Annotated in this window: 100 protein-coding genes (2 of these 100 cut by a window edge); 59 read left to right on the top strand and 41 right to left on the bottom strand. The window is 64.3% G+C overall.

Going from position 1 to position 114,764, the window contains the following annotated elements; genetic code table 11:
• Together ACN9MY_RS14325 and ACN9MY_RS14330 are read left to right on the top strand one after the other, a co-directional pair.
• Positions 1-1,647, top strand: the 3' portion of a protein-coding gene (locus tag ACN9MY_RS14325) for a glycoside hydrolase family 97 catalytic domain-containing protein (protein WP_426171587.1). The gene continues 252 nt to the left of window position 1, outside the view; the window shows 1,647 of its 1,899 coding nt (coding positions 253-1,899); the start codon falls outside the window, past its left edge; its stop codon occupies positions 1,645-1,647.
• A complete protein-coding gene (locus ACN9MY_RS14330; RefSeq protein WP_426171588.1) occupies positions 1,644-4,565 on the top strand; it encodes a TIM-barrel domain-containing protein in 2,922 nt (973 codons plus the stop codon). The genes ACN9MY_RS14325 and ACN9MY_RS14330 overlap by 4 nt, the downstream gene beginning before the upstream one ends.
• Here ACN9MY_RS14330 and ACN9MY_RS14335 read toward each other — a convergent pair.
• Positions 4,562-6,544, bottom strand: a complete 1,983-nt coding sequence (locus ACN9MY_RS14335) for a glycoside hydrolase family 2 TIM barrel-domain containing protein (RefSeq protein ID WP_426171589.1) — start codon at positions 6,542-6,544, stop codon at positions 4,562-4,564. The two genes, ACN9MY_RS14330 and ACN9MY_RS14335, sit on opposite strands and share 4 nt — an antisense overlap.
• A gap of 131 nt (positions 6,545-6,675) precedes the next feature.
• Between ACN9MY_RS14335 and ACN9MY_RS14340 the strand changes: the two genes are divergently transcribed.
• From ACN9MY_RS14340 to ACN9MY_RS14360, 5 genes are all read left to right on the top strand, one after another.
• The gene (locus tag ACN9MY_RS14340) at positions 6,676-8,163 is read left to right on the top strand and encodes a tryptophan halogenase family protein (RefSeq protein ID WP_426337518.1); all 1,488 of its coding nucleotides are present in this window, start codon (positions 6,676-6,678) and stop codon (positions 8,161-8,163) included.
• 23 nt (positions 8,164-8,186) lie between these two features.
• A complete protein-coding gene (locus tag ACN9MY_RS14345) occupies positions 8,187-9,815 on the top strand; it encodes an alpha-L-fucosidase (RefSeq protein WP_426171591.1) in 1,629 nt (542 codons plus the stop codon).
• A gap of 314 nt (positions 9,816-10,129) precedes the next feature.
• Entirely contained in the window at positions 10,130-13,153 is a 3,024-nt protein-coding gene (locus ACN9MY_RS14350; RefSeq protein WP_426337519.1) for a TonB-dependent receptor, read from the top strand.
• Positions 13,154-13,211: 58 nt separating this feature from the next.
• Positions 13,212-14,855 (top strand): DUF5597 domain-containing protein, encoded by a 1,644-nt coding sequence (locus ACN9MY_RS14355; RefSeq protein WP_426337520.1) that lies wholly within the window; start codon positions 13,212-13,214, stop codon positions 14,853-14,855.
• Positions 14,845-16,338 (top strand): tryptophan halogenase family protein, encoded by a 1,494-nt coding sequence (locus tag ACN9MY_RS14360; RefSeq protein ID WP_426337521.1) that lies wholly within the window; start codon positions 14,845-14,847, stop codon positions 16,336-16,338. The genes ACN9MY_RS14355 and ACN9MY_RS14360 overlap by 11 nt, the downstream gene beginning before the upstream one ends.
• Here the strand turns inward: ACN9MY_RS14360 and ACN9MY_RS14365 are convergent, their stop codons facing one another.
• Positions 16,339-17,991 (bottom strand): DUF5597 domain-containing protein, encoded by a 1,653-nt coding sequence (locus ACN9MY_RS14365; protein WP_426337522.1) that lies wholly within the window; start codon positions 17,989-17,991, stop codon positions 16,339-16,341.
• A gap of 105 nt (positions 17,992-18,096) precedes the next feature.
• Between ACN9MY_RS14365 and ACN9MY_RS14370 the strand changes: the two genes are divergently transcribed.
• The 5 genes from ACN9MY_RS14370 (at position 18,097) to ACN9MY_RS14390 (ending at position 28,680) form a co-directional block, all read left to right on the top strand.
• Positions 18,097-20,847, top strand: coding sequence for a glycosyl hydrolase 115 family protein (locus ACN9MY_RS14370; RefSeq protein WP_426337523.1), 2,751 nt, complete (start codon positions 18,097-18,099; stop codon positions 20,845-20,847).
• A gap of 138 nt (positions 20,848-20,985) precedes the next feature.
• Positions 20,986-22,653, top strand: a complete 1,668-nt coding sequence (locus ACN9MY_RS14375; protein ID WP_426337524.1) for a sodium:solute symporter family transporter — start codon at positions 20,986-20,988, stop codon at positions 22,651-22,653.
• A 43-nt stretch (positions 22,654-22,696) separates the two neighbouring features.
• Positions 22,697-25,282, top strand: a complete 2,586-nt coding sequence (locus ACN9MY_RS14380; protein WP_426323227.1) for a TonB-dependent receptor — start codon at positions 22,697-22,699, stop codon at positions 25,280-25,282.
• Between the two features lie 13 nt (positions 25,283-25,295).
• On the top strand, positions 25,296-27,740 hold the full coding sequence (locus tag ACN9MY_RS14385) for a beta-galactosidase (RefSeq protein WP_426323229.1): 2,445 nt from the start codon (positions 25,296-25,298) through the stop codon (positions 27,738-27,740).
• Between the two features lie 13 nt (positions 27,741-27,753).
• Positions 27,754-28,680, top strand: coding sequence for a Gfo/Idh/MocA family protein (locus ACN9MY_RS14390; RefSeq protein ID WP_426323231.1), 927 nt, complete (start codon positions 27,754-27,756; stop codon positions 28,678-28,680).
• 10 nt (positions 28,681-28,690) lie between these two features.
• Here ACN9MY_RS14390 and ACN9MY_RS14395 read toward each other — a convergent pair whose 3' ends face one another.
• A complete protein-coding gene (locus tag ACN9MY_RS14395; RefSeq protein ID WP_426171607.1) occupies positions 28,691-29,005 on the bottom strand; it encodes a hypothetical protein in 315 nt (104 codons plus the stop codon).
• A gap of 108 nt (positions 29,006-29,113) precedes the next feature.
• Here ACN9MY_RS14395 and ACN9MY_RS14400 point away from each other — a divergent pair, with 108 nt between their 5' ends.
• The gene (locus tag ACN9MY_RS14400; protein ID WP_426323234.1) at positions 29,114-29,464 is read left to right on the top strand and encodes a hypothetical protein; all 351 of its coding nucleotides are present in this window, start codon (positions 29,114-29,116) and stop codon (positions 29,462-29,464) included.
• On the opposite strand, the gene ACN9MY_RS14405 is transcribed toward ACN9MY_RS14400, so the two are convergent.
• Complete coding sequence (locus ACN9MY_RS14405; protein WP_426171610.1) at positions 29,410-30,045, bottom strand: cysteine hydrolase family protein; 636 nt, start codon at positions 30,043-30,045, stop codon at positions 29,410-29,412. The genes ACN9MY_RS14400 and ACN9MY_RS14405 overlap by 55 nt on opposite strands.
• An 80-nt stretch (positions 30,046-30,125) precedes the next feature.
• On the opposite strand from ACN9MY_RS14405, the gene ACN9MY_RS14410 reads away from it, so the two are divergent.
• A complete protein-coding gene (locus tag ACN9MY_RS14410) occupies positions 30,126-31,085 on the top strand; it encodes a GlxA family transcriptional regulator (RefSeq protein WP_426171612.1) in 960 nt (319 codons plus the stop codon).
• Here ACN9MY_RS14410 and ACN9MY_RS14415 read toward each other — a convergent pair.
• From ACN9MY_RS14415 to ccmA, 14 genes are all read right to left on the bottom strand, one after another.
• Positions 31,071-31,652 (bottom strand): cytochrome c3 family protein, encoded by a 582-nt coding sequence (locus ACN9MY_RS14415; RefSeq protein WP_426323236.1) that lies wholly within the window; start codon positions 31,650-31,652, stop codon positions 31,071-31,073. The genes ACN9MY_RS14410 and ACN9MY_RS14415 overlap by 15 nt on opposite strands.
• 11 nt (positions 31,653-31,663) lie before the next feature.
• On the bottom strand, positions 31,664-32,146 hold the full coding sequence (locus tag ACN9MY_RS14420) for a nitrate reductase cytochrome c-type subunit (RefSeq protein ID WP_426171616.1): 483 nt from the start codon (positions 32,144-32,146) through the stop codon (positions 31,664-31,666).
• A gap of 5 nt (positions 32,147-32,151) precedes the next feature.
• Positions 32,152-34,647 carry a nitrate reductase catalytic subunit NapA gene (napA, locus tag ACN9MY_RS14425; RefSeq protein ID WP_426323238.1) on the bottom strand — a complete coding sequence of 832 codons (2,496 nt, stop codon included), beginning with the start codon at positions 34,645-34,647 and terminating at the stop codon, positions 32,152-32,154.
• On the bottom strand, positions 34,644-34,913 hold the full coding sequence (locus tag ACN9MY_RS14430) for a chaperone NapD (RefSeq protein WP_426323240.1): 270 nt from the start codon (positions 34,911-34,913) through the stop codon (positions 34,644-34,646). Before ACN9MY_RS14430 ends, napA begins: the two co-directional genes overlap by 4 nt.
• A 2-nt stretch (positions 34,914-34,915) precedes the next feature.
• Positions 34,916-35,077, bottom strand: a complete 162-nt coding sequence (gene napE / locus ACN9MY_RS14435) for a periplasmic nitrate reductase, NapE protein (protein WP_426171621.1) — start codon at positions 35,075-35,077, stop codon at positions 34,916-34,918.
• Positions 35,078-35,148: 71 nt separating this feature from the next.
• Positions 35,149-36,240: a tetratricopeptide repeat protein gene (locus tag ACN9MY_RS14440; RefSeq protein WP_426337525.1), complete on the bottom strand. Its 1,092-nt coding sequence runs from the start codon at positions 36,238-36,240 to the stop codon at positions 35,149-35,151.
• Positions 36,237-36,554 (bottom strand): cytochrome c-type biogenesis protein, encoded by a 318-nt coding sequence (locus ACN9MY_RS14445; protein ID WP_426337526.1) that lies wholly within the window; start codon positions 36,552-36,554, stop codon positions 36,237-36,239. The genes ACN9MY_RS14440 and ACN9MY_RS14445 overlap by 4 nt, the downstream gene beginning before the upstream one ends.
• Positions 36,547-37,074, bottom strand: a complete 528-nt coding sequence (locus tag ACN9MY_RS14450) for a DsbE family thiol:disulfide interchange protein (RefSeq protein ID WP_426337527.1) — start codon at positions 37,072-37,074, stop codon at positions 36,547-36,549. The genes ACN9MY_RS14445 and ACN9MY_RS14450 overlap by 8 nt, the downstream gene beginning before the upstream one ends.
• The gene (locus tag ACN9MY_RS14455) at positions 37,071-39,050 is read right to left on the bottom strand and encodes a heme lyase CcmF/NrfE family subunit (protein WP_426337528.1); all 1,980 of its coding nucleotides are present in this window, start codon (positions 39,048-39,050) and stop codon (positions 37,071-37,073) included. The genes ACN9MY_RS14450 and ACN9MY_RS14455 overlap by 4 nt, the downstream gene beginning before the upstream one ends.
• Positions 39,047-39,496, bottom strand: coding sequence for a cytochrome c maturation protein CcmE (gene ccmE / locus ACN9MY_RS14460; protein ID WP_426171630.1), 450 nt, complete (start codon positions 39,494-39,496; stop codon positions 39,047-39,049). Before ccmE ends, ACN9MY_RS14455 begins: the two co-directional genes overlap by 4 nt.
• Complete coding sequence (ccmD, locus tag ACN9MY_RS14465; RefSeq protein WP_426171632.1) at positions 39,493-39,666, bottom strand: heme exporter protein CcmD; 174 nt, start codon at positions 39,664-39,666, stop codon at positions 39,493-39,495. Before ccmD ends, ccmE begins: the two co-directional genes overlap by 4 nt.
• Positions 39,663-40,433, bottom strand: a complete 771-nt coding sequence (gene ccmC, locus ACN9MY_RS14470) for a heme ABC transporter permease CcmC (protein WP_426171634.1) — start codon at positions 40,431-40,433, stop codon at positions 39,663-39,665. The genes ccmD and ccmC overlap by 4 nt, the downstream gene beginning before the upstream one ends.
• A 15-nt stretch (positions 40,434-40,448) precedes the next feature.
• The gene (gene ccmB / locus ACN9MY_RS14475) at positions 40,449-41,117 is read right to left on the bottom strand and encodes a heme exporter protein CcmB (RefSeq protein WP_426171636.1); all 669 of its coding nucleotides are present in this window, start codon (positions 41,115-41,117) and stop codon (positions 40,449-40,451) included.
• Positions 41,111-41,731: a cytochrome c biogenesis heme-transporting ATPase CcmA gene (gene ccmA, locus ACN9MY_RS14480; RefSeq protein ID WP_426171638.1), complete on the bottom strand. Its 621-nt coding sequence runs from the start codon at positions 41,729-41,731 to the stop codon at positions 41,111-41,113. The genes ccmB and ccmA overlap by 7 nt, the downstream gene beginning before the upstream one ends.
• An 84-nt stretch (positions 41,732-41,815) precedes the next feature.
• Here ccmA and ACN9MY_RS14485 point away from each other — a divergent pair, with 84 nt between their 5' ends.
• Positions 41,816-44,074: a carbohydrate binding family 9 domain-containing protein gene (locus ACN9MY_RS14485; protein ID WP_426337529.1), complete on the top strand. Its 2,259-nt coding sequence runs from the start codon at positions 41,816-41,818 to the stop codon at positions 44,072-44,074.
• Between the two features lie 3 nt (positions 44,075-44,077).
• Here the strand turns inward: ACN9MY_RS14485 and ACN9MY_RS14490 are convergent, their stop codons facing one another.
• Positions 44,078-46,255 (bottom strand): TonB-dependent receptor, encoded by a 2,178-nt coding sequence (locus tag ACN9MY_RS14490; RefSeq protein ID WP_426337530.1) that lies wholly within the window; start codon positions 46,253-46,255, stop codon positions 44,078-44,080.
• Positions 46,256-46,347: 92 nt separating this feature from the next.
• Between ACN9MY_RS14490 and ACN9MY_RS14495 the strand changes: the two genes are divergently transcribed.
• The 5 genes from ACN9MY_RS14495 (at position 46,348) to ACN9MY_RS14515 (ending at position 51,839) form a co-directional block, all read left to right on the top strand.
• Positions 46,348-47,604 carry a PepSY-associated TM helix domain-containing protein gene (locus tag ACN9MY_RS14495; protein ID WP_426337531.1) on the top strand — a complete coding sequence of 419 codons (1,257 nt, stop codon included), beginning with the start codon at positions 46,348-46,350 and terminating at the stop codon, positions 47,602-47,604.
• A 20-nt stretch (positions 47,605-47,624) separates the two neighbouring features.
• Positions 47,625-48,629, top strand: coding sequence for a diguanylate cyclase domain-containing protein (locus ACN9MY_RS14500; RefSeq protein ID WP_426171646.1), 1,005 nt, complete (start codon positions 47,625-47,627; stop codon positions 48,627-48,629).
• A gap of 75 nt (positions 48,630-48,704) precedes the next feature.
• Positions 48,705-49,469 (top strand): TorF family putative porin, encoded by a 765-nt coding sequence (locus tag ACN9MY_RS14505; protein WP_426337532.1) that lies wholly within the window; start codon positions 48,705-48,707, stop codon positions 49,467-49,469.
• 10 nt (positions 49,470-49,479) lie between these two features.
• Positions 49,480-51,468, top strand: coding sequence for a methyl-accepting chemotaxis protein (locus tag ACN9MY_RS14510; RefSeq protein ID WP_426337533.1), 1,989 nt, complete (start codon positions 49,480-49,482; stop codon positions 51,466-51,468).
• On the top strand, positions 51,465-51,839 hold the full coding sequence (locus ACN9MY_RS14515) for a four-helix bundle copper-binding protein (RefSeq protein WP_426171651.1): 375 nt from the start codon (positions 51,465-51,467) through the stop codon (positions 51,837-51,839). Before ACN9MY_RS14510 ends, ACN9MY_RS14515 begins: the two co-directional genes overlap by 4 nt.
• On the opposite strand, the gene ACN9MY_RS14520 is transcribed toward ACN9MY_RS14515, so the two are convergent.
• Complete coding sequence (locus tag ACN9MY_RS14520) at positions 51,840-53,519, bottom strand: diguanylate cyclase domain-containing protein (RefSeq protein WP_426171653.1); 1,680 nt, start codon at positions 53,517-53,519, stop codon at positions 51,840-51,842. It lies immediately after the preceding gene.
• Positions 53,520-53,816: 297 nt separating this feature from the next.
• Here ACN9MY_RS14520 and ACN9MY_RS14525 point away from each other — a divergent pair, with 297 nt between their 5' ends.
• Positions 53,817-56,123 carry an FdhF/YdeP family oxidoreductase gene (locus tag ACN9MY_RS14525; RefSeq protein ID WP_426337534.1) on the top strand — a complete coding sequence of 769 codons (2,307 nt, stop codon included), beginning with the start codon at positions 53,817-53,819 and terminating at the stop codon, positions 56,121-56,123.
• On the opposite strand, the gene ACN9MY_RS14530 is transcribed toward ACN9MY_RS14525, so the two are convergent.
• Both ACN9MY_RS14530 and ACN9MY_RS14535 read right to left on the bottom strand, forming a co-directional pair.
• Entirely contained in the window at positions 56,107-57,723 is a 1,617-nt protein-coding gene (locus tag ACN9MY_RS14530; protein WP_426171657.1) for a sensor histidine kinase, read from the bottom strand. The two genes, ACN9MY_RS14525 and ACN9MY_RS14530, sit on opposite strands and share 17 nt — an antisense overlap.
• On the bottom strand, positions 57,720-58,469 hold the full coding sequence (locus ACN9MY_RS14535; protein WP_426323266.1) for a substrate-binding periplasmic protein: 750 nt from the start codon (positions 58,467-58,469) through the stop codon (positions 57,720-57,722). Before ACN9MY_RS14535 ends, ACN9MY_RS14530 begins: the two co-directional genes overlap by 4 nt.
• A 191-nt stretch (positions 58,470-58,660) precedes the next feature.
• Here ACN9MY_RS14535 and ACN9MY_RS14540 point away from each other — a divergent pair, with 191 nt between their 5' ends.
• The 10 genes from ACN9MY_RS14540 to ACN9MY_RS14585 all read left to right on the top strand — a co-directional run bounded on the left by ACN9MY_RS14540 (position 58,661) and on the right by ACN9MY_RS14585 (position 73,864).
• Positions 58,661-58,816, top strand: coding sequence for a hypothetical protein (locus ACN9MY_RS14540; protein WP_426171660.1), 156 nt, complete (start codon positions 58,661-58,663; stop codon positions 58,814-58,816).
• A gap of 23 nt (positions 58,817-58,839) precedes the next feature.
• On the top strand, positions 58,840-59,346 hold the full coding sequence (locus ACN9MY_RS14545; RefSeq protein ID WP_426171661.1) for a phage tail protein: 507 nt from the start codon (positions 58,840-58,842) through the stop codon (positions 59,344-59,346).
• Positions 59,347-59,358: 12 nt separating this feature from the next.
• Positions 59,359-59,886 carry a phage tail protein gene (locus tag ACN9MY_RS14550; RefSeq protein WP_426171663.1) on the top strand — a complete coding sequence of 176 codons (528 nt, stop codon included), beginning with the start codon at positions 59,359-59,361 and terminating at the stop codon, positions 59,884-59,886.
• A 10-nt stretch (positions 59,887-59,896) separates the two neighbouring features.
• Positions 59,897-60,424, top strand: coding sequence for a phage tail protein (locus ACN9MY_RS14555; protein ID WP_426171664.1), 528 nt, complete (start codon positions 59,897-59,899; stop codon positions 60,422-60,424).
• Positions 60,424-60,891, top strand: a complete 468-nt coding sequence (locus ACN9MY_RS14560) for a GNAT family N-acetyltransferase (protein ID WP_426171665.1) — start codon at positions 60,424-60,426, stop codon at positions 60,889-60,891. Before ACN9MY_RS14555 ends, ACN9MY_RS14560 begins: the two co-directional genes overlap by 1 nt.
• Positions 60,881-61,300 carry a DUF6916 family protein gene (locus ACN9MY_RS14565; protein ID WP_426171667.1) on the top strand — a complete coding sequence of 140 codons (420 nt, stop codon included), beginning with the start codon at positions 60,881-60,883 and terminating at the stop codon, positions 61,298-61,300. The genes ACN9MY_RS14560 and ACN9MY_RS14565 overlap by 11 nt, the downstream gene beginning before the upstream one ends.
• A 9-nt stretch (positions 61,301-61,309) precedes the next feature.
• Positions 61,310-69,058, top strand: a complete 7,749-nt coding sequence (locus ACN9MY_RS14570; protein ID WP_426337535.1) for a YDG domain-containing protein — start codon at positions 61,310-61,312, stop codon at positions 69,056-69,058.
• Positions 69,059-69,078: 20 nt separating this feature from the next.
• Complete coding sequence (locus tag ACN9MY_RS14575; protein WP_426337536.1) at positions 69,079-70,791, top strand: ShlB/FhaC/HecB family hemolysin secretion/activation protein; 1,713 nt, start codon at positions 69,079-69,081, stop codon at positions 70,789-70,791.
• Positions 70,792-70,912: 121 nt separating this feature from the next.
• Positions 70,913-73,102, top strand: coding sequence for an NHL repeat-containing protein (locus ACN9MY_RS14580; protein WP_426337537.1), 2,190 nt, complete (start codon positions 70,913-70,915; stop codon positions 73,100-73,102).
• A 27-nt stretch (positions 73,103-73,129) separates the two neighbouring features.
• Complete coding sequence (locus tag ACN9MY_RS14585) at positions 73,130-73,864, top strand: substrate-binding periplasmic protein (protein WP_426171675.1); 735 nt, start codon at positions 73,130-73,132, stop codon at positions 73,862-73,864.
• Here the strand turns inward: ACN9MY_RS14585 and ACN9MY_RS14590 are convergent, their stop codons facing one another.
• A complete protein-coding gene (locus ACN9MY_RS14590; RefSeq protein WP_426337538.1) occupies positions 73,865-74,164 on the bottom strand; it encodes a putative quinol monooxygenase in 300 nt (99 codons plus the stop codon).
• A gap of 107 nt (positions 74,165-74,271) precedes the next feature.
• Between ACN9MY_RS14590 and ACN9MY_RS14595 the strand changes: the two genes are divergently transcribed.
• The gene (locus tag ACN9MY_RS14595; RefSeq protein ID WP_426337539.1) at positions 74,272-75,228 is read left to right on the top strand and encodes a GlxA family transcriptional regulator; all 957 of its coding nucleotides are present in this window, start codon (positions 74,272-74,274) and stop codon (positions 75,226-75,228) included.
• 6 nt (positions 75,229-75,234) lie between these two features.
• On the opposite strand, the gene ACN9MY_RS14600 is transcribed toward ACN9MY_RS14595, so the two are convergent.
• Both ACN9MY_RS14600 and ACN9MY_RS14605 read right to left on the bottom strand, forming a co-directional pair.
• Entirely contained in the window at positions 75,235-77,646 is a 2,412-nt protein-coding gene (locus ACN9MY_RS14600) for a CehA/McbA family metallohydrolase (RefSeq protein WP_426337540.1), read from the bottom strand.
• 212 nt (positions 77,647-77,858) lie between these two features.
• Entirely contained in the window at positions 77,859-78,302 is a 444-nt protein-coding gene (locus tag ACN9MY_RS14605) for a universal stress protein (protein ID WP_426171681.1), read from the bottom strand.
• 99 nt (positions 78,303-78,401) lie between these two features.
• Between ACN9MY_RS14605 and ACN9MY_RS14610 the strand changes: the two genes are divergently transcribed.
• Genes ACN9MY_RS14610 through ACN9MY_RS14640 form a run of 7 tightly spaced genes read left to right on the top strand, consistent with a single transcriptional unit; the run spans position 78,402 to position 83,405 of the window.
• Positions 78,402-79,418 carry an ABC transporter substrate-binding protein gene (locus tag ACN9MY_RS14610; RefSeq protein WP_426337541.1) on the top strand — a complete coding sequence of 339 codons (1,017 nt, stop codon included), beginning with the start codon at positions 78,402-78,404 and terminating at the stop codon, positions 79,416-79,418.
• Positions 79,415-79,996 carry an SCO family protein gene (locus tag ACN9MY_RS14615; protein ID WP_426337542.1) on the top strand — a complete coding sequence of 194 codons (582 nt, stop codon included), beginning with the start codon at positions 79,415-79,417 and terminating at the stop codon, positions 79,994-79,996. Before ACN9MY_RS14610 ends, ACN9MY_RS14615 begins: the two co-directional genes overlap by 4 nt.
• A complete protein-coding gene (locus ACN9MY_RS14620) occupies positions 79,993-80,430 on the top strand; it encodes a cupredoxin domain-containing protein (protein WP_426171687.1) in 438 nt (145 codons plus the stop codon). The genes ACN9MY_RS14615 and ACN9MY_RS14620 overlap by 4 nt, the downstream gene beginning before the upstream one ends.
• Positions 80,418-81,176, top strand: coding sequence for an ABC transporter permease (locus ACN9MY_RS14625; RefSeq protein ID WP_426171689.1), 759 nt, complete (start codon positions 80,418-80,420; stop codon positions 81,174-81,176). The genes ACN9MY_RS14620 and ACN9MY_RS14625 overlap by 13 nt, the downstream gene beginning before the upstream one ends.
• Positions 81,166-81,894, top strand: coding sequence for an ABC transporter ATP-binding protein (locus tag ACN9MY_RS14630; protein WP_426171691.1), 729 nt, complete (start codon positions 81,166-81,168; stop codon positions 81,892-81,894). Before ACN9MY_RS14625 ends, ACN9MY_RS14630 begins: the two co-directional genes overlap by 11 nt.
• A 1-nt stretch (position 81,895) precedes the next feature.
• Positions 81,896-82,495 carry a glutathione S-transferase family protein gene (locus ACN9MY_RS14635; protein WP_426337543.1) on the top strand — a complete coding sequence of 200 codons (600 nt, stop codon included), beginning with the start codon at positions 81,896-81,898 and terminating at the stop codon, positions 82,493-82,495.
• 22 nt (positions 82,496-82,517) lie between these two features.
• Entirely contained in the window at positions 82,518-83,405 is an 888-nt protein-coding gene (locus ACN9MY_RS14640; RefSeq protein WP_426337544.1) for a LysR family transcriptional regulator, read from the top strand.
• A 12-nt stretch (positions 83,406-83,417) separates the two neighbouring features.
• Here ACN9MY_RS14640 and gudD read toward each other — a convergent pair whose 3' ends face one another.
• The 3 genes from gudD to ACN9MY_RS14655 form a co-directional block, all read right to left on the bottom strand.
• Entirely contained in the window at positions 83,418-84,758 is a 1,341-nt protein-coding gene (gene gudD, locus ACN9MY_RS14645) for a glucarate dehydratase (RefSeq protein ID WP_426337545.1), read from the bottom strand.
• Between the two features lie 34 nt (positions 84,759-84,792).
• The gene (locus ACN9MY_RS14650; protein ID WP_426337546.1) at positions 84,793-86,154 is read right to left on the bottom strand and encodes an MFS transporter; all 1,362 of its coding nucleotides are present in this window, start codon (positions 86,152-86,154) and stop codon (positions 84,793-84,795) included.
• 118 nt (positions 86,155-86,272) lie between these two features.
• Entirely contained in the window at positions 86,273-87,031 is a 759-nt protein-coding gene (locus ACN9MY_RS14655) for a helix-turn-helix domain-containing protein (protein ID WP_426171701.1), read from the bottom strand.
• 101 nt (positions 87,032-87,132) lie between these two features.
• Here ACN9MY_RS14655 and ACN9MY_RS14660 point away from each other — a divergent pair, with 101 nt between their 5' ends.
• From ACN9MY_RS14660 to ACN9MY_RS14685, 6 genes are read left to right on the top strand one after another with little or no spacing between them, the layout of a single operon-like run.
• Positions 87,133-88,077 carry a 4-hydroxyproline epimerase gene (locus ACN9MY_RS14660; RefSeq protein WP_426337547.1) on the top strand — a complete coding sequence of 315 codons (945 nt, stop codon included), beginning with the start codon at positions 87,133-87,135 and terminating at the stop codon, positions 88,075-88,077.
• Positions 88,078-88,079: 2 nt separating this feature from the next.
• The gene (locus ACN9MY_RS14665) at positions 88,080-89,201 is read left to right on the top strand and encodes an NAD(P)/FAD-dependent oxidoreductase (RefSeq protein ID WP_426337548.1); all 1,122 of its coding nucleotides are present in this window, start codon (positions 88,080-88,082) and stop codon (positions 89,199-89,201) included.
• Positions 89,194-89,436: a 2Fe-2S iron-sulfur cluster-binding protein gene (locus ACN9MY_RS14670; protein WP_426171706.1), complete on the top strand. Its 243-nt coding sequence runs from the start codon at positions 89,194-89,196 to the stop codon at positions 89,434-89,436. The genes ACN9MY_RS14665 and ACN9MY_RS14670 overlap by 8 nt, the downstream gene beginning before the upstream one ends.
• Positions 89,433-90,704: an FAD-dependent oxidoreductase gene (locus ACN9MY_RS14675; protein WP_426323293.1), complete on the top strand. Its 1,272-nt coding sequence runs from the start codon at positions 89,433-89,435 to the stop codon at positions 90,702-90,704. Before ACN9MY_RS14670 ends, ACN9MY_RS14675 begins: the two co-directional genes overlap by 4 nt.
• 1 nt (position 90,705) lies before the next feature.
• Complete coding sequence (locus ACN9MY_RS14680; protein ID WP_426171709.1) at positions 90,706-91,617, top strand: dihydrodipicolinate synthase family protein; 912 nt, start codon at positions 90,706-90,708, stop codon at positions 91,615-91,617.
• 26 nt (positions 91,618-91,643) lie between these two features.
• Entirely contained in the window at positions 91,644-92,387 is a 744-nt protein-coding gene (locus tag ACN9MY_RS14685) for a YoaK family protein (protein ID WP_426171711.1), read from the top strand.
• Here the strand turns inward: ACN9MY_RS14685 and ACN9MY_RS14690 are convergent.
• The 3 genes from ACN9MY_RS14690 to ACN9MY_RS14700 form a co-directional block, all read right to left on the bottom strand.
• Entirely contained in the window at positions 92,384-92,788 is a 405-nt protein-coding gene (locus tag ACN9MY_RS14690; protein WP_426171712.1) for a universal stress protein, read from the bottom strand. The genes ACN9MY_RS14685 and ACN9MY_RS14690 overlap by 4 nt on opposite strands.
• A 60-nt stretch (positions 92,789-92,848) precedes the next feature.
• Positions 92,849-93,265 (bottom strand): DoxX family protein, encoded by a 417-nt coding sequence (locus ACN9MY_RS14695; protein WP_426171714.1) that lies wholly within the window; start codon positions 93,263-93,265, stop codon positions 92,849-92,851.
• A 99-nt stretch (positions 93,266-93,364) separates the two neighbouring features.
• A complete protein-coding gene (locus tag ACN9MY_RS14700) occupies positions 93,365-93,820 on the bottom strand; it encodes a hemerythrin domain-containing protein (RefSeq protein WP_426171716.1) in 456 nt (151 codons plus the stop codon).
• A 79-nt stretch (positions 93,821-93,899) separates the two neighbouring features.
• Here ACN9MY_RS14700 and ACN9MY_RS14705 point away from each other — a divergent pair, with 79 nt between their 5' ends.
• Positions 93,900-94,640: an SDR family oxidoreductase gene (locus ACN9MY_RS14705; protein ID WP_426171717.1), complete on the top strand. Its 741-nt coding sequence runs from the start codon at positions 93,900-93,902 to the stop codon at positions 94,638-94,640.
• On the opposite strand, the gene ACN9MY_RS14710 is transcribed toward ACN9MY_RS14705, so the two are convergent.
• Positions 94,641-95,060, bottom strand: a complete 420-nt coding sequence (locus tag ACN9MY_RS14710) for an NUDIX hydrolase (RefSeq protein WP_426171719.1) — start codon at positions 95,058-95,060, stop codon at positions 94,641-94,643.
• Between the two features lie 230 nt (positions 95,061-95,290).
• Here ACN9MY_RS14710 and ACN9MY_RS14715 point away from each other — a divergent pair, with 230 nt between their 5' ends.
• Genes ACN9MY_RS14715 through ACN9MY_RS14730 form a run of 4 tightly spaced genes read left to right on the top strand, consistent with a single transcriptional unit; the run spans position 95,291 to position 100,276 of the window.
• Entirely contained in the window at positions 95,291-96,541 is a 1,251-nt protein-coding gene (locus ACN9MY_RS14715) for a hypothetical protein (protein ID WP_426171721.1), read from the top strand.
• 10 nt (positions 96,542-96,551) lie between these two features.
• A complete protein-coding gene (locus tag ACN9MY_RS14720; protein ID WP_426171722.1) occupies positions 96,552-96,974 on the top strand; it encodes a phosphate ABC transporter substrate-binding protein in 423 nt (140 codons plus the stop codon).
• A gap of 2 nt (positions 96,975-96,976) precedes the next feature.
• Entirely contained in the window at positions 96,977-99,622 is a 2,646-nt protein-coding gene (locus tag ACN9MY_RS14725) for a bifunctional diguanylate cyclase/phosphodiesterase (RefSeq protein ID WP_426337549.1), read from the top strand.
• Between the two features lie 18 nt (positions 99,623-99,640).
• Positions 99,641-100,276, top strand: a complete 636-nt coding sequence (locus ACN9MY_RS14730) for an FABP family protein (RefSeq protein ID WP_426171725.1) — start codon at positions 99,641-99,643, stop codon at positions 100,274-100,276.
• On the opposite strand, the gene ACN9MY_RS14735 is transcribed toward ACN9MY_RS14730, so the two are convergent.
• The 5 genes from ACN9MY_RS14735 to ACN9MY_RS14755 form a co-directional block, all read right to left on the bottom strand.
• On the bottom strand, positions 100,277-100,870 hold the full coding sequence (locus ACN9MY_RS14735) for a hypothetical protein (protein WP_426337550.1): 594 nt from the start codon (positions 100,868-100,870) through the stop codon (positions 100,277-100,279). It lies immediately after the preceding gene.
• Positions 100,867-101,544, bottom strand: coding sequence for an SCO family protein (locus tag ACN9MY_RS14740; RefSeq protein WP_426337551.1), 678 nt, complete (start codon positions 101,542-101,544; stop codon positions 100,867-100,869). Before ACN9MY_RS14740 ends, ACN9MY_RS14735 begins: the two co-directional genes overlap by 4 nt.
• Complete coding sequence (locus tag ACN9MY_RS14745; protein WP_426337552.1) at positions 101,501-102,109, bottom strand: c-type cytochrome; 609 nt, start codon at positions 102,107-102,109, stop codon at positions 101,501-101,503. Before ACN9MY_RS14745 ends, ACN9MY_RS14740 begins: the two co-directional genes overlap by 44 nt.
• A gap of 94 nt (positions 102,110-102,203) precedes the next feature.
• Entirely contained in the window at positions 102,204-102,605 is a 402-nt protein-coding gene (locus ACN9MY_RS14750) for a hypothetical protein (protein WP_426337553.1), read from the bottom strand.
• A 2-nt stretch (positions 102,606-102,607) separates the two neighbouring features.
• A complete protein-coding gene (locus ACN9MY_RS14755; RefSeq protein ID WP_426337554.1) occupies positions 102,608-103,795 on the bottom strand; it encodes an NnrS family protein in 1,188 nt (395 codons plus the stop codon).
• A gap of 93 nt (positions 103,796-103,888) precedes the next feature.
• Here ACN9MY_RS14755 and ACN9MY_RS14760 point away from each other — a divergent pair, with 93 nt between their 5' ends.
• Entirely contained in the window at positions 103,889-104,341 is a 453-nt protein-coding gene (locus ACN9MY_RS14760) for an RrF2 family transcriptional regulator (RefSeq protein ID WP_426337555.1), read from the top strand.
• 75 nt (positions 104,342-104,416) lie between these two features.
• Positions 104,417-105,598 carry an NO-inducible flavohemoprotein gene (gene hmpA, locus ACN9MY_RS14765; RefSeq protein ID WP_426337556.1) on the top strand — a complete coding sequence of 394 codons (1,182 nt, stop codon included), beginning with the start codon at positions 104,417-104,419 and terminating at the stop codon, positions 105,596-105,598.
• On the opposite strand, the gene ACN9MY_RS14770 is transcribed toward hmpA, so the two are convergent.
• Together ACN9MY_RS14770 and ACN9MY_RS14775 are read right to left on the bottom strand one after the other, a co-directional pair.
• A complete protein-coding gene (locus tag ACN9MY_RS14770; protein WP_426171740.1) occupies positions 105,595-106,431 on the bottom strand; it encodes an HDOD domain-containing protein in 837 nt (278 codons plus the stop codon). The two genes, hmpA and ACN9MY_RS14770, sit on opposite strands and share 4 nt — an antisense overlap.
• Before the next feature lie 130 nt (positions 106,432-106,561).
• A complete protein-coding gene (locus tag ACN9MY_RS14775; RefSeq protein WP_426323315.1) occupies positions 106,562-107,851 on the bottom strand; it encodes a D-amino acid dehydrogenase in 1,290 nt (429 codons plus the stop codon).
• Positions 107,852-107,950: 99 nt separating this feature from the next.
• On the opposite strand from ACN9MY_RS14775, the gene ACN9MY_RS14780 reads away from it, so the two are divergent.
• The 6 genes from ACN9MY_RS14780 to ACN9MY_RS14805 all read left to right on the top strand — a co-directional run bounded on the left by ACN9MY_RS14780 (position 107,951) and on the right by ACN9MY_RS14805 (position 112,604).
• Positions 107,951-108,445: an Lrp/AsnC ligand binding domain-containing protein gene (locus ACN9MY_RS14780; protein WP_055926035.1), complete on the top strand. Its 495-nt coding sequence runs from the start codon at positions 107,951-107,953 to the stop codon at positions 108,443-108,445.
• 38 nt (positions 108,446-108,483) lie between these two features.
• Positions 108,484-108,654: a hypothetical protein gene (locus ACN9MY_RS14785; RefSeq protein ID WP_426171745.1), complete on the top strand. Its 171-nt coding sequence runs from the start codon at positions 108,484-108,486 to the stop codon at positions 108,652-108,654.
• Positions 108,655-108,708: 54 nt separating this feature from the next.
• Positions 108,709-110,283 (top strand): hypothetical protein, encoded by a 1,575-nt coding sequence (locus tag ACN9MY_RS14790; protein ID WP_426171747.1) that lies wholly within the window; start codon positions 108,709-108,711, stop codon positions 110,281-110,283.
• A gap of 111 nt (positions 110,284-110,394) precedes the next feature.
• On the top strand, positions 110,395-110,847 hold the full coding sequence (locus tag ACN9MY_RS14795; protein WP_426171749.1) for a hypothetical protein: 453 nt from the start codon (positions 110,395-110,397) through the stop codon (positions 110,845-110,847).
• 54 nt (positions 110,848-110,901) lie between these two features.
• Positions 110,902-112,200 (top strand): NAD(P)/FAD-dependent oxidoreductase, encoded by a 1,299-nt coding sequence (locus ACN9MY_RS14800; protein WP_426337557.1) that lies wholly within the window; start codon positions 110,902-110,904, stop codon positions 112,198-112,200.
• Entirely contained in the window at positions 112,197-112,604 is a 408-nt protein-coding gene (locus tag ACN9MY_RS14805) for a hypothetical protein (RefSeq protein ID WP_426171751.1), read from the top strand. The genes ACN9MY_RS14800 and ACN9MY_RS14805 overlap by 4 nt, the downstream gene beginning before the upstream one ends.
• A gap of 3 nt (positions 112,605-112,607) precedes the next feature.
• Here the strand turns inward: ACN9MY_RS14805 and ACN9MY_RS14810 are convergent, their stop codons facing one another.
• Positions 112,608-113,291, bottom strand: coding sequence for a sensor histidine kinase (locus ACN9MY_RS14810; protein ID WP_426323321.1), 684 nt, complete (start codon positions 113,289-113,291; stop codon positions 112,608-112,610).
• Between the two features lie 115 nt (positions 113,292-113,406).
• On the opposite strand from ACN9MY_RS14810, the gene ACN9MY_RS14815 reads away from it, so the two are divergent.
• Positions 113,407-113,901, top strand: coding sequence for a hemerythrin domain-containing protein (locus ACN9MY_RS14815; protein WP_426171755.1), 495 nt, complete (start codon positions 113,407-113,409; stop codon positions 113,899-113,901).
• Here ACN9MY_RS14815 and ACN9MY_RS14820 read toward each other — a convergent pair whose 3' ends face one another.
• Positions 113,902-114,764 carry the 3' portion of a response regulator gene (locus tag ACN9MY_RS14820; protein WP_426323323.1) on the bottom strand. The gene runs 769 nt beyond the window's last position, so 863 of the gene's 1,632 nt are visible here — the last part of the coding sequence; its start codon lies beyond the right edge, outside the window; it ends in the stop codon at positions 113,902-113,904.

Consider the following 114,764-nt stretch of genomic DNA (forward strand, 5'->3'; position numbering starts at 1 on the left):
GTCGGCAAGCGCGCCGCGATCCGTTACCAGGCCAACGAGCAGGTGTTCTCGCTCGCCAACGCCGCCGGGCGCAAGATGGACGTGGCATTCCGCGTTTCCGACGATGGTTTGGCGTTCCGCTACGTCGTCGCGGATCCGAAAATCGGCGCCAAGCGCTTTGTCAGCGAAGCGACGGGCTTTGCGTTCAGCTCCAAGGCCCGCGCCTTCCTGCAGCCGATGGCGGTGGCCAAGTCCGGATGGGGCAAGACCAATCCGTCGTATGAAGAGCATTACCAGGTCGATATTCCGGTCGGCCAGCCGGCGCCCCTGAAGGCCGGCTGGGTGTTCCCGGCGCTGTTCAGGAGCGGCGATACCTGGGTGGCGCTGACGGAAGCGAACATGGACGGCAGCTTCCACGCCTCGCGCCTCGCCACCGAATCGCCCGGTGGCGTGTACCGCATCGCCGGGCCGACCGCGCCGGAAGTGTTCACCAACGGCGGCCTGCTGGCGGAAACCGGCGGCACCCTGGCTACACCCTGGCGCGTGGTGGCCGTCGGAACGCTCAACACCGTGATGGATTCCACCCTCGGCACCGACCTGGCGGCGCCTGCCGTCCAGCTTGACGCGAAGCTGGTACAGCCCGGGCACGCATCGTGGAGCTGGCCGCTGCTGAAGGACGAAGCTACCGTGTTCGACGTGCAGAAGAAGTTCGTCGACTATGCAGTCGACATGAAGTGGGACTACACCCTGGTCGACGCGGAATGGGACAAGCAGATCGGCTATGACAAGATGGCCGAACTGGTGCGCTACGCCGCCGGCAAGGGCGTGGGTGTGCTGGTCTGGTACAACTCGGCCGGCGCCTGGAACGACGCTCCGCAGACACCGCGCAACAAGCTGCTGGCGCCGGAGGCACGAGCCAAAGAGTTTGCCCGCCTGCGTGAAATGGGCATCAAGGGCGTGAAGATCGACTTCTTCGGCGGCGACGGTGTGTCGATGATCCAGTACTACGTCGATATCCTGAAGGATGCGGCCAAGGCGGGCCTGCTGGTGAACTTCCACGGCGCGACCCTGCCGCGCGGCCTGGAGCGCACTTATCCCAACCTGATGACGGCCGAGGCGATCCGCGGCTTCGAGTTCACCACCTTTGACCAGCGCGACGAAGACGCGGTACCTGCCCACGCCGTGAATGCGGCCATGATTCGCAACCTGTTCGACCCGATGGATTTCACGCCGATGGTGTTTGGCGACAAGGCGCAGATCAAGCGGGTTACCCGCAACGGTTTCGAACTGGCTGAATCGGTGCTGTTCCTGTCGGGTATCCAGCATTTTGCGGAGATCCCGCAAGGCATGGCCGGCGTGCCGGAATATGTGCGGTCCTTCCTGCGCGACCTGCCGCGCCGCTGGGACGACAGCCGCTTCCTCGCCGGCTATCCCGGTTCGCATGTCGCCGTTGCGCGCAAGTCCGGCGACACCTGGTATGTGGCGGGCATCAATGCCGGCAAGGGTGAACGCAGCGTGGAGCTGGACCTGTCCTTTATCGGGGACCGCAAGGGCGTCATGATTACCGACGGCGTAGGCCAGCGCGAATTCAGCAAGGCTGAACTCAAGGCGGGCAAGGTGCGCGTGACGATCAAACCGCGTGGCGGCTTCGTGGCGGTGTTCCAATGAAACGGCGTCTCCTCAGCGTTGCGCTGGCAGGCGCGTTTGCCTTCTCAGCGAATCCGGCCTTGGCTGCCGCACTGCCGCAAAGTGGCCTGGACAAGAACGGCCACCTGCAGGCGGCGCCTGTCGCCGCCCAGGATGGTTTCGCTTATGTGCGCCTGTCGGATGGCGTGCAGTTCAGGGTCGGGGGCGTGACCAAGAACGTGATCTTCTATGGCCCTGCCACGGTGCGCGTGAACGCAAACCTGGGCAGCAACCACTGGACCAGCCCAAGCCTGGTCGTGGTGGGCAAGCCGGGTGGGGCGAGCTTCAAGCTGGAGGAAAGCCCCTCCGCCCTGAGCATCCGGAGCGCCAGGCTGCGCATCGACATCGACCGCAAGACCGGCGCCCTGAGTTTCATGGACAGCGCCGGGCGGCTCTACACGCGCGAATCGTCACAGCCGCAGTCGATCAAGCCGGTCGAGATCTCCGGCGCGCCGTCGTACGAAGTGGAGAACCGGCTGGTGCTCAAGCCTGACGAGGCGATCTTCGGCTTCGGCTACACCGACAGCGAAAAGGTCAACCGTCGCAACCAGGACCTGCTGCTGGTGCAGACCAACCTCGGCATCATCATTCCGGTCATGATGTCGTCAGAACGCTACGGCATCCTGTGGGACACCTATTCTAAGATGCGTTTCCAGGACGGGCCGGAAGGCGCGCGCCTGTGGGCCGAAAGCGCGCCGGGCGGCGTCGATTACTACTTCATGGGCGGAAGCTCGATGGACGACGTGGTGGGCGAGTACCGGCGGTTGACGGGGGAGGCGCCAATGTATCCCAAACAGGCGTTCGGCCTGTTCATGAGCAAGGAGCGTTACCCCACACAGTCCCGTATCGTCGAAGTCGCGGAGAAGTTCCGCCAGGAGCAGTTCCCCCTCGACTACATCGTGCAGGACTGGCAATACTGGGGCGGCGACAAGGACGGCACCTGGAGCGGCATGGCCTGGGACCCGGTGCGCTTCCCCGACCCGCGCGGCATGACCGACAGCCTGCACAAGCTGCACATGAAGCTGATGGTCTCGATCTGGCCGTCGATCGGCAACGATACGGCGCTGGCGAAGGAGTTGGACCAGCACGGCCTGCGCTTCGAGCCGCTGCACTGGATTTCGCGCAAGGCGCGCGTGTACGACGCCTATAGTCCGCTGGGCCGGAAAATCTATTTCAAGCATGCGAAGTCAGGCCTGTTCGACAAGGGCGTGGATGCGCTGTGGATGGATGGTACCGAGGTGGAAGTGGGCTCCGCCGCCTGGGATGCGGCGCAGAACGAGGCCGACATCAAATCGCTGGGCAGGAATGCCCTGGGCGACTTTTCCCGCTACCTGAACCCGTATACGCTGCTGACCACGCAGGGCACCTATGACGGACAGCGCGCGACCAGCGACAAGCGCGTCTTTACGCTGACGCGGTCGGCATGGGCCGGCGCACAGCGCACGGCCGCGGCCTCCTGGTCGGGTGACATCTTCGCCAATTGGGATACCTTGCGCAAGCAGGTCAGCGGCGGCGTCAATGTGACCATTACCGGCAACCCTTACTGGACCCAGGATACCGGCGGCTTCTTCGTCAGCCGTGACTATCCGCTCGGCGAAAAAGACCCGGCCTACCGCGAACTGTTCGCGCGCTGGTTCCAGTATGCGGCTTTCAATCCCATCATGCGGGTACATGGTACGGACATCGAGCGCGAGCCTTATGTGTTCAAGGGCCTCGACCCCGAAGTGTACAAGTCGCTGCTCGATGCGGCGCACCTGCGCTACCGGCTCCTGCCTTATACCTATGGACTGAGTGCAAAGGTCAGCAGCGAACATTACACCCTGATGCGCGCCTTGCCGATGGACTTTGCGGACGACAAGGAGACGTATGGCATCAACGATGCGTTCATGTTCGGACCTTCGCTGCTGGTGCATCCGGTGACGCGGCCGATGTACCGCATCCAGCCGCCGCCGCCGGCAACCATTCCCGCCGAATTCCTGCACACCCCGGATGGACGGCCTGGCCTGGCGGGCCAGTACTTCGAAGGGCGCAACTTCGAGGTGCCGAAAGGGCAGGTGATCGACAAGACCATTGACCACTCGTGGCCCGCGCCGCCGCTGGCCACGATTCCGGCCGGCCTGGCCGGGCTGGACGACTTCTCCGCGCGCTGGAACGGCACGCTGGAAGCCCCGGAGGATGGCGAATACGAGATCGGCGTGGAGGGCGACGACGGCTACCGCCTCTATCTCGACGGCGCGGCTGTGATCGAGCGCTGGGAGAATGGCGGCAAGCGGCTGGCCACCACGCGCGTGGCGCTGCGCAAGGGCCAGCGCGTGAAGCTGGCACTCGAGTATTACCAGGCCACTTCGGACCGCAGCCTGCGCCTCGCGTGGCGCACGCCGAGCGCCATGCGCGCCTTGGCGGCGGACAAGCCGGCAATGGACACGCAGATGCGCACCTACCTGCCGCAGGGGACCGCATGGTATGACTTCTGGACCAACCAGCGCTTAGAAGGCGGCCAGGCGGTGCAGCGGGACACGCCGCTGGACATCCTGCCCCTGTACGTACGCGCCGGCAGCATCGTGCCACTGGGACCGGTCATGCAATACGCCACCGAACAGCCGGCCGCGCCCTACGAAGTCCGGATCTATCCGGGCGCCGACGGCGGCTTTACGCTGTATGAGGACGATAACGAGACCTATGCGTATGAAAAGGGACAGTCCGCCCGCGTCCCGCTGCGCTGGAACGACAAGGCGAAGATCCTTACCATTGGCGCGCGTATCGGCAGCTATCCGGGCATGGCCCGGCAACGCACCCTGAACCTGGTACTGGCCGGGCCGGATAACGGCAAGGGCATTGCTGCGGCCCGGGCCAGCCGCATGGTGCGCTACACCGGCAAGCCGGTGGTGGTGAAGTTCTAGCGGGGCTGGTAGTGCCACTCGACGCTGTCGGTGGCGCTGCCGGCGGTGACATCGATGCGGTTGCTTCCTTCGGCCAGCCGCAGCTGCCATGTCGCGATGCGGCCGGTCACCGGCTGCGTGCCCATGTCGGCGCCGTTGAGGCGCAGGCTGGCCTTGTCCTGGTTGCTGTACACCTTGACTTCCACGCTGGCCTGCTGGCGTTGCGTGTGGCGCCTGGAAGTGATGTGCGCCATCGGCGCCGCGCTCCAGTTGGCCTGGTACCAGAAATAGGCATCCTTTTTCACGCTGCGGTCGAAGCTGACCAGTCCCTTGTCGTTGAAGCCTGGCGTATCGCCTTCATTCCGGCCCGCCGAGGGGAAGTCGAAGCCGACCCAGATGAAGTTCGCCCACAGCCATGTCCGGGCCTCCAGCTGGCGCCAGGCAGCTTCGTGGTACAGGGCCTGGTACTGCTCCGGGTGCCAGCGCCCGGCAGGCTTGGGCCGCTGCGGCGGGTCCTCCTGCTGCAGTGCGCTGGCCCCGGCGCCGTACTCGCTGACCGACAGCGCGGTGGCGGGCCGTTTGGCGTGATTCCCGTCCAGAAAGGGGCCGAGGTCGGCGAACTCGCCATCGTACCAGCCGAAATAGACGTTCGAGCCCACGGCGTCGGTATGCGAGGCTTGCGGACCATCGATCGGGCCGCAGCAGTTGGCGTAGACAGTCGGGCGGCTCGCGTCTTCCTCGTGGGCCAGGCGCTGCAGCGACGACAGCACGCGGGCGCTGTGCTCGTCGGACTGGTAGATCTCGTTGCCGAGCCCCCACACCATGACCGATGGATGATTGCTGTTCTGCCGCACCAGTTCGCGCAGCTGCTGCTCGCTGCTGGCCAGGAATTCCTTCGAACCGTTGACCGCTGCCGTCAGCGGCAGCTCGGTCCAGACCAGCCATCCGGCACGGTCGGCATGGTCGTAGGCGCGTTGCGGATGCTGGTAATGCGCGTAGCGCAGGCCTGTCACGCCGAGATCGGACAGGATGCGGTAGTCGGCATCGATGTCTTCGTCGCTGGCCGCGATACCCTTGCCGGGCAGGGAAGTCTGGTGCACGTTGACCCCGTGCACGCGGTAGCTGGCGCCGTTCAGCAGCAGGCCGCGCTGCGGGTCGAGCCGGATGTCGCGGATCCCGGCCGGGAACGAGAGCCGGTCGCGCGTGCCGGAGCCGCCTTCCGCTTCGGCCAACTCGGCTTCGCTGGTGTAAAGGTAGGGATCGCGCACGCCTTGCCAGAGATGCGGGGACGGCAGCGCCGCCTGCAGCGCGACCTGCACCGTGCTGTGCGGGGGCAGCAGCACCGGCTGGCGCGCCGAGGCCACTTCCTGCTGGCCGGCGTCGCGCAGGCGTGCGGTGATGACAGCATGCACGGCACGGCCGCTGTCGTTGCGGGCGCGTGCCGTCCACGACAGCGCGGCGCGCTGCCGCGACACGTCGGAAGCCTTAAAATACACGCCGGGGCCGCCGTAGTCGAGCATGTCGAAATGGATAGCGCTGGTCGAGACCAGCCGCACGTTGCGGTACAAGCCGCCGTATAGCGTGTAATCGCCCGCCAGCGGTGCCACGCTGCTGCCGGGTGCGTTGTCGACCCGTACCACGATCTCGTTGCCGCCATCCTGCAGCAGGTCAGTGATATCAAAACGGAAACGCGCGAAGCCGCCGGCATGGCGCCCTGCGGGGCGGCCGTTGACCCAAGCTTCGGTCACCAGCAGGGCGCCGTCGAACTCGAGGTAGTGCCGCTGTTTGTCGCGTGCATGCGACAGTTGCAGCGTGCGGCGGTACCATGCCGGTCCGCGGTAGCCGTCGAAACTGTGCGGCACGGTGACTGCTTGCCAGCCATGGTCGCCGGTCTTGTGGAAAAGCCACTCGCCGTCGAGCGGGATCGTTTGCCGCGCCTGGGCGCTGGCGGCCATTGGCGCCAGCAGCGCTATGCAAAGGCATGTATGGATCGGATTCATAGCGGGGCATTGTCCATGCTGCAGCCGCACACTTCAACTACCCTGCTAGATTTCATTGAACGCGTTGGTATTTTTCACAATTGCGTGCCGCCATGGCGCCTTGCAAAATCCGATGCCATAACGGAGACAAAATGATGACAACCGCATACAAACGCATCGTGGTCGTCGGTGGCGGTTCGGCGGGCTGGATGGCTGCCACGGCGCTGGCGACGGCGCTGCCCGGCAGCAGCGTGGAGCTGGTCGAATCGGAGGAGATCGGCATCGTCGGCGTCGGCGAGGCGACGTTCCCTTCGATCCGCGCCTTCCACCGCATCCTCGGCATCGATGAAGCGCAATTCCTGCGCGCCACCAACGGCACCTTCAAGCTGGGCATCCAATTCTGCGAGTGGCGCGCGGCCGGCGAGCAGTATTTCCACACATTCGGCGATATCGGTGGCCTGGGCGGCCCTCAGTCGCTGTGGGGCCAGTTCCGCCGGGTCGCCGATGCCGGCCTCGGCACGCTCGGCGAACAATGCCTTCCGAGCGTGATGGCCCGCGAAGGCAGGTTCCAGGGCGCTGCGTCGGAACAGGAGCGCCAGTTCAACTACGCCTACCATTTCGATGCCGTGCTGTATGCCAAGTTCCTGCGCAGCCTTGCAATGCAGCGCGGCGTGCACCGCACCGAGGGGCGGATCGTGCACGTCAGCCGGCGCGTCGACGGTGGCATAGAACAGCTCACGCTCGCCGATGGCCGCACGGTGGAAGGCGACCTGTTCATCGATTGCTCCGGCTTCGCCTCGCTGCTGCTTGGGCGTACGCTGGAAGAACCGTTTGTTGACTTCAGCCGCTGGTTGCCGGTGGACCGGGCCTGGGCCTGTCCTTGCGAACGCAGCCGCGCCGCGCTGATGCCCTACACGCGCGCCACCGCGCTGGAAGCCGGCTGGGCGTGGCGCATCCCGCTCAGCAATCGCACGGGGCGCGGCCACGTCTTTGCGAGCCGCTACATCGACGAAGAGCGTGCCCGCGAACAGTTGCTGCAGCAACTCGACGGCGCTCCGGTCGCCGAGCCACGTCTGTTGCGCTTCACCACCGGCCACCGCGCGCGCTTCTGGTCGCACAATGTGGTGGCGCTGGGCCTATCCTCGGGCTTCCTGGAACCGCTGGAATCGACCAGCATCTTCCTGGTGCAAAGCGGCCTCGGTCGCCTGATCGAACTGTTGCTGAAAGACGGGCGCCCGGCCGAAACGGCTGTCGCTGCCTACAACACCGGCATGGTGCGCCAGTTCGAGCGCGTGCGCGACTTCATCATCCTGCATTACTGCCTGACAGGACGCCGCGACAGCCAGTTGTGGCGCGACATGGCGAACATGGAGCTGCCCGAAACGCTGGCTTTCAAGGTCCACGCCTGGCGCCAGGCCGGCGTGCTGCACCAGTACGACGAAGAAGGCTTCGACGCCACCAGCTGGCTGGCGATCCATGCCGGCATGGACCATTGGCCGCAGCGCGCCGATCCATCGCTGGGCGACATGCCGCTGGAGGACGCACAGCGCGCCCTGCGCCTGCGGCGCGACAGCATTGCGGCCGCGGTGGCGGCCATGCCAAGCCACGAGGAATATCTCGCCAGCGTGCTGGCGCGCTGAAGGAAAACCCTAAAGGAATCTTGATGAAACGCCGAGACCTGCTGAAACACCTGGGCGCAGCCATGCCTGCGGTCGCGCTGTCGGGAACGGCGCGCGCCGCGGCCGACGCCATTGCGCCGGAGGCCAGCCTGCCGATCGCTGCGGGCCCGTTCAAGCCGGAATGGGATTCGCTCGACAAATACCAGGTACCCGACTGGTTCCGTAATGCCAAATTCGGCATCTGGGCCCACTGGGGACCGCAATGCCAGCCGGAATTCGGCGACTGGTATGGCCGCCTGATGTACGAAAAAGATTCCGACGCCCACAAGCACCATGTGCAGCAATACGGCGACCCGGCGCAAGTTGGCTTCAAGGACATCATCAGGCAGTGGAAAGCCGACAAATGGAATCCCGATGAACTGGTGGCCCTGTACAAGAAGGCCGGCGCCAGGTACTTCGTGGCGCTGGCCAACCATCACGACAACTTCGACCTGTACAGCAGCCGCTACCAGCCGGAGTGGAACTCCACCAGCATCGGTCCGCAGAAAGACCTGATTGCCGGCTGGAGCAAGGCCGCGCGCGCCAACGGGTTGCGTTTCGGCGTCAGCGTGCACGCGGCCCACGCCTGGACATGGTACGAGCCGGCACAGAAATACGACGGCAACCTGACCCGGCTCGACGGCGCGGGCAAGTGGTGGGAGGGGCTGGACCCGCAAGGCCTGTATGCGCAGCGCCATCCGTTGAGCAAAGGCGGCGGCGAAGGCGGCGTATCGGACCAGCAGTGGCATTGGGGCGGCGGGGCCTCGGTACCCGACAAGGCTTATGGTGAAAAGCTCTTCAACCGCACGCGCGACCTGATCGACTCCTACGATCCGGACCTGGTGTATTACGACGATACCGTGCTGCCGCTGTGGCCAGTCAGCGATATCGGACTGCGCCTGGCCGCCCACATGTACAACCGCAGCATCGCCACCAAAGGCAAGTTGGAAGCAGTCGTCAACGGCAAGATCCTCAATGAACAGCAGCGCCGCAGCATGGTGTGGGATATTGAGCGCGGGCAGAGCAACCGCATTGAGGAACTGCCATGGCAGACCTGCACCTGCATCGGCAGCTGGCACTACGACCGCCGCGTCTACGATAACCGTGCTTACAAGAGTGCAAAGTCAGTGCTGCATACCCTGATCGACGTGGTCAGCAAGAACGGCAACCTGCTTCTCAGCGTGCCGGTGCGCGGCGACGGCACCATCGACAGCCGGGAGCGTGCCATCGTCGAGGAAGTAGGGCGCTGGATGGCAAAGAATGGCGAAGCGATTTACGACACCCGTCCCTGGGCCGTGTTTGGCGAAGGCCCGGTGATGGAGGAAGCGGCGGCGCCGATGTCGGGCGCCGGCTTCAACGAGGGCAAAGGCAAGCCGTTTTCCGCCGCCGATATCCGCTTTACCGCGAAAGGCGATGCGGTGTACGCGTTTGTCATGGGCTGGCCGCAGGATGGCAAGCTGACCATCAAATCCTTGCGCAGCGCCACGCCGCACCTGACCAGACGTATCGCGCGCGTCGAGCTGGTAAGCAGCGGACGGCCGCTGGCGTTTCGCCAGTCTGCGGACGGCCTGCATGTGACGCTGCCCGCGCACCAGCCGGCGCTTGGCTACGCCAATGCGCTGAAAATTACCTGAGCGTGCGGCCTTGCGTTTTTTTCGTTTGTTGTATTGGTGATTTTCGCAATTGCCGCTGCTTAGGACGAAAGGCAGAATGGTTTCATCGCAGAAGCGAGACAAAAAAATCAGATAGAGAGACAGTCCATGACCATCAAAATTCTTGCCGCGCACAGCGGCGAAATCGCAAGCGCCGCTTAGGCGCAGCGCGGGCGCCGGGCCAATCCCGCCTGGCATCCCACAGCAAAGCGCAGTCCACGGACAGACACGGTCGCGTGCTCGCGCAAATGAGCAAGCCGTCATTACACTTATAAGTTAGAACGAGAGGATTCAGAGTGAAACACTTGAAGAAGACAGCGATCGCCGTGGGGGCGGCACAAATCGCCTTGCTGGCAGCCGGTGGCGCCTTCGCGCAGACCGCATCGGAAAGCAAGGATAGTTCGAACACCGTGGTGGTGGTCGGCCAACGCGCAGCACTGGAGTCGGCACAGAAACGCAAGCAGGACGCCGAGGAGATCGTCGACTCGATCGTGGCCGACGACATGGGCAAGCTGCCGGACAAGTCGGTAACCGAGGTGCTGCAGCGCATGCCGGGCGTCACCATCGACCGCACCATGAACCGCCAGGACCCGCAGCAGGGCGTGGGCGACGGCATCATGCGCTTCGCCGCCGAAGGCACCGGCGTGTCGATCCGCGGCATGAGCTATGTGCGGTCCGAGCTGAACGGCCGCGACTCCTTCTCCGCCAACGGCGGCCGTTCGCTGAGCTTCGAAGACGTGCCGCCGGAACTGATGGCCGGCGTGGACGTCTACAAGAGCCCTTCCGCAGAGCAGATCGAAGGCGCCGTGGGCGGCCTGGTCAACCTGCGTACGGCCATGCCTTTCGACTTCAAGGGCTTCAAGGGCGCCGTCTCGGCGGAAGCCTCGCGTTCCAAGCTGCGCGGCGAGACCGCGCCATCGTACTCCGGCATGGTGTCGAACCGCTGGGATACCCGCTTCGGCCAGTTCGGCGCCCTGATCGACGTGGCGCGTTCGCAGATCAAGACCCGCAGCGACGGCATGTCCGTCTCGCCATTCATCCCTCGCACCGATGCCGTCTCGGGCGACAACAGCGGCGCGCTGCGCTGGATTCCGAACGGCGGTTCCTGGAACCGCGGTAACTTCGACCGCGACCGCGAGGGCTTGTATGGCGCCTTGCAGTGGAAAAAGGATACCCTGTCTTCTTCCCTGACGTACTTCCGTTCGAAGTATGAGCTGGACTCCACGGAAGCATCGCTGTTCCAGACTGCCAATCCGGCGACCATCGTGCTCGACCCTGGCGCAACCTTCGACGACAGGGGCGCCCTGTTGACCGGCACCCTGCGCGCACCGACCGAACCTGGCGTAGGATTCGGCACCAACACCCGTGCCGTCGGCCGTGCAGCCGATACCCGCGACGTGGCCTGGAACCTGACCTGGCGCGCCAGCGACCGCTGGGTGTTCAAGACCGACCTGCAGCACATCAAGGCAAAGACCGACGGCTTCGACAACACCGTCGGCCTGGGCGGCTACATGCCGAAGGAAACGCTGGACCTGCGCAGCTCGCCGCCGCAGTTCGGCTTCGACGCCGCGGATCGTGCCCACCTTGCCAATCCGGCCAACTACTACTGGGGCTTCGCCCAGGAGCACCGCGATGAGGCCGAGGCGACCCAGACCGCGGGCCGCCTGGACGCCAAATTCATCTTCGACAGCCCGGTGCTGCAGGACCTGCGCTTCGGCGTACGCTTCACCGACCGCGAGGCGGAAACCCGTTCGACGCACGATTCCGAATGGGCGCAGATCACGCAGCCCTGGGCAGTCGGCGATTCGTGGCAGCCACTGAGCCAGCTGGCCTACCTGAGCGACCCGCGTTTCGCCGGCGGCACCACGCCTGTCTCCTTCGGTAATTTCTTTGGCGGCAAAATGCCGACGCCACCCCAGTTCGTAGCACCTGACCTGTCCTGGTCCTTGGGCTCGCCGCCCGGCGGCTTCGCCAAGCTGCATAGCTACACCGACATGGTTTGCAAGTCCTCCCCTTGCTCGCAACACTGGACGCCTGCCAAGTTCGGTGACGACAAAGGCCTGAACGTACAGCGCGAACGCACCAAGTCGGCATATGGCCAGCTGCGCTTCGGCTCGGATAGCTGGCTGCCGTACCCGGTAGACGGCAACGTCGGCGTGCGCGTGGTGCGCACCGATATGTCTGCCGATGGCTATACGCTGTTCACCCCGCCGACCAATCCGATGCCGGGCGTGCCGATCATTCCGGCGCAGGCCGACAAGCAGACGTTCAAGAACAGCTACACCAACGTGCTGCCAAGCCTGAACCTGCGCCTGAAGCCAAGCAATGAACTGCAGTTCCGCGCCGCCTTCTCGAAAGGGATCACGCGTCCGGACTTCTACCAGATGCAGGCCTACACGACCCTGAGCCAGGACGTGAAGACGCACCAGGATCCGGTGACCAATCAGGCGGTGCTCGATTCGATCAGTTATAAGGGCGATGCGCGCGGCAACCCGAACCTGCGCCCGGTGCGCGCGAACAACTTCGACCTGACCGGCGAGTACTACTTCGGCAAGAGCAGCTCGCTCACGGTGGCGCTGTTCAACAAGAAGCTGAAAGACGTCATCATCGGCCGCACTTCGACCTATACGCTGACCGACACCGCCGGCCAGCCGCACGACTTCCTGATCCGTTCGCAGGTCAACGACGCATCGGGACGTGCACGCGGCGTGGAAATCGGCTACCAGCAGTACTTCGACAAGCTGCCTGGCCTGCTGTCCGGCTTCGGCATCTCGGGCAACTACACGTACATCGACAGTGTCATGAAACTGGGGCACCCGGTGACCAGCACCTGGTGTACGCCGAAAGACACGCTGGACGCCAACCTGGCGCGCGACCTGGCCGGTTGCGATACGGACGGCCACGTATTGGGCGGCCTGCCGATGGTGGGCATGTCGAAGAATGCGTACAACCTGGCTTTGCTGTATGACCACGGCCCGCTGTCGGCGCGTCTCGCTTATTCCTGGCGCGGCAAGTACCTGCAGGCGGCCAACGCTTACGGTACGGCCGACGGTTCCGGTATCGACCGCAATCCGGACAGCCCGAACAAGGGCCAGGCCTACTCGGTGAACTTTGCCCTGCCAACCTGGGGCGGTGCTTACGGCCAGCTTGACATGGGCCTGCACTACAAAGTGACGGAGAACCTGAGCTTTGCGTTCGAGGCGCAGAACCTGAACAACGCGCTGTACAAGCAGTATATGCAGCAAGGCATTGGCCTGATGGACCGCTCCGCGTTCTACACCGGCCGGCGCTACACGCTGCAGGCGCGCTACTCGTTCTAAGAAGTACCGGCAGCACGCCCGCCCGGCGTGCTGCCGTTTTCACCTCGTGGACAACCGCATGAAGAATTCCCCGAGCCGCCACCTGGCGGCGTTTTGCTTGTCGGCCCTGCTGGCGGCGCACGCCGTTGCCGGCCCGGCGCCGATTCCCCAGCTGCTGCACAAGGACGGTCGCTATGCGCTGATGGTTGACGGCAAGCCGTTCACCGTGCTGGGCGTCCAGGCGCACAACTCCAGCAATTATCCCGCGGCGCTAGGCCAGGTCTGGGCCGCAGTCAAGGACGCTAACGCCAATACGCTGGAAATCCCGGTGGCCTGGGAGCAGTTGGAGCCGGTCGAAGGCAAGTTCGACTTCAGCTTTGTCGACACGCTGGTGGCGCAGGCGCGCCAACACAAGGTCCGCCTGGTGCTGCTGTGGTTTGGCACCTGGAAGAACACCGGGCCGCAGTACACGCCGGAATGGGTGAAGTTCGACAATCAGCGCTTTCCGCGCATGCTCGGCAAGGATGGCAAAGGCATCTACTGCCTTTCGCCGTTCGGCGAACAGACACTGAAGGCCGACGCCAAGGCGTTCACCGCGCTGATGGCGCACCTGAAAAAAATCGACTCCGCACAGCGCACGGTGATCATGGTGCAGGTCGAGAACGAGGTGGGAACCTACGGCACGGTGCGCGACTTCGGAGCGAAGGCCGAAGCGGCGTTCCACCAGGCGGTGCCGGCCGCAGTCCTGGCCCGCAAGAAGCCCCCGGTTGCCGGTGCGGCCAGCGGCAGCTGGGCGGAAGTCTACGGGCCGTATGCGGACGAATACTTCCATGCGTACGCGGTAGCCAGCTATATCGAAACGGTCGCCAGGGCAGGGCGCGCGGTGTATGACTTGCCGATGTACGTCAACAATGCCTTGCGCGACCCGCTGGAGCCGATGGCGCCCTGGAAGGGGAATTTCGCCAGTGGTGGCCCAACCCATGACGTGATCGATATCTACAAGGCGGCCGCGCCGCACATCGACATTGCGGCGCCTGATATTTACCTGCCGGAGTCGGGCAAGGTCGATGCTACGCTGCAGCAGTTCCAGCGCCCGGACAACGCCCTGTTCGTGCCGGAGATGGGCAATGCGGCGGGCTATGCGCGCTACGTGTACCAGATTCTTGGGCGCGGCGCGATAGGCGTTGCACCGTTTGGCATCGATTACGCGGATTACAGCAACTACCCCCTGGGGTCAAAGCTGAAAGACAAGGCGATGGCGGAGCCCTTTGGCAAGATCTATGCTGCTTTCCGCCCTGTGGCGCGCCAGTGGGCGCAATGGTCGCTGGAGGGCCGCACTTACGGCATCGCGGAAGGGGACGACCGCAAGCCGCAATCGATCGTGGCCGGCGCCTGGAAGATCACCGCAAAGTTCCGCGAATGGCAATTCGGCAATGCCAACAAGGACGACCTGCCGCCCGGCACGGAGGCGCCCAATGGCGGCGCTGCGTTGGCCCAGGTGGGCGACGATGAATTTATCGTGGTCGGGCAGAACATCCGCCTCGGTTTCGAGCACAACGCGGGCAAGCCGTCGATGTACGCACGCGTGGAAGAAGGTCACTTCGACGCCGATGGAAAATGGGTCATGGAGCGCAACTGGAACGGCGACCAGACCGACTGGGGCATCAACCTGACGGCCTGCCCGACCGTCATGAAGATCAGGATGGGAACCTATGTCCAATAACGCAATCCGCAAGATCGTGATCGTCGGCGGCGGCACCGCCGGCTGGATGACGGCCGCGCCGCTGGCGCTCAAGCTGGGCAAGTCGTGCGAGGTGGTGCTGGTGGAGTCGCCCGAGATCGGCACGGTCGGCGTCGGCGAAGCGACCTTGCCGACCATCCGCTACTTCAACCAGGCGCTTGGCCTGGACAACGCCGATTTCGTCAGGAAAACGCAGGCGACCTTCAAGCTTGGCATCGAATTCAAGGACTGGGGCCATGTGGGCAACCGCTTCTTCCACGGCTTTGGCGATTTCGGCCCGGCGATCGAAAATCGCTCGCCGGTGCAATACTGGTTGCGGCTGGCGCGCGAAAACAAGGACATGCCTTCCTATGAGGAGTGGTCGACGTCGACGGCCATGGCACGCAACAACCGTTTCATGCTGCCGTACGGCGACCAGCCCGCGGTCACCAATGCCTTCTCCTACGCATTCCATTTTGACGCCAGTCTGTATGCGGCCTACCTGCGCGACTATGCGACGCAGCGCGGCGTGCGCCGCATCGAAGGCATGATCACGGAAGTCGAACAGCACCCGGAGTCCGGTTTCATCACTGCGGTGAAACTGAAGGACGGGCAACGGGTGGAGGGCGACCTGTTCATCGACTGTTCGGGCTTCCGCGGCCTGCTGATCGAAGGCGTCTACAAGGCAGGCTACGACGACTGGAGCGCCATGCTGCCGTGTAACAGCGCGCAAGCCGTGCCGTGCGAAAGGTCCGATCCGCTGGTGGCTTACACCCTGTCGACCGCGCGCAGCGCCGGCTGGACCTGGCGCATTCCGCTGCAGCACCGCACCGGCAATGGCCATGTGTACTGCAGCGGCTTCACCAGCGACGAGGAAGCCGGCCAGGTACTAATGGATGGACTGGACGGCCGCGTGCTGGATACGCCTCGCCAGCTGCGCTTTACCACCGGCCGCCGCCGCAAGTCATGGATCAAGAACTGCGTGGCGATCGGTTTGTCGAGCGGCTTCCTTGAGCCGCTTGAGTCGACCAGCATCAACATCATCGAAAACTCGGTCGGCTGGCTGCTGCAGTATTTCCCCGACCGCGACTTCAGCCCGGCCCTGGCCAATGAGTTCAACCGGCTTGTGTCGCAGCGCTACGAGTTCGTGCGCGACTTCATCATCCTGCATTACAAGGTCACGGACCGCAACGACTCCGAATTCTGGCGCTATTGTGCCGCCATGCCGATCCCCGATACGCTGCAGCACCAGATCGAGCTGTTCCGCGAGACGGGCCGCATCGTCATATTTGACCCGGAGGGATTCTCGGTGCCATCGCACGTTTCCATCTTGATGGGACTTGGCGTCGTGCCCAAAAAGATCGATCCCCTGATCGATCTGATGGACCTGGGGCAGCTACAGGAGCATTTCTCCAGGGTGCGCGAAACCATCGGGCGCGCCGTCGGCGCAATGCCGGAACACGCCCGGTTCTTCGAGACCCAGTAGTCAATAAGTGCCCAGCCTGGCCTTGAGGATTGTGACGCGGTCGGTCAGGTTCAACCCATAATCGGTTTGGTCGCCGTTCCAGTTGCGCTCCATGATCCATTTGCCGTTGGCGTCGAAACGTCCTTCCTCGACGCGGGCCCACAGCGACGGCTTGCCTTCGTTGTTGCCGGTGCCTTCGATCTTCACGCGCGCGTGCTGGCCGACGATGATGAATTCGTTGTCGCCGATCTGGGCGATGGCGACGCCACCGCTCGGTGTTTCGGTGCCGGCCGGGTAATCCTTCATGTCCGGCTTCCACGAGCGATCGCCAAGTTGCCATTCGCGGAACGATACCGTGGCCTTCCAGTTTTTCATATTGACGGTCTGGGATTTGCGGTCGTCTCCTTCAGCAACGCCGTAGGTACGGCCCTCAAATGCCCATTTCGCCCACTGGCGCTCCATCGGCCGGAATGCCGCATAGACCTTGCCGAAAGGTTCGGCCATCGACTTGTCGGTATCCTTCGAACCAAGCGGGAAATTGGTGTAGTCGAAGTAGTCGACGCCAAACGGCGCGATGCCCAGTGCGCCGCGGCCCAGCACCTGGTAGACATAGCGCGCAAAGGGTTTTGCGTTGCCCATCTCCGGCACCAGCAGGGCATTGTCGGGGCGTTGGAACAGTTCGAGATTGGCGCTGAACTTGTTCGACTCCGACATGTAGATATCCGGCGCGGCGAGATCGATATGCGGCGCCGCAGCCTTGTAGATGTCGATCACGTCGAACGCTGGACCGCCGGAGATGAAATTGTTCTGCCATGGCGCCATCAGCGCGAGCGGGTCGCGCAGCGCGCTGTTGACGTACATCGGCAAGTTGTAGACGGCGCGGCCGGCCTTCGCGACTTCCTCGATATAGCTGGCGATGGCCCATGCATGGAAGTATTCCTCGGCATAGGGGCCGTAGACCTCGGTCCAGGTGCCGCTGGCGGCGCCAGGCACCGGCGACTTCTTGTGGGCCAGCACCGCAGGCGGCACTGCCTGATGGAAGGCTGCTTCGGCTTTTGCGCCGAAGTCGCGTACCGCGCCGATGGTGCCGACTTCGTTTTGTACCTGCACCATGATCACGGTGCGCTGTTCCTCGTCGACGGCTTTCAGGTGCTTCATCAGGGCGGTGAAAGCCTTCTTGTCGGCCTTCAGTGTTTCCTCCCCAAAGGGCGACATGCAAAAGATGGATTTGCCGTCCTTGCCGACCATGCGCGGGAAACGTTGGTTGTTGAACTTCACCCATTCGGGGGCGTAGTTCGGATTGGTGTTCTTCCAGGTCGCGAACCACAGCAGCACCACACGCACCTTGTTTTCGCGCGCCTGCTTCAGCAGCGTGTCGACGTAGCTGAAATCGAACTTGCCTTCCTCGGGCTCGACCTGTTCCCATGCGACCGGGATTTCCAGCGTGTTGGCGTGGACGTCCTTGACCGCGGCCCACACTTGCTTGAGCGCGTCCGGGTAGTTGCTGGAGTTGTGCGCCTGTACGCCAAGCAGGAGGTAGGGAGCTCCATCGACCATCAAGGCGTGCCGGCCGTCCTTCTTCACCAGTTCGGGAATCGGTGCGGCGGCCGTAGCGGCGCCTGCCCAAGCGGCAATGCAAAGTGCCGCGAGCGCGCGGCGGGTAGTCTTCTTCATTCAGTCTCCACTTTTGTTTGCAAGATTGTTAGCGGTACCATATGCTAGCGAATCGGTTCCGCCTCCTGTATGCCAATTGTCGCTTCAGCTATCCCGAATCGCTATATGACCAAGCAATTGCTCACGTTGTTGATTGTTTTTGCCGCTATAACCAGCTCGGGCAAGGCCGCTGCGGAAGGACGGATCACACTGAATCCCGGTGGACGACTGCCCGCCATCGTGCATGAGGACCAAGCCGCGATGAAGCTCGCCGGCGACCTGCTGGCGCGCGACCTGGCAGCGCTGTCGGGCGGCGACGCGGCGCGGGGCACTGGCATCGAAGCGTGTACGCGGATATGCGTCGTGATCGGCCGCCACGATTCGCCACTGGTGCGGAAAGTGCTTGCGGAAGAGGGCATTGAGCTGCCGCGCCTGGAATGGGAAAGTTATGAACGTATTGCTATCGATTCGCGCCACCATCCTGGAGCGCAAATCCTGCTGATTGCCGGCGCCGACCTGCGCGGTACGGTGTGGGGCGTGATCGACCTGACGCGGGAACTGGGCGTCTCTGCCTGGGAGTGGTGGGCGGACGTTCGCCCGGCCCGGCGCGAGCGACTGGAAGTGTCGGCGGCCCGAGTCCGTTCGGCCTCGCCGCATGTGCAGTATCGTGGGATTTTCCTGAACGATGAGGACTGGGGACTGCAGCCGTGGGCCGCAAGGCATGATCCGGCCCGGGATATCGGTCCTTCCACTTATGCGCGCATCTTCGAGTTGATGTGGCGCCTGAAGGCCAACATCATCTGGCCGGCGATGCACGACTCCACCAGGCCGTTCTACCAGATCGCGGGCAATGCGGAGGCAGCGCGCGATTACGCCATCGTGGTCGGCACCTCCCATGCGGAGCCCATGATGCGCAATAACGTGCGCGAGTGGGACCATCAGCAGCGCGGCGCCTTCAATTTCTTCAGCAACCGCGCGTCGCTGGTTCGTTACTGGGACGAGCGCCTGAAAGAAGTGAAGGACTTCGAAAACATGTACTCGGTGGGCATCCGCGGCGTGCACGATTCGGCCATGGAAGGCGCGCATAACGTGGATGAGGCTCGGCGGGGAGTGAGCGAGGCCATAGCGGTCCAGCGCGAACTGCTTGCCAGGAGCGCGCCGAAGGCGCCGCAGGCGCTGACGCTGTACAAGGAAGTGCTGGATATTTACAAGGCAGGGTTGCAGGTGCCGGAAGATATCACCCTTATCTGGCCGGATGATAATTACGGTTACCTGCACCAATTGAGCACGCCGCAGGAAGCGCAGCGGCCGGGCGGGGCGGGCATCTACTATCACATCTCCTATTGGGGCCGCCCGCACGATTACCTGTGGCTTGGGACGACGCATCCCGCCCTGATCCGCGACCAGTTGCAGCGCGCGACGGCGACTGGCGCGCGCAAGGTCTGGATCGTCAACGTCGGCGACATCAAGCCAGCCGAATACCTCACGCAATACTTCCTTGACCTGGCTTTTGACGGCAATACGCTGGAACGCCCCGCACGCGAGCACCTCGCCGGCTGGATGCGCGCGCAATTTGGCGCGTACGAGGCCGACGAACTCGCGGACATCATGATCGGCTACTATGACCTGGCATGGGAGCGCAGGCCGGAGTTCATGGGTTTCAGCCAGACCGAGCCCACCACGCCGGTGAGGGCAACAGACTATCTTCGCTCAGGCAGCGGAGAAGCGGAACGGAGACTGGCGCGTTACGAGGCTTTGGCAAGTCGCGCCGATGCCGTTGCGCAGCGGCTTCCGCCGTCGCTGGCCGACGCTTTCTTTCAATTGGTGCAGTACCCCGTGCGTTCCAGTGCCAACCTGAATACGCGGATATTGAGGCTGGAACTGGCGGCGCAGCATGCCCGCGAAGGCAGGCCTGACGCGAACTTCCAGGCAGCGCGTGCCCGGTCGGCGCAGGCAGCAATCGTGGCCGACACCGCGCATTACAACGCGCTGGGAAACGACAAATGGCAAGGAATGATGGACCCGGCACCGCGCCGCCTGCCAGTATTCAGTGCGCAGGCAATACCCACTTACGCGGAAGCTCCCCAGCGGAGCGGCTGCAGCATCGCATATCCGTTCCCGTTTTCGGGCGACGGCGCGCAGCTCAATTTCAATTCGGGCCGGCCGGCAGTACGCACGGTGACGCTGGTCGGCAGCAGCGGGCAGGCACTGGACTGGCAGGCAGCCGGAGTTGGCGCCTCTCTCACACTGTCTGCGCCAAGCGGCCGGCTGGACGCCGGGAATGGCTTTGAGCAGCGCATTGAAATCCGCTACGACGGCCGCGCTGCAGCGCCTTCCATTGCACTGCATTGCGGGGGGAAACCGCTCCCGCTCCGGTTGCAGGTACAACCTGATCCTGCGCCAGGACTGCCGCTGGAGAGCGAAAGGATCGTGACCATTTCGGCGGTGCAGGCGGCACCGGCGCGCGGCTGGACCCTGGTCCCTGGCCTGGGGAGTTTTGGCGCCAGCATGCGCTCGTCCCTGGCAGCAGGCGAGGGCAGCACGCTGGCTTACGAATTTGCGACCCTGTCGCAAGGCCCGGCCCAGTTGAAAGTGGTGGCCCTGCCGGTGCACCCCCTGACGTCCCGCGACAAGCTTCGCATTGCCGTCAGCTTCGACAACGAACCGTTCAGGGAACTCGATTTCACCACACATGGCCGCAGCGACGAATGGAAGGCCAACGTGCTGTCGAATACCGCGCTGCGCACCCTGTCGCTGGAAAACGTCGCTGCGGGCCGGCACGTACTGCGGGTACGCGCCCTCGATCCCGGCTTCATCCTGGACCGGCTGGAACTGGCATTCGACGGTGCACCGCAGTTTTACGGCAGGCCGGAATGATCAGGTCCTTGCGAGCTATTCCAGAAAGTCATAGCTCAATGCGTATTCCGCATAACTAGGGAATAGCCAATTCGTTAAGCTAAGCGTCTTAATGATAAGCAAATGTTGTCAACGCATTTGCAAACAGAGACGCTAGCCATGAAAATCACATCCCTCGATTCGGTTGTATTCCTGATCTATTTTGCGGTCGTTGCCGCATACGGCATCTGGGTCTATCGCCGCAAGAACAGCAGCTCCGGCTCGGCTTCGCGCGATTACTTCCTGGCCGAAGGTTCCCTGACCTGGTGGGCCATTGGCGCCTCGCTGATCGCCTCCAATATCTCCGCCGAACAGTTCATCGGCATGAGCGGGTCCGGCTTCAAGATCGGCATGGCGATTGCGGTGTATGAGCTGATGGCGGCGGCAACGCTGGTCATCGTGGCCGTGTTCTTCATGCCGGTGTATCTGAAAAACCACATCTACACCATGCCGCAGTTCCTCGAACAGCGTTATGGCAGGGGCGTGGCGACGACCATGGCGCTGTTCTGGCTTGGCCTCTACATCGTGGTCAACCTGACCTCCATCCTCTACCTCGGCGCCATCGCCATCAGCAGCATCTCCGGCTTGAGCGTGGGCGCCTGCATGCTGTTCCTGGCCGTGTTTGCGACGATCATCACGCTGGGCGGCATGAAGGTGATCGGCTACACCGACGTGATCCAGGTGGTGTGCCTGGTGATCGGCGGCCTGGTGACGACCTGGATCGCGCTGGACCTGGTGGCCGGCCTGGGCGGCGGCAAAGGCGCGCTGCACGGCACGGCCGAATTGTTCGCGCGTGCCCGCGGCCACTTCGACATGGTGCTGACGCGCGACCATCCAAGCTATATGGATTTGCCTGGCCTGAGCATCCTGCTGGGCGGCATCTGGATCGCCAACCTGAATTACTGGGGCTGTAACCAGTACATCACGCAGCGCGCGCTGGGCGCGGACCTGCCGACCGCACGCAAAGGCCTGCTGTTTGCGGCATTCCTGAAATTGCTGATGCCCGTGATCGTGGTGCTGCCCGGCATAGCGGCCTTCGCGCTGGACCAGGCGGGCGCGCTGGGCGGCGCCCTGCGCCAGGGCGGCGAGCTGAATCCGGATCGCGCCTATCCGACGCTGCTGGCATTGCTGCCGGACGGCTTGCGCGGCGTGGCGTTCGCCGCCCTGACCGCCGCTGTGGTGGCCTCGCTGGCCGGCAAGGCAAACAGCATCGCCACCATTTTCACGCTGGATATCTATCGTAAGAAATTTGTACCCGCAGCGAGCGAAGAGCGCATGGTGTGGGTCGGCCGCCTTACCGTGGTGGCGTCGATGGCAATTGCGGTGCTGATCGCACCAATGCTGGGCATCGACAAGAAAGGCGGGTTCCAGTACATCCAGGAATACACCGGCTTTGTCTCGCCGGGCATCCTGGCCATGTTCCTGCTTGGTTTCTTCTGGAAGAAAGCGACCAACGCCGCCGCCATGTTCGCCACCGTGGGCGGGCTGGTGTTCTCCATCATCCTCAAGTTCCTGCCAACGATGATGGACCTGTCCTTCCTCGCGCCGATCGGCTTCGCCGCCGACAACGGCAGCGGCGTCTTCGAAATCCCGTTCATCGACCGCATGTTCCTGGTGTTCTGGGCAGTGGTGGCCGGCATGGTTCTGATCAGCCTGATGGGAAGGCGTGATGGCGAAGCCAAAGCCATGGTGGTCGACCGCCAGTTGTTCCGTGTAGACCGCGGCTTTGCCATCGGTTCGGCCGTGGTGTGCGTGCTGCTGGCCGTGATCTACGGGGCGCTCTGGTAATACAACAAATCACAAAAAAGACTACGGAGAAAACAAAAGCATCATGAAGCAAAAGAAAATCAGTCTGCTGGTGAAGTCGCTGTTCCTGATCCCTGCCATTCCAGCCGCCTTTGCGCAGCAGGCAGAAGAACCGTCAGTCCAGAAGGTCACCGTTTCCGGTATCCGCGCCTCGGTGCGCAGCGCCCTGAGCGTCAAGGAAAACTCCAACAGCATGGTGGAAGTCGTCGCTTCAGAAGACATCGGCAAGCTGCCGGACACCACCATCGCCGAGTCGCTGGCCCGCCTGCCTGGCCTGGCCGCAGGCCTGGATCGCGGCAACGCCAGCCAGATCGTGGCGCGCGGCATGGGCGAGCGCTTCATCGGCGCTACCCTGAACGGCCGCGAACTGGCTTCGTCCGAGCCGAATCGCGCTGTGCGCTTCGAGCAGTTCCCGTCCGAATCGCTGTCCGGCGCCATCGTCTACAAGACCCAGAATGCGGACCTGGTGGAAGGCGGCGTCGCCTCCAGCATCGACCTGCAGACCGTTTCGCCGCTCAAATACAGCGGCCGCCAGGCGTCCCTGAAGGCCGACGCGCTGTACTACTCGGAAGCACGCGACCTCGACACCAAATCGGTTCGCCCGCGCCTGGGCGGCATCTTCATCGACCAGTACGCGGACAAGAACGTTGGCGTGGCGCTGGCCTTCAGCTACCAGAAGCAGCCTTCGGTGGAGAAGCGCAAGAACCACTGGGGCTTCAACGAAGACCATTCCGCCGACATCAATGGCGACGGCAAGGTAGACAAGACGCCGTGGGGTTTTGAGACGGAACTCAAGCGCGGCACCAATGAGCGCGGCAGCGTGCTGGGTAAGGTGGAGTGGAAGGCCAGCCCGGATGCGATGATCACCGCCGACGTCTACTACGCCAAGAACAAGATCCGCGAACCGGCCATGTCGCACTGGACCGGCGACCTTGGCAACTGGGATGGCTGGCAGAGCGCCAACTACTCGAACCTCGACATCCGCAACGGCTACGTTGTCGGGGCCACCGTCAACAACGTGGGCCTGACCACCAATAGCACGCTGTGGACGCAGGATATGGACAACCTGGCCGCGGGCCTGAACGGCAAGTTCAATGTCGGCGACTGGAAAGTGGATGCCGACATCGCCACTTCCTCGGCCGGCCGCGACAGCGCCTGGCGCGACGTGCGCCAGTTCGCCCTGAACAACGGCACCATCAAGTGGTCCTTCACCGGCGACGAAATCCAGGACTTCAGCTTCAGCCACGATTCGGGCAACCCGGCCGCCTTCGGCAACCCGACCCTGTACGTGGACACCGACGGCCACGTCGACGACCGCCTGAACTCGGCGCAACTGAGCGCATGGCGTCCGCTGGATGCCGGCATGGTGAGCCGCATCAAGTTCGGTGCACGCTTCGCCGACCGCGAAAAGAAATACCACCAGACCACCTGGAACCTGGCTTGGAACAGCGCCATCCCGGCCTCGGCCTACGAAACGGTGAATGTTTCCGGCTTCGCGCCATTCATCGTGCTGAAAGACTTCAAGGGCTCCGCCACCAGCCTGTGGGGCGCAGATGCCTTCAGCCCGGACGGCCGCACCCCGACCGCGAACGACCTGCTGGCCGGCTGGAAGGTCAAGGAAAAGAACAGCAGCGTCTACGCCCAGGCCGACCTGGAAGGCGAATTGTTCGGCAAGACCTTCCGCGGCAATGCCGGCGTGCGCGTGGTGCACACCAAGCAGACCGGTACCGGCATGGAGTCGATCAACGGCGCCGCGCCGACCCCGGCTGAAGGTGGCGCTTCGTACACCCGCGTGCTCCCTAGCATGAACCTGATCTTCAACCTGGACCAGGCGCAGAAGCAGCAGATCCGCTTCAGCGTGGCGCGCGCCATGTCGCGTGCCCCGATGGATGAAATGCGCGCCTCGCGCCAGCTGGCAATCGACACCAATCCGGGTTCGCAGCAGCCGATTACCGGCAGCGCGGGCAACCCGGGCCTGCTGCCGATGATGTCGAACCAGGTGGACCTGTCGTGGCAGTACTACTTCGACAAAGGGTCGCTGGTGTCGGCCGGCGTGTTCTACAAGAAGGTGTCGGACTACATCGGCATCACCACCGACCACACCACCGTCAACGGCCGCGCTGCGACCCTGACCCGTTCCGTGAACGGCGAGGGCGGCAATGTGCGGGGCCTGGAACTGGTGGCGCAGCATGCCTTCACCAATCTGCCGGCGCCGTTCGACGGCCTGGGCGTTGCTGCGAACTTCTCGTACAACGACAGCGACATCAAGGAATACACCAACGACTACCCGATGGTGGGCCTGATGAAGCGCAACGGTGGCCTGACCCTGTGGTACGAGAAGGCGGGCTACGAAGCTCGTGTATCGGCCAACTACCACAGCGCCTTCGTGCGCATGCCGCGCTGGACCGCCGGCTACATGATCGAGAACCCGGCCGAGACCTACGTCTCCGCCAATTTCTCGAAGTGGCTGACCCCGCAGTTGCAGCTTCGCTTGGGCCTGGACAACATCACCAACCAGAAAGTGGTGGAGACCCAGTCCAACAATCCATACATGCAGAACGTGATGGAATATGGCCGCCGCTACAACCTGGGCCTGAGCTACAAGTTCTGATTGAGGCATGCCGATGATCCGTAACACACTTTGCCTGGCCGCGATGGCGTTCGTTCACGCCGCCCAGGCGGGGCAGGTGCTGGCAGTAGATGCCAGCGCCCCCGCACCGGCGCCTTTGTCCGGCCATATCAAGATGGGCACGGCCGTCGCTCCCGGCGGCCATGTCCTTGGCATCAACAGCCGCTACCTGACGCGCGACGGCCAGCCCTGGCTGCCGGTGATGGGTGAATTCCACTACTCGCGCAGCCCGGCGGATAGCTGGGAGGCCGAGCTGGCCAAGATGAAGTCGGCCGGCATCAACGTGGTGGCCAGCTACATCATCTGGAACCACCACGAGGAAAAGGAAGGGAAGTTCAACTGGAGCGGCAACCGCGACCTGCGGCGCTTCATCCAGCTGGCCAACAAGGCCGGGCTGGAGGTATGGATCCGCGTTGGCCCATGGTCGCACGCGGAAGTGCGTTACGGCGGCATTCCCGACTGGGTGGTGGATGCCATGCCGACCCGCCAGGACGACCCCCAGTACCTGAAATACGTGGACCGCTTCTACCGAGCGATCGCGAAACAGGTCGATGGCTTGCTGTGGAAGCAGGGCGGCCCGGTGATCGGCGCCCAGATCGAGAATGAATACAACCTGGCGGGCCCGGGCCGCGGCGCCCAGCACATCGCCACGCTGAAAGGCATGGCCGTGAAGGCCGGCATCGACGTGCCTTTCTACACGGTGACCGGCTGGGACCAGACCTTGTATCCGTCCGGCGAAGTGGTGCCGGTGTTCGGCGGCTACCAGGACGAGCCGTGGGCAACCAGCAAGACCGAGCTGCCGCCGAAGGAAACCTACGCCTTCCGTTTCGACACGCGCGTCAGCGGCGACCTCGGTGCCCAGACCCGCGCCACCCAGCAGGGAACGGCGGAAACCGACATGGACCGCACGCCATTCCTGGGCGCGGAGTACGGCGCCGGGCTGCCGGCCATGTACCGCCGCCGCACGCTGGTATCGCCTGACGATATCGCCTCGACCCTGCCAGTGCAGATGGGCTCCGGCGTGAACCTGATGGGCTATTACATGTTCCATGGCGGCCGCAATCCGGTCGGCATGACCACCATGGAAGAGAGCACGCGCACCGGCGGCTACAACGACACGCCTGCCATCAACTACGATTTCAATGCGCCGCTGGGCCCTGACGGCCAGCAGCGCGATGTGCTGGCTTACCTGCGCCCGTTCCACTACTTCATGAACGACTTCGGCGCGCGCCTGGCGCCGATGACGGTGCATAAGCCGTCGCTTGTGCCGGCCGACCCGGCCGACTTTTTGGCGCCGCGCTGGTCGGTGCGCAGCAAGGGCGAACAGGCCTTCCTGTTCTATAACGGTCATGTCCGGCAATATGCGCTGCCGGCGCAGAAGCAGGTGCAGTTTGCGGTGAAGCTGGACGGGCAGGCCGTTACGCTGCCGCGCCAGCCGGTCGATATCGCGGCCGGCAGCTACTTCTTCTGGCCGATCAATTTCGACATGGACGGCTACCGCCTGCAATACGCCACCGTACAGCCGGTAGCCCGGCTGGAGCGCGGCAAGGCGGGCAGCGTGTACGTGTTCGCGGCGCAGGACGGCATTGCGCCTGAATTCGCGCTGGACGCGGCGGCCGGCGCCTGCCTCAAGACGCAGGGCAAGGCAGCCAATGCGGACGGCGGCGTGCTGGTGCAAGGCATCCAGCCCGGCCTCGATGCTGCGCTGACGCTGGACTGCGCCGGCAAGCGGCCGGTGACGGTGCTGGTCCTGTCGCAGCAGCAGGCGCGCCAGATGGCAGTCGGCCAGTTGCAGGGCGAACGCCGCCTGGTCGTCAGCGACAGCCAGGTGCACTTTGCCAACGGACGGCTGGTGTTGCGCTCCCCGGGCAAGCCAGCATTCCGCGCGGCAGTATTCCCGGCCTTGCCGCTGCCGCTGAAAGGCAGCACGGCGCTGCAGGCGAGCAGCAGGGATGGCCTGTTCCAGGTTGTCGAGGCAACGCTGCCAAGCCAGGAACTGGCTGCCACTGCGCGCAAGTTGCGCGCCGCACAGCCAGTCCCTCCGATTAAAATTGGCGGCAACGCCAAGGCGGCAATCCAGCCCGATGCGGAAGTCTTCGGCAATTCCGCAGCATGGGAACTGTCGCTTGGTGCGACCCGGCCGAAAGGAGTCGATGGCGCCTTGCTGGAAATTGATTTTGTCGGCGACGTTGCCCGCCTGTTCGACGGCACGCGCATGGTGGACGACTGGTATTACAACGGCCAGCTTTGGCAGTTCGGTCTAGGCAACCTGCCGGCTCGCGAACGTGCTGCGCTGACGCTGACTGTGCTGCCGTTGCGCGCTGACGCCCCGATCTACCTGCCGAGGGAACACCGTCCTGCGTTCAACGGGCAGGCGCAGGTAGCGGAACTGCGCGGCGTCAAGGTCACGCCGGTGTATCGTGTAGAAATTGGCCGCTGAACGGAGTTTGAACATGGCATTGAAAATTGGTCTCGTCGGCCTGGGCAAGATTGCAGTCGACCAGCATATCCCCGCAATTCGCGGCAACAAGGGCCTCGAGCTGGTGGCGGGCTGCTCGCCGGCCAGTGCGCCGGAAGGCGTGCTGCGTTACCCGGACATGGGCAGCATGCTGGCCGCCCATCCTGAAATCGAAGCGGTGGCGATCTGCACGCCGCCCCAGGTGCGGCACAAGCTCGCCTGCGAGGCAATTGCGGCAGGCAAGCACGTATTCCTGGAAAAGCCGCCAGCGGCAACGCTGGGCGAGGCCGCGTCCATTGCCGCCATGGCGGCGCAGCACGGCGTCACCGCGCTGGCAGGCTGGCATTCGCGCTTCGCACCCGGCGTGGAAAGTGCACGCAACTGGATGCTGGCGCGGCCCATCAAGTCCATCCAGATCCGCTGGAAGGAAAACGTGCGGCAATGGCACCCTGGCCAGAAATGGATCTTCGAGGCAGGCGGCATGGGCGTGTTCGATCCCGGCATTAACGCCTTGTCGATCTTGACGCACCTGTTGGGGGGCTATGCGCTGGTGCGCAAGGCAGCCCTGCACGTGCCGTCGAATTGCAGCGCGCCGATCCAGGCTGAGTTGGAGATGGTGAGTGAACGCGGCGTTCCGATCGATGCGGAGTTCGATTTCCTGCAGACGGGCCAGCAGACCTGGAGCATCTTCGTGGAGTCGGCGGCTGGCGATACCATGGCACTGCACCTGGGCGGCCGCATCATGGAGGTAAATGGCAAGGTAGTGCTGGACGAGCCGGAGCGCGAATACCCTTCGATGTACGAGCATTTCCGGCGCCTGGTAGCCAGCAAGAGTTCCGACGTCGACTTCACGCCGCTGCAGGCGGTGGCTGATGCCTTCCTGGTCGGCAAACTCACGAGCGCCGAACCGTATATTGAGTAGGCGAACCAGGTCAATACAGGCCGAAGATCCTGCCGGAGAGTCCCAGGATCATCGAGGTGTTGACCAGGGTTAGCCCGACCATCCAGCGCGTGTTGGCACTGGCTTCCTTGCGTTGCGCGTCAAGGCTGGCCCGCAGTTCGGCGAGGCCGTTGTCGGTATGTAGTCTGAGCTCGGCGAGCCCTTTGTCCGTGTGTTGCCGAAGCTCGGACAGGCTAGTGTCAATGTGCTTCTTCAGGCGCTCAACCGCGTCGTAGAGCCGATCTATGTCTTTCTTGATGGTATCCACAAGTGCCTCAACTTTGGCAATTCGTTCGTCATAGTCCATGGGTGCCTCCGCTAGGCCTTATCCTACAAAACTGCTTGCCCCGCGCCGATAGTTGCGGTGCGGGCAGCGGCGCACCATGTGCCCATGATACGTTCGAAGGAGAGAACGATGAGCACGAGTAAGGAGAAAATGAACCCGATCGCGCCCGACAGCCTGAAGGCGCGTGCGCCTGGCGTCAAACCGGGCAACGAGCAGCGCGGCGAGGCGCTGCAGCGGGATACGGCCGGGGTAGGTGAGCGGGGCGGCGTGGCCAGCCAGCAGACCGGCTGGGCGGCGCGCCAGTCGGCGGAGCGGATGCGCCAGCGCAGCGGCACCGCCAATGCGGGAAGCGCCGGCGGCGGCAGCCTGCAGCAGGACCAGCATGCCGGCTCGCAGGAGTCGGCCACCGGTCCTGCCGGCAAGCGTCAGACCGACGAAGCGCGGCCCAAGCTTTCACGGGCGCGTGAGTTGGACAAGTAGATATTGTCCTTCGACAGCGCGCGGTTGGCGCTGACGGCGTCGGCCCAATCGCGCGTGGTCGTCACGGCGGCGAAGTTGGAATGGAATACCACGCTGAATATGCGATGGATCTCTTCCGCCGTGGCTCGGCCGGCTGCGTTCTCATACGGCAGCGAACCGGTGGCGTCGGACAGGTATTCCACGGCCAGCCCCCTATGCGCAGCCTCGATGATGGTTGAGGCATTGCAGTTGTGCGTCATGTAGCCCGCAATCGCCAGGGTGTCGATCTTGTTATCGGCCAGCCATTGCGCGAGGCCGGTGCCGGTGAAGCTGCTGGCCAGCTTTTTATTGACGACATAATCGGCGCCCAGCGCTGCCACTTCCGGATGCAGTTGCCAGCCGTCGGAGCCGACGGCAAACACTGGTGCGCCGGCTGGCGTGTCGTGCTGCACCACCACCACAGGTACGCCGCTTTCGCGCGCCACCTTCATGGCCTGGACAATATTCGGCAGCGATTGCTCGACCGGCGGGTATTCGATCGGCAGCTTGCCGGTGAAGTATTCGTTTTGTACGTCGATCACGATCAGGGCGCGGCGTGGCATGGTATTTCCTCCGTTTGGGTTGTTGATGGGATCCATTGTGCGGTCCGCACCGATTTCGCGACAGTGGCCCAAGAGACAACATGCGATATAATCGGGCCATGCGTAAAAAAGTGGCCATTATTGCCTTCGACGGCATCACTCCGTTCCACCTGTCCGTGCCTTGCCTGGTATTCGGCGGCCCGCATGCCGAGCATTTGTACGAGGTGACGGTATGCGCAGCAGAAAAAGGTCCGATGCGCACCACCGCTGGCTTTGAAATCTCGACCAGCAAGAGCCTGCGCGCCCTGGACAAAGCGGATATCGTCATCATGCCGACCTGGCACGACGACTGCCGGCCCTCGCCGCCAGCGCTATTGCAGGCTCTGAAGAAGGCCCACGCGCGCGGTTCAACCATCGTTGGCTTGTGCCTTGGCGCCTTTCCAGTGGCGGAAGCGGGCCTGCTTGATGGCCGCACCGTCACCACGCACTGGGCCTTTGCCGGCAAGTTGGCGGAACGCTGCCCGCTGGTGAAGGTCGATGACGAAGTGTTATATGTGGACGAGGGCGACGTGCTGACGTCGGCCGGCGCGGCGGCCAGCCTGGATTGCTCGCTCTACCTGCTGCGCAAGCTGCAGGGCGCGGACTACGCGAACATGGTGGCGCGCCGCCTGCTGGTGGCGCCGCACCGCGAAGGAGGGCAAGCGCAGTTCATCAACCGCCCGCTGCCGGTTACCGCCAGCGACAGCCGCCTGGCGCAGGTGCTGGACTGGGTGCAGCATCGCCTGGCCGAAGAACACAGCCTGGATGCGCTGGCGGAACGGGCGGCCATGAGCCGCCGCAATTTCACGCGCCATTTCCGGCAAGCCACCGGAACCTCGTTCAAGCAATGGCTGCTGACCCAGCGCCTGGCCCACGCCCAGCGCATGCTGGAAACCAGCGACGCTTCGATCGAAGCGGTGGCGCAGGCGGCAGGTTTTGGCAGCGCGCTATCGTTAAGGCAGCACTTCCGCGCTGCCTTCCATAGCTCGCCGTCGGCCTACCGCAAGCTATTTGACGCCTGACATGTCCGGCAGGGTATGCGCGATGCCCTTGTGGCAGTCGATGCAGGTCTTCTCGCCGCTGGCCAGCTGCGTCGAGTGGGCGTCCACCGCGCGCTTGCTCTGGCGGGTGAAGTCCATCGAATCGAACTGGTGGCAGTTGCGGCATTCGAGCGAGTTGTTGGCCTTCATCCGCCGCCACTCGTTGCCGGCAAGCTGGATGCGGTGCGCTTCGAATTTTTCGCGGGTGTCGATGGTGCCGAACACCTTGCCCCACACCTCCTTGGATGCCTGCATCTTGCGGGCGATCTTGCTGGTCCACTCGTGAGGCACGTGGCAGTCGGAACACTTGGCGCGTACCCCGGTGCGGTTGGAGAAGTGAATGGTGCGCTGCAGCTCTGGATAGACGTTGTCGCGCATCTCATGACAACCGGTACAGAATTTTTCCGTATTGGTGGCTTCCATGGCGGTGTTGAAGCCGCCCCAGAACACCACGCCAGCCACGAAGGAACCGATCACCAGGAAACCCAGGCTAAGGTGCATGCTTGGGCGGCGCAGGACGTTCCAATAGTTTTTAATCAGCCTGAACATGGCGTTACCCTCTATTTATGCTTGGCCGGCGTTGCCGGCGTGGCTGGGTTCAGCATCGTGTCGACGTCCTTGAACTGGTTGGGCACCAGCGGCTCAAGGTTCGCTTGCGGCACGTGGCATTGCAGGCAGAAATAGCGCCGCGGCGAAAGCTCGGCGAGGAAATTGCCATCGCGGTTCTGGAAGTGCGTCACGCTGATCATCGGCGCCTGGCTTTCCTGGGTGCGGGTGCGGGCGTGGCACATCATGCAGCGGTTGGCGCTTTTATCGGTCTGGTAGCCCTCGATCTTGTGCGGAATGACCGGTGGCTGCATGGAGTAGTTGCGCACGCGCCGGATATCGCTGTTGTCGGGATTGACCATCGGCGCCGGCTTGGTGGTTTCGGCCAACGGCGTCGGGCCGCGCATATTATCGAGGGCGCGCGGCGCCGGCACCTGGGCCAGGACGGACAGCGGCAGAAGAAGAGCAAGAAGGAATGCGAATTTTTTCATGGCCATGGCTCCTAGACCTTGCGGATGCTGACTGCGCACTTCTTGTAGTCAGTCTGCAAAGAGATTGGGCAGGTAGCGTCCAGCGTCACCTTGTTCACAAGCTGGCTGGCGTCGAAGAATGGGATGAATACCAGCCCGCGTGGCGGGCGGTTGCGTCCGCGCGTCTCCACGCGGGTCTGGATCATGCCGCGCCGCGACTTGACCTCGATTAGGTCGCCGCGCCGCGCACCGAGCGCCTTGGCGTCGTCAGGATGCATGAAGCAGACTGCATTCGGCACGGCGCGATAGAGCTCCGGCACGCGGCGCGTCATGGTGCCGGTGTGCCAGTGCTCCAGCATGCGTCCGGTGGACAGCCAGAACGGGTATTCCTTGTCCGGCGATTCGGCCGGTTTCTCGTAAGGCAGCGCAAAGATCACAGCCTTGCCGTCCGGGTGGCCATAGAAGCGAACGTCTTCGCCCTTCTTGACGTAAGGGTCCAGGCCTTCGCGGTAGCGCCAGCGGGTCTCCTTGCCGTCGACCACAGGCCAGCGCAGGCCGCGTGCCTGGTGGTACATGTCGAACGGCGCCAGGTCGTGCCCGTGGCCGCGGCCGAAGCTCGCATATTCCTCGAACAGGCCTTTCTGCGGATAGAAGCCAAAGGCCTTGGCTTCATCGTTCTGGTAGCCGGCTTCGATTTGCGAGGCAGGATATTTGTCGACCTGGCCGTTGCGGTACAGGACATCGAACAGGGTCTTGCCCTTGTAGGCCGGCATGGCGGCCAGCAGCGGCGCCGGCCATACCTCTTCCATCTTGAACCGCTTGGAGAATTCCATCAGCTGCCACAGGTCGGAACGTGCTTCGCCCGGCGCGCTCACCAGCTGGTGCCAGAACTGGGTGCGGCGTTCCGCGTTGCCGTAGGCGCCTTCCTTCTCCACCCACATGGCGGTCGGCAGGATCACGTCGGCCGCGGTGGTGCTGGCGGTCGGGTAGGGGTCGGAAACGACGACAAAGGCGTCCGGATTGCGCCAGCCCGGCAGGATTTCGCCCATGATGTTCGGGCCGGCCTGCATATTGTTGTTGCACATGACCCAGTAGGCATTCAGCTTGCCGTCCTTGAGCATGCGGCTTTGCAGGACCGCGTGGAAGCCTGGCTTTTCGGGGATGGTCCCCGGCGGCAGCTTCCAGATCTTTTCTGCGATCTCGCGGTGCTTGGGATTGGCCACCAGCATGTCGGCTGGCAGGCGATGCGAGAAGGTGCCGACTTCGCGTGCCGTGCCGCAGGCGGAAGGCTGTCCGGTCAGCGAGAACGGGCTGTTGCCTGGCGAGGAGATTTTACCGGTCAGCAGGTGGATGTTGTACAGCAGGTTGCTGCACCAGGTGCCGCGCGTGTGCTGGTTGAAGCCCATGGTGAAGAAGGAGGTCACCTTGGTCTTTGGATCGGCATACAGTTCGGCCAGGCGTTCCAGGCGGTCGCGCGGCACGCCGCTCAGCTTGGAGACGGATTCAACGTCATAGGCGCTGACGAACTTGGCGTATTCTTCGAACGTGCTTGGCTTGCCGCCGCCGACATCGCCGGCGTTGGTGGCGGCCTTCTGTAGCGGGTTGTCGGGGCGCAGGCCGTAGCCGATGTCCTTGTTGCCCATCACGAAGCGCGTATGCTTGTTGACGAAGTCCTTGTTGACGCGATTATTCTTGATGATGTAGTTCGCGATGTAGTTCAGGATCGCCAGGTCGGTCTGCGGCGTGAAGACGATAGGCTGGTCGGCCAGCTCAAAGCTGCGGTGCTCGTAGGTCGACAGCACCGCCACTTTCACGTGCGGGTTCGACAGGCGGCGGTCGGTAATGCGGGTCCACAATATGGGGTGCATTTCCGCCATGTTGGAGCCCCACAGCACGAAGGCGTCGGCGGCTTCGATGTCGTCGTAGCAGCCCATCGGCTCGTCCATGCCGAAGGTGCGCATGAAGCCCGCCACGGCGGACGCCATGCAGTGGCGCGCGTTGGGGTCCAGGTTGTTGGTGCGGAAGCCGGCCTTCATCAGCTTGGAGGCCGCGTAGCCTTCCCAGATGGTCCATTGGCCGGAACCGAACATGCCTACGGCGGTCGGTCCTTTCTCGTTCAGCACTTTCTTGAACTGTTTTGCCATTTCATCGAAGGCGGCATTCCACGACACTGGCTGGAACTCGCCGTCCTTGGCGTACTTGCCGTTCTTCATGCGCATCAGGGGCTGGGTCAGGCGGTCGGCGCCGTACATGATCTTCGACAGGAAGTAGCCCTTGACGCAGTTGACGCCGCGATTGACTTCGGCGTTGATGTCGCCATGTGTCGCTACCACGCGTCCGTCCTTGACGCCGACGTTGACGCCGCAGCCCACGCCGCAGAAGCGGCAGGGCGCCTTGCTCCATTTGAGCTGCGTCTTGGCGGCGTCGGTGACGACGTTGGAGGCGGCGGCAGGCAGCTGGATGCCGGCGGTGGCGGCTGCCGTCATCGCGGCAGTCTGTGTGATGAAATCACGGCGAGTCTGTTTCATTGTAATTCCTCGTCCATTGAGTTGGCGGGTTCGGCATGCTGGTAAACCAGGGCGACGTTGAGGACGCCGGGCAGGGCCCGGATGGCATCCATTACGTCGAGTGTTCGGGGTGCGCTTTCCGCTTCCAGCGTGACGATCAGTCGACCGTCCGCTTCAGCGGCGTGCACGATGCAGCGGGGCAGGATGGCTAGCTGGGCACGCACTTCCGCCACTTGTGCGGGCGTGACGTGGACGATGACGCCGGCGATGTGGATTTCGGCGGCCATGGTCATGCACCTGGCAGGCGGCCGGTGAGCATTTGGTACATCCACACGATGAATCCATAGCCGCCTACCGTTGCTACCGCGAGGATCGGGGCCAGGACCACCGTCATGAACAGGAAGACCTTCAATTCTTGCGCCTTGCTGGCGACGGGTTCTTTGTTTTCCATTTGCTCACCATTTTACGGAGAAAGGTGCTTCATAAAATTAGCGCAGGTTAAGCGCTTTGCCTGATGTAAAACTATTTCGCTGGCGGGCGGACGGCGAGTTCAATTGCCAATCCGCTGGCGCCAGGCCTGACCGGACCGGTTTGGCCTTCAAGGTCGCCTGCCTGCGGCGTAGCGCTGCCGCTGGCGGAGATTCTTGCCCCCACGATCAACGGCCCCGCCTCGGCCAGGCGCGTCCCTGCTGCCAGCGCGTTGCTGTCGTCCAGCACAAACTGCAGCGGAAAATCTCCGGCAGGCCGCTTGATTGCCGCCAGCGGCATCGGCGATCCATTGGCGGAGCGGGCAAAGATGAACAGCACCTGGCCCGGGGCCGGCGCAGTGCTTCCGGGCGCAAGGCGAACCGTTCCGGAGAGGCGCGCCGGTAACCCTGGTGTTGGCGCGTCGATTGCGGCGGCAGGGATACCCTGGCGCGCACGCGCCTCGGCGATGCCGGCATGCGTCGAGCGGGCGAATTCGGAATCCTCTGGCACCAGGGGCAGGACGGCCTGCCATTGTTTTTCTGCGCGAGCGAAGTCGCCGCGGGCGAAGGCTGCACTGCCGGAGAGGGCAAGCGCTTTAGGTTGCTGCGGGTCGATGGCGAGCGAGCGCTCGATCAGCCGTTCAGGCTCGCCGGCCAATGCGCCGCCCTGCGCAGTAGCCAGGGCATCAGCGTAGTCGGCCAGCAGGCCTGCATCCTGCGGCAGTAGCGTGGCAAGGTGGCCATAGGCCTTGGCTGCATCCGCATAGCGGTTCATGGCGCTGTAGGAGCGCGCCAGCATGTGCCAGCCGTCGACGTCCTGTGGTTGCGTGCGAAGCCGCTCGGCAAGGCGCTCAACCATGGCCGGAATGTCTTCCTCCGACGGCCCGTGGTCGGTTGGCGTGGCAGATGCAGCCAGCAGTTCTGGCGGCATGGCCAGCGCGTCGGGACGGCCAACCTGCATGTAAATGGCGACTGCCGCTGCCGGCAGCAGCACCGTGAGCGCCAGCGCCATGCGCGTTTGCGGTCGCTGGCCGCTCGGTGAGCCGGGAGCGTGCGCTTCGCCGGCGCTGCGGCGCATCAGCGGCGGCACGACACAGGCCAGTGCGATGGCGGACATGATGCCGACGATGGCGATGAACATGCTCATTGCTTTGCCTTCCAGAATCCACGCAGCGCCAGGAAACCGGCTGCGAGAAGAAGCAAGGGTCCGAACCAGAGCAGGGCTGTGCTGGCGTTCAGCGGCGGTTCATACAGGACGAAGTCACCATAGCGCTGCACCATGAAGTCCACCACTTGCTGCTCGCTTCGGCCCTGGGCCAGTTGCTGATGGATCTGCTGGCGCAGGTCCAGCGCTAGCGGGGCGTGCGAGTCGGCCAGGCTCTGGTTCTGGCATACCAGGCAGCGCAGTTCGCCCGCGAGCGCCATGGTGCGCGCGTCCAATGTGGCGTTGACATCAGCCATTTGCCAGCTCCTTTACCATGCGGGCAACACGTTCTCGGGCTTCCGGCAACGACAGCGGACCGATATGCTTCATGCGGATGATCCCTTGGCGGTCGATCACGAAAGTCTCCGGCACTCCGTACACGCCGAAGTCGATGCCGATGCGGCCATCGTGGTCGAATGCGATCTGGCGATAGGGATTGCCGTTGTTCTGCAGCCAGCGCAGGGCGTCGTCGCGCTGGTCCTTGTAGTTCAAGCCGATCACCGGCGCGTCAACGGCGCGCGACAGGTCCAGCAGGTCCTTGTGTTCGATGCGGCAGCCTTCGCACCAGGAAGCCCAGACGTTCAGCACCCACACGCGCCCCTGCATCTTGGCGGGAGACACCGTGTCGGCAGGGTTGTCCAGCATCTGCGCCGAGAACTGCGGCACCGGCTTGCCGATCAGGGGCGACGGCAGCTCGCGTGGATTGCGCTGCAGGCCGATGCCGAGGAAGGCAAGCAGCACAGCGAACAGGCCAATGGGAAGAATGAAGCGTTTCATTGGGGCTCCGGCAGCAAGGAGGAGGCGGCCAGCGCAGGCGCGGCTGCGGTATCGGGCATGGCATCCTGCGACTGGCGCGCGCTGCGGTAGTGGCGGTCCGACGCGGCCAGCAGGCCGCCGATGGCGAACAGCACGCAGCCGCCCCAGATCCAGCCGACAAAAGGCTTGAGCTGGATGCGCAGCAGCCAGCGGCCTTCACCGGCCGAGTCGCCAAGCGATACGTACAAATCGCGCAGCAGGCCGCGGTCGATGGCGGCTTCGGTCATGGTGTCCTGCGCCACGGCATAGCGGCGCTGCTCCGGTTGAAGCAGGGCTACCGCCTGGCCCTGGTGCGCGACCGTTACGCTGGCGCGCAAGGCAGTGTAGTTCGGCCCGCGTGTGTCTTCCAGCTTTTGCAGGGTGAAGCTGTATTCGCCGAGCGATGCCTGCTGGCCCGGCGCCAGCACCACGTCCTGCACCAGTTCGTGGCCCTTGACCATGGTGACGCCGATCACGAACACGCCCAGTCCGGCATGAGCGGCCAGCATCCCCCACCATGAGCGCGGCTGGCGCGCCAGCTTGCGCCGTTGCTGGATCACTTGCCAGGCGGTGCCAAGCAAGACCCAGGCTGCCAGCAACAAGCCGAGCGAAGACATGAGCGATCCCCGTACCAGCAATGCCGCGCCGAGGCCAATGCCAAGCGCCATGGCGGCCGGCCAGCGCAGGCGGCGCGCCAACTGGGCCACCGTACCGTTGCGCCAGCCGGCGAACGGGCCAGCCGCGACAAGCAGCAGCACCGGCAACATCATCGGCACGAAGACTTTTTCAAAGTACGGCGGCCCGACGGAGATTTTGCCTGCGCCGAGGGCATCCAGCACCAGCGGGTACAGAGTGCCAAGCAACACGGTGCCGGTTGCAGCCAGCATGACGACGTTCTGCAACAGCAGCAGCGACTCGCGCGACATCGGAGAGAAAACGGTACGCTGGCGCAGGCGTGGCGCGCGCCATGCATACAGCAGCAGCGAGCCGCCGACCACTACGGCCAGGTAGGCCAGGATGAAGGCGCCGCGGCGCGGATCGGTGGCAAAGGCGTGCACCGACGTCAGCACGCCAGAGCGCACCAGGAAAGTGCCCAACAGCGACAGGGAGAAAGCCAGGATCGCCAGCAGCGCGGTCCAACTGCGGAAGGTGCCGCGCTTTTCCGTCACGATCAGCGAGTGCAGCAGCGCCGTGCCGACCAGCCATGGCATGAAGGAGGCGTTTTCCACCGCGTCCCAGAACCACCAGCCGCCCCAGCCCAATTCGTAATAGGCCCAGAAGCTGCCCATTGCGATGCCGAGAGTCAGGAAGCTCCACGCGGCCAGCGCCCACGGCCGCGACCAGCGCGCCCACGACGCATCGAGACGGCCGCCCAGCAGAGCGGCGATGGCGAACGCGAAGGTCACCGAGAAGCCGACGTAACCCATATACAGCAAGGGCGGGTGCGCGATCATGCCTGCATCCTGCAGCAGCGGATTCAGGTCGTTGCCATCCGGCGCGGCAGGCAGCATCCGCAGGAAGGGATTGGACGTCAGGATCAGGAACAGCAGGAAGCCCACGGCCACCAAGCCAAGCACGCCCACCAGGCGCGCCTGCACCTCGCGCGGCAGCTGCCGCGACAGGCTGGCGGCGGCAAAGGTCCACGCGGAAAGCAGCCAGGTCCACAGCAGCAGCGAACCTTCGTGGCCGCCCCAGGCCGCGCTCAGGCGGTATTGCCAGGGCAGCAGGGTATTGGAATGCTGGGCCACGTAGCGCAGCGAGAAGTCGTTGGCGTACAGGGCGTAGAACAGGCAGCCGAAAGCCAGCGTGCTGAAAATGAACTGCCCCGCGGCGGCCGGACGCGCCAATGCCATCCAGCGCACATCACCGCGCCGGGCTCCGGCCAGCGGCAGGATGCCCTGAACGGCGGCCAGCAGCAAGGCAAGGATCAATGCGAAGTTGCCTGCCTCCGCGATCATGGCATGCCTTTCAGGGAAGCGGGCGCGCGGCCCTGTTCCAGCGCGTGCGCGGCTTCCTTCGGCATGTAGTTTTCATCGTGCTTGGCCAGTACTTCCTGCGCCAGGAACAGCGCGCCCTGGCCAAGGCGGCCTTGTGCCACGGCGCCTTTGCCTTCCTTGAACAGGTCGGGCAGGGTTCCCTTGTAATGCACCGGCACCTTCTGCACATTGTCGGTGATGACGAAACTGACGGTCAGGCCGTCATCCAGCCGCCGCACGCTGCCTTGTTCCACCAGGCCGCCGATGCGGAAGATGCCGTTGCGCGGCGCGGCCCCGGCTACCACCTGCGAGGGCGTGAAGAAGAACACCAGGTTGTCGCGGAAGGCGGACAGCACCAGCGTTGCCGCGATGCCGCAGGCCGCCAGGCTGGCGCCGATCAGGGCGAGGCGTTGGTGGCGCGGCTTCATGCTGCACCTTCGTCATCGTGATTGGTGACGGAGGCCCGGGCCTCGCGTTCGCGTCGGCCGAGCGCCCATATCTCCAGCATCATCAGGCCGAAAACCACGCTGAAAGAACCCCACACATAGCGGCCATAGCCGCCCATGGCGAGGAAGTCCTGCAAGCTGTTCCAGTTCATTTCGTCCTCCGGCGCAGCCAGGCAGCGCTGCCGTGCCGTTCCAGCACGATGCAGCGTGCGCGGCGCAGCGCGACTGCAATCCCGTAGCACCAGAACGCCGCCACCATCAGCAGCATGGCCGCCAGCATGGCCGGCGCCATGCTTGGTGCCTTGCCAAGGGTGACGGATGGTCCCTGGTGCAGGGTGTTCCACCAGTAAACCGAGAAATAGATGATCGGGATGTTCACTGCACCCACCAGGGCCAGCACCGCCGCAGCGCGGTCGGCGCGGCGCGGATCGGCGATCGAAGCGTGCAAGCCCATGTAGCCCAAGTAGAGAAACAGCAGGATCAGCTCCGAGGTCAGGCGCGCATCCCAAACCCACCAGGCGCCCCAGGTCGGCTTGCCCCACAGGGCGCCGGTCCATAAGGCGAGAAAAGTGAACAGGGCGCCGGTCGGCGCCAGCGCGCTGGCCATGATCGACGAGACGCCGGTGCGGTAGGCCAGGCCGAAACCGGCCCATCCCGCCATCGCCATATAAACCAGCATCGACATCCATGCCGCCGGTACGTGGACGAAGATGATGCGGTAGGCGTCGCCTTGCTGGAAGTCGGTCGGCGCAACTAGCAATCCAATAGCCAAGCCGGCCAGTGCGGTCAGCACTCCGAGTGCCGTGAACCAGGGGATGAGCCGTCCGGCCAGATCGTAGAAGTTGCGCGGGGACGCGAAAGTGAATACAGTGAGGCGACGCCGGGCGCCGTTTGCGGTGGAATAATACGGTTGATTCATATGATGAACTCCGTCCTACTCGTGTGCAATCCGCAGCGCTGCGGCAGTGGCCCAGGGAGCGGCTGCCAGCGACCCCGCCAGCAGGGCCCCCAACAACATCAGGTGGGGCGCACTGCCGGTACCGTCGCTGGCGGCTACAACCGAGGAGCTACCAAGAATTAGTAAGGGAATATACAGGGGCATCAATATCAGTGCAACCAGTACGCTGCCGCCGCGCGCGCCAAGCGCCAGGCCTGCGCCGATGCTGCCAAGGAGGCTCAGCACCGGCGTGCCAAGCAGAAGGCCGAGCCACAGCACTGCCATTGGTTCGGCGTCGAGGCCGTATTGCAGGGCGACCAGCGGCGCCAGTACCAGTAAGGGCAGGCCCGACGTCAGCCAGTGCGCCAGCACCTTCGCCAGCACCAGGATTTCAAGTGGCTGCGGCGACAGCAGCAACTGCTCCAGCGAGCCGTCCGCATGGTCGTCGGCGAACAGCCGCTGCAGGCCAAGCAGGGAGGCCAGCAAGGCCGCCACCCACACAATGCCGGGGGCGACGCTGTGCAGCAGTTTGCTGTCCGGTCCGATCGCCAGCGGGAACAGCGTGGTCGTGACAAGGAAGAAGGCCAGCGGCATCAAGGCGTCGCTACGCCGGCGCATGGCCAGCAGCAGGTCGCGTTGCATCAGCTGGCGAGCAGCTTTCAGCATGGTGCGCCCAGCTGCAATTGGCGTGCGCCCGGCAGGTCCGGGTCCTGGTGCGTGGTCAGGACCAGCATGCCGCCGCGCGCGCAATGCGCCTGCAGGACCTGCCCGACTTGTGCCGCGGAGTCCTGGTCCAGCGCCGCCAGCGGTTCATCGAGGATCCACAAGGGGCGAGCAGGCGACAGTAGCAGCCGGGCAAGGGCAACGCGCTTGCGCTGGCCTTGCGAGAGCAGGCGCACTGCGCGCTGGGCCTCGGCCCGCAGCCCGATTTCATCCAGGGCCCGCATGGCGTCTTCACGGCTGCACCGCTCGCCCGGCAGGCCGCCCAGCGCCAGGTTTTCCCACGCCAGCAGGTCAGGCTTCAAGCCGTCTGCATGCCCGATGTGGAGCAACTGGGAGTGGTATTGGGCACGCGCGGCGAGAATAGGCTTGCCCTGCCAATGCACGGCGCCGCGGTCGGGCAGGGCGAGCCCGCACAGGGAGCGCAGGAGAGTAGTCTTGCCGCTGCCATTACGGCCCTGCACCCATAGCGCTTCGCCGGCTTGCAGCGAAAAGCTGACGCCAGCGAACAGGGTGCTGCGGCCGCGACGGCATGTTAGCTGTTGACAGGTCAATCCCATGAATCCCCTCATCGAAGTGGCCATCATCCTATCACCCGTATGTTCGCTTGCCAGGGCCAAATTGGCAAATCTATAATCTAGATCATGTATGCCCGAAATTTTCTGCGCTTCCTGGTTTTTTCCCAGTTTGCTGTATCCATCCCATTGTTTGCCGCCGAAAGCGAGGAGCCCAAGCGCCGCAGCATCGCCGCGCATGTGGCGCCGCAAGCGCTTGCGCTGCAGCTTGACGGCCGCCTTGACGATGCGGCCTGGGAACTGGCGCCGGTCAATACGCGCTTCTACCAGTTCCAGCCGGAAGATGGCCGAGACGCGCCGGAACACGTGCGCACCACGGTGCGTGTACTGGTCGACCGGGATGCGCTGGTCTTCGGCATCCGCGCCTGGAATGGCGACCCGAAAACCCTGAACGGCACGCTGGCGCGGCGCGACAAGGTTGACCGCGACCAGGACTTCATCGGCATCTGGATCGACCCGAGTGGCCATGGCCGCTCGGCGCAATTCGTTCGCGTCAACGTGGCTGGCGTCATGAGCGACGGCATTTACCGCGCCGACGAAGACGAAGAAGACCTGGGCCCCGACTACCCGGTCGAAAGCGCAGTCCACCTGCTGCCCGACGGCTATACCATGGAAGTACGCTGGCCGCTATCTAGCCTGCGCTTCCCGTATGGCGAAGGCAAGCCGTGGCGCCTGATGGTGGAGCGCAGCGTGCCGCACGAAGACAATATGCTGCTGCTAAGCGCGCCGCTGAAGAAAGAGTCGCTGCATTTCATCGCCGAGATGGAGGAAATCGAAGGCATGGCTCAAGTACTGCCGACGGTGCAGGACCGGGCTTTTTGGGAGTTCCGCCCCGAACTCACGCAGCGCTTCAATCGCGGCTACGGCCAACGCAGCAGCGAGACCAGCCTGGGCATGGATATCAGCGCCCGTCCACGCGCGGACTGGGTCTTTAACGCCACCCTGAATCCCGACTTCTCGCAGGTCGAGATCGACGCGCCCACCAGCAACGGCACCAACCGCATTGCCCTGAGCCTGCCGGAGAAGCGCGGCTTCTTCCTCGAAAGCGCGGACGTGCTGGGCATGCGGCTGCCGGCGTTCTACTCGCGCACCGTGGCCGATCCCCGCTGGGGCCTGCGTGCAACCTGGCGCGGCGCCGACGCCGACGCCACAGCCCTGGCGCTGGATGACCGTGCCGGCGGCGTCGTGATGCGCGGCAGCCCTTACGAAACGCAGGAGCACGTCAGCGCCGGCGACAGCAAGGCGATGCTGCTGCGCGCACGCGGCCATGGCGAGCAGGCCGTGGCTGGCGCCTTCCTGTCCGACCGCGACTACGGTGCCGGTGCCCGCAACACCGTGCTGGGTACCGACGGCCAATGGCGGGCACCGGCAAACGGCGACGGCCACATCCAGCTTGCGTGGACCGCCATGGCCTCGCGCACTACCGCGCGATTCGATAGCGAAGGCCGTGCGCTTGCCAGCGAAGCGCGCAACAGCGGCTATGGCTACGGCAGGCTGAATTACAGTTCCGACGACTGGCTGAATGTCGCACAGCTGGAAGTTATCGGCACAAACTTCGCCAACGATAATGGTTTCGTTCCGCAGGCGGGCATCATCAAAGGCGACGTTGAGATCAACCGCCGTACCGGCGCGCGCGACCTGGCGCTGTTCGAAGCTTACGAAACGGAGCTGCACCTCGGCCTGCAAGAAATCCGGACGCTGTCGCATGAAACGGTGCAGCGCTGGGTGCGCCCCGGCATCTGGTTCTACGCTGGTCGCCAGACCCGCTACTGGGCCGACCTGGGCTTCGACCGCCAGCGCGGGCGCGGCGGCGCAAAGTTGCACAAGACGCCCGCGGCGCATATGGGCATCGAAAGCACGCCTTCTTCATGGTTCGTCAAGCTGAAGGGTGAACTGACGCTGGGCCGCCAGCTCGACGTGGAAGCGGACCAGGTAGGCAAGGGCGGCAGCCTGGAACTGGAAGCGAACCTGCGCTTTCCGCTGCCCGGCAACTGGAGCCTGGAGTCCGACCATCGCTGGAACCGTTCCTGGGTCAAGCACCGCAGCCTGCAGGATTTCAGCGACAACGGTTGGCGCTGGGTCGGCACCCTGCACGCCACGCCGCGCGATGCCCTGCGCATGATCGTGCAGAACACTTCGTCAGGGCGGCAGGACGTGGCGCCGCAGCTGCTGGAGCCATGGAGCGAACGATACCGCCATCGTTCGCTGCTGTACAAGCGCACCACGCGTCACGACCGCATCGTCTCCGTTGGCGCCACGACGGACGCCAATGGCGCCTTGCCGGGTTCCAGCAAGGGCCTGACGCTCAAGGTCCAGTGGGGGATTTGAGGCTTAGAAGCTGCGGGTCAGGCTGACCGACAGGGTGCGGCCGCGACCGGCGAAGTACGAGGAAGAGTCCTTGTAGCTGACCGCAGTTTGCGCGGTGTAGTTGACGTTGACCGACTGCGGGTAGTAGCCAACGTACTGGCGGTTGGCCAGGTTCTCGATGCCTACGCCCAGCTTGCCCCAAGGGGAATCGTAGCTGCTGGCCAGGTCCAGCAGGGTGTAGCCGTTGAAGTGCTCTTCCAGGTCAGTGGTGTTCACCTTGCGGCCGATATTGATGTCGCGGTCGAACAGGGTGGTTGCCTGCAGGCGCAGGTTCGCCTTCGGCATGAACTGCCAGTTCGTGCCGGCCACCAGCTTGCCTGGGCCTTGCGAGCGGGCGCCCAGTTCCACGTCCATCGGTGCGCCGGCGGTTGTGGCGGTCTTGCCCATGGTGCGAGCGAAGGAGCCGAAGGCCGACAGGGTCTTCGTTGCACGCAGTTCGCCGGAAATCTCCCAGCCGCGCACAGTGGTCGGTACGCGGTCCAGTTGGCCGATGCCGGCGGAATTGACGCGCAATGCGGTGCCGAGCTTGGAGCGCGAGTCGTAGACCGATGCACCCAGGCTGCCCATGGCGCCACGCCAGTTCACGCCGATTTCGTTGTTGCGCGTGATGACAGGCTGCATGTCGAACAACTGGTCCACCGACTGGCCGGGCTTGTTCACGGCGCGCAGCACCAGGCCCACGTCCGGCAATCCAAAGCCTTCGGCACTGGAGACGAAGGCCGACCAGTTCTGGTTGAAACGCCACACGGCGCCGATATTCTTCACGTTCTTGGTGAACGAGCGCTGGCCGCCTTGCACTAGGCGGCTCTTGTAGGCGGCCAGGGTGGTATAGGTATCGACGTCCAGCTTCGCGTCTTCATGGCGGATGCCGCCGCGCACGGTCAGCGGGCCGATTTCATATTCAAGCTGGGTGAACGGGGCGAGGGAAGTGAAGTCCAGGGTCGGCACCCAGGTGCGGCCGGTGCCGGCCAGCCATTGTTTGGTGCGGTCGCGCAGGTAGTCCAGGCCGGCCGTGAATTCCAGGCCCTTGACCAGTGTGTCCGGGCGCACGTAGGTCAGCTTGGCGCCGTACTTGTCGGCCACCACTTCAGACTGGTCGTACATTTTGCCGTTCGAGTCGAACGTTTTCCCGCGCGGGTCGATCGTCGGGTCCTGGAAAGTGGCCGTGGTGGTTGCGCCGTACAGCGAAGCGAAGTCCTGCTTGAAGACTTGCGCGCTGAAGCTGCCGCCAAGCAGGTTGTTGTGGCGGTATTCCAGGCTGCTTGTTTCGACCTTGTTGCGCGGCGGCGCCAGGGCTGGCCTGCCTGGCCTGGAACTGGTTGGCGTGCCGGTAGCGAAGTTGGCATCGACCGGCGAGTAATCGCCGTCGCCTTCCATACGGAAGCGGTTGACGGTGAGCTGCAGGCGCTGGTCGCCGAAGTTCTTGCCGATCTTGAAGAACAGGTCGGTGCCTTCCGAGTCCATGGTATCGCCTTGCACCGCTTCGATGCCCAGCGGACGGCCCTTGCCGTCGTAGCCCAGGCCGCGCTGCTGGATGCTGCCGAAGGCAAGCAGGTCGAAATCGCCCGATTTGTGCTGCAGGGTGTAGCCGGTCTTCCAATCCAGGCTGTCGTGGCGCAGCTGGGAAGCCATGCGCACATTGATCGACTGCGTGGTGCCGTCCGCTTTCGGCGACTTGGTGATGTAGTTGATGATGCCGCCGGTAGCGCCCATGCCCTGCATGGCGGAGGCGCCGTTGATCACCTCCACGCGCTCGATGATGGCGGTATCGGCCACATAGCCTTCGCGCATGCCGCCGCGCAGCGGGTTGGTTTGCGGTACGCCGTCCAGCAGGATCAGGGCGTTGCGGCCACGCAGCGATTCGCCGGTGGAGCTCATCTTCTGGCGGCTCGGGGCGTAGCCGGGGATGTAGGTGGCCAGCGCGGCGGAGGGATCGTCGGCCAGCAGGTATTGCGTTTCCAGCTCGCGCGGCGAAATCACGGTGACCGCGCCGGGGATCTTGTCCACGCTCTTGCTGTTGCGGGTTGCCGTAACGACCACTTCCTTCATCGGCTCCCCGGCACTTTGTGCCAATGCTGCGCTCCCGGAGAGGGCGAGGCAGGCCAGTGCTACGGCACGGGTGAGGGGATTCAGCGCGGTCATACAGTGACTCCTAAACAGAAAGATACAAAAGAAAGCAGCAATGATAATCATTCTCATTTATAATTTCAAACACTTTATTGCTGACATAAAAAATGCTGACCGGTTTGCTGCGTGCGCGGCTGCGCGATATCCATCTGTATGTGTCCCTGGTTTTCGGGGCGATCTTCGTCATTGCCGGCCTGACCGGGGTGGTGATCGCCTGGACACATGAACTGGATGGGGCGCTGAATCCGGGCCTGCTGCACTCGCGCGGCGCCGAGGGCAAGGCCGATGCCGCGCCATCGCCGGCCCAGGCGCAGGCCGCGGTCGACCGCCTGGCCGAGGCGCCTGGATATGGCAAGCCGACCATGCTGATGCTGCCGTATGAGGCCGACGACGTGTACGTGGCCTGGTACCGCAAACCGAACAAGGACAAGGGCAGCTTCGATACCGATGTTTCGCGCCAGGTCATGCTGGACCGCTACACATTGGACATTCTCGGCGAGCGCAATTACGGCGAATTCGGCCTGTCGCGCGAGCTGCTGATGCCGACCCTGTTCCTCCTGCATCGCTATATGTTTGCCGGCGACGTCGGCAAGACGGTGATCGGCATCGCCGGCTTGCTGCTGACGATTACCTCGCTGCTGGGCTTTGCTCTCTGGTGGCCGAAGCACACGCTGGCCAGCCTGCGCAAGGCGCTGGCTGTGCGCGGCGCCGTCACCTCGCGCCAATTCAATTACAGCTTCCACCGTTCGGCAGGCTTTTTCATGACCCCGGTGCTGGCCGTGCTGGGCTTTACCGGCCTGGCGATGAATTTGCCGGACTGGGTGCGCCCGGTGGTCGGCGCAGTGGCTACGCTGGAGCACAACGGCAAGGTTGCCAATGGCCCGGACCAGGGCCGCAAGCCGATCAATGTCGCGGCGGCGATGGAGATTGCCCAGCAGCGCGTGCCGCAGGGCCGCCTGTCGCGCGTGTCGCTCGGTTCGGCCAAGGCGCCTTATGAAATCCGCCTGCGCCAGCCCGGCGAGATCCGCGAGGGCGACGGCAGTACCCGGGTCAGCGTGGATGCCTTCAGCGGCGCGGTGCTGCGCGTGCGCGACCCGCTGAATGCGGCATCGGGCGATACCTTCATGAACTGGCAATTCCCCCTGCATACCGGCGAGGCCTTCGGCATGGCGGGCCGGGTGCTGGTGTCCTTCAGCGGCCTGGCACCGCTGGCCTTCATGATCACCGGCCTGGTGTTATGGCTGGGCCGCCGCGCGATGCATCGCAAAGCGCGCGCCGCCGCCGCAAAAGCTAGCATAAAAGAAGCTAAAAAAGTTGCCAAACGGTCACAAATGCATCACACTGAAAGCTGTGAAAATGTGTGAGATTTTGTGGTCGTGCCACGATGGATGCGCTGAACCTTAATCCGGCGGTATTGCTGGAGATTATCAACTTACAAACCGATATTGCACGCCGGGGCCTGGACCTTGGGGGCGTGATGCACCTAGTGTGCCAGCGTGCCGGCGCCCTGTGCGGCGCGACAGCCGCCGTGGTGGAACTGGCCGAGGGCAACGACATGGTGTACCGCGCCGCCGCCGGCGTCGCCGAAGGTGCCCTCGGCTTGCGGCTGAAACGCGAAGGCAGCCTGTCCGGCCTGTGCGTGGCGCAGGACCGGATCCTGCAATGCGACGATTCCGAAACCGACCCCCGCGTCGACCGCGCCGCCTGCCGCAAGGTCGGCCTGCGTTCGATGCTGGTGGTGCCCTTGCGCCACGAAGGCGAGAGCGTCGGCGTGCTCAAGGTCGGCGCGCCGCACGTCAATGCCTTCGATGCTTACCAGGCGCAGATCCTCGGCCTGCTGTCGGAACTGATCGGCGCCGCCATCTACCATGCCGTGCAATACGAGTCGAGCGACCTGTATTACCGCGCTACGCACGACGCGCTGACCAGCCTTGCGAACCGCGCCCTGTTTTACGACCGCCTGCGCCAGCAACTCGCCCAAGCCGGGCGCGCCGCCAGCAGCGTGGCCGTGGTCAACATCGACATGGATGGCCTGAAGGCGATCAACGACAACCTGGGCCATCGTGCCGGCGATGCCGCCATCCGCCAGGTGGCCGAACGCATTTCGCGCGAGCTGCGGCAGGAAGACCTGGCGGCGCGCCTGGGCGGCGACGAATTCGGCATCATCCTGTGCGGCGTGCGCGACCGCGATGGCGTCGGCAACAAGTGCAACAGCATCACCACCGCGATCGGCGCGCCGTTTGAATTTGAAGGCCGCGCCTTGCGCCTGGGCGCCAGCATCGGCTACGCCATCAGCCCGGAAGACGGGCAGGATATGGACCGGCTGATGGAGCTGGCCGACCAGGCCATGTACCGCGTCAAGCACGCACGCAAGGCTGTTGCAGCGTAGTATCGTTTGGAGCTACTCCGCATAGCCTGATAGTATTGTTTGCATCTCCCCAAACAATAAGAAAGCGAGGGTGTGATGAAACGCTGCTTCTGGTTGGCGGCCTTGCTGCCGCACGCGGCCATGGCGCAGGAAGCACCAGCGCCAGCGCCTACACTTACCACTACCGTTACTTTTGCCAGCCAATATGTCTCACGCGGCATCCGGCAAACGTGGGACAAGCCGGCGTTGCAAATTGGCGTCGATTATGTCCATCCCAGCGGCTTGGTCGCCGGCACCTGGGCCTCGAATGTCAGCGACAAGTTTATTGAAAATGCAAAGATCGAATGGGACCTGTACGCCGGCTATTCGGTTACCAGGGGCGATATCGGCTACAGCCTGATCCTGTATGAGTACCTGTATCCGGGCGCCAAGGTCAGCGCCACCGATACCACCTTCAACTACACCGAGTTGTCGCTGGGCCTGACGTATAAGTCTGCCTACGTCAAATACAACTACACGGTCAGCCCGCATTTCTTCGGCATCACGCACGGGCGCGGCACGCGCTACCTCGATATCGGCCTGAACCAGGACCTCGGCAACGGCTATACGCTCAACCTGCATGCCGGCGATGCGCGCGTTGGCGGAGCCGGCAACGATATCTGGGACTGGCGCGATGCCAAGGCCGGGGTGACCAAGGCGCTGGAAGGGGGCTGGTCGGTTGCTGCCGCCGTCACGCGCGGCTGGGGCGCCACCAATGTATACCGGGAATACACCAGCGGCGTGCCCGATGCCAATGGCCACCTGGCCTTTTCGAACACGGAGAAAGCCACCTTTGTCCTGACTGTCGCCAAGACCTTCTGAGGAGCGTCGCATGTTGTCGAACCTCTCACTGAATGCCAAGATCAATATCACGGCTACGGCGCTGGTGGTGCTCAGCCTGGCCATTACCGCCGCAGTGACCGGGTACGAGGCCAGCCGCACGGCCGAACGCGATGCGATGAACCTGGCGCGCACCCAGGCCGCAGCGGCTGCGTCGGCCCTGCAGTCGCGCATCGTCCGCAACCTGGCGACCGTCATCCAGCTTGGCGCTACCCAGCGTGCCACGCGCGGCGCAAACCTGCCGCTGTCGCGTGAACAAACCGGTGAGATTACCAAGACCGTGGTGCTCGGTTCGGAAGACTTGATTGGCGCCGCCGTCACCTGGGAACCGAATGCGCTGGACAGCAAGGATGCCGAATACGCCGACAAGAAGCCTGAATTCGACGCCAGCGGGCGCTACATGCCTTACTACACCAAGGCGGCGGGCGGCGGCACCAATGTGGAGCCGATCGTGTTCGATCCCAAGCCGGGGGCCAACGACTGGTACGACATACCGAAGCGTACCGGCAAGGTGTTCTTCACCGAACCGTATTCCTATCCGGTGAACGGCAAGGACGTGCTGATGGCGTCATTGGTGGCCCCGATCATGATCGGCGGCGAATTCCGCGGCACAGCCAGCGCCGACTTCATGCTGACGCGATTGGGTGAAATCCTCAAAGGCCTGAAGTCGATCGAAGGCGGGCGCCTGGCGCTGGTGTCGAACGGCGGCCTGTATGCCAGCAGTCCCAGCGAAGCCTTGATCGGCAAGGCCGCCTCCGACATCCCGAAGGAAGGCCTGGAAGCGATCCGTACCGGCCGGCCTTATGAGTACACCGACAAGGGTGACATGGTGCACCTGATTCAACCGTTGACGCTGCACCCCGATATCGCGCCGTGGGCGGTGAAGATGAGCTTCCCGCATGCGGTGGCAACTGCGCCGGCGCGCGAACTGCTGAAATACACGTTGCTGGTTTCCCTGGTCTGCGCAGTGGCAATGGGGCTTATCCTGGTGACCGTGCTGTTCCGGCTGATGCGGCCAGTGCGGGAGCTGGCCGACGCGATGACTGGCCTTGCCAGCGGCAATGCCGACCTGCGTGCGCGGCTGGAGGTGCGCGGCAACGATGAGCTGGCCGTCATTGGCACCGGCTTCAATACTTTCGTGGCCAAGATCCATTCGGTGCTGGCGCGGGTGCGAGAATCGTCGGAGAGCGTGGCCACGGCCAGCACTGAAATCCGGCAGGGCAATACCGACCTGTCCTCACGCACCGAGCAGCAAGCCAGTGCGCTGGAGGAGACTGCCGCCACGATGGAACAGTTGACCAGCACCGTGCGCCAGAACGCGGACAATGCGCACCAGGCCAACCAGCTCGCTGCGCAGGCATCCGAGGTGGCTATGCGGGGCGGCCAGGTGGTGTCGCAGGTGGTCGACACCATGGCCTCGATCAACAATTCCTCGCGCAAGGTGGTGGACATCATTTCCGTGATCGACGGCATCGCGTTCCAGACCAATATCCTGGCCCTCAACGCGGCGGTGGAGGCGGCGCGCGCCGGCGAGCAGGGGCGCGGCTTTGCAGTGGTGGCCAGCGAGGTGCGCAACCTGGCCCAGCGCAGCGCTGCCGCGGCGAAGGAGATCAAGGAGCTGATCGGCAGCTCGGTGGGCGAAGTGGAAGCGGGCAGTGCGCTGGTGGCGCAAGCCGGCACCACGATGGACGAAGTGGTGGCCAGCGTGCGGCGCGTCAGCGAAATTGTGCACGAGATCAGCGCGGCCAGCGGTGAGCAGAGCACCGGCATCGGCCAGGTCAACCAGGCCATCAGCCAGATGGATGGGGTGACGCAGCAAAACGCCGCCCTGGTCGAGCAGGCTGCCGCCGCGGCGGAAAGTTTGCAGCAGCAGGCGGCAACGCTGGTGGCCCTGGTCGGCGAGTTCCGCATGGAGCAAGCTGTGCGCGCCCCAAGCCCCGTGAGTGCTAGTCTGGCCCTTTCCGAAAGGAGGCCATCATGACCCAGCAACAGTACCAGAGCTGCATCGAAGCCTGCAATGATTGCGCCGCTGCCTGCGATCACTGCGCCGCCAGCTGCCTGCAGGAGCAGGACGTGGCCAGCCTGGCCCATTGCATTGCCACCGATATCGATTGCGCACAGGTGTGCCGCGTATGCGTCGGCCTGATGCAGCGCGGCAGCAAGCTGGCGTCAAGCCTGTGCGAAGCCTGTGCCGATATATGCGACGCCTGTGCCGACGAGTGCGAACAGCACACGCACGAGCATTGCAAGGATTGCGCAATCGCCTGCCGCCGCTGCGCCAGCGAGTGCCGCAGCATGTCCGGCATGGCGCAATCGCAGGTGCGGCCGGCGTCGATCCCGTCGCCGCATTGATCAGAAGCGGCTGGACGGCCAGCTCTTCTTCTCGCCCTTGTCGGCCTTGGCAGGCGCTGCAAAATCGCGCACCGACAGAATGCGCTCGGCGCCGACAGTATTGACGGCAAAGCCGTTGCGGCCGGCGGCCTTGACGCAATAGAGGGCCTGGTCGGCGGCCAGCATCACCTTGTCGACGTCGGCCGGCAGCTCGGTGGTGAGGGCGATGCCGATGCTGGCGGTGACGTTCAGCGGCCGGCCGTTGACCACGAACGGTGCCTGCATGGCCGCCACGATTTTTTGCCCCAGCAGGTTGACGTCGTGGCCGGCCTCCAGATGTTCGAACACGATCACGAATTCATCGCCGGCGATGCGCGCCACGGTATCGGTGCTGCGCACGGCATTGCGCAGGCGATCGGCAAACTGCACCAGCACGGCGTCGCCGGCCTGGTGGCCGAAGTTATCGTTGATGCCCTTGAAATAGTCGATGTCGAGCACGGCCAGGCCGATCTGCTGGCCGGCGCGAATGGCGCGCTTCAGCGCCTGCGGGAAGAATTCATCGAACATGCGGCGATTGTGCGCGCCCGTCAGCGGATCGGTAGTGGCCAGGCGCTGCAGGTTACGCTCGGCCATCTGCTGCTGGCGCGCAACCTGGTAAAAGGCGCGGCTCAGGTGGCCGAATTCATCGGGCTTGCCGGAGTTGAATTGTTCGATATCGATGGTGCCGCGGCCGAAGGCACGCACCTGGCCATACAGCTTGTACAGGGGCGACAGCAGGGCGCGCATCAGCAGCCATGCCGCCAGACCAGCCACCAGGGCCACCACCGAGGCGGCCAGCAGGGCGCGCCAGCGCAGGCTGGCCATGGAGGCGAAAGCATCGCGGACAGGAAAGGAGACGGCAATCGTCCAGTCAGCCTTCTTCAGGCGCTTGTGCGCCAGCAGCACCGGCCTGCCGTCATCGACGGCGTCCTCCCGCCAGCCATCCGCATCGGCCAGCACGACCTGGCCAAGCGTGCCCGGCCCGGCCGCCTGGGTCAGCACGCGGCTCTGGTCGGGATGGTAGAGCATTGTGCCGTCCGCGGTCAGGATGAACAGATAGCCTTCGGCCTTGCCGCGCAGGGCGTTCAACTGGCCGGCAAAGGCAGGGCGCTGCAGGTCGATGGTCCCCACCAGAACGTAGTCGATATTGCCATCGCGGCGGAACACCGGTTGCGTGATTGCCAGCACCGGCCGGCCGGACAGCACGCTGCGGAACGGCGCCGAGACGATGCCTTCCTGGGCCGCGATGGTGTCGCGGAAGTACTGGCGGTTTTTGCTATTGAGTTTGCCAATCATGCGGCGGTCCTGCAGGTTGGCCACCAGCTTGCCGTCGGGATCGTAGGCCGTGACGTTGAAGAACTCGTCGCGCAGCGCCCCGCGCAACTCGAGCTGCGCCTGAACCTTGGCCGGCGCGATTGGCTCGGCCTGCAAGCTCTCAGCCAGCACCCGCAAAACTTGCTGTTTGGAAGTTATGTCGCGGTCGAGGTAGGCAGCGGCACTCGACAGCATGGACATCTCCTGCGCGGCGATCACCTTGCGCATCTCATGCTCCGCCACCAGCAAGGAAACGCCGGCAACCAGGGCAGTGGCGACCATGACCATCAGCACCAGCAGGGCTGAAATCTTGAACTTGAACGTCTGGATTCTGGGAATTTGGCGCACAACCATCTCCTGAAAGGAGAACATGCCAGGCGAGGGTTTGGCCAGTAGGAAACGTTGCGCGGGTATAAGGCGCAGGCGAATTATAAATCAAACACGACCGTCCCAGCTACCGCGCCGCAGGCCTCGTTGTCACAAGGCAACTCAACAGTAGCAAGCCAAAAGTCGGGGTCAGGTCTGGCAATCCGCCATTCTCTGAACGCTCGTGCGCTTTTTGTCCGCTTTTTGTCCGATTGCCAGACCTGACCCCGACTTTCATATGTTAACATCGCGGGCTTGACAGAATGGCCGGAGATTCTTGTGCAGCATCCGATTCGCTTCTACGACAAACCCGCTGGCGGCCTTGGCTCGCTGCATGGCACCGCCAAGGCATTGCGCAGCAACAGCCCGCTGCCGGCGTTGAAAGTACTGCCGCAATTGAACCAGCCGGGCGGGGTGGATTGCCCGGGTTGCGCCTATCCGGATTCGCCCAAGGACAAGGCGGTCGATTTCTGCGAACAGGGCGCGTGGGCGATTGCGCATGAATCAACGGCACGCCGCGCCACCCCGGAATTCTTTGCGGCCAATCCTGTGGCGGCGCTGCGTAGCCGCGCCGAGTGGGAGCTGGAGGGTTTTGGCCGCCTGACCGCGCCCATGCTGTACGACCGTGCCAGCGATACCTACCGCGAAATCGAATGGGATGAGGCGTTCAAGCTCGCTGCGGGCGCGCTGCGTGCACTCGATGCGCCGGGCCGCGCCGTATTCTATGCGTCTGGCCGCAGCAGCAACGAGGCGGCGTTCCCCTATCAATTGTTTGCGCGCGCGTTCGGCACCAATAACATGCCCGACTCGTCCAACTACTGCCACGAGTCGTCCGGCATGGCGCTGGGCACGACACTGGGCGTGGGCAAGTCCACCGTCACGCGCGAGGACTTCGAGCATGCGGAGGCGATCTTCGTATTCGGCCAGAACCCTGCCACCAACCATCCGCGCATGCTGGGCGACTTGCGCGAAGCTTCGCTGCGCGGATGCCGCATTGCTGCCTTCAACCCGATGCTGGAGCCGGGCTTGCGCGGTTTCGCCGATCCGCAATCGCCGCTCGAGACCCTGACCGGCCGCGGAACCCGCATCGCCAGCGAGTATTTCCAGGTGCGCGTGGGCGGCGACCTGGCGGCCATTACCGGCATGTGCAAGGCCGTGTTGGAGGCGGAGGATGCGGGCGGCAAGGTGCTGGACCGCGACTTCATCGCGCGCCACACCAGCGGTTTCGAGGAATTCGCCGCCGCCGTGCGTGCGCAGGCGTGGCAGCAGGTGGAGCAGGATAGCGGCCTGCCGCGCGAGCAGATTGAAAAGGCGGCGGCAATCTATATCGCCTCCAGGGCCACCATCGCCACCTGGTGCATGGGCCTGACCCAGCACGAGTATGCGATCGAGACGATCCAGATGCTGGTCAACCTGATGCTCCTGCGCGGTAATGTGGGCAAGCCGGGCGCCGGCCTGATGCCGGTGCGCGGCCACTCGAACGTGCAGGGCGACCGCACTGTCGGCGTGACCAACCGGCCAAAGAAGGAATGGCTGGAGGGCCTGCAACGTGTGTTCGGCTTTACGCCGCCGGCCGAGCATGGCCTCGACGCGGTAGCGGCCATCAAGGGCATCATGGACGGCTCGGTGCATGCCTTCCTTGGCCTGGGCGGCAATTTTGCCGTGGCCGGGCCGGATACGCCGCGCGTGCTGCAGGCGATGGAGCGGTTGCAGCTGACGGTGCATATCGCGACCAAGCTGAATCGCACCCACCTGCATCCGGGACAGGTCGGCTTGCTGCTGCCTTGCCTTAGCCGCACCGAGCGCGACGAGCAGCGGGGCGGCCGCCAGTTCGTCAGCGTGGAAGACACGGCCAGCATGGTGCACGCTTCGGCAGGACGCGGTGACCCGGCCAGTGCCAAGCTGCGTTCGGAGCCGCATATCGTCACCGAGCTGGCGCGCCATACGCTGGCGGCAGGCGCGCCGACGCCCGGCATCGACTGGCAGGCCATGGGCAGCGATTACCGCGTGACGCGGTCGCTGATCGAACAGGTCGCCAGCACCGCCGTGGCGGGCTTTGAGCAATACAACGACCGCATCGCGCAGCCGCGCGGCTTCCACCTGCCGAACAGCGCGCGCAACCGCGACTGGAAGACTGCCAGCGGCAAGGCGCAATTCACCGCTATCGCGCTGCCGCAGGACACCATCATGGGCCGTGCCCGCGCATCCTTTGGCGACGAGGTACTGTGCCTGGCCACTGTGCGCGCGCACCGGCAGTACAACACCACCGTCTATCGCGACACCACGGGCGAGGTGGACCGCTATCGCGGCGTGCACCACACGCGCAAGGTGCTGTTCATTTCCGCTGCGACGATGGCGCGCCTCGGCCTGCGCGACGGCCAACTGGTGGACGTGCACGCAGCATCCCCGGACGGCATCGCGCGCACATGCAGCGGCTACCAGCTGGTGCAGTATGACGTGCCCGATGGCGACGTGTTCGGCTATTTCCCCGAACTGACGCCGCTGATTTCCCCGGAGCTGGTGGCGCGCGGTTCGGCCACGCCGGCCTTCAAGGAAGTGCCGGTCCTGCTCAGGCCCGCGGAATAATCGGTTCTTCGTGGTGCATCGGCGCATCCAGCGGGATCGTGATGCGGAAGGTAGTGCCCACGCCGGGCATGCTGTCGACGTGGATCTTGCCGCCCAGGATGGTGGTGACGATATTGTGCACGATGTTCAGGCCCAGCCCTGAACTGCCTTCGCTCATGCGGGTGGTGAAGAAGGGATCGAAGATGCGATTGAGGTGGCCGGACGCGATGCCGGCGCCGTCGTCGCTGATGACGATCTCGGCCTGCTCGCCGGAAGGCACCGGCACGGTGATCGACAAGCGGCCGTGATCGCGATTGTAAAAGCCGTGCATGATGGCGTTGTTCACCAGGGCTGCCAGTACCTGGCCCAGCGGGCCGGGGTAGCTGTCCATCGCCACCAGGGCAGCAACGTCCACCGTGATCTGGTAGGGCGTCTTGCGCAGCACCGGCGACAATGTGTTCATGTTCTCCTGGATGACCGCGCCAAGGTCGAACTTGCGGCGCTGGGAACTGGTGCGGTCCACAGCCACCTGCTTGAAGCTCGATACCAGGCTGGCCGCGCGCTCGATGTTGCGCGTCAGGAGCAGGCCGATGCCGTCGGCTTCGTCGAGGAACTGCTGCATGTCCGAGCGCCGCAGGCCGCCCTCGAAACGCCGGCCCAGTGCATCGATCTTGTCGTGCAGGGTGCTGGCGGCAACCAGGCTGTTGCCGATCGGCGTGTTGAGTTCATGCGCAATGCCGGCCACCATCGAACCCAGGGCCGCCAGCCGCTCACTGCGCGCCAGTTCGTCCTGCGCATGCCGTGCCGCTTCGGTGCGTTCGGCCACGCGCCGTTCGAGCGATTCGTTGAGGACGGCCAGTTCTTCATACAGCACGGCCCTCTCCGATAGCCCGGTCAGGATGTTCTCGCGCATTTCGTTGATCTTGTTGGCCAGCAGGTCCAGCTCCGTGTTGCCTCCATGTTGCAGCTGCAGCGGCGTGCTGCCAAGATTGTCGATGTTCAGGTGGCCGACATAGTCGCTCAGTTGCTGCAGCGGCTTGCCCAGCCAGTGCCGCACCACCAGCACGAAGATGAACCACAGCGCCAGGGTCTTGATCACTGAATTCACCAGGATCAGGAAGAAGCCGTACTCGACCTGGCCCAGGATGATGCGCCGGTTGGAATAGACTGTCCACTTGCCGATTTCCTGCGGCGTGCCGTTTTCAAGCTTGTACGAAATCGGGAATTCGCGGCTGAAGATCTGGCCGAACAGGCCGTCGTTGCCCGACGGCGGCGCCAGGCGGCCGTCGGGTTGGGCCTGCATATGCCTGCCTTGGTCGTCGAGCACGGTGCCGACAGCGCGAACCAGCTTGCCCTGGTCGTCGACGACCTTGATCCCCACCACGATCGGCAGCTCTTTCATGCCGGCCAGGATGCCGCGCATGATGTCATCGTTAAAGCGCCACATGGCGTCGGCGATGCCGGGGCCGAAGGTGTGCTGCATGGCTTCGATTTCGCTCTCGACGCGGGTACGGGTATGCCTGTACTCCGCGGTGAGCTGGATAACGGTCACCACCACCGTCACGATGAAGTAGCAGCCGAAGATGATGCGCAACAGGCGAGCGGCGATCGAGCGGGTCATTTGAACCACCGGTTTTCGATCTGCTTGTAGCGCGGCGAATTGAGCAGCCTGTCGTAGCCCTGGTTGAATCGCTCCAGCATCTCGCTGCTGCCCGGCGCGGTCTTGCTGAAAGCGATGAACAGGTCGGGGGTAGCGACTGTCCCCACCAGCGTGAAACGCCCGGCGAATTCACCTGGCTTGCTGCGGAACAGGGCGTTGGCAATACGCTCTTCGGCCGCCATGTACTCGATGCGATTGGCCATCAGCATGCGGAATCCATATTCGTTCTTGTCCACCACGCGGCGGCGGATCCGCGTGTTGACGTCGAATTCCTCACCGTACTCATAGTCCCGCTGTACGCCGACGGTGTGTCCCTCCAGGTCTTTGGCGCGCAGGCCACGCTGGATCGAGCCCGAGCGCGCGTAGATATTCATACGGGTCGAAAACAGCGGCATCCGCGGCCACAGGTAATGCGGCCTGATCAGGCTATTCGGCACCGCGTCAAAGCATGCTGTCAGTTGGCCGGTACGCGTTTCAGCCATGCAGCGCGAATAGGGCAGGGCTCTGAACTCGACCTGGACTCCTACCAGGGCAAAGGCTTCGCGCACCACGTCCACTGCGAATCCCTGCGCGTGCTGCCGGGGCGCCGACGAATAGGGGGCCCAATCATCCTCGGCCCCGATGACGACTGTGGAGGTGGCGTACACCAGCCGTGCATAAATGGCAAGTGAGGCGCCGAAACAGGTGGCCAGGAAATTACGGTTCATGACGATTCACGCCGTAGGGAGACGGACTACATCCCGGCAAGTATAAACTTTGCAATCACTTGCGTTTCACTATTTGAAACCGTTGTTGTAGCAAAACCATATCGGTTTATGTCAAAAATGTAATCCAGCTTAAGGAAATTTCATCGTACAATGTGAAGTTTTTTCAATATTAGAAAGCAATCAGGATTGCCGTGTCGACAGTTGTAAGCTACTTCCAGGCCCGCCTCGGGGCCGCATTCTCCATCGCCGCTACCCCGCTGACGCTGACCCTGCCGGAAGTCGCGCCGCCGGCCAATCCGGCCGGCTGGCCGCGATGGCAGCCGTGTGCAATACCACGCCACATTTAACAATTAACCCACCAGGAGTTCTTATGGCAGAGCCATACCTGAGCGAGATCAGGCTCGTCTCATTTAACTATGCGCCCAAAGGCTGGGCGAAGTGCGATGGGCAATTATTGCCAATTAATCAAAACCAGGCCCTGTTCTCCCTGCTGGGGACCACCTATGGCGGCGACGGCCGGGTCAATTTCGCGCTGCCGGACCTGCGCGGCCGGATGCCGGTGCACGACGGCGACACCATGATGCGCGGCCAGGCGGGAGGCGAGTTTGCGCACACGCTGACCCAGGCCGAGCTGCCCGCCCACAGCCATCGCTTGAACGCCAGTACGGCCCTGGCCAGCAGCAGCGACCCGAATGGCGCGCTGTTGGCGCGCAAGGGCCGCCTGAGTGCCGATGTCTTCAACGGCAGTCCCAATGTCGGCCTGGTACCGACCCAGGTGTCGAGCATCGGCGGCTCGCAGGCGCACGAGAACACGCAACCCTATCTGGCGCTGAATTTCATCATTGCGCTGCAGGGCGTATTTCCTTCATCTACTTAATCGGAGGCGATCATGTCGGATCCCTATGTCGGCGAAATTCGCCTGTTTGCCGGTAATTTCGCGCCGGCCGGCTGGGCCTTCTGCGACGGCCAGCTGATGGCTATTTCTGAAAACGAGACGCTGTTCCAGCTGATCGGCACCACGTATGGCGGCGACGGCCAGAGTACTTTTGCCTTGCCGGACATGCAGGGGCGGGTGCCGGTGCACAACGGCACGCTGTCGGGCCGCAGCATCCAGATCGGCGAGAAGGGCGGCGCCGAGTCGGTGACCCTGACCGTGCAGCAGATCCCGAACCATACGCACACCATCGTCGGCAGCAGCGAGCGCGGAAGCGGGGCCTTCACCAACTTTACCGGCTTCCCCGCCGCGACCGTGACGAGCGCCTCGGCCATCTACGGCCGTTCCGACAACAATGTGCAGCCCATGGCCGCCAACGCCATCACCCCGGCCGGCGCTTCGCAGCCGCACGACAACATGGCGCCGTACCTGGGCCTTCATTTCATCATTTCGTTGTACGGGGTCTTCCCGAACCCTAACTGAGGAGCGTCCGATGACGTCAGCATTTGTAGCAGAAATCCGCATGTTCCCCGGCAGTGTCGTGCCGCAGGGCTGGGCCAGGTGCGACGGCCAGATCATGTCCATCGCGCAGAACACGGCGCTGTTTTCCCTGCTGGGCACCACTTACGGCGGCGACGGCAAGAGCACCTTCGCCTTGCCCGACCTGAACGGGCGCACGCCGCTGCATCCGGGCCAGGGCGCTGGCCTGTCGCCGCGCTACCTTGGCGAAAGCGGCGGCAGTGCATACGTCACCCTGCAGGAAACGGAAGTGCCGGCGCATAGCCACAATCTGCAGGCGACGACGGTGGCGGCCGACCAGATGGCTCCTGGCCCTTCCAGCGGCTTTGCCAAATCGGCGGTGTCGAACCAGGTGTACAGCAAGACCACCAGCGGCATGCAGCCGATGCGCCCGGATGTCCTGGCCACGGCCGGCGGCAGCCAGCCGCATAACAATTGCCAGCCTTACCTGGGCATGGCGTTCTGTATCGCGTTGCAGGGCGTGTTCCCGCCGCGTTCCTGATGGACGTGACGTTGCGCCCCGAGTCGGGCGGGGACCACGAGTTCCTGCGCGGGCTGTTCGGCGCAGTGCGGCTGCACGAGTTGCCCGGCCTGGCGCAGCCGATGCTGCAGTCCTTGCTCGACATGCAGTTCGTCGCGCAGCGGCACTCATACCTGCAAGACTTTCCGGACGCCCGCTTCGACATCGTTGAATGCGAAGGCGCCGCAGTCGGCCGGATGGTGCTGGCGCAGTCGGGCGGGGCGCTTTGGCTGGTCGACATTGCACTGTTGCCGGCATGGTGCGGACGCGGCATCGGCAGCGTGCTGCTGCACGGCCTGCAGCGCGAAGCCTGCGGCGCGGGACTGCCGCTGCGCCTGCACGTAGCACTGAATAATCGGGCCGGGACGCTGTATAGGCGCCTCGGCTTCAAGGAAACTGGAATGTCCGGCATGCACCGGACCATGGAATGGGAGAACAATGATGACTGATCGAGTGACTTCCCGGCGCACCCTGTTGAAGGCGGGCGGCGGATCCTTGCTGGCGGCGGGCCTTGGCCTGGGCGCCCCGGCCGTGCGCGCGCAAGAGGGCGGCAGCGGCTTTGCCTGGAGCCGCGGCGCCGCGGAAAGCCTGGTGGGCCGGCAGTTCTGGCTGAACCATCCGGAGTACCGCGCGTTGCCCATCATGGTGGAGGCGGTTGTGAGTTCCAGGCTCGCACCGGAAGGCGCGGAAGCCAGGCAATTTACGGTGGTGTTCTCTGCCGCCGCCCAGCCGGCCGTCAAGGCAGGCAGCTATGAAATCGAAAATGAAGCGACAGGCCGCCAGCTGGTGTACCTGCAGCCGGCGGCGCGCCAGGGCGCCCGCGTGACGCTGCGCGCCGACTTCAACCTGCACGTTTAAGGAAACACCATGCACAAACACGCCTCCGCCAACCGTTTTTACCGCCTCGTCTGGAGCACGCTGCACCGCTGCTGGGTCGCCGTTGCCGAAGGCTCGCGCAGCCATGGCAAGGGCGGCGTTCGCCGCCGTGCCGTCGCCGTGCTGGCGGGCAGCCTCGCGATGGCGGGAGCGGCCAATGCCGGGGCGCCGCCGGCCAACGCACTGCCGAGCGGCATGCAGCTGGTGGCCGGCCAGGCGGGCGTGATTGTGCAGGGCAACAGCATGACTGTCAGCCAGGCCACGCAACAGGCGATCATGAACTGGCAGGGTTTCAACATCGGGGCCGAGGCACTGGTGCGTTTCAACCAGCCCAACGCATCGGCCGTGGCATTGAACCGCGTGGTGGGCGGCGAGGCAAGCGCGATCTTCGGCAGGCTGTCGTCCAACGGCAAGGTGTTCCTGGTGAATCCGCAGGGCGTGCTGTTCGGCGCTGGCGCCCAGGTCAACGTGGGCGGCCTGGTTGCCACCAGCCTTGGCATTTCGGACCAGTCCTTCCTGTCGGGCAGCTACAACTTCAGCGGCAGCGGCATGGCCGCCGTGCGCAATGAGGGCAGCATCAATGCCGACGGCGGGATTGTCGCGCTGCTGGCGCCGGCAGTCTCCAATACCGGCGCCATCGAGGCGCAGGGCGGCAGCGTTGCGCTGGCGGCGGGCAATGCGATCAGCCTGGACTTCCGCGGCGATGGCTTGATTGCCGTGCGCGTGGAAAAGGGCGCGCTTGATGCGCTGGCTGAAAACAAGGGCCTACTGCAAGCCGACGGCGGCCAGGTGGTGCTGACAGCCAAAGCTGCCGATGCGCTGGCGCGCTCCACCGTCAATAACGCCGGACTGGTACAGGCGCGAGGCTTGCTTGCCGACGGCGGAACGATCCGCCTGGTCGGCGACGGCCAGGTGCACGCAGGCCAGCTTGATGCTTCGGCCAGCCGGGGGCAAGGGGGCAGGATCCAGGTCGAAGGCGGTTTCGTCGCGCTCGATGGCGCCGTTCGCAGCGACGGCGCGCGTGGCGGCGCCATTGAAGTGAAGGCGGAGCGCGACCTGTCTGCGGCGTCGGCCTTGTCCGCTGCGGGCAGGAACGGGCTGGGCGGCAATATCAGCCTGTCCTCCGGCGCCAGCCTGGTGGAGAACAATGCGGCGTCGGCCGACGCCAGCGGCGCAACGGACGGCGGCACCGTGTCGCTGCGCGCGGGCGGCAGCCTGTTGTCTTCCGGCCGCCAGGCGGCACGCGGCATCGCAGGCAAAGGCGGCCGCGTCGACATCAGCGGCGCCGACGTGCGCCTGATGGGCGCCACAGTCGATGCTTCGGGCGCCACCCAGGGCGGCCTGGTACGCGTAGGCGGCGCATTCCAGGGCGGCGCCAGGCGCGACGATGCGCCGGATGCGGATCGCTTTACCGCCCGCTGGGGGAGCACGGCCGGCATTGGCAATGCCGACGCCACCTTCCTCAACGACAGCACCGTGCTGGACGTCTCGGCGCGCGGCTGGGCAGGCCAGGGCGGCACCGCGATTGTCTGGTCGGACCGGCAGACCACCATGCTGGGCGCCGTCAAGGCCGGCGGCCAGTCGCGCGGCGGTGCGGTGGAGATCTCTTCGCATGAGGACCTGCGCCATGTGGGCCTGGAGCGGCTCGAGATCGGCAAAGGCGGCAGCCTGCTGCTGGACCCGAAGAATATCGTGATCGGCAGTTTCGCCAACCAGTGGACCTTCGAGGCGGCAATCGGCAAGGGCTTCAGCGGCGGCAAGAACCAGGATGTGGCCGGCCTGAACACAGGCGACACCTTCGGCTCCAGCGTGGCGCTCACTTCCGACGGCAAGGGGCTGGCCGTTGGCGCACCATTCGACGCCGGCAACGGCGGCGCTGCCGGGGTGACCTATGGCGCGGTGCGCCTGTTCACCTTCAGCGACGACAAGTTCAGCGGCGGCACGCTGGCGGGAACCATCGGCTATGGCTACACCGGGGGTAACAACTACAATATGTCGGCCAAGCTGACCGGCAACGATTCCTTCGGTACCGCGGTCGCGCTGAACGGCTCCGGCACGGTCATGGCTGTGGGCGCGTTGGGCGAAGACCTGGCGGGCAAGGTCTATACCTTCGCCTTCGGCGGCGGCTTCACGGCGCCCGTATTGAAGCAGACCATCACGGCTGTCGACCCGGGCGGCAATGCCTTCGGCGTGTCGGTCGCCCTGAACGGGGCCGGCGACAAGCTGGCAGTCGGCGCCTTGTACAACAACAAGGTTGAACTGTACAAGGCCACGGCAGGCACCTTTGCGTATGCGCAAACCCTGAGCGGCGGTACGGCGCCCGACGTTCAGTACGGTACGGCCGTGGCGCTGAACGATGCCGGCACCCAGCTGGCAGTCGGAGCCCCTGGCGAGAATAATGCCCGCGGAACGGTTTACCTGTACACCACGCCGTTCGATACACCGGTGTTGGCCGGCACGATCGGCCAGGGCGGCAGCAAGCTCGATATCGCCCTGGTCGAAGGCGAAAGTTTTGGCGCTTCCCTCGCCATGAACGATGCCGGTACGCGACTGGCAGTTGGTTCGCCGAGCAATGGCGGACTTGGCAGCGCGACCACCGGTCCGGGCGCGGTGCGCATCATCGATTACAGCGGCAACTTCGTATCCCCTGCCGTGACCGCGGTCATCGGGCGCGAATACCTGCAGGGCGCAAATGCCAGCCTGGATATCGACGAATTCGGCAACTTCGGCTTTGCCGTCGCCATGAACGGGGCCGGCGACGCCATGGCGATCGCGCAGCCGCGTGCCAGTGCGGCCGACGGCAACGATCCGTGGACCGGCGCGGTCAGCCTGTTCCGCCTGCTGCCGGCCCCGGCCGGCGGGTCCCTGGCATTCAATCAAGGCTATCCCAAGGCGGGCGTCAACGCCGCAGTGGACGCACAAAAGCTTGCAGCGGCGCTGGCCGACGGCACGGACATCACGCTGCAGGCGAACAACGACATCACCTGGGATGCGGGCAACGCGATCAATGCCGCAGGCAATGGCCGGCTGACCCTGCAGGCTGGCCGCAGCGTCGACCTGAAGTCCGACATCACGATGGGCGGCGCGCTTGACGTCGTGGCCAATGCCGGTACCGCCGCCGGCGTAGTCAACGGCTACCGCAGCGCAGGCAAGGCGGCGATCACGGTGGCGGACGGCACAGCCATCAGCGCCGGCGACGTCAACATGACCATCCATACGGGCGCCGGCCAGGCCAACCATGACAGCGGCGACATCACCGTTGGCGGCGCAGTGAGCGGCCGGCGCGTTACGGTGATCAACCGCGGGACGAGCGCAGGCAGCGATATCGTGATCAACGCGGGCGGCAGCCTGGTTGGTTCTGCTGGCAGCGGCGTGACTGTCACCGTGGCTGCCCATGGTTCCTCGGGCGGCAGCTTCATCAACAACGCGGGCAGCAGCGCGCTGCAGGGCGGCGTCAACGGCTACTACCACGTGTATTCCGATACAACCCAGAATACGCTGGAGGGCATGAGCGGCTACAGCAAGCACTACAACCAGGCGTACGACACCGTCGCGCCGGCTTATACGGCCGGTGGCGGCAACTGGTTCATGTACAAGGAATCGCCAACCCTCGTCGTTACTCCGCAATCGGCATCCAGGGTGTACGACGGCACCGGTGCCTTGCCGGCGTTTGCCAATAACGTCAAGGGCTATATCGATGGCGACTCGTACGACCTTACGGGTTCTGCCGGCGCTACCGGATTTACCAGGAACGCCGGCACCTATGCCCTGAACCAGGGCGACCTGGCGAGCAAACTGGGTTATAACATCACGTTCAATGGCGGCGGCCAGCTGACAGTGACCCCGAGGCAGCTGAGCGTGACGGCGACAGGCATCAACAAGGTCTACGACGGCCTGGATTCCGCATCCGTGACGCTGGCCGATAACCGGATTGCCGGGGACCAGTTGAGTGCAAGTTACACGTCCAGCAAGTTCTTCAACAAGAACGCGGGCTACGGCAAGGGCGTGACGGTCGCTGGCCTGTCGCTGTCCGGCGCCGACGCCGGCAACTATTCGCTTGGCTCGACCACCGCAACCACCAGCGCCGACATCACGCCGCGCATGCTGCACGTGAACGCCGCAGCCGCCGACAAGGTGTACGACAGCTCGGCCAATGCCAATGCCTCGTTCAGCGACGATCGCCTGGGCAGCGACGCGCTTGCCGTGAACTACGCCGGTGCTGAATTCACGGACAAGAACGTCGGTGCCGGCAAGGGCGTGCAGGTGAGCGGCCTTTCGCTGTCCGGCGCCGATGCGGCCAATTATGTGCTGGGATCGACCTCCGCTTCGGCCACGGCCAGTATCACGGCGCGCCAGCTGGTGGTTGGCGTCAGCGCCTCCGATAAAGTGTACGACGGCGGCGTGTCGGCAACTGCAACCTTTGCCGACGACCGGCTCGGCAGCGACGTGCTGACGGTTTCGGGCAATGCCGTATTCGCCGACAAGAACGCAGGCACCGGCAAAACCGTTACGGCCAGCGGCCTGGTACTGACCGGTGCCGACGCGGGCAACTATTCGCTGGCCGCGCCGACTGCCAGCACCACGGCCGCGATCACGGCACGCACGCTGCATGTGACGGCGACCGGCCACAACAAGGTGTACGACGGCACGCAGGCTGCTACGGTGGCATTCGGCGACGACCGCGTGGCCGGCGATGTGATGTCGATCGGCGGCAATGCCGCATTCGCCGACAAGAATGCGGGCAACGCCAGGGATGTCAGCGTGACCGGCATTTCCCTGTCGGGGGGCGATGCGGGCAATTATGTGCTCTCGTCCACCCTGGCCGCAACCAAGGCGGATATCGTGCGCCGCACGCTGAATGTCAGCATGACCGGCGGCGGCAAGACCTATGACGGGACGAGCGATGCGGCAGTCGGTCTGGCAAGCGACGCCTTGAACGGCGACATCGTGTCGCTGGGCAGCGCAGGCGCCAGTTTCGCCAACAAGGATGCCGGCACCGGCAAGACCGTCAACGTGAGCGGCATTTCCATCACGGGCGGCGCCGATGCGGGCAACTATGTGCTGGCGTCCGGCACTGTCACTGGTATCGCGGATATCGCGGCACGCACGCTGGTGGTGACGGCCACCGGCGTGAACCGCGTGTACGACGGCAGCCGCGCTGCGGCAGTGGTTTTTGGCGACGACCGCGTCGGCGGCGACGTGCTGTCGGTGAGCGGCAACGCGACATTTGCCGACAAGAACGTGGGCATCGCGAAGGATGTCGGCGTGAGCGGCATTACGCTGTCCGGCACCGATGCCGGCAACTACGTGCTGGCATCGGGATCGCTTGCCACCAGGGCCGACATCGGCGCACGCACCCTGAACGCAACGGCCACCGGTGTCAACAAGGTGTATGACCAGGGCATGGCCGCTGCCGTGACGCTGGGCGACGACCGTGTGGCCGGCGATGCGATCTCGCTTGGCTATGGCAGCGCAAGCTTCGCCGACAAGAATGCCGGCACTGGCAAAGCGATCAGCGTCAGCGGCATTTCCATCGGCGGCGCCGATGCCGGCAACTATGTGCTGGCATCTTCCAATGCCGCTGCCAACGGTGATATCACTGCACGTTCGCTGACGGTGGGCACGCTGGTTTCGAACAAGGTGTATGACGGCAACTTGTCCGCCAGCGCAAGCTTTACCGACAACCGCCTGGCTGGCGACCAGCTGTCGGTGGGCGGTAATGCCGCTTTCGCCGGCAAGAACGCGGGCAGCGGCAAGACTGTCGTTGTCAGCGGCCTGGTGCTGTCCGGCGCCGATGCCGGGAACTATGCGCTGGCTTCGAATAGCGTCAGCGCCACGGCAGATATCACGCCCCGCACGCTCAACGTCAGCGCGCAGGGCAGCAAGGTTTACGATGGCGGCACCGCGATAGCGGCCAGCTTCGGGGACGACCGCGTGGCGGGAGACGTGCTGGCAATCGGCGGCAGCGGCAGTTTCGCCGACAAGAATGCCGGTATCGCAAAGGCGTTGACAGTGACCGGGCTGGCCTTGTCCGGCAGCGATGCCGGCAATTACCAGCTGGCTTCCACCACATTGGCCGGTACTGGCGCCATTACGCCGCGCGTCCTGACTGCCAACGTCGCAGCAACCGACAAGGTCTACGACGGCAGCACCGCCACCTCGGTGACCCTGCTGGGGGATGACCGTGTGGCAGGCGACCAGCTGGTACTGACTGGAGGCATAGGCAGCTTTGCCGACAAAAACGCCGGCAGCAGCAAGGCAGTGGTCCTGTCCGGCCTCAGCCTCGGCGGCGCAGATGCCGGCAATTACGCCGTATCCTTCGTTGCCAATTCAACGGCAAGCATTGCTCCGCGCGCATTGGTGGTCAGCGCGGCCGGCCTGGACAAGGTGTACGACGGTTCGCTGGCTGCAAGCGTGACCTTTGCCGACGACCGTCTTGCAGGCGACCGGCTGCAGGTGGGCGGCAATGCCGGTTTCGCAGACAAGAACGCGGGCAACGGCAAGGCGATTTCCGTTTCCGGCATCGCGCTGGCCGGCGCGGATGCCGGCAATTATGTAGTCAGCAACAATAGCGCAACTACCGTGGCGTCGATTACGCCGAAGGCATTGGCTGCCGTGGTCAACGGCGTTGCGGGCAAGGCGTACGACGGCGGCACCTCAGCCCTGGTGGCGGCGGGCCAGGTCGGCCTGGCTGGCTTTGCAGCCGGCGAGGGGGCCTCGGTCGGTGCGCTGCAGGGGCAATACAACAGCGCCAACGTGGCAGGCGCCAGCAGCGTCAAGGCAAATCTGGCCCCCGGAGCGGTGAACGCCAACGCCGGCACCGCCCTGTCGAACTACGTGCTGCCGGCGGATGTGACGCTGGCGGGCCGCATCGATCCACGCCAGGTGTCGATCAGTGGCGTGAGCGTGGCGAACAAGGCCTATGATGGCAGCAGTAATGCCGTCCTGTCGAACGTCGGGACCTTGTCCGGCCTGGTCGACGGCGAAAGCCTGTCGCTGCACGGGCCGGCGAGCGTGCAATTCGATAACCGCAACGCAGGCACCGGCAAGCAGGTGATTGCCAGCGGTTACCGCCTTGCCGATGGCAGCGGGCTGGCATCGAACTATGTGCTGGCAGACAGCTCGGTAATTGCCCGCGGCACGATCACCCAGGCGCAACTGATCGTGAAGGCGGACGACCAGGTGCGCGCCTATGGCGAGAGCAACCCGTCCCTGACGTGGCAGGCCAGCGGCTTCGTTGGCGGCGATACGGCCGCGTTGCTGGGTGATGTGCGCACCAGCACCGCTGCGGCCCGCGAGTCGGCTCCTGGCGGCTATGCGATCGTCATTGAGGGCAACAGCCTGGCCAACTATGCGGTCAATTACGTCAACGGCGTGATGACCGTGAAACGCGTGCCGCAACAGATCGGGAACCTCATCGGCAATACGGCAAGGCAGTCCTTGCCAGGGCAGCAAGGCTCGCTGGGGCAGGGGGCGCACGTGTGGACGCAACTGGCCAGCGACAGCGATCCCCTGGTCGAGGCGCCGGTCGCAGCCGTCAACAGCGGTGGCGGCACGGCGACCCTGGACAAGTGGGGCTGGCTGTCGGACTTGCTGCAGCGCGCGAAAGTGCGGGCCGCGAACAATGCAGCCGCCGCCACGCCGCAAAACACGGGCGAAACGCGTGAGTACACCATCGGCGGCGGCAGCCGCGTAACGGTACGCGGCGGCGGCGTGAACGGCGCCGGCGCACCTAACTGATAAGAAGCAGGGAACAAGAAGTGCAGAAACATACCAAGAACAGCCTGGCGCTCGCCATCCTCGGCGCCCCGGCCCTCGCATTGGCACAGTCGCAAGCCTTGCCGGACGCTGGCCGCATCCTCGAACAGAACCGCCCGCCGGCCCTGGTGCGCCAGCCGTCGGCGACCGGAAAAGTGGTGCCGGATGCGGCCCCCGTGCCGGGCCTTGCCCTGGAAGGTGCGCAGAAAGTGATGGTGCGGCGCTTTGCGCTGCAAGGTGCAAGTGCTTTCGATCCGTCCGAGTTGCAGCGCGTCCTTGCGCCGTTTACCGGGCGTGAACTGAGCTTCGCCGAATTGCAGCAGGCGTGCAACGCGGTGACGAGCCATTACCGCACGCACGGCTATTTCGTCGCCAGCGCAGTCCTGCCGGCGCAGGAAATCGGCGGTGGCGAGGTGACCATCCAGGTGCTGGAAGGTAGGATTTCCCAGCTGCGGCTGGTGCCGGACGGCGCTGTACGCCTGCGGCCGGAGATCGCGCGGCGCTACCTCGATGCATTGGTGCCGCCGGGCCAGCCGGTGCAGGAGCAGCGCCTCGAGCGCGCCCTGCTGCTGACGCAGGATTTGCCGGGCATGGGCGCGCGCGCCGAGTTGAGCCAGGGAGAAGGCCTTGGCGAGTCGGACCTGGCCGTGCAATTGAGCGAAGGACCGCTGGCCAGCGGCGCCCTGAGCCTGGACAATTCCAGCAATCGCTATACCGGCGCCACGCGCCTGACCGGCAACGCTGCATTGAACGACCTGGGCGGCCATGGCGGCCAGTTGTCGCTGCTCGCCTCTACCGCCGGCGACGGCTTCCGCTACGGCCGCGCAGGCTATGTGGCGCCGATGGGCTTCAAGGGCCTGAAAGCCGGCGCCGCCTTCTCGCGCATGCGCTACAAGCTGGGTGAGGACTTCAAGGCGCTGGACGCGCACGGCACGGCGTCGGTGGTGCAACTGATCGCCACCTATCCGCTGCTGCGCAGCCGCAGCACCAATGTCCAGCTGCGCACCGGCTATGACGACAAGCGTTACGAGAACTTTGCCAATGGCGTGCAGAGCAGCGACAAGCATGTGAAAGTACTGCCGATGGCAGTGACATTCAGCCGCCAGGAGCAGGAAGCCATGACCCAGGCCAGCCTGGAACTCAGCCTGGGCCACCTGGACCTCGGCGGCAACGCCGCGTCGGCCGCCGCCGATGCCGGCGGCGCCCGCACGGAGGGCCGCTTTTCCCACCTGGCTTATTCGCTCGGCCGTTTCCAGCGCCTGGCCGGCAACTTCGGCTTGCTGCTGAACGCCAGCGGGCAGTTCGCGTCGCGCAACCTGGAATCGGGCGAGAAGATTTCGCTGGGTGGCCCGGGGCGCGTGCGCGCTTACCCGGCAGGCGAGGCCAGCGGCGACGAAGGACACGTGTTGGCCACGGAGCTGCACTACGAGTTGCAGCAGCTGCGCACCGACCTGTCGGCCTTCATGGACGTTGGCCATGTGCGCCTGAACAAGGGCCTGTATGCTGGTGCGCTGGCCGAAAACGGGCCGGGCAACAGCTACACCCTCAAAGGCGCGGGCCTGGGGGCGAACTGGCGCGGCGTGAACGGTACCGTGCTGCAGTTGCAGGTGGCGCGCAAGATCGGCCGTAACCCGGCGCCGGGGGCGAAGGGGGAAGATGCCGATGGCAAGTCATCCAACGTGCGCGCCTGGTTCACCGCTACCGTACCATTTTGAGTCCACTCTCCTAGCCATTTGATAGCTCGCCGTCCTTGCCGTTAAGGGCTTTCCTGCCAATGTTGCCTATTTTCCGGACGACCCGGATACTGGAATGCTCCATAAACAGGCAGGGATGGCCATGAGCAAATTTCATCATATTACGCACTACGGCGAGCTCGTCATGCCGGGCACCACGGCGCGCGGCGAACTGCCGGACGACTTCACCATGAATTCCCCGGTCGGCATCGCGCGCGACCACTACGACCATGTCTGGGTGTGCGATACCGGCAACAGCCGCGTGCTGGTGTTCACCGCCGACCTGAACACGCTGCTGCACGTGATCGACACGCCGGGCGAGGGCAGCGAGCAGGCGCGCCGCCTGTTGATGCCTTTCCATCTTTGCCCGCATCCGGAACAGGACCTGATGTATTGCACCGACATGGGCAATGGCCGCATCGTGGTATTCGAATACGACGAGCACTCGGTCGACTTCCAGTTCGCCTTCGGCGACGCGGCCGATGGCATCAACGGCAAGGGCTTCGTGCCACTGAGCGATCCGAACGGCATCGCCTTCGTGAAGGAGGCCGGCGGCGAACACTTTGTCTACGTGTGCGATGAGTTCTTCCACACCGAAGGCGATGACCGCAGCCGCTGCGTCAAGTTCACGCCGGAGGGCAAGTTCGTGCTGCAGTTCCGCACTATCGACGATGCCGACAGCGTGCACGACCTGCTGTGGCCACAGGGCCTGGCGTCGGATTCGCGCGGCAACCTGTACCTGGCCAACACCGGTCACTACGAAGTGCTGAAGATCGATACCGCCTGGCCGATCAAGGACGAGCGCGTGCAATGCCCCGGCGAGACTTCGCTGCTGCACAGTTTCGGCAACCCGGCCGGCATCGGCAAGTTCAACGTCATGCGCTCGGTGTGCGTGATCAATGACCGCATCTTCGTGCCGGGGCAGGTGGAGGATTCGATCACGGTCTACGATACCGACGGCAGGCTGCTGACGGTGGTCGAGGGCATGCTGCCGCTGTGGAACCACAAGCCGCAAGCTGCCCATTCGATTTCCGACCTGGTGTACGGTTCGCTGGAAGATGCCGTCTTCGTCGGGCCATACCAGATCTGCGCGGCGGCCGACGCCAACGTCTACTACGTGACCGAGCCGTTTGCATCCACGGTGCTGAAGATGCGCATCGCGCCCGATCGCGACGGCGGCGACCAGGATGCGATCCTTCTCGATGCCGTAGGCCACCGGCGCGACAACCAGGGGGCAAAGGCCGTCACCTCCCAATTCAACTGCATGACGGCGGTGATCGGGGTCGACCCCAAGCGCGAAGGCAGCGGCACCTTGCCGCAATCGAACTGGATCGACAGCTGGGCCAGCGCCACCGCCAACATCTACAAGTATTGGTACGACCAGTTGAAGCACCATGCGCGCCTCGATCCGCTGGCGGGGGCTGCCACGTCGTCCTACAACATCGATTCCGGCAACTGGTGCATGAAGACCTTCAACACCTCGGCCGACCCGATCGCGCAACTGCAGGACATGATGCGCGGCTTCTTCATGCCGGGCGGGCTGGCGATGGCGGTGTATTACCCCTCGCAGCCGCTGCTCGGGCAAATCTGCCCCGGCACGCCGCTGGTCTTTGTCACCAACTTCAACGCCTGCACGGTGTCGATGTTCCAGTTCGGGCCGGGGGGGCACCTGCTGAACTACGGCCTGCCGTTCGGGCGCGAGGGCCTGGGCGGCAACGGCACGCTGAAGGCGCCGCAAGGACTGGAAGTGAACAGCCATGGCGAAATCTACATCGCCGACTCGCTGAACAACCGCATCTCGATGTGGCAGTTGCAGCCTTCCGGCCTGGTTTCCTTCGTCAGGAATTTTCAGTGGGTGGAGGACGGCGAGCCGCTGGCCAGCTTCGCTCCTTGCGACGTGGCGATCGATGCCCAGGACCGCGTTTTCGTGTGCGACCAGTTCAACAACTGCATCCGTGTCTTCGACCGGCAGGGCAACAGCCTGTGGAGCTATGGCCGCGCAGGCTATTGCGACGACCTGGAAAAGGATGCCGACAAGTTCTACCTGCCGGCCAGCCTGTGCGTGGACCAGGAGGGACACCTGATTGTCAACGATTTGGTAAACCGTGCGCTGAAGATCTTCCGCATTGGCGAGGACACGCTAGAATACGTAACGGGAGAGCTTGTATTTAAGAAGTATCCCGAAGTAGGCGGCGTCTGGATGCCGTTCTTCATCTACGCGCGCGACCGGCGCGTGTACGTGCCCGACACCACGTTTAACGTCGTCAACATCTACGCCTACCAGCTTGAATGACGGGGGTGCGCCATGTGGAGAGGGTTGTTGGCCGGGTTGCTGCTGGCAGGCGCCGCACAGGCGGCCGACAAGAAGATCTTCTCCGTAGGCGTTGAGGATTACAAGAACTGGCTGCCGTATTCGGAAGTGAAGAACGGCGTGTACGGCGGCTTGGGCAAGGACATCCTCGATGCCTTCGCCCGGCACATGGGCTACACCTTTACCTACGAATCCTATCCCCTGAAGCGGCGCGACCGCCTGTTCGTCGACGGCCAGGTCGACCTGTCGTTTCCGGACAACCCGAACTGGGTGGTGGAGATGAAGAAGGAACTGAAAATCAGCTACGCGCCGGTACTGGAATTTACCGACGGCGTACTGGTCCGGCCTGAAAACCTGGGCAAGGGCGTGGGCCGCCTGAAAACCCTCGGCATCCCGCTGGGCTTCACGCCTTACCCTTACCAGCAGCTGATGTCGGCCGGTTCCCTGCGCATCGAGGAGACGGCCGATTACGATGCCCTGTACGAAAAGCTGATCATGCGGCGTGTCGACGGCGCCTACATGAACACGCGCATCGCCCGTCATTACTGGACCAAGATTCGCAAGCTGCCGCAAGTGCCTGTGCTGTACGACCCGGACCTGCCGCATGCTTCCGGCCAGTGGTACCTGTCGTCGCACAAATATCCGAAGGTGGTGGAGGAATTCCGCCGCTTCATGCAAACCAACAAGGCGGAAGTGGAGGAGTTGAAGAAGAAGTACAACTTCGTCTCCTCCGACGACCAGTAGTTACGCCGCTTTCAGGCCGAGCACCTCGATCGGCTCGATGCTGGGCGGGGTGGCGAACAACTCCGGCGCTTGCGCCATCAGGGCTTGTGCGATCGGGCCGTTCAGGTGGCCCTGGCGCGCTTCCTCGGTCTCGAATGCATCGAACACGCCGAATACGCGCTCCGACAGGCGCAGGGCGAACCAGTACTTGGTGCCTGCTTCCTGCTTGGCCAGCGCCAGGCCGGTGTGCAGGAAGTCGGCAACGGCGGATTCCTTGCCTGGCTTGGCCTCAAAACGGGCGAACAGTGCGTACTTGATCATGTCTATCTCCTTGTTGAAAACATCGCGAAACTGCGATGGAGCTACTTTACTGGCGCAGCGCATGCGGTTAAATTGGCGCGATTGACATCTTTGGTATCAATCGCGCCATGAACATCACCGTGCTCGCGCTAGACAGCGTGTTCGACACAGGGCTTGCCGCTGTATTGGACGCCTTCACCACGGCCAATGAGCTTGCGCCCATGCTGGAGGCGCCGCAGCCGGTCTTCAATGTGACGCTGGCCGGCATCCGCCCCGCAGTGCGCAGCGCCCAGGGCATGCAATTGCCGGTGCAGCCCTTGGCATCGGCGCCTGTGCCGGACCTGCTGATCCTGCCCGCCATCGGGCACAAGATGCCTGTGCCGCTGGAGGCTGCCTTGTCGTCGGCGGAAGTGGCCGATGCCGGCGACGCGCTGCGTGAACTGGCCGGGCAGGGCGTGCGCATCGCAGCCGCCTGCATCGGTACCTTCGTGCTGGCCGAAAGCGGCCTGCTGGACGGCGAGGAAGCGACGACGACCTGGTGGCTGACGCCCATGTTCCGCCAGCGTTATCCGCTGGTGCGGCTGGATGCGCAGCGCATGGTGGTGGCATCGGGACAGTTCGTCACGGCGGGGGCGGCGCTCAGCCACCTGGACATGTCGCTGGCCCTGATCCGCCAAGCGAGTCCGGAACTGGCGGCCATGGTGGCGCGTTACCTGGTGGTGGATTCACGGCCGGCGCAGTCGGCCTATGTGATTTCCGACCACCTGGCCAATGCCGATCCGCTGGTCGCGGGTTTCGACCGTTGGGTGAGGCAACACCTGGCGGAGGGATTCAAGCTGGAGGCGGCAGCAGCGGCGCTGGCAACCAGCAAGCGCACGCTGGCGCGGCGCCTGCAGGAGGTGTTGGGCAAGACGCCCGTGAATTATGTGCAGGACTTGCGCATCGAACGCGCAGTCCACCTGCTCAAGACCAGCGGCGAGAACGTCGATCGCATCGCCGAGCAGGTGGGTTATCGCGACGGCGTCACATTGCGCACGCTGTTGCGGCGCAAGCTTGGCAAGGGCTTGCGCGAGATTCGCAACTGAGCAGGATTACTGCACGTTCAGCGTGACGTCATCCACGATGAAGGAAGTGGCGACGGTGGAGCCTTCCACGCCTTCGAAGTAGACGCGCACGGTCTGGCCCTTGTACGCGCTCATGTCGAAGGTGCGCTGCACGTAGCTCGAACCCTTGTTCAGGTTGGAGTAGGTTGCCAGCGTTGCCAGCACGGTACCGCTGCTGTTGCGCACCTGGACCTTCAGCGTGTCGTAGGCCTGGGTCGTGGTGGTTTCGTCGGAAGTGATCTTCAGCCAGAAGCCCAGGGTGGCGCTGGTGGCGGTCGATGGGATGCTCACTTGCTGGTACAGCGTGTCCGTGTGGGCGCTGCCGTAGCCGTTCATCCAGGCTTTCCAGGTGCCGGCGTGGGCCGAGACGGACGAATCGTTGGTAATCACGCCGCTGCTCGCGCTCCAGCTGGTGCTGCCCGATTCAAAGCCGCTGTTCAGCACCAGTTGTTGCGTGGTGGTGGTGTTGTTCACGCTGAAGTTGACCGCCGAAGACGTCGCATTGTTGCCGGCGGCGTCGAAGGCCTTGGCGGTCAGCACGTGGGTGCCGTTGCTCACGCCGGTGGAGTTGAAGGCATACGACCATGGCGAAGCGGTGTCGCTGCCTTTCAGCGCGCCGTCGACGTAGAACTCGACCTTGGTCACGCCCACGTTGTCGGTGGCCGTGGCGTTGAAGGTGATGGTGCCGCTGCTGCCGCTGCTCGACGCGCTGACCGTAGGCGCCACGGTGTCGCCGCCGGTGGAACCCTGCTGCGTCACCCAGACCGGCGCCGACCACAGTATGTTGCCGTCGTCCTGGGTGACTTTGGCGTAGTAGAAGTGGGCGCCGTCGGTCGGGGTGATGGTGGTGTTGGCGCTGGAGGCGAGCAGGGTGACGGTGCCGTTGCGGCCCGGGACGCCTTCGTAGAATTCCGAGGTCGATACGGTCTTGCCGGAGCTGCTGGTGAAGTTGGCCACCAGGTTCAGCGGGCCGCTGTTGGTAAAGCGCTCGCCCATGACATGGCCGTTGGCGGTCAGCACCAGTTGCGAAGTCTTGTCCATCGTCGCAAAGACGCGGCGGGCGCGGATCGCTTCCATGAAGCTGGCCGTGCTCAGCGCGGTGCCGTTCGGGATCAGCACGCCAGTGCGGTTGGTGTAGGAAGCGCCCCAGTTGGCGCAATGGTTGTCCTGGTCGGTGCTGAAGGCGACGTGGAAGCCGGCTTCCAGCGCCTTCTTGCAGGCGCCCTCGTAATTGCTGCGGCTCGTTTCGGTTTCGGTGGTGTTGGTGGAGAAGGCGGAAGTATTCATCACTTCGCACAAGGCCATCGCTTCGTCGCCGTCAGCAGTGTAGCCAAGCGGCACGCTGTTGACCAGGAACTGGCCGCTGGACGACGGGTGGTTGAACTGGCCCAGCCAGCCGCGCTGGCGCATCAGGGTGTACAGGCTGGCGTAGTCGTTCTTGGCGGTGTAGGTGTCGGCGATCAGTTGGCCGGAGCTGTTGCTCTCCCAGCCCAGCAGCTCGTTCGAGTTCAGGATGTTCATGTGGCCGCCGTTGTTGATGACGCCCCATTCCATGCCGTAGATCGCCAGGAAGTTCGGGTTGGCGCTGTTGAAGCTGGCCGCTTCCGACAGGCCGGCCTGGTACAGGGCCTTGGCCTTGGCCGGGTCGGCGGAAGTGTTGGTGGAGTCCGAACCGTCGTACATGTGGTTATGTTCGGAGGCCATCAGGAAGTCCAGGCCCTTGTTCTTCGCGTAGTTGAAGGCGTCGGTCGGGCCGTAGGCAGCCGACTGCGGGTTTTGTGCGCCGGTGCAGGCGGACAGGTCGCCGCCGCCGTCGCTGTGATTGGTCTGGCTGTGCATATTGCCGAAGTAGACCGTGTACGGCAGGGACGACGGTGCCGCGGCGATGGACATCAGGCTCGGCGCAGTGGAAGCCTTGGCCTGCGGCTGCTGGCCGATGGCGATTTCCCATTCCTGGTCGTGGATTTCGCCGTCATGGCCGGCGATGCGGCGCAGTACTGCATCGGCGCCCGAGGCCAGGCCGCGCTGCGCGTCTTCGGAGATGGCGCGCAGGCGCGCCTTGTAGATGCCGTTCGGCAGGGCGTTACGGCGGTTGCGGCCGGCCCATTCGACGTTGACGGTGACAGGCTTGTCCTGCAGGCGTTCGACGCCGGTCCAGCGTTCCACCACGCTGCCGTTCGGCGCGACGACTTCCAGCACCCAGCTCACGGACTGGGCGCCCTTGACGTAAGGGTAGCTGAAATCGAGCTTGAAGCTGCGCGCTTCATTGGCGCCGGCGACAGCGCGGTAAGGCGCGTGCAGCGTGGCTTCGAACTCGTGGTGGTCGGCGGTGGAGGCCTGGGCGGTGCCGATGGCTGCCAGTGCGGCGGCCATCGCAAGCTTGCGAAATGCGAAAGTCATGGTTTTCCCCGTGCTGTGATAATGCGCGAGAATATGCGGCAGCACGGGAGCGGCGACAAATACGGAAAAGCTTTGCGATTAAGACGCAGGTCTTATATACCGGTTTGAATTGTCCCACTTTGAACAATTCTGGCGATTTGTCCGAATTTGAAAGCCTTATGTGACGGGGGCGTCATAAATCTCTTGGCAACTTGTGGTGTTTTTGCCTCAGTTTACTGGGGCCGGAACACCAGCACCGGCACCGGTGTGTTAAGCAGCACGCGGTGCGTCTCGCTCCCCAGCAGCATGCCTTTCACGCCTTTGTAGCCGTGGGTCGCCATCGCGATCATGTCGCAGCCGTAGTCGATGGCGGTGGCGACAATGGTTTCGTAGGGCTGGTCGGAGCGGCGCTGCACCACGTCGCATGGCACGTTGTAGTCCCTGGCGACCTTCGATACTTCGTCCAGCACGGCGCTTGAGTGGACTTCGCTGTCCTTCAGGTAGACGCCGCGCGTGTCTTCCAGCATGTCGGGGTGGTAGGTGAAGATGTGGAATTCCGGGATCACGTGCAGCGCCGTCACGCGCGCGCCGGCTTCCTGCGCAAACTTGATGGCCGAATGCAGGGCGGCGCCGGAGGCCGGCGAACCGTCGGTAGGGAACAGAATGTGCTTGAACATGGCTTGCTCCAGTGGTGGATTGTTGCATCCAGTCTGTACATTGGTACCGATTCCAACCATGACCTGGGTCAAGTTTCTGGCCAGTGCTAGAATGATCGAATGTCAACCTTGATTGAACATGAACACTTCTTGCGCCGCCGCCAGTTGCTGGGGGGCGCCTTGGCGCTTCCGGCGCTAGGGCTGGGCGGCGCCATGCTGCCTTCGCTGGCGCAGGCCGCGGACCCGCTGGTGGTGGGCGGCTTGCCGGTCACCTGCAACCTGACCTTGCCGATCGCCTGCAGCGCGCGCGGCGGAGCCTTCGAATTCAGCAAGTACAGCGGCTGGCCGGAGATCAAGGAGTCGCTGATGACGGGCCGGATCCAGGCTGCCTACATGCTGGCGCCGCTGGTGATGGACCTGGCCGACAGGAAGATCCCGCTGAAAGTGGTCTCGCTCGGCCATCGCTCCGGCGCCGTGATCATGGTGCGCACCGATTCGGCGCACAAGCGCTTCGCCGACCTGCGCGGCAAGCGCATTGCGATCCCCAGCCGTTTTGCGGTGGACTACCTGTTCCTGCGCAAGATGCTCGCGCGGGAGAACATGACGCCGAAAGATGTGCAGATCATTGAAATGGCGCCGCCCGACATGCCGGCGGCGCTGTACGCCAACGCGGTGGATGCCTACTGCACCGGCGAGCCATTTGGCGCGGCTGCGCAGAAGGCCGGCTATGCCCGTCCGCTGTCGATGACGCGCGATGAGTGGCGCAACTATATCTGCTGCGTGCTGACCGTGCGCGAGGAGCTGATCAAGTCCGACCGCCCGCTGGTGCAGGACCTGGTGAACCACGTGCAGGCAGCCGGCAACTGGCTCGATGCCACGCCCGTCAACCGTGCCAAGGCAGCCAGGATTGCCTCCGCCCGCAAGTTCTTCAACCAGGACCCGAAAGTGATCCAGTTCGTGATGGACAACCCGGCCGACCGCGTGACCTACGGCGACCTGCGCATGACCCGCGCCGAATTCGATGAGCTGATGAAGCTGTCCATCGAAGCCGGCACGCTGAAACGCCCGGTGGCCTTCGAGACCTATGTGGACGAGAGCTTCGTCAAGTCCATCAAGCCGGTGAGCATTGCCCTATGATCCGGCCATTCCTGTTAGCGCTGTCATTGACGGCCGCCGGTGGCGCGCACGCTGCCGGCCAGCTCAAGTCGGGGACCTTCGATCCTCCCCGCTTGGCGCCGCAGATCGCGCAGAAGGCTGCGGACGGCAAGGCCTTCGCGCTCGACAAGTATCGCGGCAAGGTGGTGGTGCTGGAATTCGGCTATACGAGCTGCGCCGACGTCTGCCCCGTTTCGCTGGCCCTGCTGAAACAGGCCCGCGAGCGCCTCGGCCCCTTGGGCGACAGGCTGCAAGTGGTGTTCGTCACCGTGGACCCTCAGCGCGACACTGCAGCGAAGCTCAAAGCCTACCTCGAGCAGTTCGACAAGAGCTTCATCGGCCTGACCGGCAGCGAGGAGCAGATGGCCGCCATCCGCAAAGCCTACGGCATCTCGGCGACGAAGAAGATGGTCGAAGGCAGCAAGACTGAATACACGATGGGGCATTCTTCCTACCTGTATTTCATCGACCCGCAAGGCAGGCTGCGCGCGCTGATGCCGTTCGGCCGTCCGGCCGACGACATCGTGCATGACGTGACCCTGCTTGCCAGGGAGCAATGAAGCGCCGGCTGCAGGTCATTGCGCTGTTGCTGGCGGCTGCCGTTGCCGGCGCGCTTGCCTGGTCCGCGTATGCACCGATCCACCCGGCTTCGCGCGACGCCCTGTTCGAGATCCCCAAGGGCACCTGGGCGCGCCGCATGGCGGGGGAGAAGGCTGAGATCCTGCCCGACACCATCACGCTGGTACTGGGCGTAAACGACGTACTCCTGCTGCGCAACAGCGATACCGTGCCCCAGGTTTTCGGTCCCGTGCTGATCATGCCGGGCCAGGATTTCCGCCTGCCGTTCGAGCAGGCGGGGGAGCATCCCTTCGCCTGCACCGCCCATGCCAGCGGCCAGATGACGGTCGTGGTCAAGCCCACGCCGCCGGCCGGTTGGCAGCGGCTGCAATGGCGCCTTCAAACCTTGTTAGCCAAAGCCCCATGGAGAGACTGAACAAGATATGGCCGCCGCTGGCGGTGCTGGTGGCGATTGTCGCCATCTGGTGGTACGTGGTTGTCGCCACCGAGAGCCTGATTTTCCCGACGCCTGCGCAGGTGGTCACCGGCACCATGGAGCTGGTGGAAGACGGCAGCCTGTGGGAACACATCGGCGCCTCGCTGATGCGGGTAGGCATGGGATTCTCGCTGGCGATCCTGGTTGCGGTGCCGACGGGCTTGTGGATGGGACGCGTCGATGGCGCCTTCCGCACGCTGAATCCGGTGTTCCAGATCCTGCGGCCGATCTCGCCGATTGCCTGGATTCCGGTCGCGATCCTGTGGTTTGGCGTGGGCAATGCCTCGCCGGTCTTCCTGATCTTCATCGCCGCCGTGTTTCCGATGATCGTGCAGACGGCGGCTGGCGTGCATACGATCGAGAAGCGCTACCTGCGCGCGGCGGAAAACTTTGGCGTATCGCGCTCCAAATTGTTCAGGCAGGTGATTGTGCCAGCCGTGCTGCCGGAAATTATCGTCGGCATGCGCATTTCGCTCGGCGTGGCCTGGCTGGTGGTGGTGGCGGCGGAGATGATCGCGTTGCGTTCCGGGCTTGGCTACCTGATCATCGATTCGCGCAATGCGGGCAACCGCTATGACCTGGTCATCGCAGGCATGATCATCATCGGACTGATTGGACTGGCGCTGGATGGCATCATGCGCCTGCTGGAAAAACTCAAGGTCGTAAGGTGGCGCTATGGACGCTAAGATTTCCGTCAACAGGATCAGGAAGAAGTTCAATGCGCTGCCGGTGGTCGATGGCGTCGATTTTTCCGTTGCCGACGGCGAGTTCGTGGCGATTGTCGGGCCTTCCGGCTGCGGCAAGTCGACGCTGATGAAGATCGTGGCCGGTTTCGAGCATCCGGATGAAGGTTCGGTGGCCATCGACGGCAAGCCGATGACCAAACCCAGCCCCAAGGGAATCGTGATTTCGCAGCATGGTTCCGTTTTCCCGTGGCTGACGGTGCAGCAGAACCTGATGTTCGGCCTGAATGGCGACCACCATGGCGACAAGGCGGCCCTGGCAGATCACTATGCCGAGATGGTCGGGCTGAAAGGCTTCGAGAACGCTTATCCGCACGAGCTGTCGGGCGGCATGCTGAAGCGCGCCGAGATCGCCCGCGCACTGGTGGTGAAGCCGGAAATCCTGTACATGGACGAGCCATTCTCCGCACTGGACGCGCTGATGAACCTCAAGATGCGCAACGAGCTGCTGCGCGTGCTGTCCGAGGAGCGCCATACCGTGCTGCTGATCACGCACGACGTGGAAGAAGCCATCTACCTCGCTGACCGCATCCTCGTGCTGTCGCCGCGCCCGACCCGTATCCAGGCCAGCTTCAAGGTCGAGCAGCCGCACCCGCGCAAGCTGTCGACGCCGGAATTGCAGCAACTGAAGGAAGAAATACTTTCCCAACTGGGGTTATGACATGCTGAAGCTGATTGGAAAACCGACAAGTATCAATGTGCGCAAGGTCTTGTGGACGCTGGCGGAAACCGGCGTCGCATACGAGCGGATCGAATGGCAGCCGGAACATGTCGCGCTGAATCCGAACGGCCTGGTGCCGGTGCTGGTGGATGGCGACTTTGTGCTGTGGGAGTCGAACAGTATTTGCCGCTACCTGTGCGGCAAGGCTGGCCGCCACGACTTGCTGCCTGCTGATCCGCCCGCGCGCGCCCGCGTCGAGCAATGGATGGACTGGCAGGCCACCGACCTGAACGCCTCCTGGCGCTACGCCTTCATGGCCCTGGTGCGCCAAAGCCCGGCGTTTGCCGATCCGGCGCAAGTCGCGGCCAGCGCTGCCGCCTGGAACCGCAACATCGGCATCCTGGACCGCCATTTGGCCGCAGGCGGGCCTTTTGCCGCCGGCGAGCAATTCACGCTGGCCGATATTGTGCTCGGCCTGTCCCTGAACCGCTGGCTGATGACGCCCATCGAGCACCCGGATTACCCGGCAGTCGCCGCCTATGTCGAACGGCTGCTTGGCCGTCCGGCCTACCGTGAATTTGGCCGGAACGGCGTGGCCTAGTTGCGGCGGAGGATGCTGAACCGTGTTTGAGATCAGCCAGCTGCGCTGCTTTATTGCGGTCGCCGAGGAACTGCATTTCAGCCGCGCTGCCGAACGGCTGAACATGACGCAGCCGCCGTTAAGCCGGCAGGTCCAGCTCCTCGAACATAGCGTCGGCGTGCAATTGCTGGACCGCAGCAGCCGCGTCGTACGGTTGACGGCGGCCGGCAAGGCTTTCCTGCCGGAGGCGGTGCGCATCATCCGGCTGGCGGAAGAAGCTGGGCTGATGGCGCGCCGCGTGGCGAAGGGGGAGCAGGGCAGCCTTGCGATCGGCTTTACCTCGGCATCGGGATATGCGCTGCTGCCGGAGGTGGTGCGCCGCTTGCGCGAAAGGACGCCTGAACTGGCGCTCACGCTGAAGGAGCTGGTCAGCACAGCGCAGGTGGAAGCGCTGGACGCCGGCCAGCTGGATCTTGCCCTGATGCGCCCCCTGGCCCTGCATGGCGAGCTGGTAAGCCTGCCGATCGCGCAGGAAGGGCTGTTGCTGGCGCTTCCGGCCAACGAGGCCGGCCGCTGGCCGCAGGAGCCAACCCTGGCCTGCCTGCACCAGCGGCCATTCATCATGTACTCGCCGCACGAAGCGCGTCCCTTCTACCAGATGCTGACCAGCCGCTTCGAACGTGAAGGCGTGGTGCCGGATGTGGTCGAACATATCGGGCAGGTGCATACCATGCTGGCGCTGGTCAGCGCCGGTATCGGGGCGGCCCTGGTATCGGAAGCCTGCGCGCGCCTGCATTTCGACGGCGTGGTGCTGCGCAGGATGAAAACCGAACCGGTAAGTACTGTCTGCACTTACCGGCGCGATAACGACAATCCTATCCTGCAGCTGTTCATCAATGAAATCCTGCCCGGCTTTCCGGGCGCCCGCTGATGCGCGCCTGGCTTAGCGCGCCAGGCAAGGCCGCTTGTTGTCGAACTTCCAGCCTGGCACCAGGAACTGCATGGCGACGGCGTCGTCGCGTGCTCCCAGTCCCATGTTCCTGTAAGCCTGGTGCGCCTTTTCCAGCTCCGCTTCGTCCAGTGCGATGCCCAGGCCGGGCCGCGAGGGCAACTGCACCTTGCCGCCCTGGATCTTCGGTGGTTCCCTGGTGATGCGTTGCCCATCCTGCCAGATCCAGTGGGTGTCAATGGCGGTCACCTTGCCTGGCGCAGCGGCGCCCACGTGGGTGAACATTGCCAGCGAAATGTCGAAATGGTTGTTCGAATGCGAACCCCAGGTCAGGTCGAACATCTGGCACAACTGGGCCACGCGCACCGATCCCTGCATGGTCCAGAAGTGCGGATCGGCCAGCGGGATGTCGACCGACTGCAATTGCAGCGAATGGGCCATCTGGCGGAAGTCGGTGGCGATCATGTTGGTGGCGGTCGGCAGGCCGGTGGCGCGGCGGAATTCAGCCATGACTTCGCGTCCCGAGAAGCCGTCCTCGGCGCCGCATGGGTCTTCGGCATAGGCCAGGATGCCATGCTTGTCGCGACAGACGCGCACAGCTTCCTTCAGCGACCAGGCGCCGTTCGGGTCGAGCGTGATGCGAGCATCGGGAAAACGTTCGTGCATGGCGACGATGGCCTCCATCTCTTCGTCGGCCGATAGCACGCCGCCTTTCAGCTTGAAGTCGTTGAAGCCATAACGCTCGCGCGCGGCCTCGCACAGGCGAACCACGGCCGCGGGTGTCAGGACTTCCTCATTGCGCAAGCGGAACCAGGCGTCGCCGGCATCGGGCTCGCTGCGATAGGCCAGGTTCGTTTTGCCGCGGTCGCCGACGTAGAACAGGTAGCCCAGCATCTCGACGGACTGGCGCTGGATGCCGTCGCCCAGCAGCGCCGCGACGGGAACGTTGAGGAACTGGCCGAGCAGGTCAAGCAAGGCCGATTCGACGGCGGTCACGGCGTGGATGGTTGTGCGCAGGTCGAAGGTCTGGTTGCCGCGCCCGCCGCTATCGCGGTCGGCGAAGGCCTGGCGCATCGCATTGAGGACGTTGTTGAATTCCCCCAGCGTTTTCCCGACGACCAGCGGGCGCGCGTCCTCGATTGTCCGGCGGATTTTTTCGCCGCCGGGAACTTCGCCCAGGCCGATATTGCCGGCGTTGTCGGTCAGGATGACGATATTGCGGGTGAACCAGGGGCCATGGGCGCCGCTCAGGTTCAGCAGCATGCTGTCCTGGCCGGCGACAGGCACGACGCGCAGGCTGGTGACAATCGGGGCGTTGGTGACGGTGTTGTTCATGATGTCTGGGTGCGGTTTGAATGGAACGGGTGGATCATTGGTTCAGCGAGGACACCAGCTTGACGCGCTTGATGTCACCCACGACGAACAGGTAGCAGGCAATGGCCAGCGCCGCGTTGGCGCCGACGAAGACCAGGGCGCCGGCAAAGGAGCCGGTGGCTTCGACGATGTAGCCGATGACGATGGGCGTCGTAATGCCGGCGCTATTGCCAAACGTGTTGAACAGGGCGCCGCTCAGGCCACCAGCCTCTTTCGGCGAGGTGTCCGACACCACGGCCCAGCCCAGGGCGCCGACGCCTTTGCCGAAGAAGGCCAGCGACATCACGGCAACGACCAGGGTGTCGGCCTGGAGGTAGTTGCAGGCGATCATGCTCATCGACATCAGCATGCCCAACACGATCGGTACCTTGCGCGACACCGACAGCGAATAGCCGGCCTTGGCAAGGCGGTCCGACAGCCAGCCGCCGAAGATGCCGCCGAGGAAGCCGGCAATCGCGGGCAGCGAGGCGACAAAGCCTGCCTTCAAGATGGTCATATGGCGTTCCTGCACCAAGTAGACAGGGAACCAGGTGAGGAAGAAGTAGGTAAGCGTGGTGATGCAGTACTGGCCGATGTAGACGCCCAGCAGCATGCGGTTCGACAGCAGTTCCCTGATGCAGGCGAGAGTGTTCACGGCTGCTGCCTGCTTGCCGCGGTTTCCGCTTTCCAGGTCGACCAGCGCGCCGCCTTCCTGGATGTAGCGCAGTTCGTCCGCGTTGATGCCGGGATGGTCTTTCGGGCCGTGAATGGTCTTCAGCCAGACGAAGGCCATCACGATGCCCAGGCTGCCCATCACGTAGAACACGCTGTGCCAGCCGTAGCTGTGCACCAGCCAGCCCATGATCGGGGCAAACAGCACGGTTGCGAAATATTGCGCCGAGTTGAAGACCGCCGCCGCCAGTCCCCGTTCGTGCGTCGGGAACCAGGCCGACGCGATGCGGCTGTTGCCGGGGAAGGAGGGCGCCTCTGCCGCGCCGACCAGCATGCGCAGCGTGAACAGGACGGCGACCGCTGCGCCGCCGGCGAAGGAGCCGGCGGCGCCAGTTAACAGCGTAAAGGCCGACCACAGGAAGATGCCGAAGAAGTAAGTGATCTTCGAGCCGAAGCGGTCGAGCAGCCAGCCCCCGGGCAACTGCGCCACCACGTAGGACCAGGCAAAGGCCGAGAAAATGAAGCCCATCTGGACTGCCGACAGCCCCAGTTCCTTCTTGATTTCCGGGCCGGCGATGGAGATGGTGGCGCGGTCGGCGTAGTTGATGGTCGTGATGGCGAACAGCATGGCGAGGATCGTCCAGCGCGTGCGGGTCTGGACGCGGGCGGCGCTGGCCGCCAGGGGGATGGCTGCATCATTCTTCATACGGTCTCCATGTCTGATGTGTTATGGAGTCGATCATAGGTGGGGATCAATACCGCATCAAACCAAAGAGTGTATGCATCAATTCAGGAATTGAATTGATTGCGCCTCGCATGGAAGGTCAGCTGTCGTTCCGCAGCAGCAGCCGGTATTCGCTTGGCGTCACGCCGACCGTGGCGCGGAACTGGCGCGTGAAGGCGCTGTGGTCGGCGTAGCCGCAGGCCTGGGCGATGTCGGACACGCTGGAGTTCCCCGCCAGCATGCGTGATGCGGCTTCGAGGCGGGTCTTGATGATCATCTGGCGTGGGGTCAGGTGGAAAATGCGTTCGAAGTAGCGCTCGATCTGCGCGACCGACATGTTGGCGGTGCGCGCCAACTGGGGCAGGGTCAGGGTCTCGCCATACTTGTCGTGGATCAGCCGGACCGCATCGGCAACCTTGTGGTAGGCAGGGTTCTTGTGGTCGGCCATGGCCAGGTCGCGCGACACCCCGGCCAGTCCGATAATCGCCCCGTGGGCATCGCGCAGGGGACGCTTTTGGGTCAGGCACCAGCCAGGATCACGGTTGGGATAGAGGTGCAGTTCCAGCTGGTCCTCGATCTGCATCCCTTCATCCAGCACGGACTGGTCCTGGGCCTGGAAACGTTGGCCGAGCGGGGCGGCAAACACCTCGTTTGCGGTCTTGCCCAGCAGCCCGGCCTTGTCCTTCATCCCGCAGCGGCGGGCCAGGGTCTGGTTCACCACCACGTAGCGCCCGGCGCGGTCCTTGACGAAGAACACCACGTCCGGCAAGGCATCGAACAGGGGCTCGGCGAAGAAGACATCCCCGATCCTGGCGCCGAGGTCGTTGCGCGCGGCGCTTTGCAAAATATGTACTGTCATGGTGCCCTCCTGCTGGTTTTGTCCATTTTTACATGATTGTGCGGATTTCGTCATCATCGGCGGCCGGGCGATGCAAGACGGGAGCGCAGGGAAGGCATAAGATGGCAAGCATGAAAACCATAGCCATTATCGATTCCCACACCGGCGGCGAACCGACCCGCCTGGTGATTGACGGCGGCCCTGACCTGGGCACCGGTCCCCTCAATGAACGCGTGGCCCGCTTCCGCGAAGAGCATGACGGCTTCCGTTCCGGCGTGGTGTGCGAACCACGCGGTTCGGATGTGCTGGTGGGTGCGCTGCTGTGCCAGCCGCATGCGCCGGATTGTGCAGCAGGCGTCATCTTCTTCAACAACGTCGGCTACCTTGGCATGTGCGGCCATGGCACCATCGGACTGGTGGCGTCGCTCGCCTACATGGGCCGCCTGAGCCCGGGCGTGCACCGCATCGATACGCCGGTGGGCGTGGTGGAAGCGCAGCTGCATGAAGACGGCAGCGTGACCGTGAACAATGTGCCGGCGTGGCGCAAGGCGGCCGGCGTGCCGGTCGACGTGCCGGGCTACGGCGTGGTGCGTGGCGATATCGCCTGGGGCGGCAACTGGTTCTTCCTGGTGTCCGGCCATGGCAGGCGCCTGGAACTGGGCAATGTGCGCGAATTGTCTGCCTACACCACGGCGATCAAGGATGCGCTGGAAGCGCAGGGCATCACGGGCGACAACGGCGCGCTGATCGACCACGTCGAACTGTTTGCCGATTCCCGCAGCGGCTTGGGCGACAGCCAGAACTTCGTGCTTTGCCCAGGCAATGCCTACGACCGCTCGCCCTGCGGTACCGGCACCAGCGCCAAGCTGGCCTGCCTGGCGGCGGACGGCAAACTGGCGGAAGGCGAAGTCTGGCGCCAGGAAAGCATCGTTGGCAGCGTGTTTGAAGCGTCCTATCGCGGCGATGGCGAGCGCGTGCTGCCCAGCATTCGCGGCAAGGCCTGGGTGAACGCCACCTCGACCCTGGTGCTCGACCCGAGCGACCCGTTTGTCTGGGGCATTCGTTGAGCATGACACCGGACGTCCTGATCGTCGGCGCGGGGATCATCGGCGCCGCTTGCGCCGATGCCTTGTCGGCGCGCGGCTTGCGCGTGACCGTGGTCGAACGCGATGCGGTCGGCAGCGGCGCCACGGCAGCCGGCATGGGACACCTGGTGGCGATGGACGACAACGCGGCGGAACTGGCCCTGAGCGCCCATTCGCTGGAACTCTGGAAGGAACTGGTGGAAGGCCAGCCGCAGCGTCACGAATACAGCCGCTGCGGCACCATCTGGGTCGCCGCCGACGATGAAGAACTCGACGCAGCGCGCGCCAAGGCCGTCACCATGCAGGCCCACGGGCTGGAGTGCGACGTGATCGGCGCCCAGGACTTGTACCGCCTCGAGCCGAACCTGCGGCCTCACCTGGCCGGCGGCTTGCTGGTGCCGGGCGACGGGCTGGTGTATCCGCCCAAGAGCGCGCGCATCCTGCTGGCCCGGGCGGTCGCGCGAGGCGCATCCCTGCTCATGGGCGAGGCCGTCGCGCTGGAAGACGACGGCGTCCTGCTGGCGGACGGCTCGCGATTGTCTGCGGGGCGGGTGGTGCTGGCGGCCGGCACGCGCTGCCTGGCGCTGGCGCCGGACCTGCCGCTGCGGCCCAAGAAGGGCCACGTGATGATTACCGACCGCTATCCGGGATTTGTACGCCACCAGCTGGTGGAGCTTGGCTATATCAAGAGCGCGCATGCATCGGAAGGCGAATCGGTGGCGTTCAACCTGCAGCCGCGTCCTACCGGGCAGGTGCTGATCGGCTCCTCGCGGCAGTTCGATACCACCGACCTGGCGGCCGAACCGGCAATGATGGCGCGCATGCTGGCCAGGGCAGTCGAATACACGCCGGCGCTGGCAGGCTTGAACATCCTGCGCTGCTGGACCGGCTTGCGTGCAGCGACGCCGGATGGCTTGCCGCTGATCGGCCCCGACCTGTCGCGCCGCAATGTATGGCTGGCCACCGGCCACGAGGGGCTTGGCATCACGACTTCGCTTGCGACAGCGGAATTACTGGTCGCGCAAATGACGGGCGGGCAGGCTGGGATCGATGCGCGTCCTTACATGCCGAGCCGTTTCAATCCGCAGGGGAGGGCCTATGGCTGATTCCATCAGTCTGACGATCGACGGCCATGGCGCAACCGTTGCCGCCGGCACCACCGTCGCCGCCGCCATTGCAGGCGTGACGCGGCGCTCGGTCAGCGGGCAATTGCGCGCACCCCTGTGCGGCATGGGCGTTTGCCAGGAATGCCGCGTGACGATCAACGGCCGTGCGCATGTGCTGTCCTGCCAGACGCTCTGCCGCTCGGGCATGGACGTGCAGACGGGAGCCTCGGCATGACGCAACTCTTTGACATCCTGATCGTAGGCGCCGGCCCGGCCGGCCTGGCCGCAGCCCACGCGGCGGCCAGCGCGCAAGGTGCACGCCGCATCGCCATCGTCGACGACAACCCGCTGGCGGGCGGCCAGATCTGGCGCGGCGGCCCGGCCAGGCAGCAGGACCAGCGCGCGCGCCGGCTCTGGCAGGCCCTGGAGTCCGCAAGCAAGGTGAGCTTCCTGCCCGGCACCCGCGTGCTGATGCTGACCCGCCCCGGCGAGCTGCTGTTGCAGGATGCCGAGCGTGCCGGCACGATCCGCTACAACCAGCTGATCCTCGCTACGGGGGCCCGCGAATTGCTGCTGCCGTTCCCGGGCTGGACGCTGCCCGGCGTCACCGGCGCCGGCGGCCTGCAAGCGCTGGCAAAAGGCGGCTACCCTGTGCAAGGCAAACGCGTGGTCGTTGCCGGCACCGGCCCGCTGCTGCTGGCCGTCGCTGCGACCTTGAAGGAGCGCGGGGCGCTCGTCGCCGCCATTGTTGAACAAGCGAGCTTCCCGGCCCTGGCGCGCTTTGCCGCAGGCCTGGCGCTGACGCCGTCAAAGGCGCTGCAAGCCGTCAGGCTTGGCGCGGCCCTGCGCGGCATTCCTTACTACGCCAACAGCTACGTGACGAGCGCAAGGGGCGACGTGCAAGTGACATCCGTACAAGTCCAGCGCAAGGGGGCAAGGCTCGATATCGATTGCGACTATCTCGCCTGTGGTTATGGCCTGCTGCCGAACACCGAGCTGGCGCGCGCACTCGGTTGCGCCATCGAACAAGGCGCAGTGAAGACCGACCCCTGGCAACGCACCTCCGTGCCGAATGTGCTGTGCGCGGGCGAGGGCACCGGTGTCGGCGGCGTGGACCTGGCGCTGGTCGAAGGCCGCATTGCTGGCCTGGCAGCCTGCGGCGAGGGCGTGACGCCAGAGCTCTTCACCGAGCGCACCCAATGGCAGGGCTTTGCAGCCCGGCTGGCGCGCACCTTCGCCCCGCGTGAAGAACTGCGCACGCTGGCGCAACCCGACACCATTGTCTGCCGCTGCGAAGACGTCTGCCACGACGAACTGCGCGGGCAGCCGAACTGGCGCAGCGCCAAGCTGCAAACCCGCTGCGGCATGGGCCCTTGCCAGGGCCGCATCTGCGGCAACGCAACCGATTTCCTGTATGGATGGCGTCCGGACGCCGTGCGTACACCGATCTCGCCGGCACGTGCCGGCAGCATTATCACCCTCGAACCTCACAAGGAGACTTGAAATGGCAGCAATCAAATGGGAAGGCGTATTCCCTGCAGTAACCACCAAATTCCACGCGAATGAGGAGCTGGACCACGCAGAAATGGAGAAGCACTTCTCCTTCATGATCGACAGCGGCTGCCACGGCCTGGTCACCTGCGGTTCGCTGGGCGAAGCCAGCACCCTGTCTTTCGAAGAGAAGCTGGCGGTCGCCAAGACCGCCGTCAAGGTCGCCAACGGCCGCGTGCCGGTGCTGGCCAACGTCAGCGAAACCCGCACCGCCAACGCCGAACGCTATGTGCAGGAAGCGCGCGACCTGGGCGTGGACGGCTTCATGGTGATGCCTTCCGTGCTGTACGCGGCGGACGCGTATGAAGCCAAGGCCAACCTGCGCACCATTGCCAAGGCCGCCAAGCTGCCGATCATGGTGTACAACAACCCTGTCACCTACAAGGTCGACCTGACCCCGGCCGACTTCAAGGAGCTGTCCGACTGCGAGGAACTGGAAGCGATCAAGGAATCGACCGACAATATCCGCCGCGTGACCGACCTGCGCAACGCCGTCGGCGACCGCTACGCCATCTTCATGGGCGTGGACGACCTGTCCTTCGAAGGCCTGGCAGTTGGCGCCGACGGCTTGCTGGCCGGCCTGGTGGTGGCTTTCCCGAAAGAGACCGTGGCCCTGTACAAGCTGGTCAAAGCCGGCCGCCTGGCCGAAGCCCTGAAGCTGTACCAGTGGTTCATGCCGCTGCTGCACCTCGACGTTTCGACCAAGCTGGTGCAAAATCTGAAACTGGTGGAAGCACTGGTCGGTGTCGGCAACGAAAACGTTCGCCGCCCACGCCAGCCACTGCGCGGCGCTGACCGCGAGTTCGTGGTGCAGGTGGTGCAGCAGGCACTGGCAACCCGTCCCGACGTCAGCGCTTACCTGTAAGAGGTTCGATCTTATGCCGAGGACGAATGCCGATCAATTATGTAAGAAGCCTGACCGGACGGCAGCGCGCCGCCGCTGCTAATCGCCACCTCGGCATCGCCCTGGCCTTCGTGGCCGGGGCGGCCAACGCGGGCGGCTTCCTGGCCGTCAAGCAGTACACCTCCCACATGACCGGCATCCTGTCGTCCGCCGCCGACGACCTGGCGCTGGGCGCCATCGACGCGGCTCTCGACTGCGCCGGCGCCTTGCTGGCTTTCCTGGCCGGCGCGGCCTGTTGCGCCGTCATGGTCAATTTTGCACGCCGCCGGCATCTTCACAGCGAGTTTGCCTTGCCGCTGCTGGTGGAGGCAATCCTCCTGCTGGCATTTGGCGTCATGGGAACGCGCCTGCAGGCGATCGACGTGATCGTGCTGCCGGCAACGGTGATGCTCCTGTGCTTCATGATGGGGCTGCAGAATGCCGTCATTACCAAGCTCTCGAACGCCGAAATCCGCACCACCCATATGACCGGCATCGTGACCGACCTTGGCATCGAGGCCGGCAAGGCGCTTTACTGGAACCGCGACGACCAGGCGGTGCCGCGCGTGGCCGCGGACTGGAAGCGCGTGCGTATCCTCGCTGCGCTGGTGTCGTCGTTCTTTGTCGGCGCCGTGGCCGGGGCCTTCGGCTTCAAGGCCGTTGGCTTTGGTGCCGTGCTGCCGCTGGCGTGCGTGCTGCTGGCCATGGCGGCGGTGCCGATCTACGACGACCTGGTTGCCGTGCGCCGTTAGCCCTCGCGGAACACCAGCACCGGAATCTTGCTGTGCGTGAGCACTTTCTGCGTCTGGCTGCCCAGCATCAGGCTGGCCAGCCCGCTGCGCCCGCGCGAGGCCATCGCAATCAGGTCGCAGTTGCGCTGCAAGGCGGTGGAAACGATGGCCGAATGCGGCTGGTCGGCGTGCACTTCCAGCGTGGTGCAGTCCACGTTCAAGGTGCTGGCCTGGCGCGCGATATCGGCCAGGATCGAGTTCTCGGCTGGCGCGGCGGCCACGCTGGCCAGCGCCGGTTCTTCCGGAAGCACGTGAACCGCCGTGACGCGGGCGCCGCTTTCGCGGGCCATGCGCAGGGCGGCGTTCACTGCCAGTTGCGATGCGGCGGAGCCGTCGCTTGGAATCAGAATGTGGCGAAACATCTTTTCAAGTCTCCTTCAGGTGCCGCAGTCTAAAGCGTCCCGCCACAGTCCTGCAAGCAGTCAGGCGGTGCGCAGCGCATTCGTGGTGCGGCGGGCATCGAGGCTCAGGCTGCCGGCGCCGAACGCAGCAATCTGCAGCAGGCCGCCGGCCATCGCCAGGTTCTTCATCAGGTGGATCATCTGGTTCTGGTCCGCGATCGCGCTGTGGAAGACCAGGCCGGTCACGACCGAGAACGCGGCCAGCGCCAATGCCACAGGGCGGGTGTACAGGCCGGCCACCAGCAGCAGGCCGCCGAGCACTTCGATGCCGATGGCGCCCGCCAGCGCCAGTTCAGGGAATGGCAGGCCCATGGCGTTGATGTAGCCGAGGGTGCCGGCCGGATTGGCGATCTTGCCGATCCCGCTCATGACGAAGATGGCGGCCATCAGGATGCGGCCGGCAAGTGGCAGGAAAGCGTTGTTGGTCTGTGTGTTCATGCGATGACTCCTTCAAGGAATGTGTTGTTGACGAAGTCATCTTATGCCGCAGAGACATATTCCGGAAGCCAATATATTTGGATGCAATGTATCGTTAAATCAGATGGATTGCTCTTGCAGCAAGAGCGCCAGCTGCTGCCGCAGCTTGGCGCTGGGGGGCTGGGTATGCGGGTGCCCTGCGTTCTCCACGGCGACCGCCAGCGGCAAGTCCATCGCGCTCAGGTGGCTAAGGAACCAGCGCGGCAGGCGCTCCAGCAGGGTGCGCGCTCCGGCCGGATCGGCCTGCGCAACGGGCAGGGCGTGCTGCAGTGCGGCCAAGGCCCGCCGGTGGGCGGCCCGGTGTTCGTGCTCGGTGGGATAGTAGAGCTGGTCCATCAGCGCCTCTTCCTCGGCGAAATCGAGGGCCAGGGCGCTGAGCAGTCCGGCGATACGGCTGGGCAGGGAACCATCGTCGGCGTCGATGGTTGCGTGAATGGCTTGCAATAAGGCGCGGTGGGAGGCATCCATCTCGGCCACGCCGGTTTCCAGCAGCGGACTCCATTCGAGGCGTTGCATTGCGGTCTCCTTGTCTATCCCTCAAGTCTGGCCGGACAGCCGTTCAGAATCCATGACCCAAATCAAATAGAATATGGCTATGAAAAAAATAGTGATCGTAACGGGCGCCAGCCGCGGCATTGGCGCTGCCATTGCGCGCCGGGCGGCGCAGGATGGCTGGGTGGTGGCCGTGAATTACCAGCGCGATGCCGAAGCGGCGGCGCGCGTAGTGGCGGACATCGAAGCGGCCGGCGGCCGGGCGCTGGCGGTGCAGGCGGATGTGGCGCGCGATGAAGATATCGAACGCATGTTCGCCACCGTCGAACGAGAGCTGGGGCCGGTGTCGGGGCTGGTGAACAATGCCGGCATTACCGGCGGGCTGGGGGCCTTTGGGGATACCGCGCCGGCGACCGTGGAGCAGGTGTTCCGCACCAATGTGCTGGGCCTGATGCAGGCCAGCCGCCTTGCGCTGGCGGCCTTCCGCTCACACGGCAAGGGCGGGGTGATCGTCAATATCAGCTCCACCGCGGCGACGGCGGGCAGCCCGAACGAATACGTGGCTTACGCGGCCAGCAAGGCGGCCGTCGACACCTTTACCATGGGCCTCGGCAAGGAAGTGGCGCCGGAGGGCATCCGCGTGTGCGGCGTGGCGCCTGGCACCACCCAGACCGATATCCATGCCACGTCCGGCGATGCGGGAAGGCCGGCGCGCGTGGCGGCCCGCATCCCCATGGGACGGGTGGGCGAGCCGGATGAAATCGCGGAAGCGGCGGTGTGGCTGCTGTCGCCCGCGGCGCGCTACCTTACCGGCACGACGATCCGCGTTTCCGGCGGCGCGTGATCACCACGCTATTGAAAGCAGCCGCGACGCCATGCGCGGCCAGCACAGGGAACTCAGTTCATCGCGCGCAGCCCAGCGGAAGCCGTCTGCTTCGGGCGTCGGTTCGCCGGTGCGCTGGTGCGGGAAAAAGCTGGTGCAGCGCAGGTGGTCGAGGTTGCACAACTGGTCGCCGACTTCCACCTTGAACAGGTGCAGGCGCTTGTCCGGGCGATAGCTGAATTCCCCGAGGTCTTCGAACAGGCCGGCCTCGAAATCCAGGCCGGCTTCTTCAAACAGCTCGCGCCGTGCCGATTGCAGGGGCGTTTCGCCCGCATCCTGCAAGCCCTTGGGAATGTCCCAGCTTGCCGTACCCGTGACATGGCATAGCAGCACCTGGCGAGCGCTATTCACCACCAGGGTGCCGCATGAAACCTGCTGCATTGCTTCGTTCCTTTGCTTTTATTCACAGTTAAATATTTCCCAAGAGATAGTAAAGGTACTCTAGGGAAATTTCTCGACAGTTACAGGTCGCTGTTATAAAGTGTGAGAATTCAAAAAGCGCCTTTCCCGCGCTGAGTCTTACCAGTCCAATCCCACACCTGACGCGAACGCATGCCGGTACGGCAAGCGGCGCTGTTTTATTGCCGACGTTTCTTGCCAAGAGTGCCATTATGCCAAAGCTGCACCAGACGCCTGTCCTGTTCGCCATTGCCGGAACGCTGCTCCTGCAGCCGGCTGCGCACGCCGGGCACACGGCGGCGCAAGACGGCAGCTGGACTTTTGGCGGTTTCGGCACCCTGAGCGCCGTCCATTCAAGCGAGAAGCAGGCAGATTATGCGGCCAATCCCCTGAATCCGGGCGAGGCCGGCGCCACGCGCGACTGGAGCTACGCGGTGGACAGCCGCCTCGGCGCCCAGCTTGCCTACAACTCCGGCGGCCACTGGTCGGCCGTGCTGCAGGTCGTGGCGGAACGTCATCTGACCCATTCGTGGACGCCAAAAGTCGAATGGGCCAATGTGCAATACCAGGTATCGCCGGAATTGAGCCTGCGCGTTGGCAGGATTGCATTGCCGCTGTTCCTGTCCGGCGACTACCGCAAGGCCAGCTATGCGCTGACGTCGGTGCGCACGCCGGTCGAACTGTATGCCGCGCTCCCGATCAGCAACAGCGACGGCATCGACGCCAGCTACCGCTGGACCTTCGGCGATGTGAAGAACACCACGCAGGTGCTGTACGGCGGCACCAGCGTGCCCTTGTCCGACACCACCCGCGTCAGGGCGCACAAGCTGGCGGGCATTTCCAGCACCAGCACCGCCGGCGCGCTGACGGTGCGCGCTACCGCCATCCAGGGCGAGCTGGAAACCCCGCTGCTGCAAGACCTGTTTTCCGCCATTCGCCAGTTTGGCCCGCAGGGCGAAGTGCTGGCGCGCCGCTACGAGCCTGACCGCAAGCGTGCCACGGTGCTTAGCATCGGCGCTTCCTACGACCCCGGCAACTGGTTCGTGATGGGCGAGATAGGGCGCGTCAACGCCCGTTCCATGCTGGGCGACAAGACCGCGGGCTATGTCAGCGGCGGTTATCGCCTGGGCAGCTTCACGCCGTATGGCACCTTCAGCAAGGTGGTGGCGAACACGCCGAACCGGGTCGCAGGCCTGGACCTGTCGACGTTGCCGCCGCCGTACCTGCCGGCTGCCCGGCGCCTGAACACGGAGCTGAACGGCTTGCTCAGCATGATCGCGGAACAGGACAGCAACAGCCTTGGCCTGCGCTGGGATGCCAGCGGCAATGCCGCCGTCAAGCTGCAATTCGACCATGTGCGGCCGCGCAACGGTACCAGCGGCACGCTGTCGAACATCCAGCCCGGCTATCGTTATGGCCGCAGCTTCCGCGTGTTCAGCGCGTCGGTGGACTTCGTGTTCTGAAGGGCAGGCCATGATCAGGAAATTCCTTTGCTGCCTGCTGCTGGTGACGCTTGCCGGCGCCACTGCCGCCGCCGAACTGGTCGTGGTGGTGTCGGCGCGCAGCCCCATCACGACGCTGCGCGCCGAGCAGGTGGCCGATATCTTCCTTTCCGAAGCGACGCGCTTCCCCGATGGCGGCGAAGTGGTAGCGCTCGACTTGCCGATCGGCTCCCCGCTGCGCGACGACTTTTACCTGAAGGTGGCCAACCGCAGCCCGGCGCTGATGAAGGCCTACTGGACCAAGAAGATTTTCACCGGCCGCGGCCAGCCGCCGCGCGAACTGCCCAACAGCCAGGCAGTGCGCAAGCTGGTGGCGGATAATCCAACCCTGATCGGCTATATCGATCGCAGCGCGCTCGATGCCAGCGTGCGTCCGGTCCTGGTGGTGCATTGAACATGAAACGCTGGTTGCGCATGTGCCTTGAGACGCATGTCTCGCTGCCCCTGTTCACGCTCGTCCTTTTGGCCGTGGTGTGGGGCACCACGCTGCATTTCATCGACAGCGAAGCCGCCGCCTCGCGGGAACTGGCTGCCGAATCGGCCAGCGAATTGATCGCGACTTATGAAGCTCAGGTGGCGCGCAGCATCAACGGCATCGAGCAAACCTTGCAGGTATTGAAGTACAGCGCCGAGAGCCAGGGCGCACGCGGCGCCTTGCCCGAACTGCAGGAGCATGGCCTGCTGCCGTCCGGCCTGGTCTTCGTGGTCAGCATTGTCGACGCCCAGGGCAATACGGTCGCCAGCAACCCCGCTGCCCGCTCGATCAACGTCGCGCAGCAGGAGTATTTCAGCTTCCATCGGCAGCACCGCAGCAATTACACCTTCATCTCGCATGCGATGCGCGACGAGGCAAACCCGGACTGGCACCTGCATTTCACGCGCCGGCTGGACGACAAGCACGGCGAATTTGCCGGCGTGGTCATCGTGGAAGTCGATCCGGCCTATTTCACCAGCGGCTATGAACGCAGCCGCCTGGGCGAGCAAGGCATGCTCGGCCTGGTCGGCGACGACGGCGTGGTGCGTGCGCGGCGCGTCGGCGACAAGCAATCGTTCGGCCAAAAGCTGGACCTGGCGGCGCTGCAGGGGCGCCGTGGCGTAGCGGTCGCCAGCAGGATCGACGGCGTCAAGCGCTATACGGCGGTGCGCCAGCTGGCCGGCCTGCGCCTGAGCGCCATGGTCGGCCTGTCGGAGCAGGAACAGATGGCCGGCTTCGCGGCCCAGCGCCGCCAGCTGCTGTGGGAGGCAGGCGTCGCCAGCGCGGTACTGATCCTGCTCGCTGCCCTGGTCTGGGCCTGCGTCTGGCAGGGCGCCAAGGCGCGCCGCCGCATCCGCCGCGCGCAGGAAACCTATGCGGCCGCGTCTGAATCGAACATGGATGCCTTTTTCGTGCTGCGCGCCATCCGGGACAAGGATGGGCTGGTGGTCGACTTCAAGTTCGCGGCGGTCAATTCGCGCGCCGAACAACTGACTGGCCGCAGCCGCAACGAGCTGCGCGCGCAAACGCTGTGCGGGTGGATGCCGGCGGCACGCCACAACGGCATGTTCGAGCGGCTGGCGCAGGTGACCCGGAATGGCGGCGTGCACCAGGAGGAAGGCCCCAACATGGTGCCGCAACTGCAGGCCGAATGGCTGCACTGGCAGGTGGTGGGCGTGGAAGGCGGCGTGGTCGCGATCGTGCGCGATATCACGGAGCGCAAGCGCGCCGAGGAGCGCATCTACCACATGGCCCACCATGATGCCCTGACCGGCCTGCCCAACCGCAGCCTGATTTGCGACCGCCTCGGGCAATCGATCGCGCACGCTGAGCGCAACAACGAATCGGTCCTGGTGGCCTTCATCGACCTCGACAGCTTCAAGCTGGTCAACGACTCGCTGGGCCACAACGCCGGCGACGAACTGTTGAAGGAAGTGGCCGGCCGCATGGTGGGCTGCGTGCGGCGCGAGGATACCGTGGGCCGTTTCGGCGGCGATGAATTCGTGCTGGTGCTGCCGCACGTGAACGACAACCCGCAGGTGCTGGTACCGCTGCTGAACAAGATTCTGGAATCGGTGGTGCAGCCGATCATGCTGGAAGGGCAGAAGATGCAGGTGAGCTGCTCGATCGGCGTCGCCGTCTACCCGCGCGACGGACGCGATGCCGACACGCTGATGATGCATGCCGACGCGGCCATGTACCGCGCCAAGGACAGCGGCAAGAACAACTGCCAGTTCTACACCCGCGAGATGAACGCCGGCCTGGAGGAAAAGCTGGCATTGACGGAAGGCTTGCGCAAGGCGCTGGAAGAGCAGCAGCTGTCGCTGGCATACCAGCCAAAGGTGAACCTGGAATCGGGGCGCATGTTCGGCGTTGAAGCCTTGCTGCGCTGGCAGCATCCGCAGCGCGGTGCAGTGTCGCCGGCCCAGTTCATCCCCTTGGCGGAAGAGCATGGCCTGATCATCGCGATCGGCGAATGGGCCTTGCGCGAAGCCTGCCGCCAGGCCTGTGCCTGGCAGGACGCGGGACTGCCGCCGCTGGTGGTATCGGTCAACGTATCGGCGCGCCAGTTCGACGATCCGCGCCTGGTCGAACGCGTGGCGGCGGCCCTGGCGTGGAGCGGCCTCGATCCGCAATGGCTGGAGCTGGAAGTCACGGAAAGCATGATCATGCGCGACACCGCGCAGTCGGTGGCCAAGATGCGCCAGCTGGAAGCGATGGGCATCGCGCTGGCGATCGATGATTTCGGCACCGGCTATTCCAGCCTGGCGGCGCTCAAGTCCTTTCCGATCAGCCGCCTGAAGATCGACCAGAGCTTCGTGCGCGACCTGGTGGCCAACCCGGATGACCAGGCCATTACCTGCGCCATCATTTCCCTGTCGCACCAGCTCGACATGCGTGTGATTGCGGAAGGGGTGGAGACCGAGCAGCAGCGCAGCTTCCTGCAGCAGCATGGCTGCGACGAAGTGCAGGGCTATCTGTTCAGCCGTCCGGTGCCGCCGCAGGAGATCACCGCCATGCTGCTCGGCGAAGATTCGGGTGCCGAGGTTACAATGCTTGCTCCCTGATTAATGAGCAAGCATGCAATGAGCGAATACAGCAACGACATTTACACCGAACCTTCCAATATCGACATGGACACGCTGGCCAACCTTGGCCCGCTGGCCGCCATGGCCGGCATCTGGGAAGGGCAGCGCGGCCTCGACATCAAGCCCAAGGCGGACGGCCCGCGCAAACAGGCCTATGTCGAGCGCATTGAACTGCAGCCGATCGATCCGGTCACCAACGGGCCGCAATTGTTCTACGGCTTGCGCTACGTCCTGATCGTCAACAAGCCTGACAACGTCAAGACGTACCACGAGCAGGTCGGCTACTGGCTGTGGGAACCGGCCACCAATACCGTGATCCAGACCCTGGCCATTCCGCGCGGCCAGATCGCCATGGCATCGGGCATTGCGGCGCCGGATGCGAAGACCTTCGAACTGGTGGCGCAGCGCGAGCAGGATACTTATGGAATCTGCTCCAATCCCTTCCTGGAGTTCGGCTTCAAGACCACCGAGTACCGCATCAAGGTCACCATCAACGACGACGGCACCTGGGGTTACGAGGAAGATACCGTCATGCTCTTGCGCGGCAAGGAGTCGGAGCCGTTCCACCACGTTGACCGCAATGTGCTGCACAAGGTGGCCGAGCCAACCCCGAATCCGCTGGCACGCAAGTAACTAGGCCCGTTCCCTTGCCTGGTTTGCAATGGCCGGCAGTTGCCACACGCACCAGGCAGCAGCGATGCCGATCGACGCCACGACCAGTCCGACGCCGGTAACCACCTGGTCGTCCAGGCTGTAGGCATTGCACAGGCGTTGCGCCATATCCTGGTACAGCATGCCGGCGATGGCCATCATGGCGCAGAAATTGCCAAGGAAGAAGAGCTGGATGACCACCGCCGCGCGCGCAAGTGCACCCGGCAGCAGGAAGCCGAGCAGGAACAGGCTGGCGAATTTGCCCGCTTCAGACAGCGGCATCGTCAGCGACTGCTCGAGCGCCCGTGGCACCATCCAGTAGGCGCTGGCCGGCAGCAGCCAGGCCAGGCCTGCCAGCCCGTGCGCGTCCCAACGCGCCAGCGCGCCCGCCAGGCGTGCCGCATGGCGCTCGGCGGCGAGGCCGGCCAGGGCGCCGCCCACCGCGATCATTGGCAGCTGGAGCACCATATGCAGGGCCATTGACGACTCCAGCGGTGCGCGCAGCAGCAAGGCCGCCGCCAGCAACGCGGCGGACGCCAAGGCCAGGCGGCCCGCGCCGCGCGTCGCCGCGTTCATCGGGCAAGCTCCAGCGCCGCCGCCAATGCCGCTTCCGGCTGCTCGTAGTCGACCACCTGCGCCAGCCGGCCATCCGGCGTCACGATATGGAAGGCGGCGTTGTGCTGGAATTCTCCCATCTCGGCCGGCAGCACGATAATCCCGACCTGCTCCAGCAAGGCCTGGCGCTGCGCCGCATCGGGCACGGCCGCGAATTGCCAGGCTTGCGCATCGGCCCGCATGCGCGATGCATAGTGGGCCAGGTCGTCCAGCGAATCGCGTGGATCGAAGGAAATCGTCAACAGGAGCAGCTTGTCCTGCCAGCCCCGGGCAAGGATTTCACGCTGCATCTGCTGCAGTTCGGTGCCCTGGACGGAGCAAACCGCATTGCAGCGCGCATAAAAGAAGGTGACGATGGCCGGCCGCTTGTCGGCCGCCAGCAGTGCCGGCAAGTCGATGCGCCGTGTCGAAGCCATGGCGCCCGGCAGCGCAAGGTCGACACGGGGCAGTGCCAGCGGGGCCTCGGCGATGGCAAGCCGCCGTCCTGCTTCGGTGGAAACGACGCGAAATCCCATGGTGGCCTGCCACAGCGCCGCTCCCGCGACAGCAACCATCCCGGCAAGCAGCGCCAGGGTGCGCGGCAAATCCCCTTTAATTGGCTGGCCTGGCGAGTTTGGCGAGATCGTCGTCTCCATTGAACGGGTCCTTGCGCGCAGCCGTCGCGTCACGCGCCGCCTTGACTGCCTCCGGCGCCACCCTGGCTGCGCTATTGCCGAAATTGCTGCGGATATGGCTCAACACTGCAGCGATTTCCGCGTCGCTCAATTTGTCCTTGAACGATGGCATCTGTCCGTTATATGCCGAACCTTTCACGCTCAGCTTGCCCGTCACCCCGTGCAGCAGGATCGCGGCGGCAACGTTCTCCGCACCGGTCACCCATTCCGAACCGGCCAGCGGTGGAAACACGCCCGTCAAGCCGGCGCCCGTGGCCTGGTGGCAGGCCACGCACTGAGCCGCATACACCTGGGCACCATCGACTGCGCCGCCGGCGCCGGCCGCGGTGCCGGCCTTGGCCTGCAGCGTCGACATGGTGCGCCGGTCGCCCAGGGCCGGGTCGTCGTCGCGCACCGTGAGGATGTAGCTGACCGCCCACGCCAGCGCTACCCCGACGCCAAGCAAGACATACCTTGGAATCGGCCGGTCCTTCTCCGTCGGGTCGGGATGCTCGCGCTGCTGCGCGCCAAAGTCTTTTTGCGGCATTGGGCGCTCCTTCCTTCCTGGCCTGCGGCGCCGGCAACACGGGATAGGTATGGTCAAGCGACTGCAGGTACGCCACCAGGTCCAGGACTTCCGGCTACTGCAGCAGCCAGTCCGGCTCATGGAGCTTGATGGAGCTGGTCAGGCCTGCCGCCGTGGCCACCAGCAGCCACGCCACGGAGCAGGACAGGAAAACAAAAGTGACAAAGGCGCTCGAGCGGTCCGCCTCCACGCGCTCCGCCAGTTCCTGCTGCATGGCGGCCCGCTCGGCGTCGCTGGGCGCGCGCCGGTCCTGCCCGGCCACCGGCAGCGCCAGCCCGGCGCGCTGCTGCGGACTTGCCGCCGGTTCCTCTCCGTGGCCGATCTCGCCCGGCGAGAAGATCACATTGGCCGCGGCCGCGGTGGCGTTGAACAGTCGGTGCCGCAGCGACCAGATGAACACCAGCAGGCCGCTGACTGAAAGTATGAAGGAAGACAGGAGCAGGGTCACGGTGTCCACATTTAACCTTCCCGCCCGTCAATGCGGGCCTGGCTTAAGTAAGGCGCATATACGAACAGGTAGAGCAGGAAGGCGACCGACCAGGCCAGTGCCGAGCCCAGTAACAGGAAGTCACGCATTCCGGCAGGAAGAATATTGGCACACAAACGGCCCAGGGCGCCAGCTTGCAGTAAAAGATACATTGCGCTTTCGGCACGGCCGGCGCGCAGCATGCGGCCAGTGTGACCCAACGCGGTACGGGTGATCATGCCGAGGATCAGGCCCGACATGCCGCCCACGGCCAAGGCGTGGAAGGCGCTGCTGGCGGAGCTGATGCCCAGCGCCGCAAAGCCCAGCAAAAGAAGGCCGGCCACGATCCAGGCATAGGCCAGGTGCAGGATCCACAGCAAGGGAACGCGCACGGTCGCAAAGGGCGCCCACCCGAGCAGGCGGATGGAATTGATGGCTGCCGCCGCAAAAGCCACCGGCGCCACCACGAAGCCTGGCAAGCCCGTCACCCATGCCAGCGCCGTCGCCAGCAACAGGGCAATGCTGGCCTTTTCGCGCCACGCCACGGTCACTGGCTGGCTGCCCGGCGCGCCGTTGCGGGTGAACATCGGGATCACGCGGCCCCCGATCACTGCTTCCAGCACCGTGATCATCAGGATCGCGCCATGCACGGGAGTCAGCGCCGACAGCGGAATCCAGCCGTTGGCCGCCGCATGGAACAGCAGGTTGGCGATCGACAGCAAGGCCAGGATGCCGCAGATCGGGTAATTGCGCTTGCTTTGCGCCTGGTAAAGCACGCGGCCGAACGCGATGGCGCACAGCGGCAGGAACAGGCCGTCGACCAGCAGCGCCGGCACGCCGGGCGCCAGCAGCATGGCCAAGCGGCCGGCGATCCACAGCACGGCCAGCCCTGCGAGCTGGCCGCCGGCCGGCGTTTGCAGGTTGGTCCAGTTGCGGCCCGCTGTAAACAGGAAGCCGACGATCACAGCGCCGCCGAAGCCGAACACCATTTCATGCATATGCCACAGCATGTTGGCGGCGGGCAGGGCGGACAGCATGCCCTTGTAGGCCAGCAGCCACATTGGTATCGACAGCATCGCCAGCGCCGCAGCCAGTAGGTAGAAAGGGCGGAAGCCCAGGCGCAGCAAGGGATGCGGTTGCCCGGCTGGCGTTGGCTCGGTGGGAATATGGATGCTGCGCATGGCTGGCCTCATGTTCTTAAGATGTATAATGAATGCTACATTAGGCCTGTGGCTAAAGCAATATTTCGAATGCATCTTTATATGACGTAGATCATGAGACTGACATCCTTTACCGACTACACCCTGCGTTCGCTGATGTACCTCGGCATGAACCGCGACAAGCTGGTCACGATCCAGGAGATCGCGGACCTGCATGACATCTCGAAGAACCATCTGACCAAGGTGATCCACCAGTTGGGCGCCAGCGGCCTGGTGGAAACCGTGCGCGGCCGGCACGGCGGCCTGCGTTTGAACCGCGAACCGGAAGACATCAATATCGGCGAAGTGGTGCGCGACAGCGAATCGGATTTCTACATCGCCGAATGCTTCGAAGCCGAGCCTGGGCACTGCGCCTTCCTGCGCGATTGCGCCCTGAAGCGCAAGCTTGGCGAAGCGACGGAAGCCTTCCTGCACGTACTGGATGGCATGACGCTGGCCGACATCCTGCCGGGCCCGAAGGGCAAGGACGGTGCGCAGCCGGTGATCCTTCATAAAATGCGCATTTGATCTGCATCTTTATTGACGCAGTTTAAGGTAAACATGTATTATGGGTGCATGTTTATCCGAGAAGGAGCCATACCCATGCTGTCCGCAGAACACTGTGCCATCGTCACCGCCACCGTCCCAATCCTGGAGCAAGGCGGCGAAGCCCTGACCCGCCACTTCTACCAGACCCTGTTCACCGACTTCCCGCAGGTGAAACCGTTCTTCAACCAGGCCCACCAGCACAGCGGCGACCAGCAGCGCGCCCTGGCCAACGGCATCCTGATGTACGCCAGGCATATCGAGCGCCTGGAAGCACTGGGTCCGCTGGTCAATACCATCGTCACCAAGCACGTTGCGCTGCAGATCCAGCCGGAACACTACCCGATGGTGGGCGCCAGCCTGCTGAAAGCCATCCGCGAAGTGCTCGGCGCCGAAACCGCTACCGACGCGGTACTCGAGGCCTGGGGCGCGGCATACGGCCAACTGGCTGAAATCCTGATCGGCGCCGAAGGCAAGAACTATGAGGCCGCGGCGGCAGCACCGGGCGGATGGATGGGGGCGCGCCAGTTCGTGGTGGCGGCCAAGCGTGTCGAGAGCGACGAGATCACCAGCTTTGTCTTCCGTCCTGTCGACGGCAAGCCGGTGCTCGGTTTCACGCCGGGCCAGTACATCGGCATCCGCGTGGTGGTGGATGGGGAAGAGCAGCGCCGCCAGTATTCGCTGTCGGCGGCGCCGAACGGCCAGACTTACCAGATCAGCGTCAAGCGCGAGGAAGCCGGCAAGGTTTCGGGCTTCCTGCATGGGCAATTGAATGAAGGCGATACCGTGGACCTGTTCCCGCCGACCGGCGCCTTCACGCTGGCCGAAGGCAGCCGCCCGATCGTGCTGATCTCCGGCGGCGTCGGCATTACCCCGACTTTGGCCATGCTGGACCAGGCGCTGGAAACCGGCCGCGAAATCCGCTTCATTCATGCAGCCCGCCACGGCGGTGTGCACGCTTTCCGCGACCACGTCGACGGCCTGGCCGAACGCCACCCGCAGCTGAAGCGCCACTATATCTACGCGGAAGACCGCGACGGCCAACCGCAAGCCGATGCCGTCGGCCTGCTGGGCAACAAGGAGCTGGGTGAATGGCTGCCGCAATCGCGCGACGTCGACGCCTACTTCCTCGGCCCGGTGCCGTTCATGCAGGCGGTAAAGCGCAGCCTGCGCGAACTGGGCGTGCCGGAAGCGCAGACCTACTATGAGTTCTTCGGCCCGGCCAAAGCGCTTGATTAAACCAGCAGCGCAGCGTTCATGGCGGAAGCATCGGCTTCCGCTTCTTCCAGCATCTGCTCGCGCTTTTCGGCGTCGATGAACAGGTCCATTACGGAATCCTCATGCGGCGGCTGTTGCTGCTCCGGGGCCAGCGGCGAGGTAACCGGCGCGAAGTGGTTGGCCAGCAGCAGGGTGTCGAGCAGGGTCTCGGGCGGGATCTGCAGCATGCCGCTGCGCAGGTTTTCAATGGCTTCCGCCACCTCGGCCGGGATGCCCAGCTTCTTCAGCACTTCACGCGTGATGATCTCTTCGCTCGCAGTCTGCCAGTTCTCCGGATCGGGCTCCAGCAGGCCGGGGAATTCGTCGGCGCGCGACAGCAGGTAGAAGCTGCCCACTTCATGCACGATGGCCGCAAACAGGGCGGTGTCCGGATTCACGCCGGTGACTTCACGCGCGATGATGCGCGCCAGGCAGGCGACGTGGATGGTGTGCTGCCACAGCTGCTCGGCCTTGGCGCGCAGTCCGGGATCGGTGATCTTGCTGCCGAAGGCGCGCACCACCATGGCCGCAGCCAGCGCGTACAGGTTGTGGTAACCCACGCGCATGATGGCATTGCGGACGTTGGTGATATCCGGCCCGCCGGTGCGGTTGAACATGGCGGAGTTGGACAGCGAGACGGTGCGCGCGGCCAGTTGCGGCTCGGCCAGCACCAGCTTGATGGCATCTTCCATCGGGCAGTCCGGATCGTCCAGGGCGAGCTGCACTCGCAGGGCGGCATTAACGCTGGTAGGAAACACGAGGTCTCCGCGGATCGCCAGCGCGGCGACGTGTCCGAAGGCTTCCAGTTTATTCATGCCGAAAATTATACGGCCCCAGCTGCGATACTGCCAAATGAAAGTCGGGGTCAGGTCTGGCAATCCGCCATCTTTTTCGCCATGCGAAAAAGATGGCGGATTGCCAGACCTGACCCCGACTTTTAATTTGTTAGGCGCCGGCCAGTTGCGGCTGGCGGGCTGGGCGTTCCTGGCTGTAACGTGCTACCGACAGGTCGTCGGCGAAGATGGCGGGGCGCTTGGCGGACATGATGTCGGCCAGCAGTTGCGCCGAGCCGCAGCTCATGGTCCAGCCCAGCGTGCCGTGGCCGGTGTTGGTGAACAGGTTGCGGATGGCGGTACGGCCTACCACGGGCGTGCCGTCCGGGGTCATCGGGCGCAGGCCGGTCCAGAAGGTGGCTTCGGCGGTGTTGCCGGCGCCCGGGAACAGGTCGTTCACCACCATTTCCAGGGTCTCGCGGCGACGCGGGTTGAGCCTGGTGTTGTAGCCGGCGATTTCCGCCATGCCGCCAACGCGGATGCGGTCGTCGAAGCGGGTCACGGCAATCTTGTACGTTTCGTCCAGGATGGTCGAGGTCGGGGCTTTGTCGCCGTCGACGATCGGCACGGTGATCGAGTAGCCTTTCAGCGGATACACCGGAATCTCGAACAGCTCTTTCAGGAACGGGGTCGAGTAGGCGCCCAGCGCCACCACGAAGGAGTCGCCTTCCACCAGCTCGGCGCCGCACTGCACGCCTTTGACCTTGTCGCCGTCGGTCACCAGCTTGTCGATCGATACGCCGTAGCGGAACTTGACGCCCAGTTCCTTCGCCATCGCTTCCAGGCGGGTGGTGAACATCTGGCAGTCGCCGGTTTCATCGTTCGGCAGGCGCAGGCCGCCGACCAGCTTGTGCTGCGATGCGGCCAGGCCTGGCTCGGCTTTCATCAGGTCGGCGCCGGTCAGCAGTTCGTAGGGCACGCCGGTTTCCTTCAGGACTTCGATGTCCTTGGCGGCGCCGTCCAGCTGGGCCTGGGTGCGGAACAGCTGGGTGGTGCCTTGCTGGCGGCCTTCGTATGCGATGCCGGTGGCGGCGCGCAGCACTTTGAAGCAGTCGCGGCTGTACTCTGCCAGGCGCACCATGCGTTCCTTGTTGATGGCGTAGGATTCGGCATTGCAGTTGCGCAGCATCTGCCACATCCACTTCAGCTGGAAGGTGGTGCCGTCGGGCGTGATGGACAGCGGCGCATGGCGCTGCAGCATCCATTTCATGGCTTTCAGCGGAATGCCCGGGGCCGCCCATGGCGAGGCGTAGCCCGGCGAAATCTGGCCGGCATTGGCGAAGCTGGTTTCCAGGGCAGGGCCCGGCTGGCGATCCAGTACGGTGACATCGTGGCCGGCCTGGGCCAGGTAATAGGCACTGGTGACGCCGATAACGCCGCTGCCAAGGATAACTACGCGCATGAATTGCCTCCGGAATATTTGTTGCGGATTATTTTGCTAGGATAACTAAGTTTTCCTAGTATTTGTTACTATATGAAGAGGCTAAAACAGTAAAAAATCATGCGAATTCAGAAAGAATCGGCCCGGGGGCTGGACAAGATTGACCGCAAAATACTGCGCATCCTGCAGGAGGATGCGCGTATTGCCATGAAGGACTTGAGCGAGCAGGTCGGGCTGTCGATCACGCCGACCATCGAGCGGGTTAAGCGCATGGAGCGCGACGGGGTGATTGCCGGCTATCACGCGCGGCTCAATCCGCGTGCGCTGGGCGCCAGCTTGCTGGTGTTTGTGGAGATCACGCTGAACCAGAAATCGGCCAGCCATTTCGAGCAGTTCCGCCGCGAGGTGCTGCGGATTCCGGAAGTGCAGGAGTGCCACCTGGTGTCGGGCGATTTCGATTACCTGATCAAGGCGCGCATCCATGAGATGGCAGAGTACCGCAAGCTGCTCGGCGACATGCTGTTGAACCTTCCGGGCGCGGCGCAATCGAAGTCCTATGTCGTCATGGAAGAAATCAAGGAAACCTTGATTTTGCCCACGGAGCCCGCTCCATAGCCGCGGGACAATGACGCTTTCTGACCAAGGAGCGTAACATGTCCTCAAACAAACCCGATCCGGTGGCGCATATGTCCGATCTGGTGGAACTGAAGCAGGAACTGCTGCTGGCGATGGAGCGGCAGAAGTCCGAAATCCTGCATTGGATGGTGATACAGACTGCAGCTAATGCGGCGCTGACTGCTGCAATCGTGAAACTGTTTGGGTGATGAGCTCACTTGGTCTAGAATGCCATTAGCCTGGACTGAGCGAACGGAGTATTTGTGCAAAGCACTTATGGAGCCGCGAGCGTCACCACACCAGCCGCCCCCGCGCCGGCTGCACCCGAGCACGCTGTGCTGTTGCGTGGCCTCGACGAACATCTTTCTTCCGACCAGAGCTTCACTTCCAACCTGGCCCGCACCGTCGGCGCCATCGCCGGCACCGAAGGCGCGCTGACCCTGGCTCAATTTGCCGCCGTGACCGACCTGGCCGGCGATGGCCGCGCTTCCGCCGTCTTCACCGCCATCATGCTGAACGCGATCGAATGCGGCATTGGCGTGGACTGGGCTTTGCAGGCCCTGGCCCGTTCCAGCCCGACCGTCGCGGAACAGGCGCGCCACAAGGCCTTTAACCTGATGAAGCCGTTGTTGGCGCTGCAAGGCACCGCCGCCCGGCCGCTGGCGCAAAAGGTCGCCAAGGCCCTGCACATCAAGCTGGCGCCGGAACAGTTGTTTGGCCTGCCGCCGGAAGAAGAGCGCCGCTTGCTCAGCAACCTGGGCAACCAGGCGCGCAAGCTCGTCAAGGGCCGCGGCCTGGCCGATGCCGTGGCCGACTTCGGCCGTGCGATGGGGCACGCCGAATTGCTGAACCATGCCCGCGGCTACAACGGGGGCTTGATGAGCCAGGAAGAGCTGCATACCGCCGTCGAGCGTGCGGTGACCACCATCTGCCAGGGGATCGAGAGTTACCGTGAGCACGAGAGTTCCCCGCTGGCCTGCGAGGCCAGTGCGGCCGGCTTGCTGGCCACCGCACAGCAATTGCGCCAGCAGGTGCAGCAGCGGCTGGCCCTGGTCGATGCGCGCATCGCCTACGAGCGCCGCATGCTGAACCAGGATATCGACGACGTCGTGCATGACGCCGGCAACGCGATCGAACTGGCGCTGGCCTGCCATCCGGAAGCCAATGAACGCGCCAGCGGCGAGCAATTCGGCAAGGAAATGGAATCGCGCCTCGACCGCGTGGTGCGGCGCAAGGAAGAAGTGCTGGACTTGCTGCAGCACGACCTGTCGCTGTTCCAGTCCGACATCCGCCTGACCCAGAGCACCGTCTTTGAGCGCCAGCACCACGCCACCCTGGCGCGGCTGATGCCGCGCATGCGCGTCGGCACCCGCCTGGCGCAGTCGGTCGACACGGCAGCCAATTTCACCCTGATGGGCAGCGCCGTGGCGGCCGCCGGTACCGGTACCGCGGCTTACCTGTTCGGCGTGGCCGTGGTGCTGCCGGTAGTGGCGCCGGCAGCGCCTTTCGTTGGCGGCGCCGTGCTGCTGGCCGGCGCCTTCAAGTGGTTCGCCGATGCCGGCCGCCGCAAGCGCTCCGAAATCCAGGATCGCCGCCGCGCCTTCGAGGAAGAGCTGCGCAAGCGCTTGCAGGAAGTACAGGCCGCTTTCGGCCGCCAGCTGGACCGGATCGCTTCCAGCTTCCACGAATCGGCCACCCAGCTGCTGACGCCGCTGATGCTCGAGGCCGAAGCTGCCGGCCGCGTGCAGGCAGTCCGCAAACGTATTGCCGATAAGGTCATTTCACAGGCCCAGGGCGCAATCTCGCGCTTGCGCTCCGCCATGGCGGCCCACGCCTGAAGTGTTGCGCGAAGGCAATGTATGTGCGTTACCGTACGAAAGTCACTGTCTTGCTTTGGTACAATAACCTGCGGACAACGCACTTTTTCAACTACTTATATAATCACGACCATGAAGACCCAGCTCTTAGCCGCCGCCATGCTGGCGCTCAGCACTTCTGCTTTCGCCACCGATGTTGGCGTTTCTGTCACCGTCGGCCAGCCAGGCTTCTACGGCCGCATCGACCTTGGCAATATGGCGCCGCCACCGGTGCTGTACCCGCAGCCAGTGATCATCCAGCGCCCGGCACGCGTCATCGCCGAGCCGCTCTACCTGCGCGTCCCGCCAGGCCATGCGAAAGATTGGGCAAAACATTGCGGCAAATACAATGCTTGCGGCCGCAATGTCTACTTCGTACGCGACGAGTGGTACACCAACGAATATGCACCGCGCTATCGCGATGACCACCGTGGCGGCGGCCGCGACTATGACCGCGATGATCGCGGCGATCGCGACGACGATCGCGGCCATGGGCACGGTCACGGCAATGGCCATGGCCATGGCAAAGGCCACGGCAAGCATTAATCCGGTAGCGTAACCGGGCCTGGCCCGCTCGCTACCGACATTTGGGAGAACTGTTTGCAGAGCAAATATGTGATCGTAGGTGGAGGGGCGGGCGGCCTGGAGCTGGCCTGCAAACTGGGCCGCAAGCTGGGCCCGCAACAGGTGATGCTGGTCGATAGCCGGCTTTACCACATCTGGAAGCCTTCGCTGCACGAGGTGGCGGCCGGTACCCTGGATATCCACCAGGAAGGCCTGTCCTACCAGATGCTGGCGCACGACAACGGCTTCACCTATGTCTATGGCGCCATGACGGCGCTGGACAGCAAGAGCAGGCACATCACCGTGGCGGCCATTACCAGCGAGGGCGGCGAGTCTGTCCTGCCGGAGCGCAGCATCGGCTACGAGTCGCTGACGATAGCCGTCGGCAGTACCTCCAACTATTTCGGCGTGCCTGGCGCGGCCGAAAACACCATTTCCCTTAACGCGACCGAAGATGCGGAACGCTTCCGCCTGACCCTGCTCAAGCTGCTGACGCGCGCCGCGCTGCAGAAAGGTGCGCAGCAGGGCGCTTCCGGCGTCGACGTCGTGATCATCGGCGGTGGTGCGACCGGCGTCGAGCTGGCGGCCGAATTGCGCGAAGCCAGCGGCGTCTACACCTCGTATGGCTTTGGCCACCTCGACCCGGTTCGCGACGTGCGCATCACCTTGCTGGAAGGCGCGCCGCGCATCCTGGCGCCCCTGCCTGAACGCGTGTCGAACGCTGCGCTGAAGCTGCTCAACGAACGCGGCATCAAGGTCGTCACCGATTGCCGCGTGACCGCGATTGCCGAAGACCATGTGTCGGTCGGCGAGCAGAGCTATCCATCGGATATCGTGGTGTGGGCGGCCGGCATCAAGGCGCCGGCCTTCCTGGCCTCGCTTGGCTTGCCGACTGCCAAGGGCGGCCAGATCGAAGTGACCGGCGAGCTGCAGGTCAAGGGCGTGCCCGGCGTGTATGCATTGGGCGATTGCGCGCAGTGCATCGGCGCCGATGGCAAGCCCGTGCCGCCGCGGGCCCAGGCTGCGCACCAGCAGGCGGACTACCTGCTGCAGACCTTCCTGCGCCAGGCAAAAGGCAAGGCGCCGCAAGGCAAGCCTTACGCCTACCGTGACTATGGTTCGCTGGTGTCGTTCGGCCAGTCGACCTCGGTCGGCAGCCTGATGGGATCGCTGCGCGGCTTCAGCTGGTTCGTCGAGGGCTTCTTCGCGCGCATGATGTACGTCAGCCTGCACCTCTTGCATCACCAGGCCGTGCTCGGGACCATCCGTACCGGCGTGCTGGCCGTGGCGCGTTTCCTTGTCAAACGGGCCACGCCGCTGGTCAAGCTGCATTGAGGGCGCTGCTCGCTGGCGCTGCCGCAGCGGCGTTGCTGGGCGGATGCTACAACCGCGCTAGCGAACTTGCCGAACTGACGCGCCACCATGCGACGGTGGCGGGCCGCGTGGCTGTCCTTGAATGCCATAACGATGGCCGGTGGTGGTATGACTTCGCGCTGGAAGGCAAGCGCCGCCGTGGCGCGGTGCACGAGCCGGGCGGCTGCAGCCAGCGCAAGCTGGGCGACACCATCACCGTGTACTACAACCCTGCGGCGCCGGACGTGCACCGCGCCGTCGCACCTGCGACGGCGTATCGGCAGGAACACGGCTTCCATGTGCCGGTCTGGCTCTGGTTTGGAATCGGCGCCCTGGCGCTGCCGCTCTCGGCCTGGATGGCGCTCAAGCGCGGCAGCAAGCGCTGATGCTCAGCTGGAGGGCGGCTTGGGCAGGGTGACGGTCAGCATGGCGCCCTGGTTGCCGTTGGCGGCCAGCAACAGCGAGCCGCCCAGGAAGATGGCGCGCTCGCGTATCATGCGCAAGCCGTGGTGTTCCTGCCAGTCGCCGTCCGCGACCGTGGGCGGCCGCAGGCCGATGCCGTCGTCCTTCACCACCAGGGCAATGCTGTCCTCCATATCGTCGACAATCACGTCGACCTTGCTGGCGCGTGCGTGGGTGGCCACGTTGCGCAAGCCTTCTTCCGCAGCGCGCAGCAGCACCACGCGGTGAGCGCGTGGACAGGCCGGTTCGTCGTCCGGCAGGCTGCAGTGGGCCTTCACCAGGTGTTCGGCGCCGAACTGGGCGACCAGCTCGCCCAGCGCCACCCGCAAGCCGAGAAATTCCAGCTTGTCGTTCCACAACTTGTGCTGCATGCCGCGGTTGGCTTCGATGATGTTGTGCAGCAGGTTCTTCATCTGGGCAGCGCGGTCGAGCAGAGCTGGCTCTTGCGGCAGCTTGGACGTCAACAGGCCGAGGTGCATGGTCAGGGCCGTCAGCGAAGAACCGAGGCTGTCGTGCATCTGGCGCGACAGGGCGCGCCGCTCTTCGTCCCAGCAATTGTTGACGTAACCCAGCAGCTCCCGCAGTTCGGCGGCGTCCGTGTGAGCAGACATATGTTTGGTGGTTCATGTTTATTGCCTTGATCATACATGAGGATGGTCGTGGGGTGGCGCACATACAGCCAGCAGTGCGCCTGTCAATCTGGCAGCTCACCAGAGGAGATGAAAAATGAAAGACGCCATTGCTTTGTTGAAACAGGACCATGCCAACGTCAAAGCCATGTTCAAGGAATTCGAGGGGCTGGGCGAACGTGCCTTTACCAGCAAAAAGAAGCTGGCCGACAAGATCTGCCTGGAACTGACCAGGCACGCCACGGCGGAAGAGGAACTCTTTTATCCGGCTGTGCGCGCAGCCTCGAAGGAGGCCGAGGACCTGGTCGACGAGGCGACAGTCGAACATTCCAGCGCCAAGGACCTGATCGCACAGATCGGCGAAATGGACCCGCATGACGAGCTGTTCGACGCCAAGGTCAAGGTGCTGGGCGAATACATCAACCACCACGTCAAGGAAGAAGAGGGTGAGATGTTCCCGCTGGCGAAGAAGGCCGAGCTTGACCTGCAAGCCCTGGCGCGCGAAATCGAAGCGCGCAAGGAGGAAATCGAGTTCGTGCCGCCGCGCATGCCGCCAGCGCGCGGCAGCCAGGCCGGACGCGTGCGTGCCTGATCAGGAGCGCATGGTGGCCGGTGCACGTGCCAGGCATTGGTCGATGGCGCGCAAGAGCTGCTCGACGTCGACCGGCTTTACCAGGTGCATGTCGAAGCCGGCATCCATCACGCGGCGCTGGTCGTCCGCCAGGCCGTAGCCGGTCAGGGCGATCAGCCGGATGTGGTGGGTCTCCGGGTTGGCGCGCATGCGGCGCGCCACTTCATAGCCATCGATGCCGGGCAGGCCGATGTCGACCAGGGCGATGTCGGGCCGATCCGCCGCTGCCTTGGCCAGGCCCTGGAAGCCGTCGGCCGCATGCTGCACCGGATAGCCGTAGCAGCCCAGCATCATGGCCATCATTTCGCGGCCGTCGTCGTTATCCTCGACCAGCAGCACGGCTGGTTTCGGCTGTTCGCTTGTGTCCATGGGGATTGCCTTTGGTTCAGTCACATGCTCGATGCAGGGCAAGTGTAGGGTGAAGGTGCTGCCTTCGCCCGGGCCGTCGCTTTCAGCATACACATTGCCGCCATGTAGTTCCACCAGCCGCCGCACCAGCGACAGCCCGATGCCGAGGCCGCCTTGCGCACGGTCCAGCGTGCTGGCCCCTTGCACGAAGACGTCAAACACCTGGGGTAGCAGTTCGGCCGAAATCCCGACGCCGCTGTCGTGCACGCTGATCGTCACCTCGCCATCGTCCACGTCGCTAAGCAGTTCAATGCGCCCGCCGGGCGGCGTGTATTTCAGCGCGTTGTCCAGCAGGTTGCTGATGACTTGTTCAAGGCGCGTCGCGTCGCCATTGACCCAGCAGGGCGCGATGTCGACGGCCACGTGATAGTCATCAAGCCGGCCGGTGGCGCGAAAGGTTTCCAGCGTGGTCCTGA

The sequence above is a fragment of the Pseudoduganella sp. R-31 genome, from assembly GCF_049913235.1.
In the GTDB taxonomy this organism is placed as follows: Bacteria; Pseudomonadota; Gammaproteobacteria; order Burkholderiales; family Burkholderiaceae_D; genus Rugamonas.

Coding starts and splice junctions, on each gene's coding strand:
- ACN9MY_RS14700 (WP_426171716.1), bottom strand. CDS start 93,820: ATGCAACGCCTCGAATGGAGTCCGCTGCTGGAAACCGGCGTGGCCGAG.
- ccmC (WP_426171634.1), bottom strand. CDS start 40,433: ATGAATCAACCGTATTATTCCACCGCAAACGGCGCCCGGCGTCGCCTC.
- napE (WP_426171621.1), bottom strand. CDS start 35,077: ATGGAAAACAAAGAACCCGTCGCCAGCAAGGCGCAAGAATTGAAGGTC.
- ACN9MY_RS14730 (WP_426171725.1), top strand. CDS start 99,641: ATGAGCGAATACAGCAACGACATTTACACCGAACCTTCCAATATCGAC.
- ACN9MY_RS14380 (WP_426323227.1), top strand. CDS start 22,697: ATGAAGCAAAAGAAAATCAGTCTGCTGGTGAAGTCGCTGTTCCTGATC.
- napA (WP_426323238.1), bottom strand. CDS start 34,647: ATGAAACAGACTCGCCGTGATTTCATCACACAGACTGCCGCGATGACG.
- ACN9MY_RS14370 (WP_426337523.1), top strand. CDS start 18,097: ATGACCAAGCAATTGCTCACGTTGTTGATTGTTTTTGCCGCTATAACC.
- ccmB (WP_426171636.1), bottom strand. CDS start 41,117: ATGCTGAAAGCTGCTCGCCAGCTGATGCAACGCGACCTGCTGCTGGCC.
- ACN9MY_RS14330 (WP_426171588.1), top strand. CDS start 1,644: ATGAAACGGCGTCTCCTCAGCGTTGCGCTGGCAGGCGCGTTTGCCTTC.
- ACN9MY_RS14505 (WP_426337532.1), top strand. CDS start 48,705: ATGAAACGCTGCTTCTGGTTGGCGGCCTTGCTGCCGCACGCGGCCATG.
- ACN9MY_RS14355 (WP_426337520.1), top strand. CDS start 13,212: ATGAAGAATTCCCCGAGCCGCCACCTGGCGGCGTTTTGCTTGTCGGCC.
- ACN9MY_RS14635 (WP_426337543.1), top strand. CDS start 81,896: ATGCTGAAGCTGATTGGAAAACCGACAAGTATCAATGTGCGCAAGGTC.
- ACN9MY_RS14560 (WP_426171665.1), top strand. CDS start 60,424: ATGGACGTGACGTTGCGCCCCGAGTCGGGCGGGGACCACGAGTTCCTG.
- ACN9MY_RS14680 (WP_426171709.1), top strand. CDS start 90,706: ATGGCAGCAATCAAATGGGAAGGCGTATTCCCTGCAGTAACCACCAAA.
- ACN9MY_RS14335 (WP_426171589.1), bottom strand. CDS start 6,544: ATGAATCCGATCCATACATGCCTTTGCATAGCGCTGCTGGCGCCAATG.
- ACN9MY_RS14595 (WP_426337539.1), top strand. CDS start 74,272: ATGAACATCACCGTGCTCGCGCTAGACAGCGTGTTCGACACAGGGCTT.
- ACN9MY_RS14780 (WP_055926035.1), top strand. CDS start 107,951: ATGCGAATTCAGAAAGAATCGGCCCGGGGGCTGGACAAGATTGACCGC.
- ACN9MY_RS14695 (WP_426171714.1), bottom strand. CDS start 93,265: ATGAACACACAGACCAACAACGCTTTCCTGCCACTTGCCGGCCGCATC.
- ACN9MY_RS14510 (WP_426337533.1), top strand. CDS start 49,480: ATGTTGTCGAACCTCTCACTGAATGCCAAGATCAATATCACGGCTACG.
- ACN9MY_RS14770 (WP_426171740.1), bottom strand. CDS start 106,431: ATGAATAAACTGGAAGCCTTCGGACACGTCGCCGCGCTGGCGATCCGC.
- ACN9MY_RS14445 (WP_426337526.1), bottom strand. CDS start 36,554: ATGGCTGATGTCAACGCCACATTGGACGCGCGCACCATGGCGCTCGCG.
- ACN9MY_RS14490 (WP_426337530.1), bottom strand. CDS start 46,255: ATGACCGCGCTGAATCCCCTCACCCGTGCCGTAGCACTGGCCTGCCTC.
- ACN9MY_RS14430 (WP_426323240.1), bottom strand. CDS start 34,913: ATGGCCGCCGAAATCCACATCGCCGGCGTCATCGTCCACGTCACGCCC.
- ACN9MY_RS14590 (WP_426337538.1), bottom strand. CDS start 74,164: ATGATCAAGTACGCACTGTTCGCCCGTTTTGAGGCCAAGCCAGGCAAG.
- ACN9MY_RS14570 (WP_426337535.1), top strand. CDS start 61,310: ATGCACAAACACGCCTCCGCCAACCGTTTTTACCGCCTCGTCTGGAGC.
- ACN9MY_RS14395 (WP_426171607.1), bottom strand. CDS start 29,005: ATGGACTATGACGAACGAATTGCCAAAGTTGAGGCACTTGTGGATACC.
- ACN9MY_RS14405 (WP_426171610.1), bottom strand. CDS start 30,045: ATGCCACGCCGCGCCCTGATCGTGATCGACGTACAAAACGAATACTTC.
- ACN9MY_RS14710 (WP_426171719.1), bottom strand. CDS start 95,060: ATGCAGCAGGTTTCATGCGGCACCCTGGTGGTGAATAGCGCTCGCCAG.
- ACN9MY_RS14630 (WP_426171691.1), top strand. CDS start 81,166: ATGGACGCTAAGATTTCCGTCAACAGGATCAGGAAGAAGTTCAATGCG.
- ACN9MY_RS14625 (WP_426171689.1), top strand. CDS start 80,418: ATGGAGAGACTGAACAAGATATGGCCGCCGCTGGCGGTGCTGGTGGCG.
- ACN9MY_RS14650 (WP_426337546.1), bottom strand. CDS start 86,154: ATGAAGAATGATGCAGCCATCCCCCTGGCGGCCAGCGCCGCCCGCGTC.
- ACN9MY_RS14415 (WP_426323236.1), bottom strand. CDS start 31,652: ATGTTCAGGCTGATTAAAAACTATTGGAACGTCCTGCGCCGCCCAAGC.
- ACN9MY_RS14755 (WP_426337554.1), bottom strand. CDS start 103,795: ATGCGCAGCATCCATATTCCCACCGAGCCAACGCCAGCCGGGCAACCG.
- ACN9MY_RS14725 (WP_426337549.1), top strand. CDS start 96,977: ATGAAACGCTGGTTGCGCATGTGCCTTGAGACGCATGTCTCGCTGCCC.
- ACN9MY_RS14390 (WP_426323231.1), top strand. CDS start 27,754: ATGGCATTGAAAATTGGTCTCGTCGGCCTGGGCAAGATTGCAGTCGAC.
- ACN9MY_RS14690 (WP_426171712.1), bottom strand. CDS start 92,788: ATGTTTCGCCACATTCTGATTCCAAGCGACGGCTCCGCCGCATCGCAA.
- ACN9MY_RS14685 (WP_426171711.1), top strand. CDS start 91,644: ATGCCGATCAATTATGTAAGAAGCCTGACCGGACGGCAGCGCGCCGCC.
- ACN9MY_RS14400 (WP_426323234.1), top strand. CDS start 29,114: ATGAGCACGAGTAAGGAGAAAATGAACCCGATCGCGCCCGACAGCCTG.
- ACN9MY_RS14450 (WP_426337527.1), bottom strand. CDS start 37,074: ATGAAACGCTTCATTCTTCCCATTGGCCTGTTCGCTGTGCTGCTTGCC.
- ACN9MY_RS14760 (WP_426337555.1), top strand. CDS start 103,889: ATGAGACTGACATCCTTTACCGACTACACCCTGCGTTCGCTGATGTAC.
- hmpA (WP_426337556.1), top strand. CDS start 104,417: ATGCTGTCCGCAGAACACTGTGCCATCGTCACCGCCACCGTCCCAATC.
- ACN9MY_RS14615 (WP_426337542.1), top strand. CDS start 79,415: ATGATCCGGCCATTCCTGTTAGCGCTGTCATTGACGGCCGCCGGTGGC.
- ACN9MY_RS14545 (WP_426171661.1), top strand. CDS start 58,840: ATGGCAGAGCCATACCTGAGCGAGATCAGGCTCGTCTCATTTAACTAT.
- ACN9MY_RS14620 (WP_426171687.1), top strand. CDS start 79,993: ATGAAGCGCCGGCTGCAGGTCATTGCGCTGTTGCTGGCGGCTGCCGTT.
- ACN9MY_RS14665 (WP_426337548.1), top strand. CDS start 88,080: ATGACACCGGACGTCCTGATCGTCGGCGCGGGGATCATCGGCGCCGCT.
- ACN9MY_RS14675 (WP_426323293.1), top strand. CDS start 89,433: ATGACGCAACTCTTTGACATCCTGATCGTAGGCGCCGGCCCGGCCGGC.
- ACN9MY_RS14500 (WP_426171646.1), top strand. CDS start 47,625: ATGGATGCGCTGAACCTTAATCCGGCGGTATTGCTGGAGATTATCAAC.
- ACN9MY_RS14715 (WP_426171721.1), top strand. CDS start 95,291: ATGCCAAAGCTGCACCAGACGCCTGTCCTGTTCGCCATTGCCGGAACG.
- gudD (WP_426337545.1), bottom strand. CDS start 84,758: ATGAACAACACCGTCACCAACGCCCCGATTGTCACCAGCCTGCGCGTC.
- ccmD (WP_426171632.1), bottom strand. CDS start 39,666: ATGAACTGGAACAGCTTGCAGGACTTCCTCGCCATGGGCGGCTATGGC.
- ACN9MY_RS14815 (WP_426171755.1), top strand. CDS start 113,407: ATGAAAGACGCCATTGCTTTGTTGAAACAGGACCATGCCAACGTCAAA.
- ACN9MY_RS14375 (WP_426337524.1), top strand. CDS start 20,986: ATGAAAATCACATCCCTCGATTCGGTTGTATTCCTGATCTATTTTGCG.
- ACN9MY_RS14720 (WP_426171722.1), top strand. CDS start 96,552: ATGATCAGGAAATTCCTTTGCTGCCTGCTGCTGGTGACGCTTGCCGGC.
- ACN9MY_RS14455 (WP_426337528.1), bottom strand. CDS start 39,050: ATGATCGCGGAGGCAGGCAACTTCGCATTGATCCTTGCCTTGCTGCTG.
- ACN9MY_RS14605 (WP_426171681.1), bottom strand. CDS start 78,302: ATGTTCAAGCACATTCTGTTCCCTACCGACGGTTCGCCGGCCTCCGGC.
- ACN9MY_RS14660 (WP_426337547.1), top strand. CDS start 87,133: ATGGCAAGCATGAAAACCATAGCCATTATCGATTCCCACACCGGCGGC.
- ACN9MY_RS14580 (WP_426337537.1), top strand. CDS start 70,913: ATGAGCAAATTTCATCATATTACGCACTACGGCGAGCTCGTCATGCCG.
- ACN9MY_RS14385 (WP_426323229.1), top strand. CDS start 25,296: ATGATCCGTAACACACTTTGCCTGGCCGCGATGGCGTTCGTTCACGCC.
- ACN9MY_RS14410 (WP_426171612.1), top strand. CDS start 30,126: ATGCGATATAATCGGGCCATGCGTAAAAAAGTGGCCATTATTGCCTTC.
- ACN9MY_RS14565 (WP_426171667.1), top strand. CDS start 60,881: ATGATGACTGATCGAGTGACTTCCCGGCGCACCCTGTTGAAGGCGGGC.
- ACN9MY_RS14365 (WP_426337522.1), bottom strand. CDS start 17,991: ATGAAGAAGACTACCCGCCGCGCGCTCGCGGCACTTTGCATTGCCGCT.
- ACN9MY_RS14420 (WP_426171616.1), bottom strand. CDS start 32,146: ATGGCCATGAAAAAATTCGCATTCCTTCTTGCTCTTCTTCTGCCGCTG.
- ACN9MY_RS14340 (WP_426337518.1), top strand. CDS start 6,676: ATGATGACAACCGCATACAAACGCATCGTGGTCGTCGGTGGCGGTTCG.
- ACN9MY_RS14600 (WP_426337540.1), bottom strand. CDS start 77,646: ATGACTTTCGCATTTCGCAAGCTTGCGATGGCCGCCGCACTGGCAGCC.
- ACN9MY_RS14530 (WP_426171657.1), bottom strand. CDS start 57,723: ATGACCCGCTCGATCGCCGCTCGCCTGTTGCGCATCATCTTCGGCTGC.
- ACN9MY_RS14535 (WP_426323266.1), bottom strand. CDS start 58,469: ATGAACCGTAATTTCCTGGCCACCTGTTTCGGCGCCTCACTTGCCATT.
- ACN9MY_RS14735 (WP_426337550.1), bottom strand. CDS start 100,870: ATGAACGCGGCGACGCGCGGCGCGGGCCGCCTGGCCTTGGCGTCCGCC.
- ACN9MY_RS14655 (WP_426171701.1), bottom strand. CDS start 87,031: ATGACAGTACATATTTTGCAAAGCGCCGCGCGCAACGACCTCGGCGCC.
- ccmA (WP_426171638.1), bottom strand. CDS start 41,731: ATGGGATTGACCTGTCAACAGCTAACATGCCGTCGCGGCCGCAGCACC.
- ACN9MY_RS14495 (WP_426337531.1), top strand. CDS start 46,348: ATGCTGACCGGTTTGCTGCGTGCGCGGCTGCGCGATATCCATCTGTAT.
- ACN9MY_RS14785 (WP_426171745.1), top strand. CDS start 108,484: ATGTCCTCAAACAAACCCGATCCGGTGGCGCATATGTCCGATCTGGTG.
- ACN9MY_RS14705 (WP_426171717.1), top strand. CDS start 93,900: ATGAAAAAAATAGTGATCGTAACGGGCGCCAGCCGCGGCATTGGCGCT.
- ACN9MY_RS14745 (WP_426337552.1), bottom strand. CDS start 102,109: ATGCCGCAAAAAGACTTTGGCGCGCAGCAGCGCGAGCATCCCGACCCG.
- ACN9MY_RS14345 (WP_426171591.1), top strand. CDS start 8,187: ATGAAACGCCGAGACCTGCTGAAACACCTGGGCGCAGCCATGCCTGCG.
- ACN9MY_RS14795 (WP_426171749.1), top strand. CDS start 110,395: ATGAAGACCCAGCTCTTAGCCGCCGCCATGCTGGCGCTCAGCACTTCT.
- ACN9MY_RS14515 (WP_426171651.1), top strand. CDS start 51,465: ATGACCCAGCAACAGTACCAGAGCTGCATCGAAGCCTGCAATGATTGC.
- ACN9MY_RS14740 (WP_426337551.1), bottom strand. CDS start 101,544: ATGGAGACGACGATCTCGCCAAACTCGCCAGGCCAGCCAATTAAAGGG.
- ACN9MY_RS14775 (WP_426323315.1), bottom strand. CDS start 107,851: ATGCGCGTAGTTATCCTTGGCAGCGGCGTTATCGGCGTCACCAGTGCC.
- ACN9MY_RS14550 (WP_426171663.1), top strand. CDS start 59,359: ATGTCGGATCCCTATGTCGGCGAAATTCGCCTGTTTGCCGGTAATTTC.
- ccmE (WP_426171630.1), bottom strand. CDS start 39,496: ATGAAGCCGCGCCACCAACGCCTCGCCCTGATCGGCGCCAGCCTGGCG.
- ACN9MY_RS14485 (WP_426337529.1), top strand. CDS start 41,816: ATGTATGCCCGAAATTTTCTGCGCTTCCTGGTTTTTTCCCAGTTTGCT.
- ACN9MY_RS14360 (WP_426337521.1), top strand. CDS start 14,845: ATGTCCAATAACGCAATCCGCAAGATCGTGATCGTCGGCGGCGGCACC.
- ACN9MY_RS14440 (WP_426337525.1), bottom strand. CDS start 36,240: ATGAGCATGTTCATCGCCATCGTCGGCATCATGTCCGCCATCGCACTG.
- ACN9MY_RS14810 (WP_426323321.1), bottom strand. CDS start 113,291: ATGTCTGCTCACACGGACGCCGCCGAACTGCGGGAGCTGCTGGGTTAC.
- ACN9MY_RS14555 (WP_426171664.1), top strand. CDS start 59,897: ATGACGTCAGCATTTGTAGCAGAAATCCGCATGTTCCCCGGCAGTGTC.
- ACN9MY_RS14670 (WP_426171706.1), top strand. CDS start 89,194: ATGGCTGATTCCATCAGTCTGACGATCGACGGCCATGGCGCAACCGTT.
- ACN9MY_RS14610 (WP_426337541.1), top strand. CDS start 78,402: ATGTCAACCTTGATTGAACATGAACACTTCTTGCGCCGCCGCCAGTTG.